A 115343-nucleotide genomic window follows, 5' to 3' on the forward strand; every position below is an offset into this window, starting at 1 on the left:
AGATAGCGCAAGTGCAAATTACAACTTTTTCACTGTTCGCCTGAAATTTGCACAAAAGCGCCGTTTTAACCCTTTTTAATGCGTCCTGGCAGCTCTGCAAGGCTATTAATTACCCAATCTGCTGCGGCTTCACCTTCAGCGGTAATCGGTTTGCCACTGCGCACCAGCACTTTGGTGCCGACACCGGCAGCCTGCCCGGCCAGCATATCCTCCAGCTTGTCACCCACCATATAAGAAGCAGCCATATCAATGTGCAGCTCTTCCTGTGCCGTCAGCAGCATGCCTGGCTGCGGCTTACGGCAGTCACATTCCTGACGAAACGCTTCAACTGTTGCTTCAGGATGGTGAGGACAGAAATAGATGCCATCAAGATCAACGTCGCGATCGGCCAGCGACCAGTCCATCCATTCAGTCAGCCGCATAAAGGTATCTTCGGTAAACATACCGCGCGCGATACCAGACTGATTGGTCACAACCACCAGCGCATATCCCATTGCCTTCAGTTGTTGCAGCGCTTCAATGGTGCCGTCAATAAACTGGAAGTCATCAATCTCATGGACATAGCCATTATCGACATTAAGGGTGCCATCACGATCAAGAAAAATAGCGGGGACTTTATTCGCCACGTAGAAACTCCTGCTGTAAAAATTGCCGATCAGTATCGCATGATTGCTATAAAAGGGAGAATGTCAGATTGAATCACTTTCATTGATTTAGACGTCTGGATGCCTTAACATCCATCCAGCTTTTATAATGAACAAAAGCGACGAGGTTTCCCACACCACGGACAACGCAATACGATAATTAATAACATAATGATTAAACTTGAAAATATCACCAAAGTGTTTCAGCAAGGCTCGCGGACTATTCCGGCATTAACGGATGTGAGCCTGCATGTGCCTGCCGGACAGATTTATGGCGTTATCGGCGCTTCCGGTGCCGGTAAAAGTACACTGATTCGTTGCGTTAACCTGCTGGAGCGCCCAACCTCGGGCCGCGTACTGGTCGATGGGGCGGATTTAACCGCACTCAACGAACGCCAGTTAACCCAGGCGCGCCGCCAGATCGGCATGATCTTCCAGCATTTTAACCTGATGAACTCACGAACGGTTGCGGGCAATGTCTCTCTGCCACTGGAACTGGGTAATCTCTCGCGTGCGCAGATCAACGCTCGCGTCACTGAGTTGCTGGAACTGGTGGGATTATCCGATAAGCATGATGCCTGGCCCGCCAATCTGTCGGGCGGACAGAAGCAGCGCGTCGCGATTGCTCGTGCCCTGGCCAGTAATCCTAAGGTCCTGCTGTGTGATGAAGCGACCAGCGCACTGGATCCCGCGACCACACGTTCAATTCTGGAATTGCTCAAAGACATCAACCGCCGCCTGGGGCTGACGATTCTGCTGATTACCCATGAGATGGATGTGGTGAAACGCATCTGCGATCAGGTTGCGGTCATCAGTCACGGTGAGCTGATTGAGAAAGATAGTGTCAGCGAAGTCTTCTCTCATCCTAAAACGCCACTCGCGCAGCAGTTTATTCAGTCCACGCTGCATCTGGATATCCCGGATGACTATCAGCAGCGTCTTTCTGCCACCGCATCTGAAAATACCGTGCCGCTGCTGCGACTGGAATTCACCGGTAAATCGGTTGATGCGCCGCTGCTTTCCGAAGCGGCCCGCCGTTACAACGTGAATAACAACATTATCAGTGCGCAGATGGATTACGCCGGTGGCGTGAAGTTCGGCATTATGCTGGCAGAAATGCACGGCACAGAGAGCGATACCCGCGAGGCGATTGCCTGGCTGAAGGAGAATCATGTGAAAGTAGAGGTGTTAGGTTATGTCTGAAGCGATGATGTGGTTGCTGGGACGGGGCGTGTGGGAAACGCTGATGATGACCTTCGTCTCAGGTTTTTTCGGTTTTGTGCTGGGCCTGCCGGTCGGCGTTTTACTCTATGTGACCCGTCCAGGACAGATTCTTCAGAATCAGGGTCTTTATCGCGTGCTTTCCGCGCTGGTAAATATCTTCCGCTCGATTCCTTTCATTATCCTGCTGGTCTGGATGATTCCCTTTACCCGCGTGATCGTCGGCACCTCAATCGGACTGCAGGCGGCTATCGTGCCGTTGACCGTCGGTGCTGCGCCGTTTATTGCGCGTATGGTTGAAAACGCCTTACTGGAACTGCCAACCGGCCTGATTGAAGCGTCACGTGCCATGGGTGCCACGCCAATGCAGATCATCCGTAAAGTTCTGCTGCCGGAAGCGATGCCGGGCCTGGTGAACGCGGCGACCATCACGCTGATTACGCTGGTCGGTTACTCCGCCATGGGTGGCGCGGTGGGTGCCGGTGGCCTGGGCCAGATCGGTTATCAGTATGGTTATATCGGATATAACGCCACTGTGATGAATACGGTATTAGTGTTGTTAGTGGTTTTAGTGTATCTCATTCAATTCTGTGGCGACCGCATCGTGCATGCTGTGTCCCATAAGTAAGCAATATCACATTATTAAGAAGGAAAGGATATGTCTTTCAGATTCAAGAAAATTGCCGCTGTGGGTGCACTGATTGGCGCGATTGCGCTGGCAGGTTGCGATCAAAAAGAGAAAGACCCTAACCACATCAAAGTGGGCGTGATTGTCGGTGCTGAGCAGCAGGTTGCTGAAGCCGCGCAGAAAGTGGCTAAAGATAAGTATGGTCTGGACGTTGAGCTGGTCACTTTCAACGATTACGTTCTGCCGAATGAAGCGCTGAGCAAAGGCGATATCGACGTTAACGCCTTCCAGCACAAACCTTACCTTGATCAGCAGATCAAAGATCGTGGCTACAAGCTGGTTTCAGTGGGTAATTCTTTCGTCTACCCAATCGCGGGCTATTCGAAGAAGATCAAATCACTGGATGAGCTGCAGGATGGCGCGCAGGTTGCTATTCCAAACGATCCGACCAACCTGGGCCGTACACTGCTGCTGCTGCAGAAAGTCGGTCTGATCAAACTGAAAGATGGCGTGGGCTTGCTGCCAACCTCACTGGATATCACTGAGAACCCTAAGCATCTGAAAATTGTTGAGCTGGAAGCGCCGCAGCTGCCACGTTCACTGGACGATCAGCAGATTGCTCTGGCGGTGATCAACACCACTTACGCGAGCCAGATTGGCCTGACACCCGCGAAAGATGGCATTTTCGTCGAAGATAAAGATTCACCTTATGTGAACCTGATTGTCGCGCGTGAAGATAATAAAGATGCGGAAAACGTGAAGAAATTCGTTAAGGCTTACCAGTCTGACGAAGTTAACGCAGAAGCTAATAAAGTCTTTAACGGCGGCGCGGTTAAAGGCTGGTAATTCAGTCCGTGATCTCCCTAAGGGCGGCGCTATGCCGCCCTTTCTGCTATTGGGTGCCCTGCCCGACTTGTTATTTATTCTTGTCCTTGTTTCAATAACGCCACTTTTTGAAACCTGAGGATGTTGCCATGCGTTTTTTACCGCTCTGCTTGTTAGCATTGATGCTGACAGGGTGTGTTCATGAGTATCACCCGATAAGCAGCGCACCGTCCCGGCCGCAGCAATCCAGTGAACCGACCCATAAGCCTGTGGCACGACCCGCACCCGTTAAGCTCTATACCGATGCCGCCGATCTGGTCAGTAAGCCGTTCCGCGATCTGGGTGAAGTCTCCGCTGAAGATTGCCAGATGAGCAATCAGAACTCCCCGGCCAATATCGCTACAGCACGGAAACGTCTGCAGATCAAAGCATCACAGATGAAAGCCAATGCAGTGCTGCTGCATCAGTGTGAAATCGTTACCGGCACACCAGGCTGTTATCGCCAGGCGGTGTGTCAGGGTTCAGCGCTGAAAGTCAGCAATCAATGAGTGAATTCGCCTTTGCGCAAATTGGGGTAATTCGTTCGCCGTGGAAGGAGAAGTTTGCCGTACCGCGTCAGCCAGGCCTGGTGCAGGATGGCGGCGGCGAGCTTCATCTGCAGCCACCTTACAATCAGCCGGAAGCGGTACGTGGACTGGAAGCGTTCAGCCATCTCTGGCTGCTGTTTGTTTTCCATCAGACGATGGAAGGTGGCTGGCGTCCCACGGTTCGCCCTCCCCGTCTGGGCGGCAATGCGCGCATGGGTGTTTTCGCGACACGTTCCACGTTCCGTCCCAACCCCATTGGGATGTCGCTGGTTGAACTGAAAGGTGTCAGAATTGAGAAGCAGCAGGTGATTCTGCAGCTTGGCAGTCTGGACCTGGTCGATGGTACTCCGGTAGTGGATATCAAACCTTATCTGCCTTTTGCCGAAGCGCTGCCTCATGCCCAGGCAGGTTTTGCTCAGGCGGCCCCTGCGGCTGATATGCCGGTTCGCTTCTCCGCACTGGCCCAGCAGCAGCTTCAGCAGCAGTCGCGCTACCCCAATCTGGCACGCTTTATCCGTGAAGTGCTGGCACAGGATCCCCGTCCGGCTTATCGTCAGGGCGAAACGCAGGCGCGGGAATATGCGGCCTGGCTGATGGATTTTAATGTCCGCTGGCGCATTGATGATGCCGGTACTGAAGTGATCGCTATCGACCCGCGTTAAAACCCGCTTTTGAGGCGGTGATCTCACTGGTACACTAGCCGCCAGCAAAATTCTGTCTGTGACTTTCCGATCAACTGGAACCGTAATCAATGCGTACTACTCAATATCTGCTCTCTACTCAGAAAGAGACGCCTTCCGACGCTGAAGTGATCAGCCACCAGCTGATGCTGCGCGCCGGTATGATCCGCAAACTGGCTTCTGGCTTGTACACCTGGTTACCGACCGGGGTTCGCGTGCTGAAAAAAGTCGAAAACATCGTGCGTGAAGAGATGAACAACGCGGGCGCTGTTGAGATTTTAATGCCGGTTGTGCAGCCCGCCGACCTGTGGCAGGAGAGCGGTCGCTGGGAGGAGTATGGCCCGGAACTGTTACGTATTGCCGATCGCCACGAGCGTCCGTTCGTGCTGGGTCCGACGCATGAAGAGGTGGTCACTGACCTGATCCGCAACGAACTGAGCTCTTATAAGCAGTTGCCGCTCAACCTGTATCAGATTCAGACCAAATTCCGTGATGAAGTGCGTCCACGTTTTGGCGTGATGCGTTCACGTGAGTTCATCATGAAAGATGCTTACTCGTTCCATACGTCGCAGGCGTCGCTGCAGGAAACCTATGACGCGATGTACCGCGCCTATAGTCAGATCTTCAGCCGTATGGGACTGGATTTCCGTGCTGTGCAGGCCGATACCGGCTCTATCGGCGGCAGCGCATCACATGAGTTCCAGGTGCTGGCGCAGAGCGGTGAAGATGATGTGATTTTCTCTACCGATTCTGATTACGCCGCTAACATTGAGCTGGCCGAAGCCGTCGCACCGGCCGGTGAACGTGCCGCACCATCTCAGGAGATGCACCTGGTCGAAACACCAGACGCAAAAACCATCGCGGAGCTGGTTGAGCAATTCAATGTACCTGTCGAAAAGACAGTGAAAACGCTGATTGTTAAAGGTGCAGAAGAGAGCGGTCACGCGCTGGTTGCCCTGCTGGTTCGCGGCGATCATCAGCTGAATGAGATCAAAGCAGAGAAATCTGCCATCGTTGCATCGCCGCTGGTGTTCGCGACGGAAGAAGAGATTCGCGCCGCAGTGGGTGCGGGTCCGGGTTCAATCGGGCCTGTGGGTCTGCAGATGCCGATCATTGCTGACCGTACCGTGGCGAAGATGAGCGATTTCAGCGCCGGTGCCAACGTCGATGGTAAACACTACTTCGGCATTAACTGGGAGCGCGATCTGCCGCTGGCCAGCGTTGCGGATATCCGTAATGTGGTCGAAGGCGATTTAAGCCCGGATGGCAAAGGCACGCTGCAGATTAAACGTGGTATTGAAGTCGGTCACATCTTCCAGCTCGGTACTAAGTATTCTGACGCGCTGAAAGCTTCCGTTCAGGGTGAAGATGGCCGTAATCAGGTGATGAGCATGGGCTGCTACGGCATCGGCATCACTCGCGTGGTGGCGGCAGCCATTGAGCAAAACCATGACGATCGTGGCATCATCTGGCCAGCCGCACTGGCACCGTTCGAGGTGGCGATTCTGCCGATGAATATGCAGAAATCGTTCCGTGTTAAAGAGCTGGCAGAAGAGTTATATGCCACGCTGCGTGCCAAAGGCGTTGAAGTTATCCTGGATGACCGCAAAGAGCGTCCGGGCGTGATGTTTGCCGATATGGAACTGATCGGGGTACCACACACCATCGTCATCGGCGATCGCAATCTCGACAACCAGGAGATTGAATACAAATCACGTCGTGCCGGTGAGAAGCAGATGATTAAGCAGGATGAAATTGTTGAGTTCCTGCTGAAAGCACTGAACAAGTAAATTGTGAAGGAAAGGTCAGATAACTTGCTTGTGTGGCCTCTAACAGCTTAAGAGTTTGCCCGGTTGCTGTAATTCCGTATCTGCTCAGGAAACAGGGTCAGATCGGAAAGACGCAAAAGCCGCCATCCATGGCATGCTCGGCCCGCGCGATTACGCACCTCATCCATGAGGTGCGCCCTGACCGGGCCAACGCATGGCGTTGTTCAAAAACGCTCCCGGCGTTTTTGTCCATGGCGCGGGACGCTTTCCTCTTCTGACCCTGTTCCCTTCGCCATGCGCTTATTCGTTGCTGCCAGAGTCACGCTGAGCTGCCTGATCAGTACTCAAACGCCCCGCCTGCGGGGCGTTTTTTATTGCACCTTGCCGCGCATCGATTTCGTCGAACTGCGACGGGCTTTTCCTTCCAGACGACGCTCTTTCGAGGCGCGGGTCGGCCGCGTAGCGCGCCGGGCTTTTTCCACGGTACTCAGCTCCTGGATCAGATTGACCAGACGTTGCAGCGCCGCTTCACGATTCATCTCCTGACTGCGATACTCCTGCGCCTTGATCACCACCACGCCATCTCCGGTAATCAAATGATGACTGGCAGTGAGCAGCCGCTCTTTATAAAACGCGGGCAGCGAAGAAGCAGCAATATCAAAGCGCAGATGAATGGCCGTGCTGGCTTTGTTGACATGTTGTCCACCAGCGCCCTGAGCGCGAATAGCCGTCAGCTCGATCTCACTCTCCGGAATCTCAACCGAACGGGATAGCATAATCATCAGCTTGCTCCCCACACCTTAATCACGTTGACCTCCGATAACCTGTTCATCAAATTAACCTTTTGTGCTCTGATTCATTCCGTCCCAGACAGCGGAATCTGTCACTTTAGCAGTGATTCGCGCACTGTTCCTGCTTTACGCAGGCTGATTTCCTCTAAATGGCTATGATATAGTCGCCAGTTAACCAGAGTATCGACGCTCTGCTGAGGGGGGCCATGTGCAAAATTATTGTGAGTTAGTTCGCCGGAAATATGCCGAAATCGGCAGCGGAGACTTAGGTTACATTCCGGATGCGATTGGCTGCGCATTGAAGGCACTTAATGATATTGCCGCAAATACTGAGCTAAACTCTTCTGTCAGGGAACAGGCGGCCTACGCCGCTGCTAACTTATTGGTGAGCGACTATGTTGATAAATGAAGCGTACCAACCTATCAATTGTGATGACTACGATAATCTGGAACTCGCCTGCCAGAACACCTGGATGCTGTCGCTGGAAATGAAAGATGGCGAACAGCTCAAGGCAAAGGCCAAAGAGATTTTTTCACGCAAGAACGTGGAATATCTGGCTATCGATCTTTCCGGTGAACATCGCGAATTACGTCTTGACCATATTGCCAGCTTTACCCATCCCGAACTGGGTACGGTGGTTGTCAGCGCTGAGTAATAGACGCATCACGGGCGGGACCTTCCCGCCCTGTTAACCCTCAGGGCTGCAACGAACTGTAGTACGCCGCCAGATCAGCTATATCACCGTCACTCAATCCCGCTACAAATGCCTTCATCACCTCAGCCTGGCCGCCATTGCGCTCGCCCTTTTTGTAGGCGTGCAAAGCCTGTTCCAGATAAGGTGCGTGCTGCCCGGCCAGATTGGGATAGAGGGGCACAGCCGCTTTACCTGCTGCACCATGGCAGGCCATGCAGCTCCCTGCTTTTTGTGCGCCGCGTTGCGCATCGCCCGCAGCCCACGCCGGTAATACGGCGCCCACTAAAAAGGCGATAAACCATTGCTTCATTATTATTGTTCCCCTGCGCTGCATGCCCTGTCCCAGACTATCTGCCAGCCCTGTTGATCAACAGCCGCGCCAGCGTGAGTGACAAACAGATTCGGAACACAGACCAGCGTCTGGTTATAAAAGATTAACGGCAGCCGTTCTCGCTGCCACGGAGGTATCTGCAACTCCTGCCACAGCTTTTTCATTTCCCTTCCACCCTGACGGCCCACCAGATGAATGTGACCCTGCGCATGAAAGCGTATGCTGACCTCCTCATCCGGCTGAGGATAACGCAACAGGCTCTGCGCCTGGCTGGCGCATAACGTGCCGAGATTCTGCGGTAACACCAGCGGCTGGCAGAGATCGGGCCATGCCAGCTCGGTGTCGCGCAGTGAACTGCGCAACGGCAGCCAGTAGAGCTGCTGACGGTAGCGGCGGAGTTCAGCCTGACCGAATCGCAGCTTCGGCTGTGCATCCTCCCGGCTCGCCATGACTTCATCGCGAATACGTTTCAGCGCTTCACGGGAGGGCATCCTGCCGCCCTGCCCGGCGATCCAGCGGCGCAATAACGCATTAGCACGCAACTCACTCATGACCATCAAGGGCGGAAAGTGCAGGCTGCCATCTGGCTGGATGAGCTCATTGAGTTGTCCGGTGAGCAGTTCATCCAGTAACTGCTCCTGCTCACTGCACAACGCCGCACTTCGGGCTGTCGCCTCGGCAAAATGGGGCCAGCGCTGGTAAAGCGCCGGCAGCAGCCGCTGACGAAGGAAGTTACGGTCGTAGCGAAGATCCTGATTACTTTCATCTTCGATCCACACCAGCTGATGGGTTCTGGCATAGGTTTCAAGCGACTGCCGCGACTGATTCAGCAGTGGACGCAGCAGCTGATGCGAACCCAGCGCACGCGCAGCAGGCATCGCCGCCAGCCCGGCCGGACCGCTGCCGCGCTTCAGCGCCAGCATAAAGGTTTCACACTGATCGTCGAGGTGCTGCGCGGTCAGTAACACTTCACCCGGCAACAATGCCGCACTGAGCGCCTGATAACGGGCGGTGCGGGCGGCGGCTTCAATGCCGTTTTCCCTGCCATCCACGGTAACGTGCAGTACCTCACATGGCAGTTGCCACTGCTCGCATACCGACAGGCAGTGCGCTGCCCAGCAATCGGCATTCGGGCTAAGCCCATGATGAACATGTAACACCCGCAGATGGGATTCGGGATGCTGCTGCTGCCAGCCGCGAAGCTGATGCAGCAGCACGGTTGAATCGAGTCCGCCACTGAAGGCGACCACCAGCGCGGCATCAGGTTGCAACATGGCGTCAAAAGCGGGCAAAGGCATGGCAGAATCCAGAAAGTCGGGCCACTGAATGTCGCCCGCTGAGCGCGCTATTTTACGCCTGATAAAGCTCCAGCGGCAAACCATCCGGATCGGCAAAGAACGTACACTGTTTACCCGTCAGTTCATCCATGCGAATCGGCTCGCAGATTACGCCTTTACTGGCCAGCGTTGCGACAGCGGCGGCCACATCCGGCACGGTAAAGGCCAGATGACGCAGGCCACACGCTTCGGGATGACTGACGCGCGCCGGCGGCTCAGGAAAAGAGAACAGCTCAATAGTGTAGCGATCCTCCAGGGCCAGGTCGCCTTTCCAGGAGTCGCGCGCTTCACGGTAATATTCACCCATGAGACGAAAGCCCAGCACGTCACAATAGAACGCTTTGCTGCGCTGATAGTCGGAAGCGATGATGGCGATGTGGTGAATAGCGGTTAACTGCAACATGTTGAATATCCTGATTCGGGCAGGCTGTCCGCAGACACCCTGCCGCTATTAGTCGTTTAAAGGTTTATGCGGGATCGTTTTTCAGCACGCGGACGCGATACTCGCCCTCTTCCGTCAGACTGGCACCGTGAATATCGGTCTCGAAGCCCGGATAATGCCGGCCGATACTGCACAGCATCAGCAGGAAATCGAGCACGGCACGGCTCTTCTCCGTAATCATCTCTCCTGGCATCACCAGTGGCACGCCTGGTGGATAAGGCAGAATCATGTTGGCCGACACCCGCCCGACCAGTTCGCTGAGATCCACCGTTTCGATGTTGCCCTTCACCTGTTGCTGAAACGCCTGATGCGGCGTCATCTTCATTTCGGGCAGGACATCAAATGCCTGCAGCATCAGTCGCGGCAGGTCATGATGACGGATCAGTTGATGAATCCCCTGCGCCAGCGTCTGAATGCGCATATTGCGATAGAAGTCGGGATCTTCAGCGTAGAGATCCGGCAGCATGTTCTTTACCCGCAGATTGAGATCGTAGGCGCGTTTGAACTCAGTCAGACCGCGCAGCACACTCATCGCTTTGGTTTTGTCGATGCCAATACTGAAAAGGAACAGCAGGTTGTAGGGGCCGGTTTTCTCCACCACGATGCCGCGCTCATCAAGAAACTTCGCCACCAGCGCTGCCGGGATCCCCTCGTCTGCCATCTCTCCCAGCTCGCTCATTCCTGGCGTCAGGATAGTGACTTTGATCGGATCGAGGTACATGTGATCGCGATCGGCCTGCGTAAATCCGTGCCAATCCTCGTCGCCGGGCTGGATCGCCCAGCATTGCGCTTCGTCGACCTGTTCCGGCTGCCAGATATCGAAAAACCAGCTGTCGGACTCTTCACGCAGGCGCTGAATCTCACGACGAAAGTGCAGCGCACGCTCAACCGAGCGATTGATCAGCCGCTTGCCGGGATTACCACGCAGCATTGCAGCAGCAGTTTCAATGGAGGAGACGATGGCGTAATTGGGCGACGTGGTGGTGTGCATCATATAGGCTTCGTTAAACGTCTGTTCGTCGTAGTCGCCTTTAATGTGAATCATGGATGCCTGCGAAAACGCCGCCAGCAGTTTATGGGTCGATTGCGTTTCATACACCACTTTGCCCGGGGTGCGCTCGCCACTCATACCACTTTTCCCGGCATAAATCGGATGGAAATTGGTGTAAGGCACCCAGGCTGAATCGAAGTGAATCGACGGCACATCCAGCGTCTCTTTAATGTACTGGGTGTTATAGAGCAGCCCATCGTAAGTGGAGTTGGTGATTACCGCATGAACCGGCCACGTGGCGCGATCGGTCGTCGCGACTTTCTGCGTAATGCTCTCGCGGGTGAATTCATGCTTTGGAATCCCGCCAAGAATCCCCAGTGCATTGCGGGTCGGCTTCAGCCAGATGGGGATCAGATCGCTCATCATCAGCAGATGCGTCAGTGACTTGTGGCAGTTGCGATCGATCAGTACGGTGCTGCCCGACGGTGCCGCATACATGCCGACAATTTTGTTCGACGTTGAGGTGCCGTTGGTCACCATGTAACTCTGTTCGGCACCAAAAGTGCGTGCGATATACTCTTCCGCTTCAAGATGTGGACCGGTGTGATCCAGCAGCGAACCCAGCTCGGTAACGGAAATTGAGATATCTGACTTCAGGGTATTGGCCCCGAAGAAATCATAAAACAGGCAGCCTACCGGGCTCTTCTGAAACGCGGTACCCGCCATATGGCCCGGCGTGCAGAAGGTGTACTTGCCCTCTTTCACATAGGTGAACAGCGCTTTAGTCAGCGGTGGCGTAATGTGGTCGAGATAGTCATCGGTATACTGCCGGATATGCAATGCAATATCGTCGGCGGCATTCAGCGCATATTCAAAAAAGTGCAGTGGCATGCGCATCTCATTGATGCTGATGTCCATCTGAGAGTGGGTGTTGATAAAGGCATACAGTGGCAGGTATTCGTTGAGCTGATTAATCTCACCGCACAGTTCCGGGCTGTTGTGCGCGTCCCAGTCGAAGATGACGCCGCTGATACGCGGATTGTGTTCGATCAGTTTCAGCAGATCGTCACTGTTTTTTGGGTAAAGCAGCTGGAAGCCTTGCAGATTTAACGCCGCGTCGAGTTCGCGTAACGGTTCATCTTTATAAAACACGCCGTGCGCGCCCATGATCGCCAGAATATTCAATGCCCATCTCCGTGATTGTTGTGCAACCGGACAAGCATAACCGCTAACCCGGGGAAGGTGTAGCAAGGGGACGATCAGATGAGGCTGAAAGGCATCAGGCAGCGTACCGCGTTAAACCCACGGCATAAAAAAAGCGGACCGAAGTCCGCTTCCTGATTGGCTGAGACTGAATCAGGCGTAGCCGTAGCTCATCAGGCGCTGATAACGACGATCCAGCAGCTCTTCAGTGCTTAATCCATCGAGATCGGCCAGGTCAGCCAGCAGCTGCTGCTTCAGTGACTGCGCCATATCAACCGGACGACGATGTGCGCCACCCAGCGGCTCAGGGATCACTGAGTCAATCAGCTTCAGCTCTTTCAGACGGTGAGCGGTAATGCCCATCGCTTCAGCAGCCAGCGGCGCTTTGTCAGCGCTTTTCCACAGAATGGAGGCACAGCCTTCCGGCGAGATCACTGAATAGGTGCTGTACTGAAGCATATTCACTTTATCGCCCACGCCAATCGCCAGCGCACCGCCAGAACCGCCCTCACCGATGACCGTACAGATAACCGGTACTTTCAGGCCAGACATTTCACGCAGGTTGCGGGCGATCGCTTCAGACTGCCCACGCTCTTCCGCGCCCACGCCAGGATACGCACCCGGTGTGTCGATGAAGGTGATGATTGGCATTTTGAAACGCTCAGCCATCTCCATCAGGCGCAGCGCTTTGCGATAGCCTTCCGGTGCTGGCATGCCGAAGTTACGGCGAATCTTCTCTTTGGTTTCACGGCCTTTCTGATGCCCGATGATCATCACCGGACGTCCATCAAGACGCGCAATCCCGCCCACAATCGCTTTGTCATCCGCATAAGCACGGTCGCCCGCAAGCTCATCGAAATCGTCGAAGGCGTTGCGAACATAGTCAAAGGTGTAAGGACGTAACGGATGACGCGCCAGTTGAGCAATCTGCCATGCGCCCAAATCAGCGAAGATTTTACGGGTCAGCTCAACACTTTTCTCACGCAGACGCTGAACTTCTTCATCCAGATTAACGTGTTTATCATCCTGACGACCAATTGAAGTCAGCGAATCGATCTTCGCTTCCAGTTCTGCAATTGGCTGTTCAAAATCCAGGTAATTAAGACTCATAATGTTCCTGTTCTAGTCAAACTCCAGTTCCACCTGCTCCGATCCAATCAACGAGCGCAGATCGTTAAGTAAACGATCGCTGGGCGAAATTCGCCACGCTGCACCAAAGCGCAGCTTCGCTCGCGCGTCGGCTCTCTGATAGTAGAGATTCACCGGAATAGTCCCTGAACGATGAGGTTCCAGGGACTGACGGAGCCGGTTTAATAGCTGGTCATCAATTTGCCTGTCCGTCAGCGAGATAGCAAGTCCGCGCGCGTATTTTTCGCGAGCTTCGTCGATGTCCATGACTTCACGCGCGGTCATTTTAAGCCCGCCACTGAAGTCATCAAAGCTGACCTGTCCGCTGACGATCAGGATTCGGTCTTTCTCCAGCAACTGCTGGTATTTATCTAACGCATCGGTAAATAACATCACCTCAAGACGACCGGAGCGATCGTCCAGAGTACAGATACCAATTCGGTTGCCGCGCTTGGTGACCATTACCCGCGCGGCGATCACCAGACCAGCCGCCACAGTAATTTTACCCCGATCGGTAGGATGCATATCTTTCAGACGCACCCCGCCAACATAACGCTCAATTTCTTTCAGATACTGATTAATCGGGTGGCCGGTAAGATATAGCCCCAGCGTTTCCCGCTCACCATCCAGCTGCACCTGCTCAGGCCACGGCGTGACGCTGGCGTACGATTTCTCAACCTGCTCCGGCTCCTCCGCCAGCACGCCAAACATATCTGCCTGGCCAATCGCCTCCGCTTTCGCGTGTTGATCGGCGGCTTTTAACGCGTCACTGAGTGAACTCATCAGGGCGGCGCGGTGCGGTCCAAGGCGATCGAAAGCCCCGGACATAATCAGTTTTTCCATCACCCGACGGTTGATCTTTTTAGTGTCAGTACGGGCACAGAGATCAAACAGTTCGCGGAAATAGCCACCTTCATTACGGGCGTCGATAATCGCTTCAATCGGGCCTTCACCCACGCCTTTGATCGCGCCGATACCGTAAACGATCTCGCCCGCGTCATTAACATGGAAGGGATAGAGACCCGAGTTAATATCGGGCGGCAGGACTTTCAGCCCCATCCGCCAGCACTCATCAACCAGGCCCACCACTTTCTCGGTGTTATCCATATCGGCGGTCATCACCGCCGCCATGAACTCGGCCGGATAGTGCGCTTTCAGCCACAGGGTCTGATAGGAGACCAGTGCGTAAGCCGCAGAGTGTGACTTGTTAAAGCCATAACCTGCAAATTTTTCTACCAGATCGAAGATCTTCATCGACAGTTCGCCGTCGATGCCCATGCTTTCGGCACCATCGCGGAATATGGAGCGCTGTTTGGCCATCTCCTCGGGTTTCTTTTTACCCATGGCGCGTCGCAGCATATCTGCGCCGCCCAGGGTGTAACCGGAGAGAACCTGGGCGATCTGCATCACCTGTTCCTGATAGAGGATAATGCCGTAAGTCGGTTCCAGCACCGGTTTCAGGCTTTCGTGCTGCCACTGAATGTCGGGATAAGAGATCGCTTCACGGCCATGCTTACGGTCGATAAAGTTATCTACCATGCCGGACTGCAGTGGGCCAGGACGGAACAGCGCCACCAGTGCGATCATATCTTCGAAGCAGTCGGGCTTCAGACGCTTAATCAGATCTTTCATGCCGCGCGATTCAAGCTGGAATACCGCTGTGGTTTCCGAGCGCTGCAGCATATCGAAGCTTTTCTTATCATCCAGCGGGATTGAGGCGATATCGATCGGCTCCAGCCCCTGCTTCTCCCGGCGCGGGTTGATCATCTTCAGCGCCCAGTCGATGATGGTCAGCGTACGCAGACCCAGGAAGTCGAACTTCACCAGGCCGGCATATTCCACATCATTTTTATCGAACTGAGTGACCGGGAACTGCCCGTGTTCATCGCAGTAAAGCGGCGCGAAATCCGTGATTTTCGTTGGCGCAATGACCACGCCACCCGCATGTTTACCGGCGTTTCGCGTGACCCCTTCCAGCTTACGCGCCATATCGATCAGCGCCTTCACCTCTTCATCTGCGTCATACATCGCAGGAAGCTGCGGTTCAGCAATAAAGGCTTTTTCCAGCGTCATGCCGGGATCGGGCGGGATCAGTTTTGAAATGCGATCAACAAAGCCGTAAGGATGACCCAGCACGCGGCCCACATCGCGGATAACCGCTTTCGCCGCCATGGTACCGAAGGTGATAATCTGGGAAACCGCTTCACGTCCGTACATATCAGCGACGTGTTCGATGACCTGATCGCGCTTCTCCATGCAGAAATCGACGTCGAAGTCGGGCATCGAGACGCGTTCCGGGTTCAGGAAACGTTCGAACAGCAGGTCAAATTCCAGCGGATCGATATCGGTGATTTTCAGCGCATAGGCCACCAGCGAACCGGCACCGGAGCCACGGCCTGGGCCCACCGGCACGCCGTTATCCTTGGACCACTGGATGAACTCCATCACGATCAGGAAGTAGCCGGGGAATCCCATCTGGTTAATAACGGTGAGCTCAATCTCCAGACGCTCATCATATTCCGGACGTTTTTCTGCGCGCTCAGCTTCGTCCGGGAACAGGAACGCCAGGCGCTCTTCCAGCCCCTCGCGGGATTTCACCACCAGATAATCTTCGGTAGTCATATCACCGGTCGGGAACTGTGGCAGGAAATATTCGCCCAGTCGCACCGTCACGTTACAACGCTTAGCAATCTCTACGCTGTTCTCCAGCGCTTCCGGGATGTCCGAGAACAGCTCGCACATCTCCTCTTCGCTGCGCATATATTGCTGAGGACTGTAGTTGCGCGGACGCTTGGGATCATCCAGCGTATAGCCGTCATGAATGGCAACGCGAATTTCGTGCGCATCGAAATCTTCTGCATTGATAAAGCAGACTTCATTGGTGGCAACGACCGGTATTCCCTCTGCAATCGCAAGTTCAACGGCTGCATGCAGATAGCTCTCTTCGTCCTGTCGGCCAGTACGGATCAGCTCCAGGTAGTAGCGATCGGGAAAATGTTGCTGGTAAAACGACAGGCACTGCGACACCAGCGCATTGTTACCGCGCAGCAGGCTACGACCTACATCGCCGCGTCGCCCACCCGACAACAGTATTAATCCTTCCTGCAATTCGATCAGCCAGTCGCGATCGATAATGGGTCCGTCCACGCCATAACCGCGCTGATAGGCGCGGGAGATCAGCAGCGTCAGGTTCTGGTATCCGGTATTACTGGACGCCAGCACGGTAAGCTGTGTCAGCTCATCCCCCATCAGCTCACTGGCCACGTTGAAATCGGCACCAATGACCGGCTTTATCCCTGCGCTGTGCGCGCCACCGTAGAATTTCACCAGGCCACAGAGGTTAGTGAAGTCGGTAATCGCTATCGCCGGCATGCCAAGGGCAGCCGCTTGCTTGATTAGCGGCCCGGTTTTTGCCAGGCCATCAACCATCGAATAGTCACTGTGGACACGCAGATGTATAAAACGGGGTTCAGCCATATCAGTTTCCGGTTAAAACAGCGTCAGGCTATTAAAGCGTAAGGGTCTGGCGGGCAGCCAGTACTTCAGCATCGAGCAGCGCATTACGTACGGGCGCAAAACTACGACGATGGTGCGGCGTGACGCCATATTGCGTCAGTTTTTCCATATGCAGCGCCGTCGGGTAACCTTTGTGCTGCGCAAAACCATACTGCGGGAACAGCAGGTCCAGTTCGGCCATCTCACGGTCACGCGAAACTTTGGCGATGATCGATGCTGCACTGATTTCGGCGACCAGGCTATCCCCTTTGACGACGGCCTGTGAAGGCATAGGCAGTGCCGGACAACGATTACCATCTATCAGGACATAGTCGGGCTGAATACTCAAGCCGGCAACAGCGCGCTGCATCGCCAGCATCGTGGCATGCAAAATGTTGAGCTGATCGATCTCTTCCGGTTCTGCGCGTCCCAGACTCCATGCCAGCGCCTTCTCTTTGATTTCGTCGTACAACGCCAGGCGGCGTTTTTCCGACAGTTTCTTCGAGTCCGCCAGGCCGGTAATCGGATTTGCCGGATCGAGGATCACCGCAGCAGTGACCACCGCGCCAACCAGCGGACCGCGCCCCACTTCGTCCACACCGGCAATCAGTCTGGCGACAGGATAGATAAAATCAGGCATTCACCAGCTCCAGTACTGCATCCGCTGCCTGCTCATCGGCGTTCCAGCGGATCTGTTGATGTAATTCATGAAACGTCTGCAGCAGTGTTTCGCGCTCAGGCCCGGCATGCAACAGCGGATCTAACGCTGCAGCCAGGGCGTCGGGCTGACACGCATCCTGCAGTAACTCTTTGACCAGCTCACGCCCTGCCAGCAGGTTTGGCAGCGAGACGTAAGGGGTTTTCACCAGCCGTTTCGCCAGCCAGTAAGTGGCCGGTTTCATGCGATAACCGACGACCATCGGGCATTTTGCCAGCATGCACTCCAGTGCGGCAGTCCCGGATGCCAGAAGTGCGGCATCGCTTGCAATCATCGCCTCACGACCCTGTCCATCCAGCAGATGCATCGGCAGTTCAGGCGCAACGTCAGCTTTAATCTTCTCAAACTGTTCACGGCGACGGGCGTTAACCAGCGGCACCACGATTTCCAGCGCCGGATAGTGACGACGCAATAATTGGGCTGTTTTCAGGAAGTCAGCACTGAGCATTTCCACTTCCGCACCACGACTGCCCGGCAGCAGTGCCAGACAGAGCGCATCGTCCGCAATGCCGAGATGACGGCGCGCAGCCTGCTTATCAGGTTGCAGCGGCATGGCATCCGCCATGGTGTGACCGATAAAGCGGCAGGGAACGTTATAACGATCGTAGAAGGCTTTTTCAAACGGCAGGAAGGCCAGCACCAGATCGGTATTTCGGCCGATCTTAAACACGCGCTTTTGCCGCCATGCCCACACCGAAGGACTGACATAGTGGATCGTACGGATGCCCGTACGTTTGAGATTGCCTTCCAGCGTGATATTAAAATCGGGCGCATCAATACCGACAAAAACGTCGGGTCTGAGCTCGCTAAAACGTCGGGTGAGATCGCGGCGGATTGTCAGCAGGCGTCGCAGGCGACCCAGCACCTCGACAATGCCCATTACCGCTAACTCTTCCATCTCATACCAGGCTTCACACCCTTCAGCCTGCATCAGTGGGCCCGCCACACCGACAAAGCGTGCATCAGGATGGCGCACTTTCAGGGCACGAATCAGACCTGCACCAAGAATATCGCCGGAGGTTTCTCCGGCGACCAGGGCAATCGTTAAAGGACGCGCTGACATGGATTAACGAATTAATCCACGGGTTGAACGGGTAAAGAAGTCGTAGAAAGGCTGCACTTCGCTGTGCTGTTGCGCAATGGCTTCGATCTCCGGCTTCACTTCTTCCAGCGTTCTGCCACTGCGATAGAGCAGCTTGTAAGCGTTGCGAATCGCATGCAACGACTCTTTGCTGAAGCCACGACGCTTAAGACCCTCAATATTGATACCGAACGGCGTCGCATGGTTACCCTGCGCAATAACGTAAGGCGGAACATCCTGCGCCACGCCGGAACAGCCACCAACCATCACGTGCGCACCGATGATGCACCACTGATGTACCGCTGTCATGCCGCCAATAATGGCGAAATCATCGACCGTCACGTGACCACCCAGGGTGGCATTGTTCGCGAAGATACAGCGGTTACCAATCACGCAGTCATGCGCAATGTGGACATTGACCATCAGCAGATTATCGCTGCCCACTGTGGTGACATGGCCACCCTGCGTGGTGCCGCGATGAATCGTCACGCTTTCACGAATACGGTTGCGATCACCGATCTCAACCCGTGTTGGCTCACCGGCATATTTCAGATCCTGATTCACTTCGCCAATTGAGGCAAACTGGTAGATCTGATTATCTTTACCGATACGCGTGTGGCCATTCACCACAACGTGTGACTTCAGTACTGTTCCTTCACCAATCTCAACATTCGCGCCGATAAAGCAAAACGGGCCAATGTGAACACGGGCGCCAATGATAGCGCCCTCTTCGATGACAGAACTGGGATGGATAGTGGCGGTTGGATCAATCACGAATTATGCCTCCCGGCTGCGGGCACACATCATGGTCGCTTCACAAACGATTTTACCGTCAACAGTCGCCACGCCTTTAAAGCGGGTCAGACCACGGCGGGTTTTCTCGAAAGTGACTTCCATGATCATTTGGTCACCTGGTACCACAGGACGCTTAAAGCGGGCACTGTCGATACCGGCAAAGTAATAGAGTTCGCCTGGCTCCAGTTTACCTACGCTTTTAAACGCCAGAATACCGGTGGCCTGCGCCATCGCTTCCAGGATCAGAACGCCAGGAAAAATCGGTTTACCAGGGAAGTGCCCCTGGAAAAACGGTTCATTAACAGAAACGTTCTTCACTGCACGCAGGTATTTATGCTCTTCAAATTCCAGCACACGGTCTACCAGCAGAAACGGATAGCGATGCGGCAGCAGCTCTAAAATCTCTTCAATTTTCAGAGTATGAGTTTCAGTAGTCAAAATACTCTTCCTGTCCTAAAAATCTGATGACATCAATAACACGGCCTGCACAGATCAAAATGATCTTCCGCAGGCCGCAAATAGGTACTGTGGCGCCGGGCTTCCCTGCTTAACATTTTTATTATGAAAGCCGGTCAGTTTTGGGATGGCGGTTAGTCGTCTTTGCCGACCTTGCGCTCGATGGCTTTTAAGCGTTTGCTCATATCATCGATGTTCATCACCAGCGCTGCAGTTTTACGCCAGGTTTTGTTGGGTTGCAGCGGAATGCCTGACGAATAAACGCCTGGCTCTGTGATAGGACGCATGACCATACCCATACCGGTCACCGTTACTTTGTCACAGATTTCCATATGGCCGTTAATGACGCTGGCACCGCCAATCATACAGTAACGTCCAATCTTCAGACTACCCGCCATGATCACACCGCCTGCAACCGCAGTATTGTCGCCAATAACTACGTTGTGAGCGATCTGGCACTGGTTGTCTATGATAACACCATTGCCGATCAGAGTGTTATCAAGCGCACCGCGATCGATGGTGGTGCAGGCCCCTATTTCGACGCGATCGCCGATAATTACCGCGCCTAACTGCGGGATTTTCACCCAGTTACCGCGATCGTTGGCATAGCCGAAACCATCAGAACCGATGACGGTACCTGACTGAATCAGACAATCCTGGCCAATTTCGATCTCGTGATAAATAGAGACGTTGGCCCAGAGACGGGTGCCGCTGCCAATACGGGTTTTTTTGCCAACAAAACATCCCGCACCAATAACTACATTGTCACCCAGCTCAACATCCGCTTCGATCACTGCATTGGCGCCAATGGCGACATTGTTGCCGAGTCGGGCTGAGGGGTCAATTACCGCGCTGGGGGCGATATTTTGCGCCGGCTGTGGCGTGGTATCGAGTATTTGTGCCATACGCGCATAAGTCAGGTAGGGATTTTTCACTACCAGCGCTGCGGTATTACACCACTCCAGATCCGCTTCCGTCAGCACCACGGCTGAGGCCTTAATCAGGGCGAGTTGCTCGCGGTAACGGCTGTTTGCAAGAAAAGTGATTTGGCCAGTTGTGGCGGATTGCATAGAAGCAATGCCGGAGATGACGATATCGCCATCTCCGTGCAATTCTGCATCCAACTGCTGGGCTAAATCAGCCAGTCGAATAGATGACATGAATTATTTAACCTGTTTCAGCACGTCAGCTGTGATGTCTTTTGCGTTTGATGCATAAGCCACCGCGTTGGCGTCGATCACGACGTCGTAACCATCGCTGTCAGCGACTTTCTTAACGGCATCCTGAATACGGCTCAGCAGCTTGTTACGCTCTTCCATCTGACGACGACGGTTATCCTGCTCAAAAGCCTGTGCTTTTGAAGAGAACGCTTCACGCTGAGACATGACATCTTTTTCCATGCGGCTGCGTTCGCTTGCCTTCATGGTAGAACCGTCACGCTGCAGACGCTGCATTTTAGTTTGCAGATCGCGCTCCTGGCTCTGCAACTCAGTTGCACGGCCTTTGAACTCGTTTTCCAGCTGTTTAGCAACAGTCGCACGTTGCGGTAACTGTTGGAAAATGCTGGACACGTTTACCACTGCAATTTTGTCAGCAGCCTGAACACCAGCGGAAACCGCTAAAGCAAGACCCAGACCTGCGGCACACAACAACTTTTTCACTATAAACTCCTTACCATCAACGTTTGTGTCAGCGACACAGTGTTTGCGCCGGAACAGCAACAGGTGCTGCCCGGCAGCAATACTTCAGCTATGCATCCTTGCTCAGAACATTACCAGGTTTTACCAATGTTAAACTGGAACTGCTCTGACTTGTCTCCATCGACTTTCTTGAACGGCTGGGCGTAAGAGAACACCAGCGGGCCAAGCGGTGACATCCACTGCAACGCAACACCGCTTGATACACGAATGTTGTTTGGATCGCTGTAGTCAGGAATGCCTGCCGCACGCGTTTCCGCTGTATTTTCCCAATGGGTATCCCACGCGGTACCGGCATCGACGAACACCGAGGTACGCACCGAGTTAGCATACTTCTCGCTCAGGAACGGCGTTGGCGTGATCAGCTCAAGGCTGGCGATCGCCATGGCGTTACCGCCCACCGCATCGTCAGACTTACAAACGCCATTTGGATCGGCAATTCGGCAGTTCGACGAGTTGTTATTAAAGTAGGCTGCTTTCGGTCCAATGGTGTTGGACTGGAAGCCGCGAACCGTGCTTGAACCACCGGCATAGAAGTTCTCGTAGAACGGCATCTCTTTGCCGCCGAGTCCATCGCCATAGCCGATACGACCACGTCCCAACAGCACCCAGGTACGATCCTGGTTAATCGGCACATACTGCTGACTATCCAGCGTGGCCTTATAGAAGCTGTTATCTGAACCAGGAATCGTCACTTTACCATTCAGGTTAGTGCGGTTACCGGATGTCGGGAAGAATCCGCGGTCCAGGGTGTTGTAAGTCCAGCCGTAGTTAAAGGTGAAGTCATCTGCTGAGAATTCGCCTTTGTCATTAAGCTGCTGCGGCTTACCAACCGAGTCAAGGTAACGCCACATCGCAACCTGCGGCTGCATGTTTGACAGGTCATTGTGGACATAGCCCAGACCGACACGCAGGGTGTTGTTTTCGTTAACCGGGAAGCCAAGTGTGCCATCCAGACCATAACTCTTGTTGGTATAGTCAGAAAGGTCAGCATTGTCTGCTTTGAAGTCGTTGTAGAACAGACGACCACCCAGACTCACACCGTCAACGGTGAAGTAAGGGTCAGTAAGCGAGAATTCAGCATAGGTCTGGTAATCGTTTTTGGTCCCGCTGATGCCCACGGTATTACCGGTGCCCAGCCAGTTATCCTGCGTTACGCCAACCTGGAAACTCACACCACTTTCAGTGCCGTAACCGACGCCGAAGTTGAAAGTACCGGTGTTACGCTCTTTAACTTTGTAGACCACGTCAACCTGGTCAGGCGAGCCTGGTACACGCTGGGTATCCACATCCACGGTTTCAAAGTAACCGGTGCGGTTCAGACGCTCTTTACCCTGTTCAACCAGATCGCTGCCCAGCCATGCGCCTTCCATCTGACGCATTTCGCGACGTAACACCGAGTCTTTTGACGTGTCATTACCTTCGAAACGAACATTACGCACGTAGTAACGGTTACCCGCATCCACGTTGATGTGCAGTTTCACGGTTTTGTCGGCGTCGTTGATTTCTGGCTGTGTGACTACACGCGGATAGGCATAGCCGTAGCGGCCCAGCAGTTTCTTGATGTCATCTTCCATTTTCGTGACTTTGGCGCCGTTATAGAGCTCGCCTGCCGGAATTTTGGTCAGATGTTCAATTTCTGCGGAGTGGCCCGCCATGCTGCCATTGACGATTACGCCAGCAATTTTGTACTGGTCACCCTCGGTGATGTTCACCGTGATGTAGATGCCTTTTTTATCTGGCGTCAGGCTGACCTGCGTCGAATCGATATTGAAGCGTGCATAGCCGCGATCCAGATAGAAGCTGCGCAGAGTCTCAAGGTCACCTGCCAGTTTCTGCTTCTGGTATTTACGATCGCCGACCACGTTCCACCACGGCACTTCATCACGCAGCTGGAAACGGGAGATCAGTTCATCAGAGCTAAAGGCTTTATTACCGACGATGTTGATCTGCTGAATTTTGGCAGAGACACCTTCGGTAAAGACCAGCTTCAGATCGACACGGTTACGCGGCAGGGGTGTCACCACCGCTTTCACGTTGGCAGTATATTTACCGACGCTGTAGTAGAAATCCTCAAGGCCTTTCTCAATAGAAGAGATAGTGGTGCGGTCCAGCGCTTCGCCGACACGCACACCTGAGGCTTCCAGATTTTGTTTGAGCTGATCCTCTTTCACCGCTTTGTTACCGGTGAAGGTAATGCTGGCAATGGTAGGACGTTCTTTGACCTGGACAATCAGCGTTGTACCGTCTCGCAGGACCTGAACATCCTCAAAGTTGCCAGTAGCGAACAGCGAGCGAATGGTATTTCTGACATCATCGTCATTCACCGTATCGCCAACCCGTACTGGCATGCTCAGCAGAGCCGCGCCGACGGCGACTCGCTGCAGCCCTTCGAAATGAATATCCTTCACCACGAAATCGTCTGCACCGTAAACGGTGGCGCTGCTAAACAGCAGCGACGCTATGAGCAACTTTTTCATCGCCATCGTTGTTATGCGTTTTCCTAACACATCCCTCGAATGTTCGCGTTCCAGCGGTTACAAACGTGAGAAATCATTGAAAAGTGCAAGCCCCATTAACAGCACCAGTAAAATCGAACCGATGCGATAACTAAAGTCCTGAACTCGCTCGGACACCGGTCCACCTTTGATCTTTTCGATCGCAAGGAAGAGCAAGTGCCCACCATCTAAAACCGGCAAAGGGAACAGGTTGATGATGCCCAGGTTGACGCTAATCAACGCCAGGAACATCAGGTAGTAAATCAACCCGTACTCAGCTGACAATCCTGCACCCTGCGCAATCGAAATTGGCCCGCTCAGGTTGTTCAGCTTCACATCACCGGTTATTAACTTGCCCAGCATGGAAACAGTGAGCTTCATCAATTGCCAGGTTTTTACACTGGCCTCACCGATTGCCGCAAATGCGCCATACTGCCTTACCGTCTTGTACTCTTCTGGCAGCGGGACGATACGCGGAATCACTCCCGCAAAGCCCGCCTTACTGCCATTTTTCGCTTCTGGCGTCATCGTCAGCGCAATTGATTCACCGCCGCGATCCACTTCAAGCGCCATGCTTTTACCGGGATTATCCCGGACCTGCGTGACAAAAGTCTGCCACTGCGATAATGGCTGACCATCGACTTTAACGATCCTGTCGCCTGCTTGCAAACCGGCTTCACTCGCTGGCGAGTTCGCCTGCACTTCTGCCAGTGTGGTCTCAATTTGCGGACCGCGTGGCTGAATCCCTAAAGCAACGACCGGATCCTGCTTATCAGGCTCAAACTGCCAGTTACGCAAATCCAGCTGCTTCTGCTGGGTTGTATCTTCGCCAAATCGGGCCACGGTTAACGTGGTGCTGCTATCGCCGATTTTACCCACCAGCGCCATACGCACAGCATCCCAGTCAGGCGTTTCGATACCGTCAACAGCCTTAAGTTCCATGCCGGGCGTAATTTGCGCTTCTGCAGCGACCGAACCGTTTAAAATTTCACCGATTACCGGGCGTACACCTGGTACGCCGTGAATAAACACAACCCAGTAGGCAAAGATGGCAAAGATAAAGTTAGCGACAGGCCCTGCCGCAATAATGGAGGCGCGTTGCCAGACGGCTTTGTTATTAAAAGCCTGATGACGCAACTCGGCGGGCACGCTTTCGACGCGTTCGTCGAGCATTTTAACGTAGCCGCCGAGCGGGATCAGCGCGATGACAAATTCGGTGCCGTGGCGGTCACGGCGCTGCCAGAGCGCCTTACCAAATCCAATGGAAAAGCGCTCAACTTTGACACCACAGCGACGAGCGACCCAGAAGTGGCCAAACTCATGCACGGTAATCAACACGCCCAGCGCAACGATAAAGGCGAAGAAACTCCAGATTATGCTCAACATCTTTGCCTGTCCTTAAAGGGTGCGGAACACCAGCAGCAATAAACAGGCAAACACCGGCACCGCCGCAGTCAGACTATCAATACGATCAAGCATGCCGCCATGACCGGGAATCAGATTACCACTGTCTTTAATGCCCGCTTCACGTTTAAACATACTCTCGGTGAGGTCACCCAGAACAGAGGCCAGCGTCGCGATAACCGCGCAAATCACCAGCGTACCGGTGGAGACCGTCAGCGGCGCCAGCGTGGCAAACAGCAGCGCAATCAGCGCCGATGAAACCAGACCGCCCAGGAAGCCTTCCCAGGTTTTGCCTGGTGAGACTTTCGGCGCCAGCTTGTGCTTGCCGAACATCTTGCCAAACATATAAGCACCGGAATCCGCTCCCCACACCAGCAGCAGCACAAACAGCAGCCACCAGGCTCCGGCGAAGTGGTCGGTTTCATAGTGATACTGGCGCAGCGCCACCATGCCCCAGAAAAAGGGCACGAGCGTTAATACGCCAAACAGTAAGCGAAGTGGACGCGAATGACGCCAGAAAGCCGCGGAAGCGGGATAGGTAAGCACCAGCAGCAGTGCCGCGACCCACCACACCAGCGACGCCCAAAGCGATGTCGCAATCTGTGGCAGATGCACCGTGTGTTGATAAGGTGGCAGCGTAAACTGCATCAGCGCCAGCAACAGACCACAAAGTACAGCCAGCCAGACACGCTGTTGCCGTGATGCCATGCCTGCAAACTGACCCCATTCCCAGGCTGCCAGCATGCAGATAACAATCGTTGTCAGGGCGAAGCCAACAGGCGGTAACCAGAATAGTGCAGCTATTACCAGCGGAATTAATATCAACGCGGTAATAAGACGAGACTTCAGCAAAGGTTACCCCCAGATTGCTCAGGCGCCGCCTGGTGCAGCGCCGCCAAAACGACGCTCCCGCAGAGAGAATGCATTCAGTGCACCTTCAAAAACGTGTTCATCGAAATCCGGCCAGAGCACATCGGTAAAATAGAATTCAGCATAGGCAATCTGCCACAGCAGGAAGTTGCTAATCCGATGCTCTCCCCCGGTCCTTATCACTAAATCCACTGGCGCCAGCTCCTGCATGCAGAGCTGCGACGTCAGGCTCTCTTCGGTAATCTGGTCAGGTCGCAGTAATCCTTCCTGAACCTGTTCAGCCAGTTTTTTCACGCCTTCGATAATATCCCAACGGCCGCCATAGTTGGCAGCAATGTTGAGCGTCAGACGGGTATTATTTGCAGTCAGGGTCTCAGAACGACGAATACGTTCCTGAATGCGGGGGCTGAAACGGCTGGTATCGCCAATGACACGTAAGCGAACGTTGTGTTTATGCAGGCTCTTTACTTCACTGTCGAGTGCCCAGACAAACAGTTCCATTAACGCGGTGACTTCCTGCGCAGGACGGCTCCAGTTTTCACTACTGAAGGCATAAAGCGTCAGGGCTTCAAGATTGTTATTGACCGCAAAGCTGACGGCACGACGCACCGATTTAACACCGGCTTTGTGGCCTGAAATACGCAATTTTCCCTGATTTTTGGCCCAGCGACCATTGCCATCCATGATGATAGCGACGTGGCGCGGACCGTTTCCCTGCTGGTCATCAGTGTTGTTGTGATTGTTAGACGACATAACGCTTAACCAATTCCTTTCATCAGAAATGCTGTGTTTTCTGAATACATTGCGCCCGATTCAAATCCCGACACACGCTTAGTGCCGGGCCACACCGAATTCGGTGACAGACCGTGAAACGCGAGCCAGCGACTATACCATTTTCACCTGAAGCGAACAAATGGCCTCATAACGATCGGTTTCACGACGTGAAGCGCGGCAACATTTCTGTTGCCAGCGCGCGCGCAGTGCGATCGATGTCAAGGACAGCGTCCACCGAATCCGGCTCCGGACACACTTGTGCCGCCATCACTGCGCTATTAAGCGCGGCAATGTCGGTGAAGCGGATCTGGTGATTCAGGAAAGCCGCGACGGCAACCTCATTGGCAGCATTTAGCGTGGTGGTCGCCGCCTGCCCTGCCTCACAGGCATCAATGGCCAGTTTCAGACAGGGATAGCGACTAAAGTCAGGTTCTGCAAAAGAGAGCGCCGACATGCGGGTAAAATCCAGCGGCGTCACACCTGCATTGATGCGCGATGGCCAGGCCATGCTGTGGGCAATAGGCGTACGCATATCGGGAGAACCTAACTGAGCCAGCACGCTGCCATCGCAGTATCGCACCATGGAGTGAATCACCGACTGTGGGTGAAGTATCACTTCCATCTGCGCTGCGCTGGCATTAAACAACCAACGGGCTTCAATGTACTCAAGACCTTTATTCATCATGGTGGCCGAATCAACAGAGATTTTTCTCCCCATCGACCAGTTCGGATGTGCACAGGCCTGATCCGGCGACATGGCGCTAAGATCAGCTAAATCTGTGTCACGAAAAGGACCACCCGATCCCGTAAGGATAATCGACTCAATGCCATTATCCCGCAGGTCAGCGTAACCTAACTGATGCTGGATGGTAGCCGGTAAACTCTGAAAAATGGCGTTATGCTCACTGTCGACTGGTAGTAACTGCGCGTTATGATGACGCACCGCCTCCATAAACAAACGGCCGCAGGTGACAAGCGATTCTTTGTTGGCCAGCAGCACCGTTTTTCCGGCGCGAATGGCTGCCAGCGTCGGCAGCAAACCGGATGCGCCGACAATTGCCGCCATCACCTGATCCACGTCATCCAGCGCAGCCAGCTCACAGGCTGCCTGAACGCCGGAGAGCACTTCAGTATCGATCCTGATTGCTCTCAGTCGCTCACGCAGCGCAGCGGCGGATGCCTCATCTGCCATGCAGGCGTAGCGCGGCGTAAAAGCCGCACACTGTTCGGCCATCAGCGCCACATTGTGGCCAGCGACCAGCGCAGTAATCTGATAAAGCGCCGGGTTGGCGCGAACCACTGCCAGCGTACTGGTGCCGATCGAGCCGGTGGATCCCAGCAGAGTTAATCGCTTCATGAGGCTATCCGTGTGAAGTCAGCGTGCCCTCAGGCACAATGTAAAACGCCGCCAGATGTCGCATTCATACGAATACCTCTCTGTACGGCGTTTTGTCCGGCAGTGATGGGATTAGAAATCCATCAGCTCCGACTCTTTTTCAGACAGTGCGGCATCAACTTTCTTGATGTACGCATCGGTCATTTTTTGCACTTCATCCTGCGCACGACGTTCGTCGTCTTCGCTGATCTCTTTATCTTTCAGCAACGCTTTGATTTTATCGTTGGCATCGCGACGGACGTTACGTACCGACACACGGCCCTGCTCGGCTTCGCCGCGCACGATTTTAATCAGATCTTTACGACGCTCTTCTGTCAGGGCAGGCAGCGGAACACGGATGTCGGTACCGGCTGAACTAGGGTTCAGACCGAGATCAGACTTCATGATCGCTTTTTCGACTGCCGGACTCAGTGAACGGTCAAACACGTTGATTTTCAGCGTGCGTGAATCTTCCACAGTGACAGAAGCCAGCTGACGCAGTGGCGTCGGCGTGCCGTAATATTCGACGACGATGCCGTCAAGCAGCGAAGGTGAAGCACGACCGGTGCGCACTTTGCTGATGGTAGTTTTGAATGCTTCAACGCATTTTTCCATGCGCGTGTCAGCATCTTTTTTGATGTCGTTAATCACGTTGAAACCCTTGGATTCGGTTTGACCTGGCCAGTTCCGGCATAACCGGAAGCGGGATCGATAATCATCGATAATCCTGACTGGTGCGCGATGCATTCTCATCGCGCTGACAGAATATACCTTATTTTATCTCGCCTCGGGTATTAATGCGTAATCAGAGTCCCTTCTTTTTCACCCATCACTACACGACGCAGTGCGCCAGGTTTATTCATGTTGAAAACACGGATAGGCAATTTGTGGTCACGCGCCAGGGTAAAGGCCGCCAGATCCATCACTTTCAGCTCTTTATCCAGTACTTCAGCATAGCTCAGTTGCTCATAAAGCGTTGCGTCCGGGCTTTTCACCGGGTCGGCAGAGTAGACGCCGTCAACTTTGGTCGCTTTCAGCACCACGTCCGCTTCAATCTCAATGCCGCGCAAACACGCCGCAGAGTCGGTGGTAAAGAACGGGTTACCGGTACCGGCGGAGAAAATCACCACGCGGTTGTTACGCAGCAGGCTGATCGCTTCTGCCCAGCTGTAGTTGTCGCAGACGCCATTCAGTGGAATCGCTGACATCAGGCGTGCGTTCACATAGGCGCGGTGCAGTGCATCACGCATCGCCAGGCCGTTCATCACGGTTGCCAGCATACCCATGTGGTCACCCACGACGCGGTTCATCCCTGCCTGCTGCAGGCTTGCGCCACGGAACAGGTTCCCTCCGCCAATCACTACGCCAACCTGGATGCCCAGTTCAACCAGCTCTTTTACCTCTTGTGCCATGCGGTCAAGCACACTCGCGTCGATACCAAAACCTTCAGCGCCTTGCAGAGCTTCGCCGCTGAGTTTAAGCAGGATACGTTGATAAACAGGTTTTGCGTTGGTCGCCATGGTCAGTTCTTCCTGGAAGATTGGGTGTAAAGGAGAAGTAAATTCTGATCGATCATCCGCTTACCGCAAAGAAAATGCTATTGGGATGAAACTGAAAACGTGTCTGTTGCGATTCACAGACAAAAAAGAACCGCCGGATGGCGGTTCTTTCAAAGCATTAAGACTGTTTGGACATTGCTGCAACTTCTGCAGCGAAGTCAGACTCAACTTTCTCGATGCCTTCACCCACTTCGAAGCGGATGAAGTTAATCACGTCAGCGCCCTGCTCTTTCAGAGCCTGGCCAACGGTTTTGCTTGGGTCGATAACGAAAGCCTGACCTGTCAGAGAGACTTCGCCGGTGAATTTCTTCATACGGCCTTCAACCATCTTCTCTGCGATCTCTTTTGGCTTGCCAGACTGCATCGCGATGTCCAGCTGAACCTGGTACTCTTTATCAACCACGTCAGCAGAAACGTCTTCTGGCTTAACGAATTCAGGTTTGCTTGCTGCAACGTGCATTGCGATCTGTTTGATCAGATCTTCGTTAGCGCCTTTCGCTGAAACCAGAACGCCGATACGTGCGCCGTGCAGGTAGCTGCCCAGCTCTGCGCCTTCCAGGATTGCAACGCGACGGATGTTGATGTTCTCACCGATTTTAGCAACCAGTGCAACGCGCTCTTCTTCGAACTGCGCTTTCAGAACTTCAACGTCGGTAACGCGATTAGCGGCAGCCGCTTCCAGAACTTTGTCTGCGAACGCCTGGAAACCGCCATCTTTTGCAACGAAGTCAGTCTGGCAGTTCACTTCCAGAATCACGCCGTAGTCGCCAACGATCTTGGTTTTGATTACGCCATCAGCAGCAACGTTGCCTGCTTTTTTCGCTGCTTTGATTGCGCCAGACTTACGCATGTTCTCAATCGCCAGCTCAATGTCGCCGTTCGCTTCAGTCAGCGCTTTTTTGCAATCCATCATGCCAGCGCCAGTACGCTCGCGCAGTTCTTTTACCAATGCAGCGGTAATGTCAGCCATTCCAGAATCCTCGGTTCGTGCCTGAGTACGTTTGCACCAGCAGACACTTATTTGCGGAAAATTTACTCTGTCCCGCCGTCCGGTTGGGGGCGTGACAGACTTAGATAAAATAAAGGGGCCAGTATAGGCCCCTTACAGATCACATCTGAATGCTAAGGGCTCTTATGCAGAGCAAACCTTAATTAAGCGTTTTCTAAAGACGCTTCTTCAGCTTGCTCAGCCAGGTCCTGAGAGCGGCCTTCGCGAACGGTAGTCGCAACGGCAGTCAGGTACAGGTTTACAGCACGGATCGCATCGTCGTTACCTGGGATAACGAAATCAACGCCATCTGGATCTGAGTTGGTATCAACGATAGCAAATACCGGGATACCCAGGTTGTTTGCTTCTTTGATTGCGATGTGTTCGTGATCAGCATCAACAACAAACAGTGCGTCTGGCAGACCGCCCATGTCTTTGATACCGCCCAGGCTGTTTTCCAGCTTGGCCAGCTCACGCGCACGCATCAGCGCTTCTTTTTTGGTCAGTTTGTCGAAAGTGCCATCCTGAGACTGAATCTCCAGATCTTTCAGACGCTTGATTGACTGACGCACGGTTTTCCAGTTGGTCAGCATGCCACCCAACCAGCGGTGGTTTACGAAGAACTGGTCGCAGCTCAGTGCAGACTCTTTTACTGCCTGGGCAGCAGCGCGCTTAGTACCTACGATCAGGATCTTACCTTTACGGGAAGAGATCTTGTTCAGTTCAGCCAGAGCTTCGTTGAACATAGGTACAGTTTTTTCCAGGTTGATGATGTGAACCTTGTTACGTGCACCAAAGATGAATGGCTTCATTTTTGGGTTCCAGTAACGGGTCTGGTGACCGAAGTGAACACCAGCCTGGAGCATGTCGCGCATGGAAACAGTTGCCATGATAAAACCTCTAAAGTTTGATTGGGGTTGGGCCTCCATGTATCCCATACGACCGACCTCTTTCAAGGCACCCCGGCGTATGTGTCGATACATGTGTGTTTTATTACACATAATGAGAGTTATGCGTTTCCTGCTGACCGAAACAGCCATACAGAGAATCGTCGGCGCGCTTTATACCACAAACCACCATGGGACGCCAATAAATGATCACTGATGAGCGCCAGCGCGTTCTCTATTTGGCAGCCCATTTGCTGGCTGCTAACATGACAGCACAGACCTTATTATTGTCGAAAATTTCGACAACTGCGGATTAATTTAATGGCAATTTCAATCAAAACCCCTGAAGAAATCGAAAAAATGCGCGTCGCGGGCCGACTGGCCGCCGAAGTGCTGGAGATGATCGAGCCTCATGTTCAACCGGGTGTCACCACCGGCGAGCTGGACCGTATCTGCCACGAACACATCACGCAGAAGCAGCAGGCCGTCTCTGCCTGCCTTGGCTATCACGGTTTTCCGAAATCAGTCTGCATCTCGGTGAATGAAGTGGTTTGTCACGGGATTCCCAGTGACGATCGCCCTCTGAAAGATGGCGATATCGTCAATATCGATGTCACCGTCATTAAAGATGAGTACCACGGTGATACCTCAAAGATGTTTATTGTTGGTAAACCCACTATTCAGGGTGAGCGCCTGTGCCGCGTCACGCAGGAGAGCCTCTATCTTTCCCTGCGTCTGATTAAGCCCGGCATCCGCCTGCGCGTGTTGGGTCGTGCCATTCAGAAGTATGTTGAAGCAAACGACTTCTCTGTCGTACGCGAATATTGCGGTCACGGCATCGGCAAGGGGTTCCACGAAGAGCCTCAGGTATTGCATTACGATGCCGATGATAGCGGCGTCGTGTTACAGGCGGGTATGACCTTTACAGTAGAACCGATGGTCAATGCCGGGGATTACCGCATCCGCACCATGAAAGATGGCTGGACGGTAAAAACCAAAGATCGCAGCTTGTCCGCGCAGTATGAGCATACTATTGTGGTGACGGAAAACGGCTGTGAGATTTTAACCCTGCGCAAAGACGACGCGCTGCCCGCTGTGCTCGTCGCCGAAGGGTAATTCCCCCAAAACAGATCAAGCCGGCGCTGAGCCGGCTTTTTTTTGGCTAAAAAAGAGAAGAGCTGCATGAGCGTGAGTCTGTCGGAAGATGTGAAAAACGGTCTGGTTGATTCGCCAGCCGAATGGGGTGACGACCAGCTGACCCGCGACATTCTGAAGCCGAGGCTGGAGCTGTTTCAGCAACATCTGGCTGCCGCGTTTGATGCCGGTGAACCCGTTGAGCCGCTGATCGATGCCCGCACGCTGTTTATTGATCGGCTGCTGCGTCGCCTGTGGCGCTTCTTTGGCTTTGATGAAATGCCGTCTACCGCGCTGGTCGCCGTTGGCGGCTATGGCCGTGCCGAACTGCATCCGCTCTCTGATATCGATGTTCTGATCCTCAGCCGCCAGCCGCTGGATGAACAGGCTGCGCAACGCACCAGCGATCTCTTAACGCTGATGTGGGATCTTAAACTGGAAGTGGGCCACAGCGTCCGCACGCTGGAAGAGTGTCTGCTGGAGGGATTGTCTGATCTGACCGTCGCCACCAACCTGATCGAATCACGGATGCTGACTGGCGATGTGGCGCTGTTTCTGGAACTGCAGAAAAATATCTTCAGCGACGGTTTCTGGCCCTCATCCCGCTTTTTCGCCGCCAAAATTGATGAGCAGCAGGAGCGCCACAAGCGTTATCACGGCACCAGTTATAACCTCGAGCCGGATATCAAAAGCAGTCCCGGTGGCCTGCGAGACATCCATACGCTGCAGTGGGTTGCCCGACGCCATTTTGGTGCCACTACCCTGGATGAGATGGTCGGCTTTGGTTTCCTCACTGACGCTGAGCGCAGCGAACTCAACGAATGTCAGGAGTTTCTCTGGCGCATCCGCTTTGCCCTGCATCTTTCCCTCCCCCGCTACGATAACCGCCTGCTATTCGATCGCCAGCTCAGTGTGGCGCAGCGCCTGAATTACCAGGGCGAAGGCAATGAGCCGGTCGAACGCATGATGAAGGATTTCTATCGGGTCACACGGCGTATCGGTGAACTGAACCAGATGCTGCTGCAGCTGTTTGATGAGGCGATTCTGGCGCTCTCCACCAGTGAAAAACCCAGGCCTATCGACGACGATTTCCAGCTGCGGGGTGATTTGATCGACCTGCGCGACGAAACGCTGTTCACCCGCGAGCCGCAGGCGATTCTGCGTATGTTCTACGTGATGGTACGTAACGACAGTATCAAAGGGATCTACTCCACCACCCTGCGTCACCTGCGCCATGCACGTCGACATCTTAAACAGCCGCTGTGTCAGATTCCGGAAGCGCGACGCACGTTTATGTCAATTCTGCGCCATCCCGGCGCGGTGAGCCGGGCGCTGGTGCCGATGCATCGTCATAGCGTGCTGTGGGCCTATACACCGTTGTGGGGTCATATCGTCGGACAGATGCAGTTTGATCTGTTCCATGCCTACACCGTGGATGAGCATACTATTCGTGTCCTGCAGAAGCTGGAAAGCTTCGCCAATGAAGCCACCCGTCCTCAGCATCCACTGTGTGTCGAGTTATGGCCACGCCTGCCGCAGCAGGAGCTGTTACTGATGGCTGCGCTGCTGCATGACATTGCCAAAGGGCGCGGCGGCGATCACTCTATTCTTGGCGCGCAGGATGCGCTTGAGTTCGCTGAAATGCATGGCCTTAACTCGCGTGAAACTCAACTGGTGGCCTGGCTGGTTCGTCATCACCTGCTGATGTCTGTCACGGCGCAGCGTCGCGATATTCAGGATCCGACGGTGATCCAGCAGTTTGCTGAGGTGATGCAGAATGAGAACCGGCTGCGCTATCTGGTTTGTCTGACCGTGGCCGATATCTGCGCCACCAATGAAAGTCTGTGGAACAGCTGGAAGCAGAGCCTGTTACGCGAGCTGTTTTTCGCCACCGAGAAGCAGTTACGACGCGGTATGGAAAACAGTCCGGATTTGCGGGAGCGGGTGCGTCATCATCGCCTGCAGGCACTGGCACTGCTGCGGATGGATAATATTGATGAAGAGCGTCTGCACCAGATCTGGAATCGTTGCCGCGCGGACTACTTCCTGCGCCATACGCCGAATCAGATTGCGTGGCATGCCCGCCACCTGCTGGTTCACGATCTGAAAAAACCGCTGGTGCTGGTCAGCCCGCAGGCCACCCGTGGCGGGACCGAAATTTTTATCTGGAGTCCCGATCGGCCTCATCTGTTTGCTGCCGTGGCCGGTGAACTCGACCGTCGTAACCTCAGCGTTCACGACGCGCAAATCTTCACCAGCCGGGACGGCATGGCAATGGATACCTTTATTGTGCTGGAACCGGATGGCAGCCCGCTCTCCCCCGATCGCCATCCGATGATCATTCAGGCGCTGGAACAGGCAATCACTCAGTCAGATTGGGTGCCGCCGCGTACCCGTCGTCCGTCGGCCAAACTGCGGCATTTCAGCGTGGATACCGAAGTGAACTTTCTGCCAACGCACACTGACCGTCGCAGCTACCTGGAACTGGTGGCGCTGGATCAGCCAGGCCTGCTGGCGCGGGTCGGCGAAGTCTTTGCCGATCTGGGTGTCTCACTGCACGGTGCACGCATCAGCACCATCGGCGAGCGGGTCGAAGATTTATTTATTCTGGCCAACAGCGAACGTCAGGCACTGGATGAAGAAATGCGCAAAGCGTTGCAACAACGGTTGACAGAGGCCCTTAATCCAAACGATAAAGTGTGACCAGATTCAATTTGTAGACATTACTCTATTTACTTGTGTCGGGCTGTTGTCCGGCACCGCACATGACAGATCAGGAAAAAAATATGCAACAGTTACAGAGCGTTATTGAATCCGCCTTCGAACGTCGCGCTGACATTACCCCTGCCAGCGTCGACAGCGAAACCCGCGATGCCATCAACCAGGTTATCTCCCTGCTGGACAGCGGTGAGCTGCGCGTTGCTGAGAAGATCGACGGCGAGTGGGTAACGCATCAGTGGCTGAAGAAAGCAGTGCTGCTCTCTTTCCGCATTAATGACAATCAGGTAATGGAAGGTTCAGAAACCCGCTTCTACGACAAAGTCCCGATGAAATTTGCTGGCTGGGATGAAGCGCGTTTCAAAGAAGCGGGTTTCCGCGTCGTGCCGCCTGCAGCTGTTCGTCAGGGTGCTTATATCGCCCGCAACACGGTCCTGATGCCTTCTTACGTCAACATCGGCGCCTTCGTGGATGAAGGCACTATGGTGGACACCTGGGCGACTGTCGGCTCCTGTGCGCAGATTGGTAAAAACGTTCACCTTTCTGGCGGCGTGGGTATCGGTGGTGTGCTGGAACCGTTGCAGGCAAACCCGACCATTATCGAAGACAACTGCTTCATCGGTGCACGCTCTGAAATCGTTGAAGGCGTGATTGTTGAAGCAGGCTCAGTGATCTCAATGGGCGTTTACATCGGTCAGAGCACCAAAATCTATGACCGCGAAACCGGTGAAGTCCACTACGGCCGTGTTCCTGCCGGTTCCGTCGTGGTCTCAGGTAACCTGCCGTCTAAAGATGGCAGCTACAGCCTCTACTGTGCCGTGATCGTGAAGAAAGTGGATGCGAAGACGCTGGGTAAAACCGGCATTAACGAACTGCTGCGCACCATCGACTGAGTAAAATGACGGGCTGGAAAGCAGCCCGTCATTTTTTCTTTACAGCTATTCCTGAACAACATGCTTCGCGTCGCGAATTAACTGGTGCGTTTAGTTTTCATCCAGGTCATAATCCGCGCCAGTTAAATCCTGTCGCGCAATGTTCATCCCGCTTATTTATGTCTACAGTTGACGGACGTCATGAACAAGTCTGCGCGCTTCTCACTTTTGATGGAAACAACGCTATGTATGACAATCTGAAAAGCTTAGGTATCAGTAACCCGGACGACATTGACCGCTACAGCCTGCGTCAGGAAGCCAACAACGACATTCTGAAGATTTACTTCCGCAAAGATAAAGGCGAGTTTTTCGCAAAGAGCGTCAAATTCAAATATCCGCGTCAGCGCAAAACTGTTGTTGCCGATCACGCAACCCAGGGCTACAAAGAAGTTCAGGAAATCAGCCCGAATCTGCGTTATGTCATCGATGAACTGGACCAGATTTGCCAGCGTGACCAGGTTGAAGTGGATCTGAAACGCAAAATTCTGGATGACCTGCGTCACCTGGAAAGCGTGGTTTCCCACAAGATCACTGAAATTGAATCGGATCTGGAAAAATTAACCCGTAACAGCCGTTAATTTTTTGTCCGACGAGAGAGGCCAGCTTTGCTGGCCTTTTTTATGCCCTGAATTCGGCTCCTATCCCTGCTCATCCAGCTGTAAAGCCACATAGAGCAACAGCCTGTCATCGAAATGGCCAAGATTCAGTCCGGTGAGTTCAGAAATCCGGTTTAGCCGATATTCCAGCGTATTGCGATGAATGAACAGCGCACGCGCGGTGGCGCTTGGCTGGACATTATGGGTGAACCACGCGATTAACGTGCGTCGCAGCAAGCCGTTGTTATCCATGCTCTTAAGCTTCGCCAGTGGCCGGGCCAGTTCGTTGGCCTGCCAGCCGCCACGCAGGCTGTCGAGCAGCACCGGCAACACCAGATCCTGATAAAAATAGCTGCGTAACTCGGGCATACGTTGCTTGCCCACCATCATTGTGGTGCGTGCGGTCCGGTAAGAGCGTGCAATGCTGCCAGGCCCGGTAAAGAAGTTGCCCAGTGCGATACGCATCCGTAAATGTCCGCTCTCTTTCATCCGCTGCAGTAACTGTTCCACGCGGCGGCGATGATCCTCCTGGTCGTAGCGTCCATGTCCATTCAGTGCGGGCTTCAGCACCACCATTTCGGTCAGCGACACAATAGCGATAAGATTATCGCGCTCCGGCGTGGTCAGCAGCGTTTGCAGCTGCTGTAATTCTGACATCGCGCTGTCGACGCCGAGCTGACCGCTGTCCACTTCCAGCACGGCGACCACACGCGGCTGATTGAGATCGATGCCCAACCGCTGTGCCCATTCAGTCAGTTGTGGCGACAGGGTATCGCTGCGGATCAGGTTCAGCACCAGCTCTTCACGCAGACGGCTGTCCTGCGCCAGCATATGCAGCAATCGCGCCTGTTCCAGCATCATCTCTGCGGTCATGCAGACCAGTTCGCCATAATGTCGCAGCTCCAGTGGCTCGCCCGTCAGCCCAATGACCCCGACAATGTCACCGTCGATGCGCAGCGGCAGATTAATGCCGGGCCGCACACCATGAAGATGTTTAGCCACCGCCTCATCAATATCGACAACACGCCCCTGAGAGAGCACCAGCAACGCACCTTCGTGCAACTCCCCAATACGCTCCCGGTCACCGCTGCCGATGATCCGGCCCCGCGCATCCATCACGTTGACATTACTGTCAATAATTTTCATGGTGCGTGCCACGATATCCTGCGCCAGCCGGGCATCAAGGTGATAGGTAGCCATCCATTACTCCTGGAAAAGAGGGTGAGAAACAGAATACGCATGGGTTGCGCACAGAGCATTGTGCAACTGCACAGAGCCGGGCAATCATTTACCGAATTTGCGGAGAGCATCACACTCTGGCGGCGCGGAAGGCGGGCATAAAAAAGGCGGACCGCAGTCCGCCTCATGAACAGTTGTTATACCGTTACTGCATCAGCAGATAGATGCTGCTGTCACCACGTTTCACATTCAGCGCCAGAACGGCTGGTTTGGTGTCGAGGACTTTTCGCAGCTCACCGAGGTTGGTTACCGGCTGCTGGTTAACTCCCTGGATCACGTCACCCTTTTTCAGGCCGATACGCGCTGCGGCGCTGCCGGGTTTCACATTATCCACGCGAACACCTTTATCACCGGTTTCAACATTGCTGAGGTCAGCCCCTTCAATGCCGTTGTAAATGGTGGCGGACTGCACTTTCGCCTGGCTGCTCTGCTGCAAGGTAACCGAGACATCAACGGGTTTGCCGTCGCGCAGCAGGCCCAGTTTCAGTGTGGTGCCAACCGGCAGCGAACCCACTTCCGCACGCAGAGAAGCAAAGCTGCTCAGCGGTTTGCCATTCATTGAAACAATCACGTCACCCGCTTTAATACCCGCTTTAGCCGCCGCAGAGTCTGGCAGCACCTGGCTGACAAAGGCACCACGCTGTGCATCAACCTTCATCGCTTTTGCCAGCTCGGAGTTCAGTTCAGTCCCCTGCACGCCCAGCTCGCCACGTTTCACCTGACCAAACTCAACCATCTGAGCCGTCAGGTTTTTAACCATGTTGCTTGGGATAGCAAAGCCGATACCGATGTTGCCGCCATCCGGCGCCAGAATAGCGGTGTTAATCCCTATCAGTTCACCATTAAGGTTAACCAGCGCACCACCGGAGTTACCCCGGTTAATTGCCGCATCCGTCTGGATAAAGTTTTCGTAGTTTTCCACGTTCAGGCCGCTGCGTCCCAGCGCCGAGACGATCCCGGAGGTGACGGTCTCACCCAGACCATACGGGTTGCCGATCGCCACGGTGTAGTCACCGACGCGCAGGCTGTCGGAGTCAGCGATTTTCACAGCAGTCAGATTTTTAGCGTCCTTCAGCTGAATCAGTGCAATGTCAGAGCTGGGATCTTTACCAATGACTTTGGCGTCATAATGACGACCATCGCTGAGCTGCACCTGAATTTTAGTGGCGTTGTTCACCACGTGGTTGTTCGTCACCACATAGCCTTTTTCAGCGTTGATGATGACGCCCGACCCGAGAGCCCGGAATTTTTCCTGCTGGGTATCAGGGCCTGGCGCGCCACCGTTACCGCCCGCGCCGTCACCGCTCTGACACATGGGTGATCCCTGGAACGGAGAACCGTCCTGGCAGAAGGGCGAGTTGTCGCCAAAGAATTGCTGAAACTGCTGCGGCATGCGCGGGGTTTTCACGGTGGTGGTACCCTCAACGCTGATACTGACCACAGACGGCATTACCTTTTCCAGCATAGGCGCCAGGCTAGGGAGTTGCTGGCTATCGGAAGAGGCCGTTTGCGCAGCAAAAACAGTAACTGGGGCGAGCGCCATGCTCAGGCTCAACGCCAGCGCACTTAACACTAAAGTCTTTTTTTTCATTTTCATTTCTCGATAAGATTACTGTTCAGACCATTGCTGTGGTCGAAAGGTGAGATAAATGTTTTAGCGCGAAATTCCTTTAAAAGTTTAAGTCAAAGGTAAAAATTTATTCGCGGCCTTTACAAACGCCGGCTTATTCTACAGCCATCAGTCGGCGATACTCATCCCAGGCATAGAGATCGGTCATTCCACTGATATAATCCTGAATAAGCCGGAAGCGATAATAACGTTCCCACAGCAGCCGCTGATATTTATGCTCTACCACAAGGGTACGCATCTTTTGCAAATAGGCTTTACGGTGTTTACCAGAAAGCTTATGAAAAAGCCGGGTTTCAATCGGATGCTGACGCAGGAAGTCTTCATTTATCAGCGTGGTGAAAGCCTCATAGTTCAGGCGCATCAGCGGCTGATAGATCTCCAGCAGCCCTTTGATTACGCGGTATCCCTGCAACTCCAGCTGCTCGACTTCAGAGTGATTAAAGACCTGCTGGCGCGCAACAGTTTTAAACAGTTGCAGTAACCGGCCCTCTTCACCCTCATCTTCCAGCAGCGCGTGATTGAAACTGCCATCGAATATAGCAGGCAGATTATCAACGAAACGTTTCACGGCATAACTTACCAGCACGCTCTGAACATTTACGCGTAATGACATAAAAAATTGATCGCTGCGGCTTCGCCGTTTTTTACTGCAGGCTTCGCGCCAGGCTTCACCAATAGTCCGGCTGAAGGCGTCATTATTTTTAACCGGCCCCCAGGCTTTATTGAGAAACTCAAACAAACTCTCAACATTAAAGATATCTTTTTCTACAGCGTCGTCCAAATCGGCAATACAATAGGAGATATCATCCGCCGCTTCCATTATATAGGTAAGCGGAAAGCGATGGTGTTCTTCCATATTGGTGGCAGCACGTAAATCCGCAATATACTCCTGCTCAGAGAGATAAAAGCCGGGTTTCTTCATTAAGACGCTAAATTCGGCAGGTTTTTCACCCTGCCACCAGGCGGGTGCGGTATATTTCAGGATGCAGGCGACCTGAGAATAACTGAGATTGAGTTGCAGCAGCGTATGCACCATACGAATGGCCTGCGCATTGCCCTCAAAATGGCAGAGGTCCTGGCGGATCATGGCATTCAGCTGATCAAAAGCCTTCCGCTGTTCTTCTCCTTCAACGCCCGCTACCAGCGGATCCACCAGTTCGGCAGAGAGGTTCTCTTCAAACCAGTCGTTAATGGCGGCCTCGCCAAAATGGCCAAACGGCGGATTACCGACGTCATGCAGCAGACACGCCATCTCGATCAGACTTTCAAACGCGCCTTCCATCTCATCCAGTCCATACTGCGCCAGCCCGCCCTGCATCTTCAGGGTTTGCAGAATCTCTTTGGTGATGTAGCGCCCGGTTTGCTGCACCTCCAGCGAGTGCGTCAGGCGGGAGCGAACGGCGGCGTTGCGCTCCAGTGGAAAGACCTGCGTTTTCTGCTGCAGACGCCGGATAGCGGCCGAGTTGATAATTCGTCCACGGTCGCTCTCAAAATGGCGGGTAATGTAATATTCACCTTCCGGATCTTTTCGGCTGTTATAAGGGCGTGAGAAGCTGATCTTCTTCCTGAAATTGATCGCCGACATGAATTACCCCTGACTTTTTCGTGAATTAATCCCCTGAATGCCATGGTAGACTATGCCCTAAATTTTGATTCTTTACATTAGCGGAACTCACTATGAAAGCAGGCATTATTGGCGCGATGGAGCAGGAAGTCACACTGCTGCGTGACAAAATTGAAAACCGTCAAACGCTGACACTGGCGGGTTGTGAAATCTATACCGGCACCCTGCAGGGCGTTGAAGTGGCACTGCTGAAATCGGGCATTGGTAAAACCTCTGCCGCGCTGGGTACCACGCTGCTGCTGCAGCTCTGCAAGCCGGATGTGGTGATCAACACCGGGTCGGCAGGCGGTTTAGCACCGTCACTGAGCGTCGGCGATATCGTGGTATCAGATGAAGTGCGTTATCACGATGCTGACGTCACCGCTTTTGGTTATGAGCCAGGCCAGATGGCGGGTTGCCCTGCTGCGTTTGTGGCAGACAGCAAGCTTATCGCGGCTGCCGAAGCCTGCATTAAGCAGCTGGACCTGAATGCTGTACGCGGTCTGGTGGTAAGCGGTGATGCCTTTATCAATGGCGCTGAGCCGCTGGCGCGCATTCGTAGTCTGTTCCCGCAGGCGATTGCGGTTGAGATGGAAGCGACCGCTATCGGTCACGTCTGTCATCAGTTCCAGGTGTCGTTTGTGGTGGTCCGCGCGATTTCAGACGTGGCCGATAAAGAATCGCACCTTAGCTTTGATGAATTCCTGAGCGTTGCAGCGACGCAATCGTCGCTGATGGTGGAGAACCTGCTGGCGCATCTGGCGCGTGGCTAAAACGCTGCTGTTCTGCTGGCTGCTGCTATTAAGCGGCAGCCTGCTCGCTTCCCCACCGCGTGTTATCACCCTCGCTCCACACCTTACCGAACTCGCCTTTGCTGCCGGGATTACGCCGATCGCAGTCAGCGCCTGGTCCGACTATCCGCCGCAGGCGAAACAGATTGAACAGGTCGCCAACTGGCAGGGCATCAAAGCCGAACGTATTCTGCAGCTCAAGCCGGATCTGGTCTTAGCCTGGCGCGGCGGTAATCCGCAGCGGCAGATTGAGCAGTTGCAGCAGCTCGGCGTACCCATTAAATGGATTGATCCACTGACACTGGATGAGATGTTCACGGCACTGGCCGATCTGGGCCGCTGGAGTCCCAGGCCAGAGCAGGCCGCCAGCGCGGCCAGAGCGCTACGACAGCAGGCAGCGGCGCTGCGACAGCGCTATACTCATCTGACTGCGGTTCCGCTTTTTTTGCAGTTTGGTCAGCAGCCGCTTTTTACCGCCGCCAGAGCCACGCTGCAAAATGAAGTTATTACGTTATGTGGTGGCAGGAATATTTTTGCTGACAGCCGCGTCAGTTGGCCGCAGGTCAGCCGTGAGCAGGTGCTGATGCGCCATCCTCAGGCCGTGGTTATAGCCGGAGGTGCACAGCAGGCGGAGAACATTCGTGCTTTCTGGCGTCCACAGCTCACGGTGCCGGTGATCGCCATTAACGAGGACTGGTTAAGCCGGCCGGGTCCGCGGCTGCTGCTGGCGGCGCAGCAACTCTGTTCCGCGTTGCATCCCGCACAATAAGTCCACGCATCGATTAAAGAAACAGCCTTTTTTGCCGTTAATCAATACCAGAGACGAGCGGGCCACGTATGCTCACCGTCCTTTTAGCGCCGCGGCGCTTTTTAAAACACCAGGAACCTTATATGACCAGAGCACTGCTGCTGGCCATAGGGCTTTTGATCACCGGATCTGCTTTTGCGGGATCGATAAATGGCTCTATAGGCGCCAGGCTTGTCATCTATTCACGCTGTGAAATCAACACGGCTAACGGTCCGCTTTTGCCGCAAATCAACTGTGGCAGACAGGCAAGCGCGCAGCCACGCGTAACCCAAAGTCAGATTCAATCGCAGGGAAGCCTGAAGCAGAGTAACCGGCTGGTCACAATAGAGTGGTAAATGAGGCCGTCGGAGTGACGGCCTGCGCGATCAGATACTGAAGGATGAGCCACAGCCACAGGTGGTTTTGGCATTCGGGTTGGTCACGATAAAGCGCGATCCTTCCAGGCCTTCCGTATAATCAACCGAACCGCCCACCAGATATTGCAGGCTCATTGGATCAACGACCAGTGAGACGCCCTGCTTTTCAATTGTCATATCGCCATCGTTCAGCTGGTCGTCAAACGTAAAGCCATACTGGAAACCACTGCAACCGCCACCGGTGATATAGACGCGAAGTTTCAGCGCCGGGTTCTCTTCATCGGCAATCAGGTTTTTCACCTTGGTGGCTGCGGCGTCGGTAAACTGCAACGGCAGTGCTACTACTTCATCACTCATGTTTTACTCCGGTAAACGCCCAGGTCAGAAAACGACCTTAATAACGCTATTATCAGTCAGCACCTCAGCGCAATCAAGCTCTGCCCTTCGCACTCTGTGCCGCTTTCCCCTCCGTTCAGGTCGCTGTGGGTGAATCCACCTTTCGTCTGCTGCTGCTCTTCCGTAGAATGGCGCCATATTTTTCTGAAACGCTGGAGCCGAAAATGAGTAAGTCCGAACAACTGTTTGCCGAGGCACAACGCCTGATTCCGGGTGGGGTAAACTCGCCAGTACGCGCATTTACCGGTGTGGGCGGCGTTCCACTGTTTATTGAACATGCTGATGGTGCGTATCTGTATGACGCTGATGGCAAAGCCTATATCGACTATGTCGGCTCATGGGGACCGATGGTGCTGGGCCATAACAACGCGGCGATCCGTAATGCGGTGATCGAAGCAGCCCAGCGCGGCCTGAGCTTTGGCGCACCGACCGAAATGGAAGTGACCATGGCGCAGCTGGTGTGTGAGCTGGTGCCGAGCATGGAGATGGTGCGGATGGTTAACTCCGGTACCGAAGCGACCATGAGCGCAATCCGTCTGGCTCGAGGCTTTACCGGCCGCGATAAAATTATTAAGTTTGAAGGCTGCTATCACGGCCATGCCGATCATTTGCTGGTGAAAGCCGGTTCCGGTGCCCTGACGCTGGGTCAGCCAAACTCGCCGGGCGTACCAGCAGATTTCGCTAAACATACCCTGACCTGCACTTTCAACGATCTCGACTCCGTGCGCAGCGCCTTCGAGCAATATCCTGATGCCATCGCTGCCATCATCGTTGAGCCGGTTGCCGGTAATATGAACTGCATCCCGCCGCAGCCAGAATTCCTGCCGGGCCTGCGCGCGCTCTGCGATGAGTTCGGCGCACTGCTGATTATCGATGAAGTGATGACCGGCTTCCGTGTGGCGCTGGGTGGCGCGCAGGCTCACTACAATGTACGTCCTGACCTGACCTGCCTCGGAAAAATTATCGGTGGCGGGATGCCAGTCGGTGCATTCGGTGGCCGTCGCGACGTGATGGCTGCACTGGCGCCGACCGGCCCGGTTTATCAGGCAGGAACGCTCTCCGGTAACCCGATCGCGATGGCTGCCGGTTTTGCCTGCCTGACGCAGATCGCGCAGCCGGGCACGCACGAGAAGCTCGATACCCTGACCCGCAAGCTGGCAGAGGGTCTGCGCGAAGCCGCACAACAGCAAAATATTCCGCTGGTGATTAACCATGTTGGCGGGATGTTTGGCCTGTTCTTCACCGATGCTGACAGCGTGACCTGTTACGCCGATGTGACCCGCTGCGATGTGGAACGCTTTAAAACCTTCTTCCATCTGATGCTGGAGGAAGGCGTTTACTTTGCGCCATCAGCTTATGAAGCGGGCTTCATGTCACTGGCGCACAGCGAAGAGGATATTCAGCGCACGGTTGATGCCGCGCGTCGTTGTTTCGCGAAGCTGTAATGTCGGTAACGTTAAAGATGAAGACCGGCTTGCGCTGGTCTTTTTTTTAACCTGCACGACGCAGCAGCCAGATAAAGTAAGGTGCACCTAAAAACGTCGCCATCAGCCCGGCAGGAATTTGATCCGGGAATGCCAGCATTCGCCCGCACCAGTCAGCCAGCACCATCAGTCCCGCCCCCAGTAATCCCGACAGCAGCAGTTGCGGCAAGGCACGCCGGAACCCCAGCATGCGCGCCATGTGCGGCGCCATTAATCCAACAAAACTCAGCGGACCAATAGTCAGCGTTGCGCTGGCGGTCAGCGCGGCTGCCAGCAGCAGCAGACTCAGCCGCGCGGGCGTTAATGCCATGCCGGCCGAGCGTGCGGTAGCACTTCCCAGCGGCAGCAGCGTCAGCCAGCGGCTCGCCAGTGGTGCCAGCGAGACCAGCAGCAGCGCACAGAGTGCGCTCTGGATCGCCTGACTGCCGCTGATGTTATAGGTCGAGCCAGAAATCCAGCTCAGCAGCCCGCCCATGCGGGGATCGCCACTCGCCAGCAGCAGCATCAGCAGGGTGACAAAGGCGCTGTTAAGCGCCATACCCGCCAGCAGCATTCTCTCAGGTGAGAAGCCGCCACGACTGGCTACCGCCATGATCACCAGCAGCGTCAGCGCGGCCCCCATCGCACCGGCGGGCAGCAGCCATGCCATCGCATCGCCCGGCACAAAGAACATCATGACGACGACGCCACAGGCGGCACCTGAACTGATGCCCAGCACTTCCGGGCTGGCCATAGGATTACCGGTCAGCCGCTGGATCAGGCTCCCCGCCACGCCCAGCATCAGGCCGGTCACCAGCGCAGCCAGCACGCGCGGTGCACGCCACGGAAGCAAAGAGTGCAGCATCTCGCCCGATGACCCGACCCAGCCCAGCGCATCACGCCCAAACGCCAGCGCACCCCACACCAGCAGGGCAAGCACCGCGAGACCCGTCAGCGTCCAGCGCAACAGGTTTTGTCGCTCGGCGGGTACGTTGTCGCCCTGATTCAGGGCGGGCGGCACTGAACCCGTACGCAGTCGCGGCAGCAGCCACAACAAAATGGGTACACCGAGCAGTGCCGTGGCCGTTCCGGTCGGGATATCGCGCCAGTGTGCGCTAAGCCATAACACGCAACTGTCGGCCAGCCACAGCAGCAGCGCGCCGGTAAGCGGTGCCAGCAGCATCCGGCTGAGGAGCCGTCGACCACCCAGCAGCTTCGCCAGCAGCGGCGCAAACAGTCCGATAAAACCGATGATACCGGCGACATTCACCAGCTGTGCACTAAGCAGGATTGCCAGCCCGAGGCCACCGATACGCGCCACCGAGAGCGCCAGCCCCAGATTTTTTGCTACACCATCATCCAGCCCCATCAGTGTCAGCGGACGCAGCAGCGCCAGCGCCAGCAGAAACGCCAGCAGCAGGCGCGGCCAGAGCTGCTGCACATTTTCCCAGCTCATCTGATTCAGCGCGCCGGTGCTCCACAGAAACATGTTCTGCAGCTGATCGTGATTGAAGATAGCGAAGATTTGATTTACCGCACCGCTGTAGAAGCTCAGCACCAGCCCGGCCAGAATCAGCGTCACCGGCGACAGACGTTTGCCCCAGGCCACACCAAACACCAGCGCGGCCACCAGCAACGCTCCGCCAAGCGCGGCAAACTGCTGTGTCAGCGCGCCGCCCGGCAGATGCCACAGCGTCGCCACGGTAATGCCCAGCTGTGCGCCGGAAGAGACACCCAGCGTGGTGGGTTCGGCCAGCGGGTTCCGCAATATCTGCTGAAACAGCAGACCGGCAAGCCCCAGCCCGGCGCCCACCAGCAGCGCCAGCGCCGTGCGCGGCAGCAGGCTGTAGTGAAACACCATCTGCGGCAGGCTATCGACCGTCGGTGACCAGAATGCCTGCCACCACTCATGCTGCGGCAGCGCATGGTGCAGATTAACCAGCGTCAGGCTGAGTGAGAGCAGAAACAGCAGGCTGAGGAGACCTGCGGGAAACAGAGCATGGCGCATCAGTGCGTCTCCAGCGCGCGTTCCAGCACGCGAACAAAGTGCAGCGCTGAAAGCGTAGCACCGTAATACCAGACTGCAGGGACGCGCTGAAAGCGTCCGGTGCGAACAAACGGCATGGCCTGCCACAGCGGGCTGCGCATCAACTGCTGCATCTCTGCGTCATTGTCATGATCAAAACAGATGACATCCACATTTCCAGCCTGCGCCAGCTGCTCGATGCCGATTACCGCGCTACCCCAGAAATTTGTTTCGCCCTGCCAGCCATTTTTCAGGCCCAGCAGCGTCATTACTTCCAGGAACAGACTGTTTTTACCAAAGGTGATGGCGTGACGGCTGTCGAGCAGCGACATCAGCAGAATCGTGCGTCCGGCATAGGGCGCCAGCCGCTGACGCGCCTGTGCCAGTTGCGCATCGACCTCGCGCAGATGTTGCTCAGCGCGATCGCGTAATCCAAGTCTCGCCGCCAGCTTACGCAGCGATGCCCGCGCGGCGGTGAAGGGTTTCCCGTCGCCGCTGTGAAGGTCAAAGCCCATGATCGGTGCGATGCGTGTAAGTTTCTCTTCAGGCGGGCCATAGCCATTTGAACAGAGGATCAGCGACGGCTGCATTTGTGCCATCAGCTCAAGATTAGGTTCGGTGCGCAGACCCACATCGATCACGTCCGCAGGCAGCGGCGGCTCCCCGACCCAGATGTTGTAGTTGTGCAGATCAGCCACGCCCCAGGGCGTAACGCCCAGAGCGATCAACAGTTCGGTGGGAAGCCACTCCAGTGCAATAATCCGGCCCGGATTGGGCGTGGCAGCACGCAGGGGAAGTGCACAAAACAGTGGCGAGGCCGCGAGTGCCAGCAACAGTCGGCGGCGATAAAGATCGGGCATCATCCTTTCCTTAACAAACAAAACTGACCGGCGCGCCGCCCTGCGGATGCGGTAAAATGCCCATCGGGATGCCATAAATCGCGCCGAGCACCTCAGGCTGCATAATCGCCTGCGCGTTACCTTCGGCAATCATCGCGCCCTGACGCAGCGCCACCAGATGATCGCAGTAGCGGGCTGCCATATTGATATCGTGCAACACCGCAATTACGGTTAAGCCGCGCTGCTGGCTCAGATCTTTTATCAGCGCCAGCACCTCAACCTGATGAGCGATATCCAGCGCCGACGTCGGTTCATCCAGCAGCAGACAGCGACTGTTCTGCGCCACCATCATCGCCAGCCAGGCGCGCTGACGCTCACCGCCCGACAGACTGTCCACCAGTCGCCCGGCAAAGGGCTTTAGCCCGACCTGGGCAATCGCATCTTCTACCCTGTCCCGATCGTCCTGCCCGAAACGGCCCAGCGCGCCGTGCCAGGGATAGCGACCAATCGCCACCAGTTCACGCACCGTCATCCCTTCGGCTGCCGGTAACTGCTGCGGCAGATAGGCCACCTCGCGGGCAAACGCTTTGCTGTTCCAGCGCCCGACCGGCTGCTGATTCAGCAGCACCTCTCCGCCGCTGGCCACGTGATGACGGCCCAGCATTTTCAACAGCGTCGACTTACCGGAACCGTTATGACCAATCAGCGCGGTCATTTTGCCAGGTGGAAAGGTCAGCGAGAGGGGCTGAAGGAGAGTTCGGCCGGGCACTTCAAAACTGGCGTTTGCCAGCGTAAAAGTCGCCTCTTCTGCGTGCGGATGCGGCATGGTTATCCCTGTGAACGAACGGGCGCCGAAGCGCCCGGTTAAATCAGAATCTGAAGGTCGCGGTGCCGACAATCTTACGCTCCGCGCCCCAGTAGCAGGCGTATTCCCGGTAGCAGCTGGCGACATACTCGCGGTTGAACAGATTGTTGACGTTAACGCCCACCGTTGAGCCCGGCAGACCGAAACGACCGAGGTCATATTTAAGCGCCGCATCTACCGTGGTGTAACCGGCAACCTTAAAGTTCTGGTTCTGCTCGGTGCCGGTGCTGTAGAGACCCTGGCTCTCGCCGACATAACGCACACCCGCGCCCACTGTCACACCCGACAGGGCTGTCTCGTGGAAGGTGTAGTCACTCCAGAGTGAGGCCATATTTTTAGGGACGCTCACCGGCGTTCGGCCTTTCAGCTGCGTATCTTCGGTATATTCCGCATCGGTATAGGTGTAGGACGCCGTCAGGTTAACGTTGGCATTCAGCGCCGCTTTCGCTTCCAGCTCTACGCCGCGCGACCGGATTTCACCGCTCTGCACGCTGGCAAACGGATGATTGAACGTATCAGGATCGGCCGTCAGGTTTTTGGTTTTGGTCAGTTGAAAAACGGCTGCGGTGAGCACAACCGGACGATCTTTAGGTACGTACTTCACGCCCGCTTCATACTGTTTAGCGCGCGACGGATCGAATGCCTGGCCATCAAAGGTCGATCCGGCATTTGGAATAAAGGCTTCGCTGTAGCTGAAATAAGGCGCGATGCCGTTATCAAACACGTAGTTCAGACCACCACGCCAGGTAAAGGCCTGATCGTTCTGGCGATCAACGGTGTCCGTCACCCGATCGTAAACCGAAGTCATGGCATAGTCGTAGCGGCCGCCCAGTGTCAGCACCCAGCGGTTCCATTCCATCTGATCCTGTGCATAGAGGCCGGTTTGACGCTGCTTGTTGAGGTGCTGATAGGGATTGGCAAATGGCGTGACGCTATTATCGCCATATTGCGGATTTACCGCATTCAGGTTCGATGCCGAGCCAAACTGTGCGTCGATATCATTGCGGGTCCGCTGGAAGTCCACGCCCAGCAACAGCGTATGATCAACCTGACCCGTGGCAAACTTCGCCTGCGCCTGGTTATCCACCGCAAACTGATTGAGCTTCTCTTCTGAAACGGCCGAACCTCGCGTGATCTGCTGAGTCTCCGGCAGGAAACCGTTACCATAAATACTGCGGTAATCGGTGCGCAGGTCGGCGTAACGCAGGTTCTGGCGCAGCGTCCAGGTATCATTGAAGCTATGCTCGGCGTTATAGCCGATCATTTTGGTGGTGCGTGAAATCTTGTTGCTCTGCTCGCCTTCATCGAAGTTGGTCGGCAGTTTATACTGGCTGCCATCGGCACGCGTGATGGGGACGACCGTGCCCTGACGCGGTAGCCAGCCGTAATAGCCGGTTTCGGGTTCGTTCTGGAAATAGGTCAGCAGGTCAACGCGGGTGCGATCGTCGGGACGCCAGCTGAAAGCCGGCGCAATGGTGTAGCGCTTCTCTTTGTTCATCGCCTGCTGCGCATCCTGACTGCGCGCCTGACCGGTCAGACGATAGCTGTAGACACCGTCATCATCCAGCGCGCCGCCAAAGTCAAAGCCAGTCGAGAAGAGGTTATCGTTGCCCATCTGGAACTGCACTTCGCGCAGGGTTTCCTGGGTCGGACGCTTGCTCACCAGCGAGACCACACCGCCAGGATTGCTTTTGCCGTAGAGTACCGATACCGGACCGCGCAGCAGTTCGGCGCGCTCCAGGAAATAAGGATCGATAGCAAACTCAGAGTAGTTATCACCCTGCAGTTTCAGGCCATCCATATACTGATTAGTATTAGTTTCGCTGAAGCCGCGAATCGACAACGCATCAATCACATCTGAGCTGCCACGGTTACCGGTCAGCACGCCAGGCGTGTAGTTAAACGCTCCTTTCACGCTGGTCACGTTGCGCATTTCCATCTCTTCGCGGGTGACCACGGAGACAGACTGCGGATTTTTTTCAATCGGCGTATCGGTTTTGGTGCCGGTGGCGCTGCGTTTCGCTGCCACGGTCGGTGCCGGGCCCCAGGCGCTTTCCGCTTCGACACCGCTGCCGCCATCCGCTGAAACCACCATCGTCTCCGCCTGTGCGGCGTAAAGCGAGGTGCTCAGGCTTAGTGAGATCATGACGCCCAGAAGCGGTCGGGAAAATGTTTTTTTGGTGTTGTCTGCAAAAGTCGTTCGCGCATTCATAAAAAGGTGTCTCTTAAAAAGGCTCAGGAGAGCGAATCGAAACGATAATGATTATTATAACGGATTAGATAATATGCGAACTTCAGCGGGCACTGCAAGAAGAAATCCCAGTAGTGACGCCGTTTGCAGGGCGATTAACGCGTATTGATCAGCAACAAAAAAAGGGCGCCGAAGCGCCCTTTTAGCCTGTCTGACTGATCTATTTGCCAAACATATCTTTAATCCAGCCTGCTACGCCGTCGCTGTCTTTCTGCTCCTGCGGTTGCTGGGCCGGTTGCTGGGCCGGTTGTTGTTGCGGCTGCTGCTGCTGCTGTTGATCAAACAGCTGTTGCTGCTGCTGAACCTGCTGCTGCTGTTGCTGACACAGCGCATTCGGATCCAGCGCCCACACCGGCAGAGAACGCCAGGTGCTGCTGCCCGTGCCACAGACAAAGTTACCGGCTGAATCGACATTCATCATCGACACATCCTCCGGTGGCGTCAGCTGCAACGGCATCGGTGCCTGAATGTCGAGGTAACGACGATAAAGCTGCATCGCGCCACTGGCACCATAGAGTTTGGTCGGCTGGTTGTTATCGCGCCCCACCCAGGTGATCGCGACTTCTTTGCCATCAATACCGGCAAACCAGCTGTCGACCAGGTCGTTGGTGGTACCGGTTTTACCGGCCAGATGCGCATTCGGGAAGCGCGCACCCAGTGCACGGGCGGTACCGTGGTCAGCAACCTGCTGCATGGTGTAGAGCGTCAGATAGGCCGCCTGCGCGGGTTCAACCCGTTCCGCCTGCGGATAGCTCTGATAGAGCACGCTACCATCTTCCGCAATCACCGAACGTACTGCAGAGAGCGATGCGCGGTTACCGCCGCTGGCGATTGACTGGAACGCCTGCGCCACTTCAACCGGCGTCAGGTTCATGGCACCCAGCAGCATCGCCGGAACCGGATGCAGCTGCTCTTTCGGCACACCCAGCTTGCTCCAGGTATCCACCACCGCATCCAGCCCCAGCGTCATACCGAGGTTAACCGTCGGCACGTTCATGGAGTTGGTCAGCGCATCCACCAGCATCACTTTTCCGCTGAAGCGACGATCGTCGTTCATCGGTTTCCAGACGCTGCCGTTTGGCTGCTTCAGCGCAATCGGCTCATCGGCGATCCAGCTGTTCAGCCGGTAGCTGTTTGGCTGGCTCAGCGCGGTGAGGTAGGTGGCGGGTTTCGCCAGTGAACCAATAGAGCGGCGCGCCTGTAACGCACGGTTGTAACCGGCGTACTGCGGATCGGCACCGCCGACCATGGCGCGGACTTCACCGCTAAAGCGGTCAACCACCACCATCGCGGTTTCCAGATCTTTCAGGCCACGCTGTTTTTTCAGCGTCGGAATACCATCAATAACGGCTTTTTCGGCTGCATCCTGTGACACCGGATCCAGCGTAGTGAAGATTTTCACGCCGGAGAGATCTTTAATCTTATCGCCCAGTTTCGCCTGAAGCTCGTTACGCACCATCTGCATAAAGGCAGGCTGCGGCGTGATCACGCCCCCTTTCGGCTGCACGCCCAGCGGACGCGCCGACAGCATGTCATACAGCTCCTGGTCGATCACTTTCTGCTGCTGCAACAGGCGCAGCACCAGGTTGCGTCGTTCCAGCGCCAGTTTCGGGTTACGCCACGGGTTATAGAGCGACGCACCTTTCACCATGCCAACCAGCATCGCCTGCTGATCCAGACTGAGCTCATCCACCGGGCGGCCAAAGTAGTAAAGGCTCGCCAGCGGGAAGCCGCGGATCTGATCACTCCCTGCCTGACCGAGATAGACCTCGTTCAGATAGAGTTCCAGAATGCGATCTTTGCTGTAGCGCGCATCCATGATCACCGCCATATAGGCTTCACGCGCTTTACGCCACAGTGAACGCTCGTTGGTGAGGAACAGGTTCTTCACCAGCTGCTGGGTCAGCGTACTGCCGCCCTGCACCGCTTTCCCGGCCGTGATGTTCGCCAGGAAGGCGCGGCCAATGGAGTACGGGCTGATGCCATCGTGCTCATAGAAATGGCGATCTTCGGTAGCGATCAGCGTATCGACCAGCAGATCCGGGAAACCGGCGCGTGGCACAAAGAGACGCTGTTCACCATTCGGCGACTGCAGCATGGTGATCAGGCGTGGATCGAGGCGGAAAAAGCCAAAATCACGGCCGGTTTCGAGGTTTTTAATCTCGCTCAGCTCATCTTTCGTGAAGCTCATGCGCGCGTGGATCTGTCCCTCTTTACTGTCGGGGAAATCAAACGGGCGACGCAGCAGATCGATGGTGTTGCCCTTCACCGAAAACTCGCCAGGGCGGGTAATTCGGGAGACTTCGCGATACTGGGTTCCTTCCAGCAGCGCCACCATTTCACTTTTGTTGTAGGCCATACCCGGTTCCAGGCTGACCATGCGACCATAGACGGTCGCGGGCAGTTGCCACACTTTACCGTCAATACGGCTGCGAATTTCTGAGTCGAGGTAGATGCCCCATGCGACCATGACCACCACAAACACCAGGAACAGTTTAATTAACCATCCCAGCCAACGGCGTTTGCCGCGCGGCGGTTTTCCACCTTTACCTTTACGTGGCACCGGCGCTTCCTCCTCGTCATCATTAAAATCGTCCTGATCGATATCCTGTTCGATATCCCTGCGTCGTCCCCGGCCCGCACTGCTGCGCGGCGGCAACGGTTTACCTTTGCGCCCTATTGGTTCGCGATCGTTCCCAGACATGACTTTTTTTCTCCAGGCAGTGCTTACGGCAGCGCCGCTACTCTAACTGCTTTCTCGCGTGCCGCATGGCAGAACCCTCTGAATTCGATCCAGCGGACTCAACCCTGCGGGGACATTTTTTTGGTTCGCCTTGTTGGCAAGGCATTGGCCGGATCCTCTGGCCAGGGATGTTTAGGATAACGCCCCTTCATCTCTTTCCTGACTTCAGGCCAGGCACCGCGCCAGAACGCCGCCAAATCGCGGGTGATCTGCAATGGGCGCTGGGCGGGCGATAACAGCTCCAGCACCAGCGGAATACGTCCTTCCGCCACGGCAGGATTCGTCGCCTCACCAAACATCTCCTGAATCCTGACCGCCAGCGCGGGCGGCTTGTCCGCATCATAGCGGATCGGCAGCCGGCTTCCGGTCGGCACAGTGTAATGAGTTGGCAGCACAGTATCCAGCCGCTGACGTTGCGACCATGTGAGTAAATGTAAGAGTGCCGTCGTCAGGTTCACCGCCTGCAGGCTGCGGAGATCGCGCACTGCTGACATCTGCGGCAATAGCCACTGTGGCAGGCTCTTAAGCAGGCTCTCATCGTCTGTGGCGGGCCAGCTCTCTTCCGGCAACCACTGCGCCGCACACTGGATGCGCAGGCGCAGCTGTTCGGCATCCGGCGTCCAGCCCATCACCGACAGACCTTTTTCGGCAATCCAGCGCAACATGGCTGCGTGCAGCACCGCCGGTTCCGGGCGCGCCATCGGCTGGGTCTTCAGTATCAGCGCGCCAATCTGCTCGCGTCTGAACGCGCGCAGTGTGCCTTTCTCTTCGTCCCACTCCACTTCAGTACGGCGCTCAATCAATGCGGGCTGCTGCTGGCACAACGTCTCAATGTCGACCGGTAGCGCCAGCAACATCCGGGCATCCGGCGTGGTACTGCCCTGTAACAGAGCAGGCGCAATCAGCCATTCATTGCGTGTCAGGCCATCCTGCTCATCCAGTCTGGCACCCAGGCCGTTGGCCAGTTGATAACGGCCACTCTGGTCACGTCGCCGCGCCAGCCGATCGCCAAAGCCCACCGCCAGCAAGTAGGCGAAACGATCTTCATCGACCCGTCCGCCACGAATTTTGAGTCGTTGCTGCCACTGCTGCGCGCGTCGCTGCCATGGAGACTGTGGCCGATGCAGGGCATCCCGCAGATCGGCACTGCCGCTACGCGGAGGATCTTCCAGAATCGCCACCAGCAGCGCGGCGCTGGCAACCGCATCCGGTTCATCGCCTGCGGCACAGAGCATAGCAGCCAGTCGGGGATCGCAGCCCAGCTGCGCCATGCGCCGTCCCAGCGTGTTGAGCAGGCCGTTGCTGTCCAGCGCACCCAGGCGAGTCAGCTGCTGTTTTGCGGCATCCAGATTTCTGGCGGGCGGCTGATCCAGCCACTGTAACTGGTGCGGCTCGGTACAGCCCCACTGCAGCAGATCCAGCCACAGCGACGAGAGATCGCTGTTCACAATTTCCGGTTCGCTCTGCGCCGCCGCACGGGATGCCTGCTCCTGCGGTAACAGATGCAGACAGAGTCCCGGCATCAGTCGCCCGGCGCGACCTGCACGCTGGATCATGGATGCCTGGCTGATTCGCTGGGTCTGCAGCCGCGTCACGCCGCTGCGGGCGTCAAACAGAGCGCTGCGCTCAAGCGCGCTGTCGACCACCAGCCGGATCCCCTCAATGGTCAGGCTGGTCTCAGCGATATTGGTGGCAAGCACCACTTTGCGGCGTCCGGCAGCAGCGGGAAGTATCGCCCGGAGCTGCGCCGCCAGCGGCAGTGCCCCATAGAGCGGTGTCAGGTCCACGTCGTCGCTGATGCGTGATTCCAGTTCGCGTTTCACCCGTTCAATTTCCGCCACGCCCGGCAGAAACAGCAGAAGTGATCCGGCTTCATCGCGCAGCAGCTGGGCGACTTCACGCGCGACCGCCTCTTCAAAACGCACGTTCTGATTCAGCGACGCATAACGACGCTCAACCGGATAGCTGCGCCCTTCTGAGACAATCAATGGCGCATCCGGCAGCAGCGCCGCCAGTCGGGCATTATCCAGCGTGGCGGACATCAGCATGATTTTAAGGTCGTCGCGCAGCCCCTGCTGCACATCGAGCAGCAGCGCCAGCGCCAGATCGGCCTGCAGGCTGCGCTCGTGAAACTCATCAAGGATCACCAGCGACACGCCCTCCAGCATCGGATCGTGCTGAAGCATGCGCGTGAGCATGCCTTCGGTCACCACTTCAAGCCGGGTCTGTGGCCCGACGCAGCTTTCGCCACGCATCCTGAACCCCACCGTGGCTCCCGGCTGCTCACCGAGCTGCTCCGCCAGCCGCTGCGCGACATTACGCGCCGCCAGCCGGCGTGGCTCCAGCATAATGATTCGTCCCGGCAAGGCTGCATGCTGTAGTAACTGCAAGGGCAGCCAGGTCGATTTTCCCGCGCCGGTGGGCGCGGCCAGCAGGATTTGAGAGGCGTCACGCAGCGCCGCCAGGATGTCAGGCAGCACCACGCTGACCGGTAAATCGCTCACAGCAAACTCCGCTTCTGCCTGTGCTAAGATGGCGCGCATTGTAGCACGTGATATTTGCCGGAGAGCGCCATGGCGACACAACGCTTATTTTTTGCCATCAGCCTGCCTGACGAGATGCAGCAGCAGCTGGTGCACTGGCGGGCAGACAACTTTCCTGCCGAGGCGGGCCAGCCAGTGGTCGCAGCGAATCTGCATCTGACGCTGGCATTTCTGGGTGAGGTCGCGCCGCAAACCTCACAGCAACTGCAAACGCTGGCTTCCCGCATTATCCAGCCCGGTTTTGATCTCGACCTGGATGATGCCGGACACTGGCCACGTCCGGGCGTGGTCTGGCTGGGTTGCCAGCGCGCACCACGGGGTCTGCTGCAGCTCGCCAGCCTGCTCCGTGCGCAGGCCGCCCGACATGGCTGTTACCAGAGTCCGCAGCCGTTTCATCCACATATCACGCTGTTACGCCATGCCACTCAGCCGGTTGCGTTACCGCCACGCGGCTTTCACTGGCGTTTTCACGTCTCCACGTTTTCCCTGTTTGCCTCTGAATATTCCCGGGGCCGCACCCGCTATCGCGCTCTGGCCAGCTGGCCATTAACGTCTCAGGATCCGCATGCACTTCTCTCCTCCTCTTAAACCCGCCCGCCTGATTGCCCGTTACAAACGTTTCCTTGCCGATGTTATGACGCCGGACGGTGAGGTTCTGACGATCCACTGTGCCAACACCGGCGCCATGACGGGCTGTGCTACGCCGGGCGATCGGGTCTGGTATTCAACGTCCGACAGCCTGACCCGCAAATACCCTCACAGCTGGGAGCTGACCGAAACGCAGCAGGGCCACTGGATTTGTGTCAATACTCTGCGCGCTAACCAGCTGGTGGCTGAAGCGCTGGATCAAAACAGGCTGCCCGCGCTGGCGGGGTATTCCCAGCGTCAGGCGGAAGTAAAATATGGCAGTGAAAAAAGCAGAATTGATTTCCTGCTCAAGGCAGATGCCCGGCGCAACTGCTATATTGAGGTGAAATCCGTAACCCTTCTCCATGAAGGAAAAGGTTATTTTCCGGATGCGGTGACGATTCGAGGACAGAAGCACCTGCGTGAACTGGCGACAGTTGCAGCAGAGGGTCATCGGGCCGTTTTGTTGTTTGCCGTTTTGCACTCGGGGATTGAGGACGTTTCCCCGGCACGCCACATTGATGCGGTGTATGCAGAACAACTGGCTCAGGCGCAACAGGAAGGCGTAGAGATTTTAGCGTATCAGGCAGACTTATCGGCGGAGGGAATGTTTCTTAAATCGCCGATCAACGTAACCTTGTAATATCTTTTGCAATTTTATGTGTTAAGAATGTTCTGAGCTAAGGGCTGAATACGCTGTTCCTCACAGGCTTGTCAAGGTGTGTTCATGAAGAATTGCCAACCCTGACTGCTTCTGTTATTTATAGCGGCCTGTTTTTTTCCCCAATGGGGGATCGATGTACCCCGCAGACGTTAAATGCAGGCTGGCAGCAACGCCACTGCGAGACGGAAGTCAGAGGGTATAGTGCGTGTTATCCAGGAGAAGCAACATGCAAGAAGGTCAAAACCGTAAAACATCGTCCCTGAGTATTCTCGCTATCGCTGGTGTTGAACCTTATCAGGTGAAGCCAGGCGAAGAGTATATGAACGACGCGCAGCTGACCCATTTTCGCAAGATTCTGGAAGCCTGGCGTAATCAATTGCGGGACGAAGTCGATCGTACTGTATCGCATATGCAGGATGAAGCCGCTAACTTCCCGGACCCGGTTGACCGTGCCGCGCAGGAAGAGGAATTCAGTCTGGAGCTGCGTAACCGCGATCGCGAACGTAAACTGATCAAAAAGATCGAGAAGACGCTGAAGAAAGTCGAAGATGACGACTTCGGTTATTGCGATTCCTGTGGCGTTGAGATTGGTATTCGCCGTCTCGAAGCGCGTCCTACTGCCGATCTCTGCATCGACTGTAAGACGTTAGCAGAAATTCGTGAGAAACAAATGGCCGGCTAATGCCGCGTCCAGCCTGTTACCACGCAGCGGAACAAATGTTTGTTTGTCCGCTGCGTGGTCACTTCTGAATCCTATGCCATCCTCCTGTATCGGTCGCTTCGCCCCTTCTCCCTCTGGTGAACTCCATTTTGGCTCGCTTATTGCTGCCCTGGGCAGTTACCTGAGCGCACGCGCGCAAAACGGCATCTGGCGGGTAAGAATTGAAGATATCGATCCGCCACGGGAAGTATCCGGTGCCGCCAGCCGTATCCTGCATCAGCTGGAACACTACGGCTTAACCTGGGATGGCGATGTGTTGTGGCAGTCACAGCGTCATGAAGCCTACCGGGAGGCGCTGGCCTGGCTGCAGCAGCATCGCCAGAGCTATTTCTGCACCTGCCCGAGGCGTCGCATCCAGGAGATTGGCGGTTTCTATGATGGTTACTGCCGGGAACGACAACGCGGACCCGCAAACGCCGCGCTACGTTTGCGACAGCATGCGCCGGTCTTTGCGTTTGAGGATCGACTGCGCGGCCATGTGGAGGCGGACCGACGCCTGGCACAGGAAGACTTTATCATTCACCGTCGTGATGGCCTGTTTGCCTATAACCTGGCGGTGGTTGTCGATGATCATTTTCAGGGTATTACCGAAGTGGTTCGCGGCGCAGATCTTATTGAGCCGACGGTACGACAGATTGCGCTCTATCAGCAATTTGGCTGGCCGGAGCCTGCCTGGTTACATCTGCCGCTGGCGCTTAACCATGATGGCAATAAGTTATCAAAGCAGAATCATGCACCTTCGCTGCCGGATGGCGATGCCAGACCGCTGCTGGTGGCAGCATTGCGTTTCCTTGGACAGCCTGTTTCAGACGGCTGGCAGGACTTAACGCAGGACAAACTGCTGTCTGATGCGGTGTCGCAGTGGAATATCGCTTTGATGCCGCAACAGAACGCCCTGAAACCGGATGCATAGACAACAGCATTCTCAAACGGTTCTCAACAGGCTATGATTAGCCGCTGATTTTACCTACACCCTAATTGCCACTGTCGAGGTGTCCCATTTTTACCCGAGTAGCTAATTTTTGCCGGAAAGTCCTGAAGCGTGATGAAGAGGAAGCCCCAGCAGAGGTTGAACCAGAGCGTCTGATGACCATCATCCCTCGTGAAAGCCATACCATCTCACGTAAAGACATCAGCGAAAATGCCCTCAAAGTGCTCTATCGCCTGAACAAAGCCGGTTATGAAGCCTATCTGGTAGGCGGTGGCGTGCGCGATTTGCTACTGGGGCAAAAACCCAAAGATTTCGACGTGACCACCAACGCCACGCCAGAGCAAATGCGTAAGCTGTTCCGCAACTGTCGCCTGGTCGGTCGTCGTTTCCGTCTGGCACACGTCATGTTTGGCCCGGAAGTGATCGAAGTCGCAACGTTCCGTGGCCATCATCAGGTGGAAGAGATTGCAGAAGATCGTAACAGTTCGCAGCGCGCCCAGAGTGGCATGCTGCTGCGCGATAATATCTTTGGTTCTATCGAAGATGATGCCCAGCGTCGCGATCTCACCATCAACAGCCTCTACTACAGCGTGGCTGATTTCAGCGTGCGCGACTATGTCGGCGGCATCAGCGATCTCGAACAGGGCATTATCCGCCTGATTGGCGATCCGGAAACCCGCTACCGTGAAGATCCGGTGCGGATGCTGCGCGTTGCGCGTTTTGCCGCCAAGCTCAATATGCGTATTGCGCCGGAGACCGCCGAGCCGATTCCGCGTCTCGCCTCACTGCTACGTGATATCCCGCCTGCACGCCTGTTTGAAGAGTCACTGAAACTGCTACAGGCCGGATACGGTTACAGCACCTATCTTAAACTGTGTGAATATCAGCTGTTCCAGCCGCTGTTCCCGACGCTGGCACGCAACTTCACGGAAAACAGCGACAGTCACATGGAGCGGATGCTGGCTCAGGTGCTGAAAAATACCGATAACCGCATTCACAACGATATGCGCGTTAATCCGGCATTTCTGTTTGCCGCGATGTTCTGGTATCCGCAGCTTGAAGCGGCCGAACGCATCGCGCAGGAAAGTGGCCTGACCTACTTCGAAGCTTTTGCGATGGCGATGAACGATACGCTGGATGAAGCCTGCCGTGCGCTGGCGATTCCGAAGCGTATTACTTCGCTTATCCGCGATATCTGGCTGTTGCAGTTACGCATGTCACGCCGTCACGGTAAACGTGCCTGGAAACTGATGGAGCATCCGAAATTCCGCGCCGCTTACGATCTGCTGGCGCTGCGGGCAGAAGTGGAAAATAACCCTGAACTGCTGCGCCTGAGCCAGTGGTGGGGTGAATTCCAGGTGGCTGCGCCGCCGCATCAGAAAAACATGCTGAATAACCTGGGTGATGATCCGGTGCCACGCAATAAATCGCGTCGTCCGCGCCGCCGTCCTTCCGCGCCGCGTCGTGACAATCAAAACGCCTCATGACACGGGTTTATCTCGCGTTAGGCAGTAACCTGGCCGATCCGCTGCATCAGGTTGATGCAGCGCTGACCGCACTGGATGCGTTGCCGCAGACGCAACGCATCGCCACCTCTCCGTTCTACCGCACGCCGCCCTATGGCCCACCCGATCAGCCTGATTTTCTCAATGCCGCAGTGGCACTTGAAACCGATCTCAGCGCAGACGCGCTGCTTGACCATACCCAGCAGATTGAGCTGGAGCATGGCCGGGTGCGCAAGGCAGAACGCTGGGGCCCCCGCACGCTCGACATCGATCTGATGCTGTTTGGCGAAGCGGTGATCAATACGGAGCGGTTAATTGTGCCGCATTATGATCTGCAGAACCGCGCATTTATGCTGGTGCCGCTGCTGGCGATTGCCCCGGATGCCCACCTGCCCGACGGCCGCGCACTCAGCACTCTTCTTGCCGCCCTCGACAGCAGCAGCATCGCGCTGTGGCACGGCTGATCAGACAAACGCAACTCTCTGATTCCGCTCTTTCACGCTATCCAGTAAACTGCGCCCATCAGAATTCCTGAGTTGAGAGCGCCATGAAACCCACCACGATTTCACATCTGCGTCAGGCGAAAGCCAGCGGTAAAAAGTTCGCGACGCTGACCGCCTACGATTTCAGTTTTGCCCGTCTGTTTGCCGATGAAGGTATTCAGGTGTTGCTTGTTGGTGATTCACTGGGAATGACGGTGCAGGGGCACGACTCCACGCTGCCGGTCACGGTCAGCGATATCGCTTATCACACCACCGCCGTACGCCGGGGTGCGCCGCAGGCACTGCTGCTCGCCGATCTGCCATTTATGAGTTATGCCACGCCACAGCAGACCTTTGAGAGTGCCGCACAGCTGATGCGTGCCGGCGCCAATATGGTGAAACTGGAAGGCGGCAGCTGGCTGGCTGAGACCGTGCAGATGCTGACCGAACGGGCCGTGCCGGTGTGTGGTCATCTTGGCCTGACGCCACAGTCGGTGAATATCTTTGGCGGCTATAAAGTACAGGGGCGTGATGAAGCAGGCGCAGAGCAGCTGCTGGCCGATGCGCTGGCACTGGAAGCCGCTGGCGCGCAGTTGATGGTACTGGAGTGCGTGCCGGTGTCGGTGGCGCAGCAGATTACCGACGCACTCACGATACCGGTGATTGGCATCGGTGCCGGTAACGTCACCGATGGTCAGATTCTGGTCATGCATGACGCGCTGGGCGTGACTGGCGGTCACATTCCCAAATTTGCTAAAAATTTCCTGGCGGAGACCGGCGATGTTCGCGCGGCGATTCGCCACTATATCGCCGAAGTCGAGGCCGGTACCTACCCGGCGGCAGAGCACAGTTTCCAGTAATCCAGGAGAGTCACCGTGTTGATCATTGAAACGCTGTTGATGCTGCGCCAGGAAGTCCGTCGCTGGCGTCAGCAGGGTAAACGCATTGCGCTGGTGCCGACCATGGGCAACCTGCATGAAGGCCATCTGACACTGGTGGATGAAGCGCGCGCCCGCGGCGACATCGTCATTGTCTCGATCTTTGTCAATCCCATGCAGTTCGATCGCGAAGATGACCTCGCGCGCTATCCGCGCACGCTGCAGGAAGATTGTGAAAAGCTGAACCGTCACCAGGTGGATGTGGTTTTTGCGCCTTCACCGGTTGAAGTCTATCCGCAGGGTACCCAGAATCAGACCTTTGTTGAGGTGCCGGTGCTCTCTTCCCTGCTGGAAGGCGCGATGCGACCAGGCCATTTTCGCGGCGTGGCGACCATCGTCAGCAAACTGTTTAATCTGGTGCAGCCCGATATTGCCTGTTTCGGTGAAAAGGATTTTCAGCAACTGGCTATCATTCGTAAGATGGTGGCCGATATGGGCTTTGACATTGAGATTGTGGGTGTGCCCACCGTGCGGGCTAAAGATGGCCTGGCGCTGAGTTCACGCAACGGCTACCTGACAGCCGATGAGCGTAAGCTGGCACCGTTGCTGAGCCAGGTAATGCGTCAGATGGCGACACGGCTGGAGAATGGCGAGCGTCAGATTGACGAGATCATCGAGGCCGCCAGCGAGGCACTGCTGGCGCAGGGATTGCGTCCTGATGGCCTGGCGATTTGTGATGCGGACACACTGCAGCCGCTGACGGTGGACAGTCAGCGCGCGGTGGTACTGATGGCCGCCTGGCTGGGTAAAGCCCGCCTGATTGATAATCAAACTGTTGACCTGACGCTGTAACTCTTTCTGCGGCAGGTTGTTTTATTTCTCTGACAAGGTTTCTGGCTATGATTCGCACTGTTCTGCAAGGCAAATTGCACCGCGTCAAGGTGACGCAGGCGGACCTCAACTATGAAGGTTCCTGCGCTATCGATCAGGATTTCCTGGATGCTTCCGGCATTCTGCAATATGAAGCGATTGATATTTATAACGTAACCAATGGCCAGCGCTTTTCCACCTACGCTATCGCGGCTGAGCGCGGATCGAAAATCATTTCAGTCAACGGTGCAGCAGCCCGCTGCGCCTGCGAGGGCGATATATTAATTATCTGCTCCTATGTGCAGGTTGAGGATGCCGAAGCGCGTCAGTGGCTGCCTAAAGTCGCCTATTTTGAAGGTGACAACCAGATGAAACGTCTGGCGAAAGCACTGCCAGTACAGATCGCCTGATTAATCGTTTATCTAAAAAAAGGGCCGCCGATAAAACGGTGGCCCTTTTCAATTCTGCTCCAGCAATTAAACCGGTTTGGTTGTCATCGGCTTTGATGACTTTTTCATCGTAAAGAGGAAATTAAACCAGCCGTGTTTTCTCATCAGACATAATGTCCACGGCAATGCCAGCGCCACCAGAAACGCTGAAATAAACTTCAGGTCATTTACCCAGGCTGACGGGCTTTCAAACTTCACAATCTTACTGAAGAACTGAATCGCCAGATAATGCGACAGGTAGAAGACAATAGAGTTGACGCCAATGTAGTAAACCAGGTCAGATTTCAGCTTAAGCGCAATCCAGACAAAAAACGGAACCGACAATAGTGCCAGCGGTGATAATAACGCCTGGGAATGACGTTCCAGTATAAAGATATTCAGGCAGGAAAGAAGTACAAAACTCACTACTGAAATCAGCAGCGTCGGACCATGCTGCACTTTCTCTGCAATATCCACCTGCTTTCTCACTACGTAATCGCCGAGATAGAAGAAGACAAACAGATAAAGCGATTTGTTGATGTGCGTATTGTCGAAGCTGGCAAACACGCCATCCGCCTCAATCGCCGGCAGCGCCCAGCTCAGCGTCATACAGACGGCAAACACCAGCAGGAATGGCAGGTGACGCGCAAAGATAATCACAATAAAGAAAATAAACAGTGAATGCAGGAACCAGGTCATATCACCGCCACCGGTCAGGTGGGAGAGAATAATATTCATCGGTGATTGCGGCGTATTAGCCATTGAGCTGAACAGGATTTTTAATCCGCCGTAGACGGCTACCCAGACCACAAAAGGATAGAGAATACTGCGTACTTTGTTATTAAAAAAAGGCCCCAGGCCTTTTCTCAACCCTGCATCGACAAATAAACCCGAAACAAAGAACATCAGCCCCAGTCTTACCGGTGCCAGCATCTCGTTCAACAGGCTGCTAAAGGCGGTAAAATGTCCGGCGTTATTATGTACGGCGATAGTGCTGTGCAAAAAAATGATTGCGAGAATACTTAATCCCCGCAGATTATCGATCCACGTTATACGATTCATCTTTTCCTGCCTTTTATTAAAAACTGGCCCTGAATTCGATGCCATTTTTCTTATTGAGAACATCCCAAGCCCACCCTTTCATCCCTGAGCAGAGGAATAACCTTATTCCGGCGGTATTTTGATAATTCGTAATAAAATAAACAACAGTCAGAACTTAAGGCTATTCTTAAAAAAAATTTAACAGTTAAGAATCATTAAGATAGAGAAAGGTGTCAGATTATTATCAGATAATACTTAGGGTTATTTTTTGTGAGAAAGGATGTAAGCGAGGCGCCAGGCGGCTTCAGTGGCATAACAGAAACGTCAGGGTGGGTTTCAGGGGGAATTTTAAGGCCAGCCAGAACCGCAGGTATGGATGTTTTTTACTCAGCAAAAAAAAGCCACGCCCTTATCGAAGCGTGGCCCTTATGATTCAGGTTAACGTCAGGTGCGTAATCCGCGCCCGCGCTGTATCAGCGCATAGACCAGCCAGTAGAACACCAGAATAAAGGCCACCAGTACCGTGAGCGTAAACACCAGCGGCACATCGTTAATGCCCAGGAAGCCATAACGGAATCCGCTAATCATATAAACGATTGGATTCAGTTTAGAGACCGCCTGCCAGATTGGCGGGAGCAGACTCAGTGAATAGAATACGCCGCCCAGATAAGTCAGTGGCGTCAGCACAAAGGTCGGGATCAGGCTGATATCGTCAAAGGTGCGGGCAAACACGGCGTTCAGCAGGCCGGCCAGTGAAAACAGAATGGCGGTCAGCAGCAGCGTGATCGCGACCATCGACCAGGAGTGCACCTGAAACGGCACAAAGAACAGCGAGATCGCCGTCACCAGAATGCCCACGCAGACACCACGCGCTACGCCACCGCCAACATAACCGGCAATAATAATGTGGGTCGGCACCGGTGCAACCAACAGCTCTTCAATGTTGCGCTGGAACTTGGCGCTGAAGAACGACGACGCCACGTTGGCATAGGCGTTGGTGATCACCGCCATCATGATTAATCCCGGCACGATGAACTGCATATAGCTGAAGCCATGCATCTCACCGATACGCGAACCAATCAGGTTGCCGAAGATGATGAAATAGAGCGTCATGGTGATGACCGGCGGCACCAGCGTCTGGATCCAGATGCGGGCGAAACGGTTAACCTCTTTGGCCCAGATACTTTTCAGCGCCACCCAGTACAAATGTGTCATGCTTTTGCTCCTGTTTTTCCCTGCGTTGTCAGGCCAACGAACAGCTCTTCCAGACGGTTGGCTTTATTACGCATACTCAGCACATGCACTCCCTGCGCGCTCAGCTGGCTAAAGACGCTGTTGAGGCCCTGCTCACGCAGCACTTCCACTTCAAGCGTTGAGGTGTCAGTCAGCCGGTACTGAAACCCTTCCAGCGAGGGCAGCGGACTGCGCGGTGCCAGATCCAGGATAAAGGTTTCTGATTTGAGCTTGGACAGCAGCCCTTTCATCGAGGTGTTCTCCACCAGCTCACCGCTCTGGATAATGCCGATGTTGCGACACAGCATCTCCGCTTCTTCCAGATAATGGGTGGTGAGAATGATGGTGGTGCCTTTGGCATTAAGATCTTTCAGGAACACCCACATGGAGCGGCGCAGTTCGATATCCACGCCAGCGGTCGGCTCATCCAGAATCAGCAGTTTAGGCTCATGCATCAGCGCGCGGGCGATCATCAGACGACGTTTCATGCCGCCGGAGAGCATGCGCGCACGTTCGGTGCGTTTGCCCCACAGATCAAGCTGCTTCAGATACTTCTCCGCACGCTCATTGGCTTCACGACGCTCAACGCCGTAGTAGCCCGCCTGACTCACGACAATCTGCATCACCGTCTCAAACGGGTTGAAGTTAAACTCCTGCGGCACCAGGCCGAGCTGGCGTTTGGCATTCACCACATCTTTTTCCAGATCGTAGCCAAACACCCGCACGCTGCCTTCGGATTTATTAACCAGCGAGCTGATAATGCCGATGGTGGTGGATTTGCCGGCACCGTTTGGCCCCAGCAGTGCATAAAAGTCACCCGCTTCAACGTTAAGATCGATGCCCTTCAGCGCCTGCACGCCGCCGGGATAGGTCTTGGTCAGCCGGGAAAGTTCCAGTGCATAAGTCATTCTGCATCCATACCCTGTTTTGGTGGCATTGCAATGCCGTTTAAATTTATCAGACCCTGGCATATAGTACGCGCGCGCACTTTGCGCAGTAACCGGTCGCTCAACGCCATGACAGACATTAATACCCTGATCAGAAACAACCGCGAATGGTCAAAATTACTGGTTGAAGAAGATCCCAGCTTTTTTGAGCGTCTCGCCCAGGCACAAAAACCGCGCTTTCTGTGGATTGGCTGCTCTGATAGCCGTGTCCCTGCCGAACGCCTGACCGGACTGGAACCTGGCGAACTTTTTGTTCACCGCAACGTTGCCAATCTGGTGATCCACACTGACCTGAACTGTCTGTCCGTGGTGCAGTACGCTATTGAAGTGCTGGAAGTGGAACACGTTATCGTGTGCGGCCACTACGGCTGCGGCGGTGTGCAGGCGGCAATGGATAACCCGGAGCTGGGATTAATCGACAACTGGCTGCTGCACATCCGCGACCTCTGGTACAAGCATAGCGTGTTGCTGGGGGAACTCCCGCCGGATAAGCGCCTGGACAAACTGTGCGAAATCAACGTTATTGAACAAGTCTATAACCTGGGTCACTCGACCGTGCTGCAATCTGCCTGGAAACGCGGCAAAGATGTCTCCCTGCACGGCTGGGTCTATGGCATTCAGGACGGCTGCCTGCGTAACCTTAATGTCACGGCAAACAGCCGGGAGATCCTCGAACAGCGCTACCGTAATGGCATTGCTAATCTGCGGATGAACGGCGAATCCTGAGCCGATCGCGGCGTAAAGCGCGACATAGCCTACACCAGCTAACCGGTGCAGGCCTTGGAAGAATGTGCGGTCAGAGCGGGATCAGGATTCCAGCGGCACCACTTTGCCGATATAAGGCAGATGGCGATAGTGCTGAGCATAGTCGATACCAAAGCCCACCACGAACTCGTCCGGAATCGCAAAGCCGACATACTCAACGTTTACATCGACTTCACGGCGCTCTGGCTTATCCAGCAGGGTACAGATCGCCAGTGATTTTGGCTGACGCAGCTGCAGAATCTCACGTACTTTGCTCAGGGTGTTACCCGAGTCGATGATATCTTCGACGATCAGCACATCCTTGCCACGAATGTCTTCATCCAGATCTTTCAGGATTTTCACATCACGTGTGCTGGACATGCCGCTGCCGTAACTGGAAGCCGTCATAAAGTCGACTTCATGCGGCACATCAATGGCGCGGCAGAGATCAGCCATGAACATGAATGAGCCGCGCAGCAGCCCTACCAGCACCATATCGCTGCCGCTGTCGCGGTAGTGCTCGTTAATCTCTTTGCCCAGTTCAGCGATGCGCGTGGCGATTGCCTGTTCAGGGATCATCACTTCAACAGTGTGTTTCATTGCGTTCAGCCCGGTTACGTCAGAAAGCCCCGAAGTCTATCACAGACGCAGCCGCGACGGCTGTGCGGCACCCGAAGCAAACGATTACGTCGCGAAATTTATCATACAGGGTCTGCAGCTCACAGAAATGCGCATTACCTTAGAACATTCTGGCATTTACCAGCATGATTCGCTGCATGGTAGCCTTTATCCAACAGATCGTTACTCTACTCGCGCCGCTGGCCGGAGATCACAATGACTTCATATTCAGGCAAAAAAACGCATATTGGCGACAGGCCACTTCACCCTGAAACTCAGATGCTGAACTATGGCTATGATCCCCGCCTCTCTGAAGGTGCGGTGAAGCCGCCCGTGTTTCTGACGTCGACATTTGTCTTTGACAGCGCTGAAGAGGGGCGGGACTTCTTTGACTACGTTTCTGGCCGACGTGAGCCACCGGAAGGCAAATCTGGTTGTCTGGTCTATTCCCGCTTTAATCACCCTAACAGCGAAATTGTTGAAGATCGGCTGGCGGTTTATGAGCAGGCAGAAAGCTGTTCGCTTTTCTCTTCCGGCATGGCCGCCATCTCCACTGCCCTGCTGGCGTTTGCCCGTCCAGGCGAGGTGATCCTGCACTCCCAGCCGCTCTATGGCGGCACCGAAACGCTGCTCAGCAAAACGCTTCACAATCTGGATATTCAGGCCGTGGGTTTCAGCGACGGTAATGATGAAGTCAAAGTGCGGGATGCTGCTCAGCAGGCGATGGTGCAGGGCCGGGTGGCGGTGATCCTGATTGAAACGCCGGCGAATCCCACCAACAGCCTGGTCAATATCCGCCTGATGGCGCGTATTGCCGATGAGATTGACCAGCAGCAGGGTTCACGACCCATTATCGCCTGTGACAACACCCTGCTCGGCCCGCTGTTCCAGCAGCCGCTGACGCTGGGCGCTGACCTGTCGCTTTATTCGTTAACCAAATATGTAGGCGGTCACTCTGACCTTATTGCGGGTGCCGCAATGGGCAGTAAGGCGCTGATGGCGAAAGTGCGCGCCCTGCGCAGCGCCATCGGCACGCAGCTGGATCCGCACTCAAGCTGGATGCTTAGCCGCTCGCTGGAAACCCTGTCGCTGCGGATGGAGAAAGCTTTTCAAAATGCGGAAGCGGTCGCGGCGTTTCTGCGCGATCACCCGAAAGTGGCGAAGCTGCACTGGCTACCTTATCTGGATGCGGAGAGCGCCGAAGGGAAGACTTATCGTGAACAGTGCAGCGGCGCGGGTTCAACCTTCTCATTTGATATCACCGGCGGCCAGGCTGCGGCGTTCCGTTTTCTCAATGCGCTGTCACTGTTTAAGCAGGCGGTGAGCCTGGGCGGTACCGAGTCGCTGGCCAGCCATCCTGGCAGTACCACCCACTCCGGCGTGCCGCAGGCGGTGCGTCAGCGTATTGGTATCACTGACGCCACGGTGCGGCTGTCGATTGGCATCGAGAACGCCGGCGACCTGATTGAAGACATCAAACTGGCGCTCGATCAGGTGTAATCAGCTCACGGTAAAGCCCAGCATCATGCCGGTATCTTCATGCTCCAGCAGATGGCAATGGGCCATGTAAGCGTGTTCGGCGGCGGCGACATAATTGAAGCGTACCAGCACTTCACTGCGCCAGCCGTCGACATTCACCATATCTTTCCAGCCCTGCCGATGCGGAGCGGGCGGTTTGCCATTTTCAGAGAGAATACGGAACTGAGTGCCATGAATGTGGAACGGATGCAGCATGGCATCGCCCTCCCCTGAAATCGTCCATTTTTCATAATCACCCAGTTTCACCGCAAACGACGGTTTTTTCATGTCAAAGGCCTGGCCGTTGATCTTGTTGCCGTTGTGGAAATCGTAACCGGCGGGCGGCGCATTGCCGTGCATGCTGTGATCCATACCTCCCATGTTTTCCATACCTTCCATACCGTCCATCGGCTCTGCCGCCTTTTTCTTCGGCGTCTGCGGCATCGAATGATGACCGCCCTTGCCCATCGCTTTCTCGCCGTAGCGCTGCATCAATGCCTGCATGCCCTGCTGGTCCAGTTGCGGATCCATCATCAGTTGCAGCCAGCGTGTCGTCAGTCCGTCGGTGGCCGGCAGCGCGGGCAGCGTCGCCAGCCGATCCGGCAGCGTGGCGCTGGCCATCACCCGCAGCGGCAGGATCTGCACCAGTGGCAACGGCTGGTCAAACGGCGGTAGCGTCATGCCCATCTGCTCTGTCGGCAGCGTGACCAGATCAAAGGCCTTGCCATCAGAGGTATCAATCATCACCTCAAAACGTTCGCCCGGCAGGAGCGGTAACGCGTCGAGCTTTACGGGCTCAGCCAGCAGACCGCCATCGCTGGCGATGATATAAAGAGGACGTTTATCACTGGCGGCAATGTTCAGCGAACGGGCGTTACAGCCGTTGAGTAGCCTCAGACGCATCCAGCCCCGCGGTACTGCATGCTGCGGATACTGCACGCCGTTGGTCAGCATCATGTCGCCAAACCAGCCCACCGCGGCGCGCATCACGTCGAGCTGATAATCAATATGGCTGCCATCTTTGGTCAGCTGCTTATCCTGGAAAATCAGCGGCACATCATCCACGCCCCACTGCGAAGGCAAGCGCAGCGTTCCGCTCTCTTTGTCTTCCAGCAGGATCAGGCCCGCCAGCCCCTGTGCCACCTGATGCCCGGTCTTACCGTGCAAATGCGGGTGATACCAGCAGGTGGCGGCGGGTTGATCGGGCGTAAAAGAGACCTGACGCGAACCACCAGGCGCAATCACCGCTTGCGGGCCGCCATCGACGGCGCCGGGGATTTCCAGACCGTGCCAGTGCAGGGTGGTCGCCTCATTGAGGCGGTTATAGATGTTGACCGTAACCGGTTTACCACTCTGCATCTTCAGCACCGGTCCCAGCAGGCTGCCGTTATAGCCCCAGGTCGGCACCGCTTTGCCGTTCCACTGGGTGGTGCCCTGCATCGCGGTGAGGCTGTAGCTTCCCCTGGCATCAGGTTCCAGCAGCGACGGGATCGGCAACAGTGGACGGGTGGCCGCCATCAGCGAACGGCTCCAGAGCGGCAAAGCTCCGGCTGCACTCAGTGTGGCGGTGAGTTTCAGGAAATGGCGACGTTGCATGGTGATCATCCTTGTGGCATCAGTGCAGACAGCCTAAACCCTGACCTTATGGGAAGGTCAAGTCTTACCCGTGAGAATCTGACGAAAAAAGGCGGTACAGCGCCCTGCAGCGTCAAATTAATCGAAAATCTGAGAATAACTGTGCTAACGTCATGAGCAATATCCATTGAAGAGAAAGACTATGAAGCAAAGTATCAGGATCCTGCTGTTGACGGGACTCCTTGGCTTCTCCTCCACCAGTTTTGCCCTGAGTGAATCCGAAGCGGAAGATCTGGCTGATCTCACGGCGGTTTTCGTCTATCTGAAAAATGATTGTGGCTATCAGGATTTACCGGACGCGCAGATTCGCAAAGCGCTGGTCTTTTTTGCTCAGCAGAACCGCTGGGATTTAAGTAATTACAGCAACTACAACATGAAGGCGCTGGGCGAAGATAGCTATCGCGATCTCAGCGGCATCGCCATCACCAACGATAAAAAATGTAAGTCACTGGCCCGCGATTCCCTGAGCCTGCTGGCCTACGTCAGGTAACAGCTCTGCCCTCTGCAGCCGGACATTGACCGTGCAACGGCGGTCAGTGTTAGCTATCATGTGCCGCCCATCTTCATGGCGATGTCATCAGAGGAGAGCACCATGGCCCAAAATGAAACGTGGTATGAAACCCTTCATGCTGGTTTTGGCCAGTATTTCACGGTAGACAAAGAGCTTTACCGTGAAAAGACTGCGCATCAGGATTTAATCATTTTCGAAAATGCCGCAATGGGCCGTGTTATGGCGCTGGACGGCGTTGTTCAGACCACCGAACGCGACGAATTTATCTATCATGAAATGATGACTCACGTTCCACTGCTGGCGCATGGCGCGGCGAAGAGCGTCCTGATTATCGGCGGCGGCGATGGCGCAATGCTGCGTGAAGTATCACGTCATCCTGAAGTCGAAAAGATTACTATGGTGGAGATCGATGCGGGCGTCGTAACCTTCTGTCGCCAGTATCTGCCAAACCACAATGCAGGCGCCTATGACGACCCACGCTTTACGCTGGTGATTGATGACGGCGTTAATTTCGTCAATCAGACCCAGGAAAAATTCGATGTCATCATCTCTGACTGTACGGATCCAATTGGTCCGGGCGAGAGTCTGTTTACCTCCGAATTTTATGCGGGTTGCAAAGCGTCCCTTAATGAAAATGGCATCTTCGTGGCGCAGAATGGCGTCTGCTTCCTTCAGCAGGATGAAGCCGTCAACAGCCATCGCAAGCTGAGCCACTATTTTGGCGATGTCAGTTTCTATCAGGCGGCGATTCCGACCTACTACGGCGGTATTATGACCTTTGCCTGGGCGAGTGATAATCCGGCGCTGCGCCAGCTTGATACCGCCACTCTGCAGACACGTTTCAAGGCTGCTGGCCTGACCTGCCGTTATTACACACCAGCGATTCATACCGGCAGCTTTGCTCTGCCTCAATATCTGTTAAATGCTTTATCTGCCGCGTGCTGATCGGGCATTTTTAAGGGGTTAACAAAATTGCAAAAGCTAAAACTACATGGCTTCAATAACCTGACGAAAAGCCTGAGTTTTTGTATTTACGATATCTGTTACGCGAATACTGAAGCTGAACGCGATGGTTACATCGCCTACATTGATGAACAATATAACGCTAACCGGTTGACGGAAATCCTGACGGAGACCTGCTCAATTATCGGGGCTAACGTGCTCAACATTGCACGCCAGGATTATGAACCGCAGGGAGCCAGCGTCACGATTCTGGTCAGTGAAGAGCCGATCGATCCCAAAGATATCGATAACTCCGAGCATCCAGGCCCGCTGCCAAACTCGGTAGTGGCGCATCTCGATAAAAGCCATATCTGCGTGCATACCTATCCGGAGAGCCACCCGGAAGGCGGACTTTGCACTTTCCGCGCCGATATCGAAGTCTCAACCTGTGGCGTGATTTCACCGCTTAAGGCGCTGAACTATCTGATCCACCAGCTGGAGTCAGATATTGTCACCGTCGATTACCGGGTGCGCGGTTTTACCCGTGACGTGAAGGGCATGAAGCACTTTATCGATCATGAGATCAATTCGATCCAGAACTTCATGTCAGAAGATATGAAAGCGATGTACGACATGGTGGATGTGAATGTCTATCAGGAGAACATCTTCCACACCAAGATGTTGCTGAAAGAGTTCGACCTGAAACACTACCTGTTTAACACCCGCCCGGAAGATCTCAGCCCGCAGGAGCATAAGCGTATTACTGACCTGCTGTGGAAAGAGATGCGTGAGATCTACTACGGCAGAAATATCCCCTCAGTGGGCCTGAAAACCCTCTGATGATCCGGCGCGCAGCGTGACACCCCATAACCTGCGCGTCTCTTCCCACTTATCCCTCCGACTTTTCATCACGGCAACCGCCGTAATTCCCTGATCGCCAGCAATAATTTGCCTGCCAGAGCGTGCTACTTTCAGCGCTGAACGCTCATTTCTCAACCACTACAGGCAAAAAAAATGGCAAGAATTAACATTATTGATTTCGCTGCCGTCCCGGACGCCACCTCACTTTCCACTCAGGCGATACAGCGCGCGATTGATAGCGCATCAGCAGGCGACACGGTGCTGATCCCGGCTGGCCGCTTTCTGACCGGTGCGCTGTTTCTGAAAAGTGAGATGACGCTGGAGCTGGCGAAAGATGCCATGCTGCTCGGCAGCCAGCGGCTGGAGGACTACCCGGACATCCCTACGCGCGTGGCGGGAATTGATATGGTCTGGCCCGCGGCGATGCTTAACATTAATCACTGCCGCAACGTCACCGTCTGCGGCAGCGGCACGTTCGACGGACAGGGTGCCGTCTGGTGGCATAAATTCTGGGGCGACGACGAGAACAGCGGGATGCTGGCGGACTATACCCGTCGCGGCCTGCGCTGGGTGGTGGATTACGACTGCAGGCGTCCACGTAACGTAGTGGTTTACGAGAGCGAATGCGTGACGCTGGAGGACTTCACCTCACAGGATTCCGGCTTCTGGAACCTGCACGTCTGCTATTCGAAACAGGTGAATCTGCAGAGGCTACGTGTCATGAACGCCACCGGCCCCAGCACCGACGGCATTGATATTGATTCCAGCCAGTTAGTGCGTGTGGAGAGCTGTACGGTCTCCTGCAATGACGACAATATCTGCGTGAAATCGGGTCGCGGCGCGGAAGCACAGCAGCTCGGCAGAACCGCACGCGATATCATTATTCGCGACTGCACTCTGCTGAAAGGTTCGGGCATTACCCTGGGCAGCGAAACCTCTGGCGGTATCGAAAATGTCATCATCGAACACAACCGTTTTTCCGGCACTGGCGTCGGCTTTCGCATCAAGTCCGCCCGAAATCGCGGCGGCTGGATCAAAAACATCGTGGTTCGCCATCTGAAGATGGAGGATGTCTGTTATCCGTTTATGCTGCAGCTGAACTGGTTCCCGCAGTACAGCTACAGCGAACAGCCCGCCGACACCAAACAGCCGCCACACTGGCGTAAGCTGGCATCAGGCGTCACGGGTGATGCTGGCCTGACGCGGGTTGAGAATATCAGTATCAGTCATATCAGCAGCAGCCTGACTCAGCCAGCGGCGTTTTCCCGCGCCTTTTTTGTTGAAGGCACGCCGGAAAACCCAATCGAACAGCTGAGTTTCAGCGATATTACGCTGCAGGCGCAGGAGTTTGGCAAAATAGCGGGCGTAACGAATCTGAGGTTTGAGCGGGTTACGGTAGACGCGCCGGCAATGACGCGCGAAGAGCATGACGCCTACGCGCGTTAACGGCGACTGCAGAAGATAAACGCGCAGTGCTGCTCTCACCCTGCTTTACGATGAGGTCAGAGAAGCACGGCGCGTTCAGTTCAGGCAGAGGTCAGCGCCAGCGTAATACCGCGCTCGCGCAGCGTGCGGCAGACATCCTCGTCTAACCGGCTGTCGGTCACTACATCGGTCAGATCATCCACCGGTGACGCGCAGAACAGCGACCAGGAGCCATATTTACTGCTGTCCGCCAGCAGAACCCGACGCGCCGCATTGGCCAGCAGGTCATGTTTCAGCCCCGCTTTCTCTTCAGTCGGCGTGGTAATACCGCGCTCAAGGCTCCAGGAGTTACAGCTGACAAACGCAATATCGGGATTGATGCTGCGCAGCAACCGCCGTCCATGTTCACCCACACAGGACTGACTGGAGTCGTCGATCCGGCCGCCAATAATCGTCACTTCGATCTGCTTAAACTCAGACAGAAACAGTGCAATGTGCAGGTCGGCCGTAATGACCCGCAGCGGCAGATGGGTGAGCTGTCGCGCCAGCTCCAGCATGGTGGTTCCTGCATCCAGCACCACCGCATCGCCCGCCCGGACAAAACTGGCGGCGCATGCGGCGATCGCCTGCTTCTCGGCCAGGTTCCGCTGCATTTTCTCCAGCGTAGTCGGCTGGGCAGGAATAAAACGATTCAGGGTGACGCCGCCATGACTGCGGCTGATCACGCCCTCTTTATCCAGCTTAATTAAATCACGTCGAATCGTGGCGGGTGAGGCGGAAATCGCACTGACCAGTTGCTCAACAGTCACCAGATTATGGCTTTTCAGGTAATCCATAATCTGGTCAAGACGGCTCTGTCCCTTCATATTTCCCTATGCGAGCTGCATCGCGAGTTTAATCGAGATCGCCATGCTGTCAGACTTCGCTTTACCTGTCCAGGCGATATCAAATGCCGTGCCGTGGTCAGCAGAGGTGCGGATAAACGGCAGGCCTGCGGTAATGTTCACGCCATCATAGAAGCCCAGCAGTTTAAGCGGGATGTGCCCCTGATCATGGTACATCGCCACCACCATGTCATAGCGTCCATCCTGGCACTGCAGAAACACCGTGTCCGGCGGGCAAGGCCCGGAGACATCAATCCCCTGCGCTTTCATCGCCTCAATCGCGGGGGCAACGGTGGTGATCTCCTCATCGCCAAACAGCCCGTTCTCGCCAGCGTGCGGATTAACACCTGCCACGGCGATACGCGGGGCGCTGTAGCCGACACGACGCAGGAAGGTGTCCGCCATACCAATTACCGTTTTGATGCGCGTCTGATTGAGCGTGTCGAGGAACTTACGCAGTGCAATGTGGGTTGTGACATGAATGACTTTCAGCTTATCGGTGTAGAGCACCATGGCGTAATCTTTGGTGTCAGTCAGGTGCGCCAGCAGTTCGGTATGACCCGGATAGAGATGGCCCGCCGCATGCATCGCCTCTTTGTTCAGCGGCGCGGTGGCTATGGCATGCACCTCACCGGCCAATGCCAGTTCGGTGGCACGCTTTACGCAGCGCCATGCCAGATCCCCCGCCTCTTTCTGCACCACGCCAGGTTTCAGCGCGTCGGGATCGGCCAGCGGCTCATCGATCACATTGATAATGCCGGGCGCAAACCGTGCATCCTGTACCCGATCCAGCACCCGCAGCTCGGCCTGTGGCGTGATGTTCATCGCCATAATGCGGCGCAGCGTACTGGCACAGCCAATCACCACGGCAGGAATGCCATTCAGCTCACCTTCAGAGAGCGCTTTAATGATGATTTCCGGGCTGATGCCCGCCGGATCGCCCATGGTGATCGCAATAATTTTACTCACTCGACTTCTCCTCAATAAAACCAATGGCTGCTACCAGGGTATTTTCATCACCAAAGCCACCCGCTTTGGTCATCACCGGCAGAGTAAATTCACTGTTAAGCAGAACCCCGTGCGGCACACAGCCCGTCACCAGACCCTGAATTTTAAAGCCGCTGGCCCCCAGCCCCTGAGCAACGGCTATCGCCACGTCGCCGCCCGACAGATAGAGCGCATGCGGCAGCTGTGCCCGGCACAGACTCAGGGTCATTTCGCCCAGCAGCTGACAGATCGCCTCACCCAGCTGCTGGCGCGTCACGCTGTGCTGCTGGCAGAGATCCTCGATCGCGTGTCGCTGGGATTCATGCTGGCAGGTACGGATCACCGTGTGGCGACCGGCACGCAGTGCGGCAGCCGCCTGTTCAATCCAGCTATCCCGGCCACACCAGGCGGGCTGCTGAAACAGCTGACGAATATCAACATCCACGATTTCCACTGCCTGCTGGTTAAGCAGCGTGGCGATCTGCTGCTCTGCCTGACGACTCATCGATCCCACCACCGCCAGCACAGGCCGCGAAGGACAAGAAGGACGAACTGAGAGCGCAGCACCCAGCGCATCGCTTAATCCGGCGGCCCCGACCAGCAGAGGCTTCTCTGCCAGCCGCGCCGCAGCGGTAATGAGTCGCGCCAGGTCGGCCTCCGTTTCGGCATCTACCACCACCACGCCCTGCGCAGCTGCCAGCACGGCATCCAGCCGATCGCTGCGCAGCGTGGCGAGATCGATCTCCATACCGTCGATCTGCATCTGATCGAGAATCCGGGCGCTGAGGATCGGGGTTTTGGGATCGCTGGCAAATTCGGTATCCGTCAGTAACCGCTGATTCACCCACACGCTGCCCTCACGTGTGGTGCGGCCCAGGCGCGGCACGGCCGGTGCCACCAGCGCCAGCCTTTTGCCGCTGGCGCGCAGTGCCGCCACCGTTTCAGCACCGACGTTGCCACGCAGCGTGGAGTCGATCTTTTTGAACAGCCAGCCCTGCTGAAACTGTGCCGCGTAATGCTGTACCACCTGCGTGACGTGCTCTGCCGCCTGACTGATGCTGACCGCCCGGCTGTCAGTACTGATTACCAGCACATCCGCCGCCTCGTCGGGCTGCGGCGCGGCGGTGCCGAACAGCACATGTACACGGGCACCGGCCTGTGCCAGTCCACTACCTGCATCGTTAGCACCGGTAAAGTCATCGGCGATGACCAGCACCGGGGTTTTCCATATTGATGAGCCCATCCTCACTCCTGTCAGGCTATTGCCGCTGTATTTGATTATATTCAATCATGATTGATTATATGTGAGCAAGTTCAAATTAATCGAAATCGATATGCCTTATAAAATTAGCCACAGAGAGTGACTGACTTCGCATTGCGCTGAGCAAAATTAATCATCTGCTCAGTCATGACAGAAAAAAGGGTATGAAATGAATATTAACAGCACGGTGATTAGCGGTTATCAGGCGTTAAACGACATGCGCTATCTGCTGAATGGCGTAACGACAGCGATAGTAGTGACAGACCGGAACATTGAAGCGATTCCGGCGGTTCAGGCGCTGATGGGGCAACTCCGGGATCAGATTCCGCGTATCAGCGTGGTCAACAGCGTGCCGCCCGAGCCGAGCCAGCATGATGTGGCCGCGATTATAGAAACGCTCGCGCAGCGCCAGGCCGACATGGTGATTGGCATCGGCGGTGGCAGCGTGCTGGATGTGGCGAAGCTGCTCTCGGTGCTGTGCATCGACGGAGCACCGTCGCTGGACGCTCTGCTGGCAGGCGAAAAACCGCAGCGCCGCACCCGTTCAATGCTCATCCCGACCACTGGCGGCACCGGTTCTGAAGCGACGCCGAATGCGATTCTGGCGATCCCGGAGAAAGAGACCAAAGTCGGCATTATTTCACCAGTGATGCTGCCCGATGTGGTGGCGCTGGTGCCGGAACTCACCACCAGCATGCCACCGCACATCGCCTCGTCTACCGGCATTGATGCCCTGTGTCACCTGATCGAGTGCTTCACCGCCAACGTGGCCAATCCGGTCAGCGACAACTATGCGCTGATTGGGATGAAGAAGCTGTTCGCGAATCTCGAAACCACGCTGCGCGAGCCGGAGAATCTGCAGGCACGGCTGGAGATGCTCTGGGCCTCTTATTATGGCGGCGCATCGATTGCCCATGCCGGGACGCATCTGGTGCATGCGATGTCCTATCCGCTTGGCGGCAAATATCACCTGCCTCACGGCGTTGCCAACGCCATTCTGCTGGCCCCCTGCATGCGCTTTGTCCGTCCGGCCGCGGTGAGCAAATTCGCTCAGGCCTATGACCTGCTGCCCGACGCCGACGTCCGTTTAAGCGATGAAGAGAAATCACACGCGCTGGTCGACTACTTCACCGCGCTGGTTGCACGGCTGCAGTTGCCTGCCAGCCTGGAAGCACTGGGCATCGGCCCGAATCACCTGCCTTATTTAGTGGAAGCGGCGCTCGACGTGCAGCGCCTGATGAAAAACGTGCCGATGGCGGTCACCGCCGACGATGTGCGCGCCGTCTACCTGACGCTGTTCCCTTCCTGCCAGGCGTAATGAGGATTGTCATGAATAAGAAAATCAACGGCGTACTGACCGCCATCGTCACCACCTTTGACCGTGAAGGTGCCTTTGATCCGATGAAACAGCGTGAACAGGTCAGACGCCAGATCAACGCCGGAAACGGCATCTTCTGTGGCGGCACCAATGGCGAGTTCTTTGTGCTGAACGAGCAGGAGAAGATCGCCGTCACCACCACCTGCGTCGATGAGATCAACGGCCGCGCGCCTGTCGTGGCGCACATCGGCGAAATTTCGACCCGCGAAACGATCCGGCTCGGCAAACAGATTGCACGCCTGGGCGTGGATGCCGTCTCGGCGATCACCCCATGGTTTGTGCCGCTGAAACAGCAGGAGCTGATCGACCACTATCAGCGCGTAGCGGACGCGCTGACGGTGCCGCTGTTCCTCTACAACATCCCGGCGCGAACCGGCAATACCCTGCAGCCAGAGACCGTTCGCACGCTGGCCGTGCACCCGAACATCATCGGTATTAAAGACTCCGCAGGCAGCTATGAAAGTCTGAGCGGATTTCTGCAGGCCACCGCCGACTGTGAGGGCTTTGATGTGCTGAACGGCCCTGACTCGCTGATTCATCAGGGATTCGTTGATGGCTGCTCCGCCTCCATTTCCGGACTGGCAAACGTGGCACCGGAGGCGATTAACGCCATCTGGGCGCGCTTCCGTGCCGGCGATATTGCCGGTTCGCATCAGGCACAGGAGAACGTCACCGGCCTGCGCACCGCGCTGTACAGCATCGGTTTCTCACCGGCCGCCGTGAAAAAAGCGGTCAGCCTGCAGGGCTTTGAGGTGGGTGAAAGCCGCTATGCGGTGCAGTTCAGCGCCGACGAGCAGCAGCAGATCCGTCAAATCGTGAACCACTACCTGCAATAACGTCCATCGCCTTTGTACCCTATCGGTCAGATGAGAACGAACCTGATGGTCGCCATCTGCCAGAACAATCGAGGTCATGATGAAAGCATTTTCAACTGAGAGCACCTTACTGATCGTCGGCATGGTGGTCGCCTATATCCTGTTCACCACCTGGCTGACCTGGCGGCTGCGCAGTAAAACCAGCGGCGACTTTATGGAAGGCTCCCGCGCCATGCCCGCCTTTATCGTTGGCATTATGCTGATGTCAGAGTATATCGGGGCAAAATCGACCATTGGCACGGCGCAGGCAGCCTTTGAGGATGGCTTCGCCGCCTCCTGGTCGGTGATTGGCGCGGCGATTGGGTTCCCGCTGTTTGGCCTGATTCTGGTCAAACGCATCTACAACACCGGAAAAATCACGATCTCCGGTGCCATCGCCGAGAAATATGGCAGCTCAACCAAGAACATTATCTCGCTGATTATGATCTATGCGCTGCTGCTGGTGAACGTCGGGAACTACATCAGCGGTGCGGCGGCGATCTCCACCGTGCTGAAGATCGACCTGACGCAGGCGGCCTTTATCACCGCGGTGGTCAGTACCTTCTACTTTGCGTTTGGCGGCATGAAAGGCGTCGCCTGGGTTACGCTGCTGCACAGCGCCATCAAGTACATCGGGATTCTGATTATTCTCTATGTGGCGCTGAAAATGACCGGCGGCGTGGCCCCGATGATCGAGAAAATGCCGGCGTTCTACTGGACGTGGGATGGTCACGTCGGTGCCAGTACCATTGTGGCCTGGCTGATCGGGACCGTGGGTTCGATCTTCTGTACGCAGTTTGTGATCCAGGCGATCTCCTCCACCAAAGATGTGAAGTCCGCGAAGCGCGCTACCTGGGTCGCCTTCATCTTCTGCCTGCCGATCGGTCTGGCGATGGCGCTGATTGGCGTGGCGGCGAAGTTTGCGCATCCCGATATCAAGAGCCTCTATGCGCTGCCAGTGTTTCTGCAGGATATGTCACCGTGGCTGGCGGGTATCGTCACCACCTCGCTGGTGGCCTCGATTTTCGTCAGCGTCGGCACCGTTGCGCTGGCCATCGCCTCGCTGGTGGTGAAAGATTTTTACGTGCCTTATCGTAATCCGACGCCGGAGCGCGAATTTAAAGTGACGCGCTGGATCTCGATTGGCATCGGCTTCTTCCCGCTGCTGTTTGTCCTGTTCTTCCCGGAAGTGCTGAAGCTCTCGTTCTTTACCCGCGCGATTCGCCTGTCGATCACCGTGGTGGCGATCATGGCGTTCTATCTGCCGTGGTTTAAGAGCACGCGCGGTGCCAACGCCGGTCTGATTGGTGCCTGCGTGGTCACGTCCGTCTGGTTCCTGATGGGTAATCCGTTCGGTATCGACAATATGTATTTGGCGCTGATTACGCCGGCCATCATTATGGTGATTGACCGCTGTATCCCGTCACGCCAGTCTCAGCCTCAACCGCAACACAATGCACAAAATAGTGGAGCCTAATATGACTCAGGAAACCGTCACCGCAGAACGCACCGGCCTGGTTGCGCCGCACCCGCAGGATAGCGCCCAGCAGATTGCGATGCTGCCCTCCTCCTGCCCGCAAAACCATGCGGCTAACCTGCTGCCGCTGCCCGATGGCGATCTGCTTTGCGTCTGGTTTGGTGGCACGCAGGAAGGGATTGCCGATATCTCAGTCTGGTGTTCCCGGCTGACAAAAGGCAGCGATCGCTGGAGTGACGCGCAGAAGCTTTCTGACGATCCGGGTCGCTCAGAACAGAATCCGGTGCTGTTTCTCGATCCCGACCAGATACTGTGGCTGCTGTGGACGGCGCAGAAATCAGGTAATCAGGACACCGCGATCGTGCGCTATCGCCAGTCTCACGATATGGGCAAAAGCTGGGGCGAGATCAAAACCCTGCTGGATAAGCCCGGCACCTTTATTCGTCAGCCGATTGTCGTGCTGCCCAACGGCAACTGGCTGCTGCCGGTGTTTTACTGCCTGACGCAGCCCGGCGAAAAGTGGGTCGGCAGCTATGACGTCAGCGCGGTAAAAATCTCAGAAGATAAAGGCCAGAGCTGGCGCGACGTCAGCGTGCCTGACAGCACCGGCTGCGTTCATATGAACGTGACCCTGCTGGATGATGGCTCGCTGCTGGCACTCTACCGCAGTCGCTGGGCCGACCATATCTACCAGAGCCGCTCGTTTGATCAGGGTGAAAGCTGGAGTGCGCCCGAGCCGCTGTCGCTGCCCAACAATAACTCCTCCATTCAGGTCACGACGCTGCGCAACGGTCATCTGGCGCTGGTGTTCAATGCGATGAGCGCCGAAGGGGCCAGCGAGCGCCGGTTGTCGCTGTATGACGAAATTGAAGATGATGAAGAAGACGGTGACGTTGCGGTTGCCGCCGAGCCGGTGGTGCACAGCGGGCGCACCGCCTTCTGGGGCGCGCCACGAGCGCCAATGACGCTGGCGATCTCAACAGATGGCGGCAAAAGCTGGCCGCTGCAGCGCAATCTAGACGAGGGCGACGGCTACTGCATGACCAATAACTCTCAGCAGAAGTTAAACCGTGAGTTCTCTTACCCCAGCATCAAGCAGGGTGTGAACGGCGAACTCCATATCGCCTACACCTGGTATCGCCAGGCGATTAAGTATGTGCGGGTTGATGAGTCCTGGGTGCAGGGAGGTGACGCGTGATTGAAAAGATGGCGCTGGTGACCGGAGCCAGTTCCGGCATCGGCCAGGCGATTGTGGATCGCCTGCTGGATGAGGGCTGGCAGGTGATTGGCCTGAGCCGATCGGCGATAAACCGGTCAGACGCGGGCTGGCAGAGCCATCAGATCGATATCAGCGACAGTGCGGCATTGCAGGCTTTACTGGACAAACTGCCGGTGCCGCAGGCGGTGATCCATGCAGCGGGAATGATGCAGGCCGCGCCGCTCGGGGAGCTGGATCTGAACGCCAGCACACGCCTGTGGCAACTGCATGTTGCCGCCGCAGAACAGCTGGCCAACCATTTTGCGCCCCGGATGAACGCGGGCGGCAGAATCGTGTTGCTGGGTAGTCGCACGTCAGGCGGTGCGGCGTGCCGTAGTCAGTATGTGGCCACTAAATCGGCGATGATCGGCATGGTGCGCAGCTGGGCGGCAGAGCTGGCACCGCGCGGCATTACAGCCAATATCGTGGCGCCAGGTGCCACCGAAACGCCGATGCTACAACAGCCGGGCCGGGCCAGTTCCCCGCCGCGCTTGCCACCGATAGGCCGCTATATTCAGCCGCAGGAAGTCGCCGGACTGGTCGGGTTCCTGCTTTCGCCTGCGGCCGCGACAATCACCGGTCAGCAGCTGGTGATGTGCGGCGGTGCGTCGCTGAGTTGATGAACAGGCCGGGCGACTCGGGTAGCCCGGCCTGTATCAGCGTAAAAATTACCGTACGGGTTTACCGTACTGATTAACAAACTGGCGGTAGGCGGCGATCACCAGCAGAAAATCTTCAATGCCACAGAATGAGAGGCTCTCTTCGTCGTAGTAGTTCATCCCCTCTTCCATGCCGTCATCCTCCAGAGCCAGCAGGTTGGCGCGAATCATTACCTCTTCCTCATCCAGCAGGATGGTGTACTCGCTACCGACGCGCTGCCACTGACGCACGCTGCCTTTGACGTCTTCGATTGCGGCTTCGACTTCATCCAGCAATCCTGGATCGTTTTTCACCTCTTCGTTGAACCAGTGGCCGACCGCTTCATGATCCATCGACATACGAACTTTAATCTGTCCGGTCACATCGCGTAAAAATTCATATTCCATCGCCCGTTCCTCTTAACGTCATCGCGTCACTAAATGAGTGTCAGCGCTGCCTGCGCGGCAAAGTGTGACACGTCGCGCATTATTACAGGCTGTCTGGCGAAATCCAGCTTTTGATCGTCTCTCTGGCCAATGCCGGGACGAAAAAAAGGGGCGAATCATCGCCCCTTTCTGTTACTGCCAGGTGAAGAATCAGACCGCAGTCTGGAAAATCACGCCGTCAGCTTTGTCAGTGTACTGCGCCAGCTGGTCAAAGTTGAGATAGCGATAAGTGTCGCTGGCTGTTTTATCAACCTGCTCCATGAATTGCTGATACTCATCCGGCGTTGGCAGTTTGCCAAGCAGAGACGCGACCGCAGCCAGCTCCGCAGATGCCAGGTAGACGTTAGCGCCATTACCCAGACGGTTCGGGAAGTTACGGGTCGAGGTGGAAACCACCGTCGCACCGTCTGCAACACGTGCCTGGTTACCCATGCAGAGTGAACAGCCTGGGATCTCGATACGCGCACCGCTTTTGCCGAATACGCTGTAGTAGCCCTCTTCGGTTAGCTGTGCTGCATCCATCTTGGTTGGCGGTGCCACCCACAGACGCGTTGGCAGCTGACCTTTGTGGCTATCCAGCAGTTTACCGGCGGCACGGAAGTGACCAATGTTAGTCATGCATGAGCCGATGAACACTTCGTCGATCTTCTCGCCCTGAACGTCAGAGAGCAGACGTGCATCGTCCGGATCGTTTGGTGCGCAGAGGATCGGCTCTTTGATGTCAGCCAGATCGATTTCGATCACCGCAGCATATTCAGCATCGGCGTCTGCTTCCAGCAACTGAGGATCGGCCAGCCATTTCTGCATGCTTTCAACACGACGCTCCAGTGTACGACGATCGCCGTAGCCTTCTGCGATCATCCACTTCAGCAGTACAATGTTGGAGTTCAGGTATTCAATAATCGGTGCTTTATCCAGCTTGATGGTACAGCCCGCAGCGGAACGCTCTGCTGACGCATCAGACAGCTCAAACGCCTGCTCGACCTTCAGATCCGGCAGACCTTCAATCTCCAGGATACGGCCAGAGAAGATGTTTTTCTTACCTTTCTTCTCAACGGTCAGCAGACCCTGTTTGATCGCATACAGCGGGATGGCGTGAACCAGATCGCGCAGCGTAATGCCTGGCTCCATTTTACCTTTGAAGCGCACCAGCACCGATTCCGGCATGTCGAGCGGCATAACGCCGGTCGCGGCGGCAAACGCCACCAGGCCTGAACCCGCCGGGAAAGAGATGCCGATAGGGAAACGGGTATGGGAGTCACCACCGGTGCCCACGGTATCCGGCAGCAGCATACGGTTCAGCCAGCTGTGGATAATGCCGTCACCCGGACGCAGTGATACACCACCACGGTTCATGATGAAGTCTGGCAGCGTGTGGTGCGTACTCACGTCCACTGGCTTAGGATACGCGGCAGTGTGACAGAAGGACTGCATCACCAGATCGGTCGAGAAGCCCAGACAAGCCAGATCTTTCAGCTCATCACGGGTCATCGGGCCGGTGGTATCCTGCGAGCCAACCGAGGTCATCTTCGGTTCGCAATAGGCGCCTGGACGAACACCGGCTACGCCACAGGCGCGGCCCACCATTTTCTGCGCCAGTGAGAAGCCACGGGTGCTCTCCGCAACATCTTTCGCCTGACGGAATACGGTGCTGTGCGGCAGACCCAGTGACTCACGCGCTTTGGTGGTCAGTCCACGACCGATGATCAGCGGAATACGGCCACCGGCACGCACTTCGTCAATCACCACTTCGGTTTTGAGTTCGAAGCTGGCCAGCAGTTCGTTGGTTTCGTGATTGCGGACTTCACCTTTAAACGGATAGATGTCGATGACATCACCCATGTTCAGGTTGTTGACGTCTACTTCAATCGGCAGTGCGCCTGCATCTTCCATGGTGTTGAAGAAGATTGGCGCAATTTTACTGCCCAGCACCACGCCGCCGCCTTTTTTATTTGGCACGTTCGGGATGTCGTCGCCCATAAACCACAGCACCGAGTTGGTGGCAGATTTACGCGAGGAACCGGTTCCGACCACATCGCCGACATAGGCCAGCGGGAAGCCTTTGGTCTTAAGCGCTTCGATCTGTTTGATCGGACCGATGTTGCCTGCCTCATCCGGCTCAATGCCTTCACGGGCATTTTTCAGCATCGCCAGGGCGTGCAGTGGAATGTCCGGACGTGACCAGGCATCCTGGGCTGGAGAGAGATCGTCGGTGTTGGTTTCGCCAGTGACTTTGAACACCGTAACTGTGATTTTCTCAGCCAGTTCAGGACGTGACAGATACCATTCCGCATCGGCCCACGATTGCATCACCTGCTTCGCGTATTCATTACCCGCTTTCGCTTTCTCTTCGACATCATAGAAGTTGTCGAACATCAGCAGGGTGTGTGAAAGGGCTTTCGCCGCAATTGGGGCAAGCTTGCTATCGTCCAGCGCTTCAATCAGCGGGTGAATATTGTAACCACCCTGCATGGTGCCGAGCAGTTCAACCGCTTTTTCAGGAGATATCAGAGGAGAGGTTGCTTCGCCTTTGGCGACAGCCGCCAGGAAACCGGCTTTGACATACGCCGCTTCATCGACGCCAGGTGGGACTCGGTTGACCAATAAATCGGTCAAAAATTCTTCTTCACCCGCAGGTGGATTTTTCAGCAGTTCAACCAGCGCGGCCATCTGGGAAGCCTCTAAAGGCTTAGGTACAATTCCCTGGGCAGCACGCTCGGCAACGTGCTTACGGTATTCTTCTAGCACGACGTTATCCTCGCTCTCATTATGTAGGGCTTTCCGACCACCTTGCTCACTTATGGAGAACACACTTCCCTTTCTCGTCCAGGTTGAGGTGCCCGGTTTCGCGGAGGGCAGAATAGCAGGATTCCGTCTGTTTGTTAATCTGTTTACAAAAATACAACATAATCCACTACGCCCATTCTGCCCGCTTATCTCCCCGCATCAGGCTCCTGAGTGAGCCGATTTGGTCTCACAGCAGCTTACCGTATTCCAGTGAAATGGCGACACGATAAGGTCAGCTTTGCAGCGGTTTAACCGAAATGATTCAGTGAAATAGATAACCGACAGGAATAGAACGCGGTGTGAATCGGGTGTAAAACAGCGGTGAGTTTGACAAAATCTCAACACCAGAGCGAAGTGTGAGGTTCTTTTGGCGTCAGAGGATTACAGCGTAGTTTTCATTTCCTGCAGTGATAGTGGCTGGTCCCGCCGCCAGAACGCGCCCTCTTCCCTTTCCGTCATGGCAAGAGGGCTCAATTCTCTTTTAATACCTGCACTGCCTGCCTGGGCAATCCATTTTTAACAAATGGACGCCATGACCGTTTTTGTTTTGCGTTAATTTTGCAGGTTAGCTGGCCAATAGGCAGGCAGCTGGTCAGGCGGACAATCAATCACGCTTTCATTATTTTCGCCCACTTCGCGGATAACGGTCAGCGTCGCGAATTCATCGATAATCTCAGTTGGATAAGCCGGACCCGTTTCGCGGAATTTTGCCATCTCTTCCAGATGATCGTTCTGGAAGCAGACGGTTTTTTCCGGGTTGTTCATTACCCAGCGAGGGAAGAAGATGGTGCCATGGAAGATTTTATCGGCCAGATTAACGGCCAGGCTGACATCGGTGCCGGTAGGTTCGGTCCAGGAGACTTTATAGACATCCTGCGCCAGACGAACGACATAGACATGCTGATTTTTAACCCAGCGATTTCCCACCATGCCGCTGTGAATACGGTAGTCGATGGTGCTGGCATTTTTGATGTAGAGCTCGTAGTTCCAGCCATTGTCATAGGTATAAACCAGATGTTTACCGACGATGCCAGACAGGTCATGTTTATCAAAAGTACTCATGATTAACTCCTCATTTGTTTCCGTTGAGAGGATTATTGCGCGTTACAAAAGCGATGAATAACGCTATTTTTAGCGCTAAATAATTCATTTTTTAGATGAGTCAACATGTACAGGACAACGCTGGAACAGTGGTATCTGCTCGATGCAGTAGTCAATGAAGGGAGTTTTGCGCTGGCAGCAGAGAAGAACCATCGCAGCCAGTCTTCATTGAGCTACCAGCTGGGCCTGCTTCAGCAGCGGCTGGGGCTGACGCTGTTACAGCAGGAGGGCCGCCGTGCGATGCTGAGTGCAGAGGGACATCAGTTGCTCGCGCAGGTGCGTCCTTTGCTGGCGGGATTCAGTGCGCTTGAGGCGCAGGCTAATGCACTACAACGCGGCGAGCGGTCACGCATCGATCTGATGGTCGATGCGACGCTGCCCAAACCTTTGCTGTTTGATGTGCTCCAGACCTTTCAGCAGCGCTATCCCCATGTGCGTATCTGGTTCAGCGAAATCGTCCGAAGTGAAACGCCTGACAGACTGGCGGAAAATCAGGCCGATCTCTGGCTGGTGGCGCAGCAGGGCGATACGCAGTTTGCAGGCGAAAGCCTGATGAGTGTCGATTTCGTCGCCGTTGCCCATCGCGACCACCCATTACACCGCGAACCCGCCCCGCTTAATGCGGCCACGCTGGCTCGCTGGCCCTGCATTACCATACTGGATCGTCAGCAACAGCAGCAGTCAGAGGTGAATGGCGAACAAGCGGAAAACTGGTCATTTACAACACTGTCGGCCGCGATTGAGGCGGTCCAGCACCAGTTAGGTTATGGCTGGCTGCCGGAACAGAATATCGCCGCGCTTTTAGAGAGCGGTGAGCTTCGTCCCCTGCCGCTACTGCAGGGCCGCCGACGCAGCAGTTCACTGGTGATGCATATAAACGAAGAGAGACTGCCGGCCAATAGCGCCATTGCGGCACTGGCGCAGATGTTTATTGAACGGGTGGCGCAGGAGAAGCGCATAGCTGAGCGCTAAAGAGGCTGAGATTGTTTCCGTTGACGCGGGGAACACGCAAAAAACACGCATTCCAAAGATTAAGCTGCGGTTTATCCCCCTCAAGCGTGGAACACCAGATTGGCGATCATTGGCAGGCCCCTGATTGTGGTTATATAAGGCTGTGGTGAAGGCCGGAACGCTGCTCAAGTAATCGCAATCATTATGTATAGATTATAGTAATCTATATCTTAATATACCAAACGTTCTCATACGATCAGATTGCTGGCCCAAAGCGGTAATCTTTGGTCTATCCGGCACTAAAGCTATCTACACAGTCAATCACCGTCGATACAAAGCGCCTAAAGAACGAGAGCCGATCCCCTTTAACGAAAACCAAATTACTGATGCTGAGATAGCTAATCGAGGTATGACATTCACCTATGAGCTTTTCAACATCTATCACATGATAGAATCAGGGGTTATCAGCAAAGAGGCTGCTCGTGAAGCCTTCAAGCAAGAATGCCTCATGGACTTCAGACACAGCCTTCACCGGCTCGACTTCAATCACTGCTATGATCGAGCGGTGGTTTACTCCCTTATAATCCCTGCCGACAGCAACTTTACTGTCTCAAGGTTTGATAAAATCGCAATACAGCACAGTGAGAATCATTGGCACTTACTCAATATTGAAAGCATTGAGATAGACCGTGTTCCTTACGATGAGGTAAGCAATGGCACAGTCGGCATCAAGGTTGATAGGATAGTGCCGGAAGCAAGGGACTACTATGTAGTCAAAGTAAGCGAGGATAAGGACCTTCAGGATGCGTAGCTACAGTGAGATCGCAAAGCGTATAGCCAAAATCATTATATCGCCTGAGTCAGCGATAGGATTAATGCATGGAGTCCTGTCTGTGCCTACAGACATTGGCTATCTTGCCTATGGATTTCTTGATACAGACAGCCGCTATCAACGTGAAACAGAGAAAATAAGGATGGTTAGTGCCATCAGGCATGGCATTCTTGAAAATCACAACTTCATGAAGACAATCGAGACTGTGCTCAATATCTTCAACAAGAATGTGCCTGAATTCAAGCAGAACGCTATCTATAGCAAAACGATGGCTTCAGTTGCTGGCCGGACGCTTACGAACTCACTAATAGCCGGAAGATTAGCAACTACCATTGCGCAGCGTAGCTCCTTCCTTGTTGCGGTCAGAGGTGGCCTGATTGGTAATGCTTTACTGATCGGTGGCATGACAGAGAGATGTGTCTACACCTCTGAAAAGCTTCAAAAGAACAACCCAGAAGTCTACAACGCGCTACGCGTGCGGAACTATGATTTACTTTACTTCTTAGTTGAGCCAGCTCTGAACCCCTTCTTAGAAGCTCTGAATGTAAAGCAAACTCAGGGACAACCGGCTTTTGAGAAGATCATTGAGATGGTAGACCAGGAGGTAAACGCTAATGCGAGATAATGGGCCGGCTAAGTTGAGCTTAGGTAAACGCATCATGTATAGCCTTATAGAGGCGTCAGGTGCGATCATAGGCGGGTTCTTGCTCTTACTATGCTGCTACTGGTTCTTTCACTATGAAACGTGGCATGAGAGGCTTATAGCGATTGGCTTATCTATAGGGGTTGTCTATCTGATAGGTAAGGTCTTACCTGAACGGCCAAATCAGTAAGCCCCTCATGGGGCTATACTAAGTTTTATCAGCTCAGGCCTCATCTGAAAGTTACCCGTTATTTATACAGGTATCTATCAGAGTATATTTGGATTGAATTCTTCTCAGCCCAGAGGCGTTTTCCATCAAGTAATATTTCCATAAGCGTCCGGCCAGGGCACATTTTCCCCTGATGAGTTCGCTAATTATTAAGTGAGCCAGCCAGTCATTAAGATCAGATTTTAATGTGTCGGGTTCACCATACAGCTTTTTGTGGAACGTCACCTGATATAATTCCTGCAATATCGTGATGTGGAACCGCATCGCAGTTGCCGTTCGTCTATGGTGACATCGCTTTGGTCTTCGTATGGTCTATATCATTTATTGCCAGACAAAGTTGATAATCATGCTGCTCCACTTTGCCACAGTACTCTATGCCTCCTTCGGTCAGTATTCTTAGAATTGGCAGGCCCTGAGACGCATAAATTGACAGTACACGTTCATTCAGCAGATCTGCCGCTGCAATAAAACGTGTCACGTGGGATAACCATGATTTACAGGCGGTTTATCCCCTGCTAACGCGTGGAGCACTCTAAATTTATTTGCCTGATTACTAAATACTTATTCGCACTCAAAAATTCCACCAAATTTAACGCTCTGATTTTACCCAACATCACACCTAATCCCACCACCAGAATCCAGGCCAAAAAAAAGCCCCCATTACGGGAGCTTTCTCAATAGCTGCGGCAGAAACTTATTTCTTCTTCGCTTTCGCGTTAGGCAGATCGGTGATGCTACCTTCGAAGATCTCTGCAGCCAGACCCACTGACTCATGCAGGGTCGGGTGAGCATGGATGGTCAGCGCGATATCTTCCGCATCACAACCCATCTCAATCGCCAGACCGATTTCGCCTAACAGCTCACCGCCGTTAGTGCCGACAATCGCGCCACCAATAATACGGTGCGTCTCTTTGTCGAAAATCAGTTTGGTCATACCGTCTGCACAATCAGAAGCGATAGCACGGCCAGAGGCAGCCCACGGGAAAGTGGAGGTCTCGTAGCTGATGCCTTTCTCTTTCGCTTCTTTCTCGGTCAGACCGACCCAGGCAACTTCTGGCTCAGTATAGGCAATTGAAGGGATCACTTTCGGATCGAAGTAGTGCTTCAGACCGGAGATCACTTCGGCGGCAACGTGGCCTTCATGCACACCTTTATGCGCCAGCATTGGCTGACCGACGATGTCGCCGATAGCATAGATGTGTGGCACGTTGGTACGCATCTGCTTGTCGACGCGGATGAAACCGCGATCGTCCACTTCCACGCCCGCTTTACCAGCATCCAGACCTTTACCGTTCGGCACACGACCGATAGCTACCAGCACCGCGTCATAACGCTGCGCTTCACCTGGTGCTTTTTTGCCTTCCATTGAAACGTAAATGCCATCGTCTTTCGCTTCAACGGCGGTCACTTTGGTTTCCAGCATCAGGTTAAATTTCTTGCTGATTTTCCTGGTAAAGACTTTCACCACGTCTTTATCCGCAGCCGGGATAACCTGGTCGAACATCTCAACCACATCGATCTCTGAACCCAGCGCATGATAAACCGTCGCCATTTCCAGACCGATGATGCCGCCGCCCATAACCAGCAGACGCTTCGGCACTTCTTTCAGTTCCAGCGCATCGGTAGAGTCCCAGACGCGTGGATCGTCATGTGGAATGAATGGCAGTTCGATTGGGCGTGAACCCGCAGCGATGATGGCATTATCGAAGTTGATGGTGGTCGCGCCGCCTTCTCCTTCAACCACCAGGGTGTTAGCACCGGTGAATTTGCCCAGACCATTAACCACGGTGACTTTACGACCTTTTGCCATACCTGACAGGCCGCCAGTCAACTGGTTGATAACCTTCTCTTTCCAGCTGCGAATCTTGTTGATATCAGTAGATGGCTGGCCAAACACAATGCCATGCTCTTCAAGGGCTTTCGCCTCTTCAATCACTTTAGCAACGTGCAGCAGCGCTTTAGATGGGATACAACCGACGTTCAGACAAACACCACCGAGGGTGCTATAACGCTCTACCAGTACGGTTTCCAGACCTAAATCCGCACAACGGAAGGCTGCAGAGTAACCTGCAGGACCTGCCCCAAGTACCACGACCTGGGTTTTCATCTCTGTACTCATCATGACCTCTTAATTGATATCCGGCGGGTCAGACGTTCTTATAATGCCCTTGTTCCACCGGGACTTTCACCGCAAGAGTTTACAGAATTGTTAACAAACTGCCAACAGCGGCGCGACGAATCGTTAAAGGAAGGCCGGCATTCGCCGGCCTTCTTAACATTTACATAACTAAACGACGAATATCAGACAGCATATTGCCGATAATGGTGATGAATCGCGCACCATCAGCACCATCGATCACGCGGTGGTCGAAGGAGAGAGAAATCGGCATCATCAGACGCGGAGTAAACTCTTTACCGTTCCACACCGGTTCCATCGCCGATTTAGAGACACCCAGGATAGCCACTTCCGGCGCGTTAACGATCGGCGCGAAGTGGGTAGTGCCCAGGCCGCCCAGGCTGGAGATGGTAAAGCATCCGCCCTGCATGTCGCCCGCTGTCAGCTTACCGTCACGCGCTTTCTTCGAAATCGCCATCAGTTCACGGGACAGCTCGGTGATGCCTTTCTTATTCACGTCTTTAAAGACCGGAACAACCAGGCCATTTGGCGTATCAACCGCCACACCGATATTGATATATTTCTTCAGCGTCAGTTTCTGCGCATCTTCAGACAGCGAACTGTTGAAGCGTGGCATCTGCTCAAGCGCCGCAGCGACCGCTTTCATGATGAACACCACTGGGGTGTATTTCACATCCAGCTTACGCTTCTCTGCTTCAGCATTCTGCTGCTTACGGAAAGCTTCCAGGTCGGTGATATCAGTTTTGTCGAAATGCGTAACGTGCGGGATCATCACCCAGTTACGGCTCAGGTTCGCGCCAGAAATTTTCTGGATACGGCCCAGTTCGACTTCTTCGATTTCGCCAAACTTACTGAAATCAACTTTCGGCCATGGCAGCATGCCAGGCAGACCGCCGCCGCTGGCCGCAGCAGGTGCTGCTTCAGCGCGTTTCACGGCCTCTTTCACGTAAGTCTGCACGTCTTCTTTCAGAATGCGACCTTTACGGCCGGTGCCTTTGACTTTCGCCAGGTTAACACCGAACTCGCGCGCCAGGCGACGAATCACCGGGGTAGCGTGAACGTAAGCGTCGTTCTCTGCGAACTCACCTTTGCTTTCTGCTTTAGCGGCGGCAGGTGCTGCTGCGGCTTTCGCTTCAGATTTGGCAGCAGGCGCCGGTGCGGCTTCCTGTTTCGCAGCCGCAGGGGCAGCCGGAGCAGCACCTTCGACTTCGAACACCATGATCAGTGAGCCGGTGCTGACTTTATCGCCCGTCGCGACTTTCAGCTCTTTGACGATACCCGCAAACGGTGCCGGCACTTCCATAGAGGCTTTGTCGCCTTCAACCACGATCAGTGACTGCTCAGCTTCCACCTTGTCGCCAACCTTAACGAGGATCTCGGTGACTTCAACTTCGTCTCCCCCGATATCCGGAACGTTAACGTCTTTTGCGCCCGCAGCCGCGGCAGGTGCCGATGCCGCTTCTTCTTTAACTTCTGGCTTCGCATCAGAGGCCGGTGCTGCACCTTCTGCTTCAAAGACCATGATGGCTGAACCGGTGCTGACTTTGTCGCCGGTCGCAATGGTGATCTTTTTGACCACACCCGCGAACGGAGCCGGGACTTCCATTGACGCTTTGTCACCTTCGACAACAATCAGTGACTGCTCGGCTTCGACTTTGTCGCCAACCTTAACCAGAATCTCAGTGACTTCGACTTCGTCACCGCCGATATCCGGCACAGCCACTTCTTTGCTGGCAGTGGCCGCAGCAGCGGCTGGCGCAGGCGCCGCATCCGCTTTCTTCTCTTCGGCTGCGGCAGGGGCTGCTTCCGCAGCGCCTTCAGCATCAAACACCATAATCAGCGAACCGGTCTCAACTTTGTCACCGGTAGAGATTTTAATCTCTTTGACTACGCCAGCCTGTGGCGACGGCACTTCCATTGAGGCTTTGTCGCCTTCCACGGTGATCAGCGACTGCTCGGCTTCCACCTTGTCGCCAACTTTCACCAGAATCTCGGTGACTTCAACTTCGTCAGACCCGATATCCGGTACCTTAATTTCGATAGCCATTACTCTATTACCTCTTAAGCCAGACGCGGGTTAACTTTATCGGCATCGATATTGAATTTGGTGATAGCGTCAGCCACCACTTTCTTCTCGATCTCGCCGCGTTTAGCCAGCTCACCCAGCGCGGCAACCACCACATAAGATGCATCAACTTCAAAGTGATGACGCAGATTCTCACGGCTGTCAGAGCGACCAAAGCCATCGGTACCCAGTACGCGATAATCGCTGGCTGGGACATAGCTACGAACCTGCTCAGCGAACAGTTTCATGTAGTCGGTTGAAGCAACAGCAGGTGCGTCATTCATCACCTGAGCGATGTAAGGTACGCGCGCTTCTTCAGTCGGATGCAGCATGTTCCAGCGCTCACAATCCTGGCCGTCACGTGCCAGTTCGGTGAACGAGGTGACGCTATAGACATCAGAGCCGATACCGTAATCTTTCGCCAGAATCTGGGCGGCTTCACGAACGTGACGCAGGATAGAACCTGAGCCCAGCAGCTGTACTTTACCTTTGCTGCCCTCTACCGTTTCCAGCTTGTAGATACCCTTACGGATACCCTCTTCCGCGCCCTTCGGCATGGCTGGCATATGGTAGTTTTCGTTCAGCGTGGTGATGTAGTAGTACACGTTCTCCTGCGCTTCGCCATACATACGCACCAGACCGTCATGCATGATGACAGCCACTTCATAAGCGTATGAAGGATCGTAAGAGATACAGTTCGGGATAGTCAGAGACTGAATGTGGCTGTGACCATCTTCATGCTGCAGACCTTCGCCGTTCAGGGTAGTACGACCCGAGGTGCCGCCGACCAGGAAGCCGCGCGCCTGTTGGTCGCCCGCCAGCCACATCAGATCGCCGATACGCTGGAAGCCGAACATCGAGTAATAGATGTAGAACGGGATCATCGGCAGGTTGTTGGTGCTGTAAGAGGTCGCCGCAGCCAGCCAGGAAGAACCTGCGCCCAGCTCGTTGATCCCTTCCTGCAGAATCTGGCCTTTCTCGTCTTCTTTATAGTATGCAACCTGCTCGCGGTCCTGCGGGGTGTACTGCTGACCGTTCGGGCTGTAGATACCGATCTGACGGAACAGACCTTCCATACCAAAGGTACGCGCTTCATCGGCGAGGATTGGAACCAGACGATCTTTGATCGACTTGTTCTTCAGCATCACATTCAGGGCACGCACAAAGGCGATGGTGGTCGAGATCTCTTTGTTCTGCTCTTCCAGCAGCGCACTGAACTCTTCGAGTGCTGGCATTTCCAGCTTTTCAGTGAACTTCGGCTGACGCGTTGGCAGGTAGCCGCCTAACTTCTCGCGCTGACCATGCAGATAAGCATGCTCTTCTGAGCCTTTTTCGAAGGTCACGTACGGCAGTGATTCGATTTTGTCATCAGCAACCGGCACGTTGAAGCGATCACGGATATAGCGCACGCCATCCATGTTCATCTTCTTCACCTGGTGAGCAATGTTTTTGCCTTCCGCGGTGTCGCCCATACCATAACCTTTGATGGTATGCGCCAGGATCAATACTGGCTTGCCTTTGGTGTCCTGCGCTTTTTTCAGCGCCGCGTAGATTTTCTTCGGATCGTGGCCGCCACGGTTCAATGCCCAGATTTCATCATCGGACATATCTTTAACCAGCGCGGCGGTTTCCGGATATTTGCCAAAGAAGTGCTCACGCACATAGGCACCATCGCGGGATTTAAAGGTCTGGTAGTCACCGTCGACCGTTTCGTTCATCAGCTGAATCAGCTTGCCGCTGGTATCTTTGCGCAGCAGCTCATCCCAGCGACCGCCCCAGATGACCTTGATCACTTCCCAGCCAGCACCGGCAAAGATGCCTTCCAGCTCGTTGATGATTTTGCCATTACCGGTTACCGGGCCATCCAGACGCTGCAGGTTGCAGTTGATGATGAAGACCAGGTTATCCAGTTTTTCACGGGTGGCGATGGTGATCGCACCTTTAGATTCTGGTTCATCCATCTCGCCGTCACCCAGGAAGGCGTAGACGGTCTGCGCAGAGGTATCTTTCAGGCCACGGTGTTCCAGATATTTCAGGAACTTCGCCTGATAGATCGCTGACAATGGACCCAGGCCCATTGATACGGTCGGGAACTGCCAGAATTCCGGCATCAATTTCGGATGCGGATAAGAAGAGAGGCCTTTACCGTCAACTTCCTGACGGAAGTTGTTCATCTGCTCTTCGGTCAGGCGGCCTTCAAGGAACGCACGCGCATAGATACCCGGAGAGATGTGGCCCTGGAAATAGACCAGATCGCCGCCATCCTTCTCACTGCGCGCGCGGAAGAAGTGGTTAAAGCACACTTCATAAATCGTCGCAGAAGACTGGAAGGAGGACATGTGGCCACCCAGTTCCAGATCTTTCTTCGATGCGCGCAGCACCGACATGATGGCGTTCCAGCGGATTGCGGAACGGATACGACGTTCAAGAGAGGTGTTGCCCGGATAATCGGGTTCATCTTCAACGGCAATAGAGTTGATGTAGTTGCTGATTGCAGAAGATCCTGCAGCCACGTTTACGCCGCCTTTGCGGGCTGCACCCAGTACCTGATCAATCAGATACTGTGCACGTTCAACACCTTCTTCACGGATGACCGATTCGATCGCCTGTAGCCAGTCACGAGTTTCAATCGGATCCACGTCATTGTGTAAACGTTCTGACATGGGTGTGTTCCTTATCTGTGTCTAATACGTTGAATAATCGGGAGCCTGTTAAAGCAGATGCAGGCAGGCTCGTCTGATATCAGTACGATCTTTGTCGCACGTCATTCCTTACGTTGCTGTAAACGACGCAGGGAGCGTTCTCGACGGCTCTGCTCCCGACTTCTGTCCAGCAAGATTTCCTCTATGAACGCCAGGTGACGGTGTGAAGCCTCGCGCGCTTTTTCTGGCTCACGGGCCACAATCGCCTCAAAGATTCTGGCGCGGTGACCGCTCACTTTTGCCAGCATTTCCCGGCGCGAGTAGAGCAATTCGAAATTCTGACGAACGTTTTGTTCCAGCATAGGGCCCATTGAGCGTAGCAAATGTAAAAGCACGACATTATGGGCTGCTTCTGTGACAGCGATCTGATACTGCATCACTGCGTCCGCTTCGGCGTCTAAATCGCCGCTGTCCTGCGCCTGCTGGATATTCAGATGGCAGTCGCGAATGCGCCGCAGGTCTTCCTCTGTGCCGCGCAGTGCCGCGTAATAGGCGGCAATGCCCTCTAAGGCATGGCGCGTTTCCAGCAGATCAAACTGGGATTCCGGATGGCCGGCGAGCAGCTCAACGAGTGGATCGCTTAAGCTTTGCCAGAGATTCTCCTGCACGAACGTTCCGCCACCCTGTCGGCGCAGCAATAATCCTTTCGCTTCTAAGCGCTGGATCGCTTCGCGGAGAGACGGACGTGAGACATCGAATTGTTTGGCGAGTTCGCGCTCAGGCAACAGCTTCTCTCCCGGACGCAACGTGCCTTCCATAATCAGGGATTCGAGCTGTTGCTCGATAGCATCGGAGAGCTTAGGTTGGCGAATCTTACTGTAAGCCATCATCCCTTCTTATTAAGCCAGGCGTCCGGAGTAAATTGGTAATACCAATTGCAATGAGGTGCCGGTAAAGTAACAAAGTATTCACCTTGTGTCTATATGGTGTCTGCGACATTCACCTCGCCTTAAAGCCTGTCCTGGCGCTAACTCGCGGTTAAAAAAATGAAAAAATCCGCTACGGCAAATGTTAAATAATTGCACTTTTACCAAACCTTACACCTGCTTAGCGCCTGATGAGTGCGGCAGCCATAAGTGAAAGCTATTCGTCATTACCCGAATTTCATGGCAGAAGTTTCGACAGGCAGACGTGACCAGGACGGCGTTTTTTCAGTCAAGTCTCAGCACGAAAGGCGAAAGCAGGTGCAAAGCGAATCGCTTATCACTATTCTTGTCGCCAGGGTAGCAAATGGCCGCATTCAGCACGCCAGATACCGTAAAATAATCAATACGTTATTGTAACTACTTCATTACAGCGGATTGCGCTGCGAACGAAGAATAAAAACATCACGAGGTTTGTATGGAACAGCAGCAAGGCGAAGCGCTGAAACGTGGTCTTAAGAACCGCCATATTCAGCTCATCGCGCTGGGTGGTGCAGTGGGAACCGGCCTGTTTCTGGGCAGTGCATCGGTCATTGAATCCGCCGGACCGGCCGTTATTCTGGGCTATGCGATTGCCGGGTTTATTGCCTTTTTAATCATGCGCCAGTTAGGTGAGATGGTCGTGGAAGAGCCGGTTGCCGGCAGCTTCAGCCACTTTGCCTATAAATACTGGGGCAACTTTGCGGGTTTTGCTTCGGGCTGGAACTACTGGGTGCTCTATGTGCTGGTTGCCATGGCAGAACTCACTGCCGTCGGCAAATATGTCCAGTTCTGGTGGCCTGACTTTCCGACCTGGGCGTCGGCTGCCCTCTTCTTCGTGATGATCAATGCTATCAACCTGACCAACGTGAAAGTGTTTGGTGAGATGGAGTTCTGGTTCGCCATCATTAAAGTGGTTGCGGTCATTGGCATGATCCTGTTCGGCGGCTGGCTGCTGTTCAGTGGTCATGCCGGTCCGCAGGCGACAGTACGCAACCTGTGGGAACAGGGCGGCTTCTTCCCGCATGGCATTGGCGGCCTGGTCACCGTCATGGCGATTATCATGTTCTCATTCGGGGGTCTGGAGCTGGTGGGTATCACCGCAGCTGAAGCGGATAACCCGGAAGTGAGCATTCCAAAAGCGACCAACCAGGTGCTGTGGCGTATCCTGATTTTCTACATTGGTTCGCTGGCGGTCCTGCTGTCACTGATGCCGTGGACCCGCGTCACCTCAGAAGTCAGCCCGTTCGTCTTTATCTTCCACGAACTGGGCGATGCCATGGTGGCGAATGCGCTTAACGTGGTGATCCTGACGGCTGCCCTGTCGGTCTATAACAGCTGCGTTTACTGTAACAGCCGCATGCTGTTTGGTCTGGCACAGCAGGGCAATGCGCCGAAAGCACTGCTGAAAGTCGATCGTCGCGGTGTACCGGTGTTAACGATTCTGGTCTCTGCTGTGGCTACTGCGCTGTGTGTGCTGATCAACTACCTGATGCCGGGCGAAGCGTTTGGCCTGCTGATGTCGCTGGTGGTCTCTGCACTGGTCATCAACTGGGCGATGATCAGCCTGGCGCACCTCAAGTTCCGTCGTAAGAAAGATCAGCAGGGCGTCACAACCCGCTTTAAAGCGCTGCTCTATCCGGCAGGTAACTGGATTTGCCTGATCTTCCTGGCAGGGATTCTGGTACTGATGGCGACCACGCCGGGCATGGCGATCTCCGTCTGGCTGATCCCGGTCTGGCTGGTCATTCTGGGTATTGGTTACTTTATTAAAAACCAGACGCAGAAAGCCTGATGCTCTACTACGTGCTGCAACCTCTCAGGGAGGTTGCAGCACGTACCTCTGATGCCCGATCCAGCTCACACTTCTCTTCCCGCACCTGTTTTGTCCATCTTCATGACGAATTTCTCCCGTTCATCTCACTGATTTCCTGACAATACTTCCTGTTCACACTGGATGCGCAGGAATAAACCATGAAAGGTACAGCTCTCCCGTTTCGGGAAAAACTGGGATATGGCATGGGTGATGCCGGATGCAACATGATTGGCGGTGCCATCATGCTGTTCCTGAACTACTTCTATACCGATGTTTTCGGCCTTGCTCCGGCGCTGGTGGGAACCCTGCTGCTTTCGGTCAGGGTGCTGGATGCGGTTACCGATCCGATTATGGGCGCCATCGCCGATCGCACCCAGAGTCGCTGGGGCCGTTTTCGTCCCTGGCTGCTGTGGGTTTCCGTTCCCTATGTGGTCTTCAGCGTTCTGATGTTCACCACACCAGACTGGACCTATCACAACAAGGTCATCTGGGCGTTCGTCACCTACTTCCTGATGTCACTGACGTATACCGCGATTAATATTCCTTATTGCTCTCTGGGTGGCGTGATTACCAACGACCCTGGTGAACGCGTCTCCTGCCAGTCCTACCGTTTTGTCATGGTCGGTATCGCCACGCTGATACTTTCTCTGTCGCTGCTGCCGATGGCGGAGTGGTTTGGTGGGGAAGATAAAGCGCGCGGCTACCAGATGGCGATGGCGGTGCTGGCCACGATTGGTCTGGCGATGTTTCTGTTCTGCTTTGCCACAGTTCGTGAACGTATCCGCCCTGCTGTACCGAGCAATGATGACCTGAAAAAAGATCTGCGTGACGTCTGGAAGAATGACCAGTGGGTGCGCATTCTGCTGCTGACCTTCTGTAACGTCTGTCCTGGCTTCATCCGCATGGCAGCCACCATGTATTACGTCACCTGGGTCATGGGTCAGTCCACGCACTTCGCCACGCTGTTTATCAGCCTGGGCGTGATTGGCATGATGTTCGGCAGCACGCTGGCGAAACTGCTCACCGATCGCTGGTGCAAACTCAAAGTCTTCTTCTGGACTAATATCGCATTGGCGCTCTTCTCCTGCGGCTTTTACTGGATCGATCCTCACGCCACGGTGATGGTCGTAGTGGCTTACTTTGTGCTGAATATCCTGCATCAGATCCCTTCTCCGCTGCACTGGTCGCTGATGGCGGATGTGGATGACTACGGCGAGTGGAAAACCGGCAAGCGCATCACCGGCATCAGCTTCTCCGGCAACCTGTTCTTCCTCAAGGTGGGACTGGCAGTGGCCGGTGCAATGGTCGGCTTTCTGCTGTCGATCTATGGCTACAATGCGGGTGCTAAACAGCAGTCCCCTGAAGCGATTAACGGCATCATGCTGCTCTTCACCATCATTCCAGGCGTCGGCTATCTGATTACCGCCGGCGTGGTGCGGCTGATGAAGGTCGACCGCAAAATGATGATTACCATCCAGCAGGATCTCGCGCTGCGCCGCGAAAACTTCCACGAGTTACACGCTGTTCGCCTGCGCGACGGTGCTGCTACGCCAACCGGAGATGTTAAATGACTGCAATCCTGCCGAATCCTTTTATTGAGCAGCGCGCCGACCCCTTTATCCTTCGCCATGAACAGCACTACTACTTTGTGGCATCAGTACCGGAGTATGACCGGCTGGAGATCCGACGCGCCACAACGCTGGCTGGCCTGCGCAGCGCCGAGCCGGTCGTGGTCTGGCGCAAGCCTGATAGCGGCCCCTGTAGCGAGTTAATCTGGGCACCCGAATTGCACTACATTGACGGCCAGTGGGTTATCTATTTCGCAGCAGCGCCGACGCGGGAGATCAAAGAGGGACTGTTTCAGCACCGGATGTATGCGCTGGTGTGTGAGGCGGCAGATCCATTGCAGGGCGAATGGCAGCCCTGCCGCCGGGTTTTCAGCCAGCTCGACAGCTTCTCTCTGGATGCCACGCACTTCGTACATCAGGGCAAAAACTGGTATCTCTGGGCGCAAAAAGATCCCGTGATTCCCGGCAACTCTAATCTCTACCTGGCTGAGCTGCTGAATCCCTGGACGCTGAAAGGTACACCGGTGATGCTGAGTCGGCCAGAATATGAGTGGGAGTGCGCAGGGTTTAGCGTGAACGAAGGTCCGGCGGTGATTCGTCACAGCGATCGGCTGTTCGTGACCTACTCCGCCAGCGCTACCGATGAAAATTACTGTCTGGGGATACTGTCGATTGCCGCTGATGCCGATCCGCTTGATGTCACCGCCTGGCAAAAATCGGCACGCCCGGTCTTTGTATCCAGCTGGGACAACCATCAGTATGGGCCAGGCCACAACAGTTTTACCCAGGATGAGGCGGGACGCGACGTGCTGGTTTATCACGCGCGTAACTACACTGAAATTGAGGGCGATCCGTTGTGGGATCCGAACCGCCACACCCGACTGAAATATTTCAGCTGGCGGGAAGATGGCACGCCCGATTTTGGCGTGCCACCTGCCGATTACACCAGCGTGCCGTAAATCGTCAGCAACGCAACGGCAACCACCAGCACCAGTGAAGTGCGTTTCGCTAACGCCACGGCAACCCGTGGCGTTTCTACTTTATCGGTGTGCGGATCGCGTGACAGGGAGAACTGCGCCAGCGTCGTCAGCACCTGATACTGAGAACGGTGACGATCAGTCAGCGAAGCAAACCACGCAGGCAGCGCTTTTTCGCCGTGGCCCAGCAGCGCGTAAGCCACCCCCGCCAGCCGCACCGGGATCCAGTCGAGAAGATGCAGTATCGCATCCACGCCAGACTGCGAACGCGCCATCGGTGTACCATGTTTTGCCAGCCAGCCTTGCCAGGCTCGCAGAAACGCATAACCCACCAGCAGCACCGGACCCCACGGCCCTCCCACCACCAGCCAGAACATCGGCGCAAGGTAGAAGCGGAAGTTTATCCAGATCAGTGCATTCTGCAGTTCACGCAGGAACTCGCGTTCGCTGCATTCTACCGGCACGCCATGAATCAGCGTCAACTCAGCCGCCATCGCCTGATGCGCCGCGTCGTCGTCATGACTGGCTGCTTTCAGATAGCTATGGTAGTGCTGACGCACCGAACCGGCACCGATGCAGAGCAAGCCGGCGACGATCCAGAACAGTAATTGCAGTATACCAAACAGCAGCCCTTTCAGCGCCCAGATGACCAGCGCAGTCAGCGCCATCGCCAGCACAGTCATTAGCAGAGTACGCATCATGGAGAAATGTCGGCGATGCCGAAAAATCGGCTCCAGCCGGTGTTCGAGCTGCCAGTGCTCGCCCAGTTTAAACAGGCGCTCCCAGCCTAAAACCAACAACAAGGTAAACAACGTCATACTGACTCCGCAAAAATCAGGATTTTTGCTGCGTTAACAGCTGTTTGTAGTAGTCCCAGTCAAAAGCAGGTCCGGGATCGGTCTTTCGTACCGGCGCGATGTCACTGTGCCCCGTAATACGTGAAGGCGTTAACGGGTAATGCTGCAGCAGCAACAGGGTTACCTGCTGCAGGGCCCGATATTGCGCTTCGCTATAGGGCTCACTGTCTGTTCCTTCCAGCTCAATCCCTATAGAGAAGTCGTTGCAGTTTTCACGTCCTTCAAACTGCGAAATGCCTGCATGCCAGGCACGTTTATGAAAAGGGACATACTGCACGATCTCCCCGTCACGACGAATCAGGCAGTGTGCCGCGACTTTCAGCGCGGCGATATCCGCAAAATAGGGATGAGCATCCGGCGGAAGTGTGCCGGTGAACAGCTTGTCGATCCACGGCCCGCCAAATTCACCGGGTGGCAGGCTGATATTGTGAATCACCAGCAGTGAAGGCGCTTCATTGTCTGGCCGTTCATTGCAATGCGTTGACGGCACGTGACGCGCTCCGGTCAGCCAGCCCTGTTCGATTTTCATACCCATTTTCCTTGTTTCAGCTGGCTGAGAATAGCATGAATAATAAAGGATTCTTGCCTCTTAGTGTGCCGGTTGGGTCACATGACAACGCTGCGTGTTAAGGATACTAAACAAAATACGATTCGTTGCTGGAACCTGATGGCGGTTCAGGCTATTGTGTCACCCTCTGTCATTTCTCGTTCTGGAGTAAAACACCTATGTCATCTCGTGGTTATGATCCTGACAGCCGCCGTCAGGCACTCATCAAACGCATTGAAAGTGACATCCCGGATGCGGTTGCACTGGCGTTAAAAGAGGATCTTGGTGGAGAGATCGACGCTGACCGGGATATTACTGCCCAGTTGTTACCTGCCGATATCCAGGCTCATGCGCAGGTCATTATCCGTGAAGCGGGTGTTTTCTGTGGTAAACGCTGGGTGGAAGAAGTCTTCATTCAACTCGGCTCGCACGCGACACTGAGCTGGCATGTCGAAGATGGTGATCAGATCGAGGCAGACCAGCTGCTGTTTGAAATCGAGGGTCCTGCCCGACTGCTGCTGACTGCGGAGCGTACCGCGCTTAATTTTGTGCAAACACTCTCGGGCGTTGCCACCGAAGTCAGCCGCTATGTCGCACTGCTGGCGGGAAGCCAGACACAGCTGCTGGACACGCGTAAAACCCTGCCCGGATTGCGGACCGCGCTTAAATATGCCGTGCTCTGTGGCGGTGGCAGCAATCATCGCCTGGGCCTCTCAGATGCCTACCTGATTAAAGAGAACCATATTATTGCCAGCGGCTCAATTGCGCAGGCAGTGGAAAGAGCGCAATGGCTGCAACCCGATGTGCCGGTTGAAGTTGAAGTGGAATCACTGGAAGAGTTGCGTCAGGCGCTGGAAGCCGAAGCCGATATTGTGATGCTGGATAACTTCAGCCTGGAAGAAATGCGTACCGCCGTCGACATCAACCAGGGTCGGACGCTGCTGGAAGTCTCCGGTAACGTTACCGAAACAACCCTGCCGCAGATCGCTCTGACCGGCGTGGACTATGTCTCTGTTGGCGCACTGACCAAGCATGTGCGGGCGCTGGATCTCTCTATGCGTTTCAAACAAAAGTAGACTGCGCCACCGTAACCCGACCCGACGATTTTGCGACCCCGCTTCCGGCGCAGTTTCGACTGCGCTGCAATCCTGAAATCTGTTCACACCACACTTTCCAGTTTTCCCCTCTCTGACTGTCTTTTACTGCTACTGATTTTTAACCTGTCGCCTTCTTAAACAGGAGACGATGTGATGAATCATCAACGTGGATTTACGCTGGTTGAATTGATGATTGTGGTCGGTATTGTGGCGATCTTAAGTGCCATCGGCTTGCCCGCTTATCAAAATTATCTGCAGCGCGCTGCCCTCACCGACATGTTGCAAACAATGGTGCCGTTTAAAACTGCGGTAGAGCTCTGCGCCATGGAGCGTGGTGGCCCAACCCAGTGTCATGCAGGAGAAGCGGGCATTCCGGCAGCCAGAGGATCGCGCTATGTCTCGGCACTGAGCGTGACCAACGGTGTGATTGCATTGACTGGCCAGGAAAGTCTCAATGGCCTGAGCGTTGAAATGCTGCCGGTCTGGGACAGCACGGATGGCGGCATCAGATGGCAACGCAGTTGCACCAGTAGCAACAATAGCCTGCGCGACAATTGTCAGGATCAGTTCCGCTTTGCAGATAAAGGGGCCAGCGATGAACAAGCCTGATGAAGCGATCGCGGCTTTATGTCAGCGCTATCGCGCCCTGGTGTTACACCATGATGCCAGTCAGCTGCGTGTGGCCGTCGCAGAAAGCGTGCCGCCCGGACTGGCTGAAGCGCTTCATTTTGCCAGCCAGTGTAAGATTGAGATCGAATGCTGGCCGCAGGCCCGGCTCGACCAGCTTCGGCATGCCGACACACCGCTGGTGGCGCGTGAAGAGGCGCCTGCAGAGTCAGCGATTGAGGCAACACAGCTGATCCTGCGTCAGGCGCTCGAACGCCGCGCCTCCGATGTGCATATCGAACCCTGCCGCGAGGGTTTACGCGTGCGACTGCGCATTGATGGCGTACTGCATCCGCTCTCTTCATTACCTGCCACTCAACCTGCGGCGCTGCTGGCACGACTGAAGATTCTCGGCGGGCTGGATATCGCCGAACGACGGTTACCACAGGATGGTCAGTTCAGCATGGAGATCGCCGGTAAACCCGCCTCGTTTCGTCTGGCCACGTTGCCCATCTACGGCGGGGAGAAAGCCGTAGTCAGGCTATTGCAGAGTGAAAGCGCGGCGCTGTCACTGGATAAGCTCGGTTTACCCACTGCGCAGCTACGTCTGTTCTGCGCTGCGCTGGCCCAGCCGCAGGGATTGATTCTGGTGACGGGCCCCACCGGCAGCGGCAAGACATTCACGCTCTACAGCGGGCTTAGTGCGCTGAATAAGCCTGAAAAAAATCTCTGCAGCGTTGAGGATCCGATTGAGATCCCACTGCCGGGCATCAATCAGACGCAGATCCATGCTAAAAACGGGCTCGATTTTAACCGCGTGCTGCGGGCGCTGCTGAGACAGGATCCCGACGTCATCATGGTGGGCGAAATTCGCGATGCCGAAACGGCAGAGATTGCGGTTAAAGCAGCACAAACCGGACATCTGGTCCTTTCCACGCTGCACACTAACTCCACCGCCGAGACGCTGACCCGGCTTCGACAGATGGGAATTCCCGGTTATCTGCTTGGGTCAGCACTGAAATTGATCGTTGCTCAGCGTCTGGTCAGACGCCTCTGCCCTCACTGCCGTCAGCCTGCTCAGGCAGTGGCACACTATCCTCCGGAACTCTGGCCTGGCACCCTGCAAACCTGGCGTGCCCCAGGCTGCGACCACTGCTTTTCCGGCTATTTTGGCCGGCTGGCGCTGTTTGAACTACTGCCCATTAATGCCAGACTGCAAAATGCGATCGCCGCCGAGATGCCGCTGGAGAATCTGCTGAATCTGGCGAAACAGCAGGGATTGCGCACCCTGCTGGTTTCCGGTTTAGAGGCGGTAAGTCGGGGCGATACCTCCCTGGAGGAGATGCAACGGGTGATTGGGCTGGACGATGGCTAATGCCTCTTTATTCAGCTGGCAGGCGGTCGACAGTCAGGGTCAGTTACTCAGCGGTCAGCTACTGGCTATCGACAGTGACAATCTGCTGCTGATGCTGGCGCAGCGTGATCTTTTGCCGGTGAGCTGGAAGCGTGAAAAAGTCTGGCGTCCGAGGGACTGGAAGTGGCAGCACAAAACCGATCTCATTCGCCAGCTGGCCACCTTGCTCAAAGCGGGCCTGCCGCTGGCAGAGAGTCTGGTTTTGCTGGCGGAGGGGCAGCCGCATGCTGGCTGGCGGGCCCTGATGCTAGCTCTGCATCATCGGGTACTCAGCGGTGCGCCTTTTTCACAGGCTTTGCGTGAATGGCCGCAGATCTTTCCGGCACTCTATCCGTCCCTGATGGAGGTAGGTGAGCTCACCGGTCAGCTGGATGTCTGTTGCAGCGAACTGGCTCAGCAGCAGATCCGCCAGCAGCAGTTATGGCATCAGGTGGGTAAAGCGCTGCGCTATCCTCTTTTTATTCTGCTGGTGGCGATGGCTGTCACCTGCGGCATGCTGCTGTTCGTGCTGCCGGAGTTCGTTACGGTTTATGACGCCTTTGATGCGCCCCTGCCCGCCTTTACCGCAGCGGTAATGCAGTTATCTGCCGCGCTTCAGGAATGGGGAGGCGTGCTGGCCCTGGGTATTTCGCTGATGCTGACTGGATGGCATCAGCTGCGACGACGCTCTGAGGGCTGGCAACGCCGTGAGCAGGCATTTTTCCTGCGCATCCCGCTGCTTTCCGGATTGTGGCGCGGCACACAACTGACGCAGATCTATACCATTCTGCATCTCACACAGAGCGCCGGGTTAACGCTGTTACAGGGGCTATCCGCCGTTAAGGTAACATTCTCCTCATTGCTCTGGCGGGACGCGATAGCCGGACTGCAGCAACATATTGCTGAGGGAAGTCCTCTGCATCAGGCGCTGATGCAGCATCCGTTGTTCACGCCATTATGTGGTCAGCTGATTCGCGTCGGTGAGGAGGCGGGCGCCCTGGATTTGATGCTGGCACGTCTGGCTGAATGGCATGAGGCCGAAACGCGAGAGCGCGCTGACACACTGGCGGCTTCGCTGGAACCGATGATGATGATGGTGATTGGCGGCATTGTTGGCACACTGGTGATTGCCATGTATCTGCCGGTCTTCGGGCTGGGTGATGCGATGCATTAGGGGCGCACGCTGCGCCCCGGATGGCTATCGGTTAAATACCCGGTTCTCCTGCTCGTTAACCCGAATAAAGGTCGTGCGTTTGGTCAGCTCTTTCAGGCGCTCGGCCCCTACGTAAGTGCAGGCGGAACGCAGCCCACCCAGGATATCGCGTGCTGTCTCCGCCACCGGACCTCTTAAGGGCAGCTTGACCGTTTTGCCTTCTGCCGCACGGTACTGCGCAACACCACCAACGTGACGCTTCATCGCCGATTCGGAACTCATGCCATAAAAGAGCATGGATTTTTCGCCATTCTCTTCAACAACCTGCCCTTCGCACTCATCATGTGCCGCCAGCATGCCACCCAGCATCACGAAGTCAGCACCGCCGCCAAAGGCTTTGGCGATATCCCCCGGCACTGAACAACCGCCATCACTGACAATCTGTCCGCTTAAACCATGCGCCGCATCAGCACACTCGATAACGGCAGAAAGCTGCGGATAACCTACACCGGTTTTTACCCGGGTTGTGCAGACCGAACCCGGGCCAATGCCCACTTTGACAATATCCGCGCCGGAAAGAATCAACTCTTCCACCATTTCGCCCGTGACGACATTACCGGCACAGATTGTTTTAGAGGGGAAAGTTTCACGCGCGCGTTGCAGAAAATCGACAAAATGTTGTGAGTAACCGTTGGCCACGTCGATGCAGATAAACTGCAGATCGTCTGACAGCGCCATAATGGCGACCAGTTTACTGAGATCGGACTCTGAAGTGCCGGTGGAGACCATAACATGTTTAAGGCATGTCGCAGGCACGCGCTGAATGAACGCGCGCCAGTCATCAACGCTGTAATGTTTGTGGACTGCAGTAAGGATATTGAAGCTGGCGAGCGCCTCGGCCATCGAAAATGTGCCGACGGTATCCATATTGGCGGCGATGATGGGTACGCCGCTCCAGCTCAGGCCCGAATGTCTGAAGGTAAAGCTGCGTTCCAGCTCAACCTGTGAGCGACTTTGCAGCGTGGAGCGTTTGGGACGGATTAAGACATCTTTAAAGCCCAGTTTCAGATCTTCTTCAATACGCATAAATAGTGTCCTGGTAAGTGGCAACGAATCGTCGTTCGCGAAGTAAGCACAGCTCCAGTGGCGTTATGATACGCGCCTCTCGCTGTGCGACAAGACTGCGAATTTCACTTTATTTACGCTACAATCCGTTAAATTTAGTTGTGATTTATCGGTGTGATCTGACACCCATTTTTGCCTTTTTTAGTCAGATCATTACCCTGAACCCATGTCGTAAAAGAAGTCAGGTGAGAAACATGCCCTATATCGTCGCGCTTACAGGGGGGATCGGCAGTGGAAAGAGTACGATTGCCCAGGCATTCGCCGCGTCTGACGTGGACATTATTGATGCTGACCTGATTGCCCGTGAAGTTGTTGAACCCGGCACGCCCGCTTTGCAGGCTATAAAGGGGCGCTATGGCGCGTCGATAGTGACGGAGCAGGGCATGCTTGATCGTAAACAGCTTCGCGACATTATTTTCCAGAAGCCGGAAGAGAAAAGCTGGTTAAACGCACTGCTTCATCCGCTGATAAACGCCCGGACGCGACAGCTGATCGCCCAGGCCACCTCACCTTATGTGCTCTGGGTAGTGCCATTACTGGTGGAAAATCAATTACAGCACCAGGCTGATCGGGTACTGGTGGTGGATGTTGATGAGGCAACGCAGTTAGCGCGGACTCAGCAGCGTGACCATCTTTCCGTCGAACAGGCGAAACGTATTCTTGCCGCACAGGCCACGCGCCAGCAACGCCTCGCCTGTGCCGATGACATTATTGATAACAGCGGCGAGCCCGACGACGCCCTGCCACAGGTTGCCGAACTCCATCAGCGCTATCTCAGGCTGGCGGCAACGAAACAGGATTAATACCATGAGTACACCCGTTCTGTTTGAACACCCACTGAATGAAAAAATGCGAACCTGGTTGCGGGTTGAATTTTTGATTAATCAGTTAGATGAAACCACGCCACTGGATAAAACCGTTAATGCGCTGACCTTTTTTCGCCTGATTGGCGAGTTGCTCGACATTTTCGAGCGCGGCGATATGCGGACTGAACTGTTGAAAGAGCTGGAGCGTCAGCAGCAAAAATTACGTGCCTGGGCTGATGTGCCGGGTGTCGACATGACGCTGGTGGATGCTCTGCACGATAAACTAAAAATTCAGTCAACGCAGTTGATGAATGCCCCGCGTATGGGGCAACAGCTCCGTGAAGATCGTCTGATTGCCCTGGTGCGCCAGCGACTCAGCATTCCCGGCGGATGCTGCAGCTTTGATTTGCCAGGCCTGCACATCTGGCTCCATCTGCCGCAGGAAACACGCGATGCGCAGGTCGAAGCCTGGATGCAGACGCTCGCGCCCCTGCATCATGCGCTGGCGATGATACTGGATCTGATCCGCCAGTCCGGCGCATTCCATATGCAGACCAGTCTGAACGGTTTTTATCAGGATAATGCCGAGGGTGCCGATCTGCTGCGATTGCAGTTATCGCTGGACGATGCCCTCTATCCACAGGTGTCCGGACATAAAAGCCGCTACGCCATCCGTTTTATGCCATTTGATAGTGAGCGCGGTGAAGTTCCGGCCCGCCTTAACTTCCAGTTGGCCTGTTGTTAGAGGTAAACATGCAGCAAGAAGTCATGACCGTTTCCTGTCCGCAGTGCGGCAAAGATGTCATCTGGGATGAGCTCAGCCCGTGGCGCCCTTTTTGCAGTAAGCGCTGTCAGCTTATTGATTTAGGCGAGTGGGCCGCAGAAGAGAAACGCATTCCCAGCAGCGACGATATGAACGACAGTGACAACTGGAGTGAAGAAGAGCGCTGATAACAGGATGGGGCGCGCTGCCCCATCCACTCAGAGTTCGCCGGCGACCAGACGCGCAATCAGCTGATGATTCGCTGGCGGAAACTCCTCCGCGACCAGCGCATGCTGATCAACCCAGCGCTGCGGTTGCCCCTCTTTGCCCCACGGCTCCCCTTTCCACCCTTCAACCAGAAAGAAGTGCAGCGTTACGCGCAGATCGTCATAGCTGTGATCTGCATGACCAATCGGGCGAGCCTCGGTGACATCGATCCCGGTTTCTTCCTGGAGCTCCCTTATGAGTCCCTGTTCGGCGCTTTCGCCCGCTTCAATCTTACCGCCAGGAAACTCCCACTTATTTGCCATATAAGAGGTCGATGCGCGCTGGGCAAGGAAAATCTGTTTATTGGCATTGCGAATGATGCCAACTGCAACCTGCAGGTGCTTCATGAAGACTATCCGGTAGTAATGGTGAATGAAGGCTAATTTTAGAGCATGCCGTAACGGAAGTTAACCGCTTTAGCTCAGCATGGGCATAGTCATCGTAGTGGCAAAGGCCATAAAAAAAGGAGCCAGCGGCTCCTTTTTTATCAGCATTTAGCCTCAGGCGATACGGCCATGACACTGCTTATACTTTTTACCGGAACCACATGGGCAGGGATCGTTGCGGCCCACTTTGCGTTCTCCACTTTGCTCAGCCACAGGCTCAGCTGCCAGCAGATCTTCTTCCACATGGCTCAGCTGCTGTTGCTGTGCCAGACGTTCAGCTTCTTCGCGACGCTGTTGCTCCATCGCTTCAACTTCTTCTGGCATGCGCACCTGAACTTTGCTCAGCGTACTGATCACTTCATACTTCAGTGATTCAAGCATTGCGGCGAACATGGCAAAGGATTCACGCTTGTACTCCTGCTTTGGATCTTTCTGCGCATAGCCGCGCAGATGGATACCCTGGCGCAGATAGTCCATCGCTGCCAGATGCTCTTTCCACAGAGAGTCCAGCGTCTGCAGCATCACGCCTTTTTCGAAGTTGCGCATCATTTCCGCGCCCACGATCTCTTCTTTCTCTGCGTAGCTTTCCATGGCATGGGTCATGATGCGTTCACGCAGCACTTCTTCATGCAGATCGGGCTCTTTGTCCAGCCACTCTGCAATCGGCAGGTTAAGATCGAAGTCAGTGCGCAGACGCTCTTCCAGGCCAGGCACGTCCCACATTTCTTCCAGCGACTGTGGCGGAATGTAGGTATCGATAGTGGCTTTGTAGACATCGTGGCGAATACTGTTGATGGTTTCGCTCACATCAGACACATCCAGCAGCTCATTACGCTGACTGTAGATCGCACGACGCTGGTCGTTAGCCACATCATCATATTCCAGCAGCTGCTTACGGATATCGAAGTTACGGCTTTCGACTTTACGCTGCGCGTTGGCAATCGCTTTAGTCACCCACGGGTGCTCAATCGCTTCGCCTGGCTTCATGCCCAGTTTACGCATCATATTTGACACGCGGTCTGAGGCGAAAATACGCATCAGCGCATCTTCCATCGACAGGTAGAAACGAGAAGAACCGGCGTCACCCTGACGACCTGCACGACCACGCAGCTGGTTATCGATACGACGGGATTCGTGACGCTCGGTACCCACGATGTGCAAACCACCTGACGCCAGCACCGCGTCATGACGAATCTGCCAGGCCGCTTTAATCTCTTCGATTTGCGCTTCGGTTGGCTCTTCCAGTTCGGCCACTTCAGCGTGCCAGCTACCGCCCAGCATAATGTCCGTACCACGTCCGGCCATGTTGGTCGCGATAGTGACCGCGCCCGGTTGACCAGCCTGCGCCACGATGTCCGCTTCGCGGGCGTGGAATTTGGCGTTCAGGACGTTATGTTTGATACCGGCGCGGGTCAGTTCATTAGAGACCACTTCTGATTTTTCAATCGAGATGGTGCCCACCAGTACCGGCTGTCCATTGGCTGTACGCTCACGGATATCTTCGATAATCGCATCGATCTTCTCTTTCTCTGTCATGTAGACCAGGTCAGCCAGATCTTTACGCACCATCGGACGGTTAGTCGGCACGACAATGGTGTCGAGCTTGTAAATAGAGCTGAATTCGAACGCTTCGGTATCAGCAGTACCGGTCATACCGGCCAGCTTTTCGTAAATACGGAAGTAGTTCTGGAAGGTAATAGAGGCCAGCGTCTGGTTCTCGTTCTGGATCTCTACGCCTTCTTTCGCTTCAATCGCCTGATGCAGACCATCTGACCAGCGACGACCCTGCATGGTACGGCCGGTGTGTTCATCAACGATTACCACTTCGCCATCTTTCACGATGTAATCAACATCGCGGGTAAAGAGTGCATGCGCGCGCAGTGCCGCAGTGACATGGTGCATCAGCATGATGTTGGTCGGCGAGTAGAGTGACTCGCCCGCTTCCATAATGCCCTGGCTGACCAGCAGCTCTTCCACTTTCACCAGACCGCGTTCAGACATATGAGCCTGACGCGCTTTCTCATCGACCCAGAAGTCGCCTTCACCCTGATGGGTTTCGGTATCTTCTTTATCCTGGCGAACCAGGTGAGGGATGATCTTGTTCACTTTGGTGTAGAGATCAGAACTGTCTTCTGCCGGACCGGAGATGATCAGCGGTGTACGCGCTTCATCGATCAGGATGGAGTCGACCTCATCCACCAGCGCATAGTGCAGTTTACGCTGTACGCGCTCTTCCGGGCTGAACGCCATGTTGTCACGCAGGTAGTCGAAGCCATACTCGTTGTTGGTGCCGTAGGTAATGTCTGCTGCATATGCTTCACGCTTCGCCACAGCCGGCAGGCCCGACATGTTGATACCAATCGTCAGACCCAGGAACTCAAACAGTGGTCGGTTGTTTTCCGCATCACGCTGTGCCAGATAGTCGTTGACGGTCACCACGTGAACACCTTTACCAGACAGCGCATTCAGGTAGGCTGGCAGCGTTGCGGTCAGGGTTTTACCTTCACCGGTACGCATCTCAGCGATGCAGCGGTCGTTCAGCACCATGCCGCCGATCAGCTGCACATCAAAGTGACGCATACCGAACACACGTTTACTCGCTTCACGTACGGTCGCGAACGCTTCCGGGATCAGACTTTCCAGCGATTCGCCTTTTTTCAGACGCTCGCGGAACAGGTCGGTTTTAGCTTTCAGTTCATCGTCAGAGAGCTTCTCAAAATCAGGCTCCATCTTATTGATGACATCTACCACCTTGCGCATACGACGCAGCGTACGATCGTTACTGCTACCAAAAACCTTGGTTAATATTTTGCTAAACATAATAAATATATTCTCAATTCAGCCGGAATATTCCGGACTGCGAAATCTAAACAGAGTGAGTAAAACCAATACTATTAGCAGAACAATCGGGCGGGTCCGGCGCGGATGCCATGCACACTGGCATGCCATTCTACCCATGAACGGGTAACGGCCATGAAGAGAGGCGGTGTTGCCATCTGCTGCGGTGCGGTATGCAGCGCAGAATGCGATGTCAGTAAATTATGCAGTGAGTCAATAAGCGCCAGC

The 115343-nt window shown here is 55.0% G+C and carries 103 protein-coding genes and 1 pseudogene (1 of these 104 running past the window's edge); 49 read left to right on the plus strand and 55 right to left on the minus strand.

Going from position 1 to position 115343, the window contains the following annotated elements:
- Positions 1–65 precede the first annotated feature (65 nt).
- Positions 66–626, minus strand: coding sequence for a D-glycero-beta-D-manno-heptose 1,7-bisphosphate 7-phosphatase (gmhB, locus tag NP77_RS01050; protein WP_003852609.1), 561 nt, complete (start codon positions 624–626; stop codon positions 66–68).
- 189 nt (positions 627–815) lie between these two features.
- Here gmhB and metN point away from each other — a divergent pair, with 189 nt between their 5' ends.
- The 6 genes from metN (at position 816) to proS (ending at position 6375) form a co-directional block, all read left to right on the plus strand.
- Positions 816–1847, plus strand: a complete 1032-nt coding sequence (gene metN / locus NP77_RS01055) for a methionine ABC transporter ATP-binding protein MetN (protein ID WP_003852611.1) — start codon at positions 816–818, stop codon at positions 1845–1847.
- Positions 1840–2493 carry a methionine ABC transporter permease MetI gene (locus NP77_RS01060; RefSeq protein ID WP_003852613.1) on the plus strand — a complete coding sequence of 218 codons (654 nt, stop codon included), beginning with the start codon at positions 1840–1842 and terminating at the stop codon, positions 2491–2493. Before metN ends, NP77_RS01060 begins: the two co-directional genes overlap by 8 nt.
- A gap of 30 nt (positions 2494–2523) precedes the next feature.
- Entirely contained in the window at positions 2524–3339 is an 816-nt protein-coding gene (locus tag NP77_RS01065; RefSeq protein ID WP_003852616.1) for a MetQ/NlpA family lipoprotein, read from the plus strand.
- A gap of 128 nt (positions 3340–3467) precedes the next feature.
- A complete protein-coding gene (rcsF, locus tag NP77_RS01070) occupies positions 3468–3866 on the plus strand; it encodes an Rcs stress response system protein RcsF (RefSeq protein WP_003852619.1) in 399 nt (132 codons plus the stop codon).
- On the plus strand, positions 3863–4567 hold the full coding sequence (tsaA, locus tag NP77_RS01075; RefSeq protein ID WP_003852620.1) for a tRNA (N6-threonylcarbamoyladenosine(37)-N6)-methyltransferase TrmO: 705 nt from the start codon (positions 3863–3865) through the stop codon (positions 4565–4567). The genes rcsF and tsaA overlap by 4 nt, the downstream gene beginning before the upstream one ends.
- A gap of 89 nt (positions 4568–4656) precedes the next feature.
- Positions 4657–6375: a proline--tRNA ligase gene (gene proS, locus NP77_RS01080; protein ID WP_039658702.1), complete on the plus strand. Its 1719-nt coding sequence runs from the start codon at positions 4657–4659 to the stop codon at positions 6373–6375.
- Between the two features lie 350 nt (positions 6376–6725).
- Here proS and arfB read toward each other — a convergent pair whose 3' ends face one another.
- Positions 6726–7136 carry an alternative ribosome rescue aminoacyl-tRNA hydrolase ArfB gene (gene arfB, locus NP77_RS01085; RefSeq protein WP_003852622.1) on the minus strand — a complete coding sequence of 137 codons (411 nt, stop codon included), beginning with the start codon at positions 7134–7136 and terminating at the stop codon, positions 6726–6728.
- 217 nt (positions 7137–7353) lie between these two features.
- Here arfB and NP77_RS01090 point away from each other — a divergent pair, with 217 nt between their 5' ends.
- Both NP77_RS01090 and rof read left to right on the plus strand, forming a co-directional pair.
- Positions 7354–7554, plus strand: a complete 201-nt coding sequence (locus tag NP77_RS01090; RefSeq protein ID WP_003852623.1) for a YaeP family protein — start codon at positions 7354–7356, stop codon at positions 7552–7554.
- Complete coding sequence (gene rof, locus NP77_RS01095; protein WP_008925644.1) at positions 7541–7801, plus strand: Rho-binding antiterminator; 261 nt, start codon at positions 7541–7543, stop codon at positions 7799–7801. The genes NP77_RS01090 and rof overlap by 14 nt, the downstream gene beginning before the upstream one ends.
- Positions 7802–7841: 40 nt before the next feature.
- Here rof and NP77_RS01100 read toward each other — a convergent pair whose 3' ends face one another.
- The 21 genes from NP77_RS01100 to rpsB all read right to left on the minus strand — a co-directional run bounded on the left by NP77_RS01100 (position 7842) and on the right by rpsB (position 31872).
- A complete protein-coding gene (locus tag NP77_RS01100) occupies positions 7842–8150 on the minus strand; it encodes a cytochrome c (protein ID WP_039658703.1) in 309 nt (102 codons plus the stop codon).
- A 2-nt stretch (positions 8151–8152) separates the two neighbouring features.
- The gene (gene tilS / locus NP77_RS01105) at positions 8153–9469 is read right to left on the minus strand and encodes a tRNA lysidine(34) synthetase TilS (protein ID WP_039658704.1); all 1317 of its coding nucleotides are present in this window, start codon (positions 9467–9469) and stop codon (positions 8153–8155) included.
- Positions 9470–9521: 52 nt separating this feature from the next.
- Positions 9522–9911, minus strand: coding sequence for a VOC family protein (locus NP77_RS01110; RefSeq protein WP_039658707.1), 390 nt, complete (start codon positions 9909–9911; stop codon positions 9522–9524).
- Between the two features lie 64 nt (positions 9912–9975).
- Positions 9976–12126, minus strand: coding sequence for a lysine decarboxylase LdcC (locus NP77_RS01115; RefSeq protein ID WP_003852629.1), 2151 nt, complete (start codon positions 12124–12126; stop codon positions 9976–9978).
- A 171-nt stretch (positions 12127–12297) separates the two neighbouring features.
- Positions 12298–13254, minus strand: a complete 957-nt coding sequence (gene accA / locus NP77_RS01120) for an acetyl-CoA carboxylase carboxyl transferase subunit alpha (RefSeq protein WP_003852630.1) — start codon at positions 13252–13254, stop codon at positions 12298–12300.
- Positions 13255–13266: 12 nt separating this feature from the next.
- Positions 13267–16749, minus strand: coding sequence for a DNA polymerase III subunit alpha (gene dnaE / locus NP77_RS01125; protein WP_039658709.1), 3483 nt, complete (start codon positions 16747–16749; stop codon positions 13267–13269).
- A gap of 31 nt (positions 16750–16780) precedes the next feature.
- The gene (rnhB, locus tag NP77_RS01130; protein WP_039658710.1) at positions 16781–17407 is read right to left on the minus strand and encodes a ribonuclease HII; all 627 of its coding nucleotides are present in this window, start codon (positions 17405–17407) and stop codon (positions 16781–16783) included.
- Positions 17400–18548, minus strand: a complete 1149-nt coding sequence (gene lpxB / locus NP77_RS01135) for a lipid-A-disaccharide synthase (protein ID WP_003852634.1) — start codon at positions 18546–18548, stop codon at positions 17400–17402. Before lpxB ends, rnhB begins: the two co-directional genes overlap by 8 nt.
- 3 nt (positions 18549–18551) lie before the next feature.
- Entirely contained in the window at positions 18552–19340 is a 789-nt protein-coding gene (gene lpxA, locus NP77_RS01140) for an acyl-ACP--UDP-N-acetylglucosamine O-acyltransferase (RefSeq protein ID WP_003852636.1), read from the minus strand.
- A gap of 3 nt (positions 19341–19343) precedes the next feature.
- Positions 19344–19799: a 3-hydroxyacyl-ACP dehydratase FabZ gene (gene fabZ / locus NP77_RS01145; RefSeq protein ID WP_003852639.1), complete on the minus strand. Its 456-nt coding sequence runs from the start codon at positions 19797–19799 to the stop codon at positions 19344–19346.
- Positions 19800–19951: 152 nt separating this feature from the next.
- Complete coding sequence (lpxD, locus tag NP77_RS01150; RefSeq protein ID WP_003852641.1) at positions 19952–20977, minus strand: UDP-3-O-(3-hydroxymyristoyl)glucosamine N-acyltransferase; 1026 nt, start codon at positions 20975–20977, stop codon at positions 19952–19954.
- A gap of 3 nt (positions 20978–20980) precedes the next feature.
- Positions 20981–21478, minus strand: a complete 498-nt coding sequence (gene skp, locus NP77_RS01155; protein WP_003852644.1) for a molecular chaperone Skp — start codon at positions 21476–21478, stop codon at positions 20981–20983.
- A 110-nt stretch (positions 21479–21588) separates the two neighbouring features.
- Positions 21589–24000 carry an outer membrane protein assembly factor BamA gene (gene bamA / locus NP77_RS01160; protein WP_003852645.1) on the minus strand — a complete coding sequence of 804 codons (2412 nt, stop codon included), beginning with the start codon at positions 23998–24000 and terminating at the stop codon, positions 21589–21591.
- Positions 24001–24051: 51 nt separating this feature from the next.
- Positions 24052–25398, minus strand: coding sequence for a sigma E protease regulator RseP (gene rseP, locus NP77_RS01165; RefSeq protein ID WP_039658714.1), 1347 nt, complete (start codon positions 25396–25398; stop codon positions 24052–24054).
- A gap of 12 nt (positions 25399–25410) precedes the next feature.
- On the minus strand, positions 25411–26268 hold the full coding sequence (cdsA, locus tag NP77_RS01170; protein ID WP_033743116.1) for a phosphatidate cytidylyltransferase: 858 nt from the start codon (positions 26266–26268) through the stop codon (positions 25411–25413).
- Between the two features lie 18 nt (positions 26269–26286).
- Positions 26287–27039: a (2E,6E)-farnesyl-diphosphate-specific ditrans,polycis-undecaprenyl-diphosphate synthase gene (gene ispU / locus NP77_RS01175; protein WP_003852651.1), complete on the minus strand. Its 753-nt coding sequence runs from the start codon at positions 27037–27039 to the stop codon at positions 26287–26289.
- A gap of 181 nt (positions 27040–27220) precedes the next feature.
- Positions 27221–28417, minus strand: a complete 1197-nt coding sequence (ispC, locus tag NP77_RS01180) for a 1-deoxy-D-xylulose-5-phosphate reductoisomerase (RefSeq protein WP_008925638.1) — start codon at positions 28415–28417, stop codon at positions 27221–27223.
- Between the two features lie 111 nt (positions 28418–28528).
- Positions 28529–29086: a ribosome recycling factor gene (gene frr / locus NP77_RS01185; RefSeq protein WP_003852653.1), complete on the minus strand. Its 558-nt coding sequence runs from the start codon at positions 29084–29086 to the stop codon at positions 28529–28531.
- 143 nt (positions 29087–29229) lie between these two features.
- Entirely contained in the window at positions 29230–29955 is a 726-nt protein-coding gene (gene pyrH / locus NP77_RS01190; protein WP_003852654.1) for a UMP kinase, read from the minus strand.
- A gap of 157 nt (positions 29956–30112) precedes the next feature.
- The gene (tsf, locus tag NP77_RS01195) at positions 30113–30964 is read right to left on the minus strand and encodes a translation elongation factor Ts (protein ID WP_008925637.1); all 852 of its coding nucleotides are present in this window, start codon (positions 30962–30964) and stop codon (positions 30113–30115) included.
- Between the two features lie 182 nt (positions 30965–31146).
- The gene (gene rpsB / locus NP77_RS01200; protein ID WP_008925636.1) at positions 31147–31872 is read right to left on the minus strand and encodes a 30S ribosomal protein S2; all 726 of its coding nucleotides are present in this window, start codon (positions 31870–31872) and stop codon (positions 31147–31149) included.
- Between the two features lie 318 nt (positions 31873–32190).
- On the opposite strand from rpsB, the gene map reads away from it, so the two are divergent.
- The 4 genes from map to NP77_RS01220 all read left to right on the plus strand — a co-directional run bounded on the left by map (position 32191) and on the right by NP77_RS01220 (position 37231).
- Positions 32191–32985: a type I methionyl aminopeptidase gene (gene map / locus NP77_RS01205; protein ID WP_039658718.1), complete on the plus strand. Its 795-nt coding sequence runs from the start codon at positions 32191–32193 to the stop codon at positions 32983–32985.
- Between the two features lie 66 nt (positions 32986–33051).
- On the plus strand, positions 33052–35706 hold the full coding sequence (gene glnD / locus NP77_RS01210) for a bifunctional uridylyltransferase/uridylyl-removing protein GlnD (RefSeq protein WP_039658720.1): 2655 nt from the start codon (positions 33052–33054) through the stop codon (positions 35704–35706).
- An 83-nt stretch (positions 35707–35789) separates the two neighbouring features.
- Complete coding sequence (gene dapD / locus NP77_RS01215; protein WP_008925633.1) at positions 35790–36614, plus strand: 2,3,4,5-tetrahydropyridine-2,6-dicarboxylate N-succinyltransferase; 825 nt, start codon at positions 35790–35792, stop codon at positions 36612–36614.
- A gap of 224 nt (positions 36615–36838) precedes the next feature.
- On the plus strand, positions 36839–37231 hold the full coding sequence (locus NP77_RS01220; protein WP_008925632.1) for a DUF3461 family protein: 393 nt from the start codon (positions 36839–36841) through the stop codon (positions 37229–37231).
- Between the two features lie 60 nt (positions 37232–37291).
- On the opposite strand, the gene NP77_RS01225 is transcribed toward NP77_RS01220, so the two are convergent.
- The 3 genes from NP77_RS01225 to dgt all read right to left on the minus strand — a co-directional run bounded on the left by NP77_RS01225 (position 37292) and on the right by dgt (position 41703).
- Positions 37292–38449 carry a CdaR family transcriptional regulator gene (locus NP77_RS01225; protein WP_039658721.1) on the minus strand — a complete coding sequence of 386 codons (1158 nt, stop codon included), beginning with the start codon at positions 38447–38449 and terminating at the stop codon, positions 37292–37294.
- Between the two features lie 184 nt (positions 38450–38633).
- The gene (gene degP, locus NP77_RS01230) at positions 38634–40079 is read right to left on the minus strand and encodes a serine endoprotease DegP (RefSeq protein WP_008925630.1); all 1446 of its coding nucleotides are present in this window, start codon (positions 40077–40079) and stop codon (positions 38634–38636) included.
- A 133-nt stretch (positions 40080–40212) separates the two neighbouring features.
- A complete protein-coding gene (dgt, locus tag NP77_RS01235; protein ID WP_008925629.1) occupies positions 40213–41703 on the minus strand; it encodes a dGTPase in 1491 nt (496 codons plus the stop codon).
- Positions 41704–41795: 92 nt separating this feature from the next.
- Here dgt and mtnN point away from each other — a divergent pair, with 92 nt between their 5' ends.
- The 3 genes from mtnN (at position 41796) to NP77_RS01250 (ending at position 43655) form a co-directional block, all read left to right on the plus strand.
- A complete protein-coding gene (mtnN, locus tag NP77_RS01240) occupies positions 41796–42494 on the plus strand; it encodes a 5'-methylthioadenosine/S-adenosylhomocysteine nucleosidase (RefSeq protein WP_039658723.1) in 699 nt (232 codons plus the stop codon).
- Positions 42487–43281, plus strand: a complete 795-nt coding sequence (gene btuF, locus NP77_RS01245) for a vitamin B12 ABC transporter substrate-binding protein BtuF (protein ID WP_008925627.1) — start codon at positions 42487–42489, stop codon at positions 43279–43281. Before mtnN ends, btuF begins: the two co-directional genes overlap by 8 nt.
- A 122-nt stretch (positions 43282–43403) precedes the next feature.
- Positions 43404–43655 carry a hypothetical protein gene (locus tag NP77_RS01250; protein WP_008925626.1) on the plus strand — a complete coding sequence of 84 codons (252 nt, stop codon included), beginning with the start codon at positions 43404–43406 and terminating at the stop codon, positions 43653–43655.
- A gap of 30 nt (positions 43656–43685) precedes the next feature.
- On the opposite strand, the gene erpA is transcribed toward NP77_RS01250, so the two are convergent.
- Positions 43686–44033: an iron-sulfur cluster insertion protein ErpA gene (gene erpA / locus NP77_RS01255; RefSeq protein ID WP_008925625.1), complete on the minus strand. Its 348-nt coding sequence runs from the start codon at positions 44031–44033 to the stop codon at positions 43686–43688.
- A gap of 203 nt (positions 44034–44236) precedes the next feature.
- Here erpA and hemL point away from each other — a divergent pair, with 203 nt between their 5' ends.
- Entirely contained in the window at positions 44237–45517 is a 1281-nt protein-coding gene (hemL, locus tag NP77_RS01260) for a glutamate-1-semialdehyde 2,1-aminomutase (RefSeq protein WP_008925624.1), read from the plus strand.
- A 46-nt stretch (positions 45518–45563) separates the two neighbouring features.
- On the opposite strand, the gene fhuB is transcribed toward hemL, so the two are convergent.
- The 6 genes from fhuB to hrpB all read right to left on the minus strand — a co-directional run bounded on the left by fhuB (position 45564) and on the right by hrpB (position 56802).
- On the minus strand, positions 45564–47543 hold the full coding sequence (gene fhuB / locus NP77_RS01265; RefSeq protein WP_039658724.1) for a Fe(3+)-hydroxamate ABC transporter permease FhuB: 1980 nt from the start codon (positions 47541–47543) through the stop codon (positions 45564–45566).
- On the minus strand, positions 47543–48421 hold the full coding sequence (gene fhuD, locus NP77_RS01270; protein ID WP_008925622.1) for a Fe(3+)-hydroxamate ABC transporter substrate-binding protein FhuD: 879 nt from the start codon (positions 48419–48421) through the stop codon (positions 47543–47545). Before fhuD ends, fhuB begins: the two co-directional genes overlap by 1 nt.
- Before the next feature lie 10 nt (positions 48422–48431).
- Positions 48432–49226 (minus strand): Fe3+-hydroxamate ABC transporter ATP-binding protein FhuC, encoded by a 795-nt coding sequence (fhuC, locus tag NP77_RS01275; RefSeq protein ID WP_039658726.1) that lies wholly within the window; start codon positions 49224–49226, stop codon positions 48432–48434.
- Between the two features lie 43 nt (positions 49227–49269).
- Positions 49270–51477 carry a ferrichrome porin FhuA gene (gene fhuA, locus NP77_RS01280; RefSeq protein ID WP_039658728.1) on the minus strand — a complete coding sequence of 736 codons (2208 nt, stop codon included), beginning with the start codon at positions 51475–51477 and terminating at the stop codon, positions 49270–49272.
- Positions 51478–51676: 199 nt separating this feature from the next.
- Positions 51677–54220: a bifunctional glycosyl transferase/transpeptidase gene (mrcB, locus tag NP77_RS01285; protein ID WP_039658730.1), complete on the minus strand. Its 2544-nt coding sequence runs from the start codon at positions 54218–54220 to the stop codon at positions 51677–51679.
- A 98-nt stretch (positions 54221–54318) separates the two neighbouring features.
- Positions 54319–56802, minus strand: a complete 2484-nt coding sequence (gene hrpB / locus NP77_RS01290; RefSeq protein WP_039658732.1) for an ATP-dependent helicase HrpB — start codon at positions 56800–56802, stop codon at positions 54319–54321.
- Between the two features lie 30 nt (positions 56803–56832).
- On the opposite strand from hrpB, the gene thpR reads away from it, so the two are divergent.
- The 9 genes from thpR to panD all read left to right on the plus strand — a co-directional run bounded on the left by thpR (position 56833) and on the right by panD (position 63890).
- Entirely contained in the window at positions 56833–57390 is a 558-nt protein-coding gene (gene thpR / locus NP77_RS01295) for an RNA 2',3'-cyclic phosphodiesterase (RefSeq protein ID WP_039658734.1), read from the plus strand.
- Entirely contained in the window at positions 57368–58072 is a 705-nt protein-coding gene (gene sfsA / locus NP77_RS01300; RefSeq protein ID WP_008925616.1) for a DNA/RNA nuclease SfsA, read from the plus strand. Before thpR ends, sfsA begins: the two co-directional genes overlap by 23 nt.
- A gap of 247 nt (positions 58073–58319) precedes the next feature.
- Positions 58320–58775, plus strand: a complete 456-nt coding sequence (gene dksA / locus NP77_RS01305; protein ID WP_008925615.1) for an RNA polymerase-binding protein DksA — start codon at positions 58320–58322, stop codon at positions 58773–58775.
- A gap of 73 nt (positions 58776–58848) precedes the next feature.
- Positions 58849–59727 (plus strand): tRNA glutamyl-Q(34) synthetase GluQRS, encoded by an 879-nt coding sequence (gene gluQRS, locus NP77_RS01310; protein WP_008925614.1) that lies wholly within the window; start codon positions 58849–58851, stop codon positions 59725–59727.
- Positions 59728–59813: 86 nt separating this feature from the next.
- Positions 59814–61232 (plus strand): polynucleotide adenylyltransferase PcnB, encoded by a 1419-nt coding sequence (gene pcnB, locus NP77_RS01315; protein WP_219848844.1) that lies wholly within the window; start codon positions 59814–59816, stop codon positions 61230–61232.
- Entirely contained in the window at positions 61229–61714 is a 486-nt protein-coding gene (gene folK, locus NP77_RS01320; protein WP_039658741.1) for a 2-amino-4-hydroxy-6-hydroxymethyldihydropteridine diphosphokinase, read from the plus strand. The genes pcnB and folK overlap by 4 nt, the downstream gene beginning before the upstream one ends.
- A gap of 83 nt (positions 61715–61797) precedes the next feature.
- Positions 61798–62592, plus strand: a complete 795-nt coding sequence (gene panB, locus NP77_RS01325) for a 3-methyl-2-oxobutanoate hydroxymethyltransferase (RefSeq protein WP_008925611.1) — start codon at positions 61798–61800, stop codon at positions 62590–62592.
- Between the two features lie 15 nt (positions 62593–62607).
- Positions 62608–63462, plus strand: coding sequence for a pantoate--beta-alanine ligase (gene panC / locus NP77_RS01330; RefSeq protein WP_008925610.1), 855 nt, complete (start codon positions 62608–62610; stop codon positions 63460–63462).
- A gap of 47 nt (positions 63463–63509) precedes the next feature.
- Positions 63510–63890, plus strand: coding sequence for an aspartate 1-decarboxylase (gene panD, locus NP77_RS01335; protein WP_008925609.1), 381 nt, complete (start codon positions 63510–63512; stop codon positions 63888–63890).
- Between the two features lie 66 nt (positions 63891–63956).
- Here panD and NP77_RS01340 read toward each other — a convergent pair whose 3' ends face one another.
- The 3 genes from NP77_RS01340 to NP77_RS01350 form a co-directional block, all read right to left on the minus strand.
- Positions 63957–64970 (minus strand): acyltransferase family protein, encoded by a 1014-nt coding sequence (locus NP77_RS01340; RefSeq protein ID WP_039658743.1) that lies wholly within the window; start codon positions 64968–64970, stop codon positions 63957–63959.
- Between the two features lie 423 nt (positions 64971–65393).
- Complete coding sequence (locus NP77_RS01345) at positions 65394–66164, minus strand: ABC transporter permease (protein ID WP_003854661.1); 771 nt, start codon at positions 66162–66164, stop codon at positions 65394–65396.
- Positions 66161–67090 (minus strand): ABC transporter ATP-binding protein, encoded by a 930-nt coding sequence (locus NP77_RS01350; protein ID WP_003854662.1) that lies wholly within the window; start codon positions 67088–67090, stop codon positions 66161–66163. The genes NP77_RS01345 and NP77_RS01350 overlap by 4 nt, the downstream gene beginning before the upstream one ends.
- A gap of 108 nt (positions 67091–67198) precedes the next feature.
- On the opposite strand from NP77_RS01350, the gene can reads away from it, so the two are divergent.
- Positions 67199–67855, plus strand: coding sequence for a carbonate dehydratase (can, locus tag NP77_RS01355; RefSeq protein ID WP_003854664.1), 657 nt, complete (start codon positions 67199–67201; stop codon positions 67853–67855).
- Between the two features lie 81 nt (positions 67856–67936).
- Here can and hpt read toward each other — a convergent pair whose 3' ends face one another.
- Positions 67937–68473, minus strand: coding sequence for a hypoxanthine phosphoribosyltransferase (hpt, locus tag NP77_RS01360; RefSeq protein WP_008925605.1), 537 nt, complete (start codon positions 68471–68473; stop codon positions 67937–67939).
- 234 nt (positions 68474–68707) lie between these two features.
- On the opposite strand from hpt, the gene NP77_RS01370 reads away from it, so the two are divergent.
- Entirely contained in the window at positions 68708–69991 is a 1284-nt protein-coding gene (locus NP77_RS01370; RefSeq protein WP_039658749.1) for a cystathionine gamma-synthase family protein, read from the plus strand.
- On the opposite strand, the gene cueO is transcribed toward NP77_RS01370, so the two are convergent.
- Positions 69992–71605 carry a multicopper oxidase CueO gene (cueO, locus tag NP77_RS01375; protein WP_039658751.1) on the minus strand — a complete coding sequence of 538 codons (1614 nt, stop codon included), beginning with the start codon at positions 71603–71605 and terminating at the stop codon, positions 69992–69994.
- Positions 71606–71786: 181 nt separating this feature from the next.
- Here cueO and NP77_RS01380 point away from each other — a divergent pair, with 181 nt between their 5' ends.
- The 4 genes from NP77_RS01380 (at position 71787) to NP77_RS01395 (ending at position 75404) form a co-directional block, all read left to right on the plus strand.
- Positions 71787–72134, plus strand: coding sequence for a YacC family pilotin-like protein (locus NP77_RS01380; RefSeq protein WP_003854673.1), 348 nt, complete (start codon positions 71787–71789; stop codon positions 72132–72134).
- A gap of 102 nt (positions 72135–72236) precedes the next feature.
- Positions 72237–73100: a polyamine aminopropyltransferase gene (gene speE / locus NP77_RS01385; RefSeq protein WP_039658753.1), complete on the plus strand. Its 864-nt coding sequence runs from the start codon at positions 72237–72239 to the stop codon at positions 73098–73100.
- Positions 73101–73127: 27 nt separating this feature from the next.
- Positions 73128–73937: an adenosylmethionine decarboxylase gene (gene speD / locus NP77_RS01390; protein ID WP_039658754.1), complete on the plus strand. Its 810-nt coding sequence runs from the start codon at positions 73128–73130 to the stop codon at positions 73935–73937.
- Positions 73938–74111: 174 nt separating this feature from the next.
- Positions 74112–75404, plus strand: a complete 1293-nt coding sequence (locus NP77_RS01395) for a glycoside hydrolase family 28 protein (protein ID WP_008925602.1) — start codon at positions 74112–74114, stop codon at positions 75402–75404.
- An 80-nt stretch (positions 75405–75484) separates the two neighbouring features.
- Here NP77_RS01395 and NP77_RS01400 read toward each other — a convergent pair whose 3' ends face one another.
- The 3 genes from NP77_RS01400 to NP77_RS01410 are packed head-to-tail and all read right to left on the minus strand — an operon-like array spanning position 75485 to position 78497.
- Positions 75485–76249 (minus strand): DeoR/GlpR family DNA-binding transcription regulator, encoded by a 765-nt coding sequence (locus NP77_RS01400; RefSeq protein ID WP_003854682.1) that lies wholly within the window; start codon positions 76247–76249, stop codon positions 75485–75487.
- 6 nt (positions 76250–76255) lie between these two features.
- Positions 76256–77236 carry a D-threonate 4-phosphate dehydrogenase gene (locus NP77_RS01405; protein WP_003854687.1) on the minus strand — a complete coding sequence of 327 codons (981 nt, stop codon included), beginning with the start codon at positions 77234–77236 and terminating at the stop codon, positions 76256–76258.
- Positions 77229–78497 (minus strand): four-carbon acid sugar kinase family protein, encoded by a 1269-nt coding sequence (locus tag NP77_RS01410; RefSeq protein WP_039658756.1) that lies wholly within the window; start codon positions 78495–78497, stop codon positions 77229–77231. Before NP77_RS01410 ends, NP77_RS01405 begins: the two co-directional genes overlap by 8 nt.
- Positions 78498–78684: 187 nt before the next feature.
- Here NP77_RS01410 and NP77_RS01415 point away from each other — a divergent pair, with 187 nt between their 5' ends.
- The 5 genes from NP77_RS01415 to NP77_RS01435 all read left to right on the plus strand — a co-directional run bounded on the left by NP77_RS01415 (position 78685) and on the right by NP77_RS01435 (position 84102).
- Positions 78685–79833 (plus strand): iron-containing alcohol dehydrogenase, encoded by a 1149-nt coding sequence (locus NP77_RS01415; protein WP_039658758.1) that lies wholly within the window; start codon positions 78685–78687, stop codon positions 79831–79833.
- 11 nt (positions 79834–79844) lie between these two features.
- Positions 79845–80729, plus strand: coding sequence for a dihydrodipicolinate synthase family protein (locus NP77_RS01420; RefSeq protein ID WP_003854693.1), 885 nt, complete (start codon positions 79845–79847; stop codon positions 80727–80729).
- Between the two features lie 79 nt (positions 80730–80808).
- Positions 80809–82224 carry a sodium:solute symporter family protein gene (locus NP77_RS01425; RefSeq protein WP_003854696.1) on the plus strand — a complete coding sequence of 472 codons (1416 nt, stop codon included), beginning with the start codon at positions 80809–80811 and terminating at the stop codon, positions 82222–82224.
- Position 82225: 1 nt separating this feature from the next.
- A complete protein-coding gene (locus NP77_RS01430) occupies positions 82226–83422 on the plus strand; it encodes an exo-alpha-sialidase (protein WP_039658760.1) in 1197 nt (398 codons plus the stop codon).
- Positions 83423–83430: 8 nt separating this feature from the next.
- Positions 83431–84102, plus strand: a complete 672-nt coding sequence (locus tag NP77_RS01435; RefSeq protein ID WP_179291181.1) for an SDR family NAD(P)-dependent oxidoreductase — start codon at positions 83431–83433, stop codon at positions 84100–84102.
- Between the two features lie 48 nt (positions 84103–84150).
- Here the strand turns inward: NP77_RS01435 and yacL are convergent, their stop codons facing one another.
- From yacL to NP77_RS01450, 3 genes are all read right to left on the minus strand, one after another.
- Positions 84151–84528 carry a protein YacL gene (gene yacL, locus NP77_RS01440; protein ID WP_039658763.1) on the minus strand — a complete coding sequence of 126 codons (378 nt, stop codon included), beginning with the start codon at positions 84526–84528 and terminating at the stop codon, positions 84151–84153.
- Between the two features lie 189 nt (positions 84529–84717).
- Positions 84718–87315 (minus strand): bifunctional aconitate hydratase 2/2-methylisocitrate dehydratase, encoded by a 2598-nt coding sequence (acnB, locus tag NP77_RS01445; RefSeq protein WP_008925596.1) that lies wholly within the window; start codon positions 87313–87315, stop codon positions 84718–84720.
- 591 nt (positions 87316–87906) lie between these two features.
- Positions 87907–88416 (minus strand): phenolic acid decarboxylase, encoded by a 510-nt coding sequence (locus NP77_RS01450; RefSeq protein ID WP_039658766.1) that lies wholly within the window; start codon positions 88414–88416, stop codon positions 87907–87909.
- A 105-nt stretch (positions 88417–88521) separates the two neighbouring features.
- Here NP77_RS01450 and NP77_RS01455 point away from each other — a divergent pair, with 105 nt between their 5' ends.
- The 3 genes from NP77_RS01455 (at position 88522) to NP77_RS01465 (ending at position 90863) form a co-directional block, all read left to right on the plus strand.
- Positions 88522–89427, plus strand: a complete 906-nt coding sequence (locus tag NP77_RS01455; RefSeq protein ID WP_003854707.1) for a LysR family transcriptional regulator — start codon at positions 88522–88524, stop codon at positions 89425–89427.
- A gap of 388 nt (positions 89428–89815) precedes the next feature.
- Positions 89816–90217: a hypothetical protein gene (locus tag NP77_RS01460; protein ID WP_008925594.1), complete on the plus strand. Its 402-nt coding sequence runs from the start codon at positions 89816–89818 to the stop codon at positions 90215–90217.
- Positions 90210–90863 carry a hypothetical protein gene (locus NP77_RS01465; RefSeq protein WP_039658768.1) on the plus strand — a complete coding sequence of 218 codons (654 nt, stop codon included), beginning with the start codon at positions 90210–90212 and terminating at the stop codon, positions 90861–90863. Before NP77_RS01460 ends, NP77_RS01465 begins: the two co-directional genes overlap by 8 nt.
- A 266-nt stretch (positions 90864–91129) precedes the next feature.
- Here the strand turns inward: NP77_RS01465 and NP77_RS23250 are convergent.
- The 5 genes and pseudogenes from NP77_RS23250 to pdhR all read right to left on the minus strand — a co-directional run.
- A pseudogene (locus NP77_RS23250) lies at positions 91130–91576 on the minus strand (IS481 family transposase); the annotation flags it as partial.
- Positions 91577–91804: 228 nt separating this feature from the next.
- Positions 91805–93229: a dihydrolipoyl dehydrogenase gene (gene lpdA, locus NP77_RS01480; RefSeq protein WP_039658770.1), complete on the minus strand. Its 1425-nt coding sequence runs from the start codon at positions 93227–93229 to the stop codon at positions 91805–91807.
- A 160-nt stretch (positions 93230–93389) separates the two neighbouring features.
- Entirely contained in the window at positions 93390–95294 is a 1905-nt protein-coding gene (gene aceF / locus NP77_RS01485) for a pyruvate dehydrogenase complex dihydrolipoyllysine-residue acetyltransferase (protein WP_039658772.1), read from the minus strand.
- A gap of 14 nt (positions 95295–95308) precedes the next feature.
- Complete coding sequence (gene aceE, locus NP77_RS01490; protein WP_003854711.1) at positions 95309–97975, minus strand: pyruvate dehydrogenase (acetyl-transferring), homodimeric type; 2667 nt, start codon at positions 97973–97975, stop codon at positions 95309–95311.
- A 101-nt stretch (positions 97976–98076) separates the two neighbouring features.
- Entirely contained in the window at positions 98077–98841 is a 765-nt protein-coding gene (pdhR, locus tag NP77_RS01495; RefSeq protein WP_008925589.1) for a pyruvate dehydrogenase complex transcriptional repressor PdhR, read from the minus strand.
- Between the two features lie 514 nt (positions 98842–99355).
- Between pdhR and aroP the strand changes: the two genes are divergently transcribed.
- From aroP to NP77_RS01510, 3 genes are all read left to right on the plus strand, one after another.
- The gene (gene aroP, locus NP77_RS01500; RefSeq protein ID WP_003854713.1) at positions 99356–100711 is read left to right on the plus strand and encodes an aromatic amino acid transporter AroP; all 1356 of its coding nucleotides are present in this window, start codon (positions 99356–99358) and stop codon (positions 100709–100711) included.
- 179 nt (positions 100712–100890) lie between these two features.
- Positions 100891–102303, plus strand: coding sequence for a glycoside-pentoside-hexuronide (GPH):cation symporter (locus tag NP77_RS01505; protein ID WP_003854714.1), 1413 nt, complete (start codon positions 100891–100893; stop codon positions 102301–102303).
- Positions 102300–103259: a family 43 glycosylhydrolase gene (locus NP77_RS01510; RefSeq protein ID WP_003854715.1), complete on the plus strand. Its 960-nt coding sequence runs from the start codon at positions 102300–102302 to the stop codon at positions 103257–103259. Before NP77_RS01505 ends, NP77_RS01510 begins: the two co-directional genes overlap by 4 nt.
- On the opposite strand, the gene ampE is transcribed toward NP77_RS01510, so the two are convergent.
- Both ampE and ampD read right to left on the minus strand, forming a co-directional pair.
- Positions 103241–104095, minus strand: coding sequence for a beta-lactamase regulator AmpE (ampE, locus tag NP77_RS01515; RefSeq protein WP_003854716.1), 855 nt, complete (start codon positions 104093–104095; stop codon positions 103241–103243). The two genes, NP77_RS01510 and ampE, sit on opposite strands and share 19 nt — an antisense overlap.
- A gap of 16 nt (positions 104096–104111) precedes the next feature.
- A complete protein-coding gene (gene ampD / locus NP77_RS01520; protein WP_008925586.1) occupies positions 104112–104663 on the minus strand; it encodes a 1,6-anhydro-N-acetylmuramyl-L-alanine amidase AmpD in 552 nt (183 codons plus the stop codon).
- A 197-nt stretch (positions 104664–104860) separates the two neighbouring features.
- On the opposite strand from ampD, the gene nadC reads away from it, so the two are divergent.
- From nadC to hofC, 4 genes are all read left to right on the plus strand, one after another.
- Complete coding sequence (nadC, locus tag NP77_RS01525) at positions 104861–105757, plus strand: carboxylating nicotinate-nucleotide diphosphorylase (protein ID WP_039658774.1); 897 nt, start codon at positions 104861–104863, stop codon at positions 105755–105757.
- 174 nt (positions 105758–105931) lie between these two features.
- Positions 105932–106387, plus strand: coding sequence for a prepilin peptidase-dependent pilin (gene ppdD / locus NP77_RS01530; RefSeq protein ID WP_003854719.1), 456 nt, complete (start codon positions 105932–105934; stop codon positions 106385–106387).
- Positions 106374–107759: a type II secretion system protein GspE gene (gene gspE / locus NP77_RS01535; RefSeq protein ID WP_039658777.1), complete on the plus strand. Its 1386-nt coding sequence runs from the start codon at positions 106374–106376 to the stop codon at positions 107757–107759. Before ppdD ends, gspE begins: the two co-directional genes overlap by 14 nt.
- On the plus strand, positions 107752–108951 hold the full coding sequence (gene hofC / locus NP77_RS01540; RefSeq protein ID WP_039658778.1) for a protein transport protein HofC: 1200 nt from the start codon (positions 107752–107754) through the stop codon (positions 108949–108951). Before gspE ends, hofC begins: the two co-directional genes overlap by 8 nt.
- A gap of 24 nt (positions 108952–108975) precedes the next feature.
- Here hofC and NP77_RS01545 read toward each other — a convergent pair whose 3' ends face one another.
- Positions 108976–110016 carry a GMP reductase gene (locus tag NP77_RS01545; protein ID WP_008925582.1) on the minus strand — a complete coding sequence of 347 codons (1041 nt, stop codon included), beginning with the start codon at positions 110014–110016 and terminating at the stop codon, positions 108976–108978.
- Between the two features lie 233 nt (positions 110017–110249).
- Here NP77_RS01545 and coaE point away from each other — a divergent pair, with 233 nt between their 5' ends.
- The 3 genes from coaE to yacG are packed head-to-tail and all read left to right on the plus strand — an operon-like array spanning position 110250 to position 111812.
- Positions 110250–110858, plus strand: coding sequence for a dephospho-CoA kinase (gene coaE / locus NP77_RS01550; RefSeq protein WP_008925581.1), 609 nt, complete (start codon positions 110250–110252; stop codon positions 110856–110858).
- Positions 110859–110862: 4 nt separating this feature from the next.
- A complete protein-coding gene (gene zapD, locus NP77_RS01555) occupies positions 110863–111606 on the plus strand; it encodes a cell division protein ZapD (RefSeq protein WP_003854726.1) in 744 nt (247 codons plus the stop codon).
- An 8-nt stretch (positions 111607–111614) separates the two neighbouring features.
- A complete protein-coding gene (yacG, locus tag NP77_RS01560; protein ID WP_003854728.1) occupies positions 111615–111812 on the plus strand; it encodes a DNA gyrase inhibitor YacG in 198 nt (65 codons plus the stop codon).
- Between the two features lie 30 nt (positions 111813–111842).
- On the opposite strand, the gene mutT is transcribed toward yacG, so the two are convergent.
- From mutT to secM, 3 genes are all read right to left on the minus strand, one after another.
- Entirely contained in the window at positions 111843–112238 is a 396-nt protein-coding gene (gene mutT, locus NP77_RS01565; protein ID WP_003854730.1) for an 8-oxo-dGTP diphosphatase MutT, read from the minus strand.
- A gap of 153 nt (positions 112239–112391) precedes the next feature.
- The gene (gene secA / locus NP77_RS01570; RefSeq protein WP_003854731.1) at positions 112392–115097 is read right to left on the minus strand and encodes a preprotein translocase subunit SecA; all 2706 of its coding nucleotides are present in this window, start codon (positions 115095–115097) and stop codon (positions 112392–112394) included.
- A gap of 74 nt (positions 115098–115171) precedes the next feature.
- On the minus strand, positions 115172–115343 hold the 3' portion of the coding sequence (gene secM, locus NP77_RS01575) for a secA translation cis-regulator SecM (RefSeq protein ID WP_003854732.1). The gene runs 335 nt beyond the window's last position; the window shows 172 of its 507 coding nt (coding positions 336–507); its start codon lies off the right edge, out of view; the stop codon is at positions 115172–115174.

The sequence above is a fragment of the Pantoea sp. MBLJ3 genome, assembly GCF_000816655.1.
GTDB classification, from domain to species: Bacteria; Pseudomonadota; Gammaproteobacteria; order Enterobacterales; family Enterobacteriaceae; genus Pantoea; species Pantoea eucalypti.

Excerpts from the sequence above, each read along its gene's own strand:
- metN (WP_003852611.1), top strand. The coding sequence starts at position 816 with ATGATTAAACTTGAAAATATCACCAAAGTGTTTCAGCAAGGCTCGCGG.
- NP77_RS01060 (WP_003852613.1), top strand. The coding sequence starts at position 1,840 with ATGTCTGAAGCGATGATGTGGTTGCTGGGACGGGGCGTGTGGGAAACG.
- NP77_RS01065 (WP_003852616.1), top strand. The coding sequence starts at position 2,524 with ATGTCTTTCAGATTCAAGAAAATTGCCGCTGTGGGTGCACTGATTGGC.
- rcsF (WP_003852619.1), top strand. The coding sequence starts at position 3,468 with ATGCGTTTTTTACCGCTCTGCTTGTTAGCATTGATGCTGACAGGGTGT.
- tsaA (WP_003852620.1), top strand. The coding sequence starts at position 3,863 with ATGAGTGAATTCGCCTTTGCGCAAATTGGGGTAATTCGTTCGCCGTGG.
- proS (WP_039658702.1), top strand. The coding sequence starts at position 4,657 with ATGCGTACTACTCAATATCTGCTCTCTACTCAGAAAGAGACGCCTTCC.
- arfB (WP_003852622.1), bottom strand. The coding sequence starts at position 7,136 with ATGATTATGCTATCCCGTTCGGTTGAGATTCCGGAGAGTGAGATCGAG.
- rof (WP_008925644.1), top strand. The coding sequence starts at position 7,541 with ATGTTGATAAATGAAGCGTACCAACCTATCAATTGTGATGACTACGAT.
- NP77_RS01100 (WP_039658703.1), bottom strand. The coding sequence starts at position 8,150 with ATGAAGCAATGGTTTATCGCCTTTTTAGTGGGCGCCGTATTACCGGCG.
- tilS (WP_039658704.1), bottom strand. The coding sequence starts at position 9,469 with ATGCCTTTGCCCGCTTTTGACGCCATGTTGCAACCTGATGCCGCGCTG.
- NP77_RS01110 (WP_039658707.1), bottom strand. The coding sequence starts at position 9,911 with ATGTTGCAGTTAACCGCTATTCACCACATCGCCATCATCGCTTCCGAC.
- accA (WP_003852630.1), bottom strand. The coding sequence starts at position 13,254 with ATGAGTCTTAATTACCTGGATTTTGAACAGCCAATTGCAGAACTGGAA.
- dnaE (WP_039658709.1), bottom strand. The coding sequence starts at position 16,749 with ATGGCTGAACCCCGTTTTATACATCTGCGTGTCCACAGTGACTATTCG.
- rnhB (WP_039658710.1), bottom strand. The coding sequence starts at position 17,407 with ATGCCTGATTTTATCTATCCTGTCGCCAGACTGATTGCCGGTGTGGAC.
- lpxB (WP_003852634.1), bottom strand. The coding sequence starts at position 18,548 with ATGTCAGCGCGTCCTTTAACGATTGCCCTGGTCGCCGGAGAAACCTCC.
- lpxD (WP_003852641.1), bottom strand. The coding sequence starts at position 20,977 with ATGTCATCTATTCGACTGGCTGATTTAGCCCAGCAGTTGGATGCAGAA.
- bamA (WP_003852645.1), bottom strand. The coding sequence starts at position 24,000 with ATGGCGATGAAAAAGTTGCTCATAGCGTCGCTGCTGTTTAGCAGCGCC.
- rseP (WP_039658714.1), bottom strand. The coding sequence starts at position 25,398 with ATGTTGAGCATAATCTGGAGTTTCTTCGCCTTTATCGTTGCGCTGGGC.
- ispU (WP_003852651.1), bottom strand. The coding sequence starts at position 27,039 with ATGTCGTCTAACAATCACAACAACACTGATGACCAGCAGGGAAACGGT.
- ispC (WP_008925638.1), bottom strand. The coding sequence starts at position 28,417 with ATGAAGCGATTAACTCTGCTGGGATCCACCGGCTCGATCGGCACCAGT.
- pyrH (WP_003852654.1), bottom strand. The coding sequence starts at position 29,955 with ATGGCGACCAACGCAAAACCTGTTTATCAACGTATCCTGCTTAAACTC.
- tsf (WP_008925637.1), bottom strand. The coding sequence starts at position 30,964 with ATGGCTGACATTACCGCTGCATTGGTAAAAGAACTGCGCGAGCGTACT.
- rpsB (WP_008925636.1), bottom strand. The coding sequence starts at position 31,872 with ATGGCAACTGTTTCCATGCGCGACATGCTCCAGGCTGGTGTTCACTTC.
- map (WP_039658718.1), top strand. The coding sequence starts at position 32,191 with ATGGCAATTTCAATCAAAACCCCTGAAGAAATCGAAAAAATGCGCGTC.
- glnD (WP_039658720.1), top strand. The coding sequence starts at position 33,052 with ATGAGCGTGAGTCTGTCGGAAGATGTGAAAAACGGTCTGGTTGATTCG.
- dapD (WP_008925633.1), top strand. The coding sequence starts at position 35,790 with ATGCAACAGTTACAGAGCGTTATTGAATCCGCCTTCGAACGTCGCGCT.
- NP77_RS01220 (WP_008925632.1), top strand. The coding sequence starts at position 36,839 with ATGTATGACAATCTGAAAAGCTTAGGTATCAGTAACCCGGACGACATT.
- NP77_RS01225 (WP_039658721.1), bottom strand. The coding sequence starts at position 38,449 with ATGGCTACCTATCACCTTGATGCCCGGCTGGCGCAGGATATCGTGGCA.
- degP (WP_008925630.1), bottom strand. The coding sequence starts at position 40,079 with ATGAAAAAAAAGACTTTAGTGTTAAGTGCGCTGGCGTTGAGCCTGAGC.
- dgt (WP_008925629.1), bottom strand. The coding sequence starts at position 41,703 with ATGTCGGCGATCAATTTCAGGAAGAAGATCAGCTTCTCACGCCCTTAT.
- mtnN (WP_039658723.1), top strand. The coding sequence starts at position 41,796 with ATGAAAGCAGGCATTATTGGCGCGATGGAGCAGGAAGTCACACTGCTG.
- NP77_RS01250 (WP_008925626.1), top strand. The coding sequence starts at position 43,404 with ATGACCAGAGCACTGCTGCTGGCCATAGGGCTTTTGATCACCGGATCT.
- erpA (WP_008925625.1), bottom strand. The coding sequence starts at position 44,033 with ATGAGTGATGAAGTAGTAGCACTGCCGTTGCAGTTTACCGACGCCGCA.
- hemL (WP_008925624.1), top strand. The coding sequence starts at position 44,237 with ATGAGTAAGTCCGAACAACTGTTTGCCGAGGCACAACGCCTGATTCCG.
- fhuB (WP_039658724.1), bottom strand. The coding sequence starts at position 47,543 with ATGCGCCATGCTCTGTTTCCCGCAGGTCTCCTCAGCCTGCTGTTTCTG.
- fhuD (WP_008925622.1), bottom strand. The coding sequence starts at position 48,421 with ATGCCCGATCTTTATCGCCGCCGACTGTTGCTGGCACTCGCGGCCTCG.
- fhuC (WP_039658726.1), bottom strand. The coding sequence starts at position 49,226 with ATGCCGCATCCGCACGCAGAAGAGGCGACTTTTACGCTGGCAAACGCC.
- fhuA (WP_039658728.1), bottom strand. The coding sequence starts at position 51,477 with ATGAATGCGCGAACGACTTTTGCAGACAACACCAAAAAAACATTTTCC.
- mrcB (WP_039658730.1), bottom strand. The coding sequence starts at position 54,220 with ATGTCTGGGAACGATCGCGAACCAATAGGGCGCAAAGGTAAACCGTTG.
- hrpB (WP_039658732.1), bottom strand. The coding sequence starts at position 56,802 with ATGCGCGCCATCTTAGCACAGGCAGAAGCGGAGTTTGCTGTGAGCGAT.
- thpR (WP_039658734.1), top strand. The coding sequence starts at position 56,833 with ATGGCGACACAACGCTTATTTTTTGCCATCAGCCTGCCTGACGAGATG.
- sfsA (WP_008925616.1), top strand. The coding sequence starts at position 57,368 with ATGCACTTCTCTCCTCCTCTTAAACCCGCCCGCCTGATTGCCCGTTAC.
- dksA (WP_008925615.1), top strand. The coding sequence starts at position 58,320 with ATGCAAGAAGGTCAAAACCGTAAAACATCGTCCCTGAGTATTCTCGCT.
- gluQRS (WP_008925614.1), top strand. The coding sequence starts at position 58,849 with ATGCCATCCTCCTGTATCGGTCGCTTCGCCCCTTCTCCCTCTGGTGAA.
- folK (WP_039658741.1), top strand. The coding sequence starts at position 61,229 with ATGACACGGGTTTATCTCGCGTTAGGCAGTAACCTGGCCGATCCGCTG.
- panB (WP_008925611.1), top strand. The coding sequence starts at position 61,798 with ATGAAACCCACCACGATTTCACATCTGCGTCAGGCGAAAGCCAGCGGT.
- panD (WP_008925609.1), top strand. The coding sequence starts at position 63,510 with ATGATTCGCACTGTTCTGCAAGGCAAATTGCACCGCGTCAAGGTGACG.
- NP77_RS01340 (WP_039658743.1), bottom strand. The coding sequence starts at position 64,970 with ATGAATCGTATAACGTGGATCGATAATCTGCGGGGATTAAGTATTCTC.
- NP77_RS01345 (WP_003854661.1), bottom strand. The coding sequence starts at position 66,164 with ATGACACATTTGTACTGGGTGGCGCTGAAAAGTATCTGGGCCAAAGAG.
- NP77_RS01350 (WP_003854662.1), bottom strand. The coding sequence starts at position 67,090 with ATGACTTATGCACTGGAACTTTCCCGGCTGACCAAGACCTATCCCGGC.
- can (WP_003854664.1), top strand. The coding sequence starts at position 67,199 with ATGACAGACATTAATACCCTGATCAGAAACAACCGCGAATGGTCAAAA.
- hpt (WP_008925605.1), bottom strand. The coding sequence starts at position 68,473 with ATGAAACACACTGTTGAAGTGATGATCCCTGAACAGGCAATCGCCACG.
- NP77_RS01370 (WP_039658749.1), top strand. The coding sequence starts at position 68,708 with ATGACTTCATATTCAGGCAAAAAAACGCATATTGGCGACAGGCCACTT.
- cueO (WP_039658751.1), bottom strand. The coding sequence starts at position 71,605 with ATGCAACGTCGCCATTTCCTGAAACTCACCGCCACACTGAGTGCAGCC.
- NP77_RS01380 (WP_003854673.1), top strand. The coding sequence starts at position 71,787 with ATGAAGCAAAGTATCAGGATCCTGCTGTTGACGGGACTCCTTGGCTTC.
- speE (WP_039658753.1), top strand. The coding sequence starts at position 72,237 with ATGGCCCAAAATGAAACGTGGTATGAAACCCTTCATGCTGGTTTTGGC.
- NP77_RS01395 (WP_008925602.1), top strand. The coding sequence starts at position 74,112 with ATGGCAAGAATTAACATTATTGATTTCGCTGCCGTCCCGGACGCCACC.
- NP77_RS01400 (WP_003854682.1), bottom strand. The coding sequence starts at position 76,249 with ATGAAGGGACAGAGCCGTCTTGACCAGATTATGGATTACCTGAAAAGC.
- NP77_RS01410 (WP_039658756.1), bottom strand. The coding sequence starts at position 78,497 with ATGGGCTCATCAATATGGAAAACCCCGGTGCTGGTCATCGCCGATGAC.
- NP77_RS01415 (WP_039658758.1), top strand. The coding sequence starts at position 78,685 with ATGAATATTAACAGCACGGTGATTAGCGGTTATCAGGCGTTAAACGAC.
- NP77_RS01420 (WP_003854693.1), top strand. The coding sequence starts at position 79,845 with ATGAATAAGAAAATCAACGGCGTACTGACCGCCATCGTCACCACCTTT.
- NP77_RS01425 (WP_003854696.1), top strand. The coding sequence starts at position 80,809 with ATGAAAGCATTTTCAACTGAGAGCACCTTACTGATCGTCGGCATGGTG.
- NP77_RS01430 (WP_039658760.1), top strand. The coding sequence starts at position 82,226 with ATGACTCAGGAAACCGTCACCGCAGAACGCACCGGCCTGGTTGCGCCG.
- NP77_RS01435 (WP_179291181.1), top strand. The coding sequence starts at position 83,431 with ATGGCGCTGGTGACCGGAGCCAGTTCCGGCATCGGCCAGGCGATTGTG.
- yacL (WP_039658763.1), bottom strand. The coding sequence starts at position 84,528 with ATGGAATATGAATTTTTACGCGATGTGACCGGACAGATTAAAGTTCGT.
- NP77_RS01450 (WP_039658766.1), bottom strand. The coding sequence starts at position 88,416 with ATGAGTACTTTTGATAAACATGACCTGTCTGGCATCGTCGGTAAACAT.
- NP77_RS01455 (WP_003854707.1), top strand. The coding sequence starts at position 88,522 with ATGTACAGGACAACGCTGGAACAGTGGTATCTGCTCGATGCAGTAGTC.
- NP77_RS01460 (WP_008925594.1), top strand. The coding sequence starts at position 89,816 with ATGACATTCACCTATGAGCTTTTCAACATCTATCACATGATAGAATCA.
- NP77_RS01465 (WP_039658768.1), top strand. The coding sequence starts at position 90,210 with ATGCGTAGCTACAGTGAGATCGCAAAGCGTATAGCCAAAATCATTATA.
- lpdA (WP_039658770.1), bottom strand. The coding sequence starts at position 93,229 with ATGAGTACAGAGATGAAAACCCAGGTCGTGGTACTTGGGGCAGGTCCT.
- aceF (WP_039658772.1), bottom strand. The coding sequence starts at position 95,294 with ATGGCTATCGAAATTAAGGTACCGGATATCGGGTCTGACGAAGTTGAA.
- aceE (WP_003854711.1), bottom strand. The coding sequence starts at position 97,975 with ATGTCAGAACGTTTACACAATGACGTGGATCCGATTGAAACTCGTGAC.
- pdhR (WP_008925589.1), bottom strand. The coding sequence starts at position 98,841 with ATGGCTTACAGTAAGATTCGCCAACCTAAGCTCTCCGATGCTATCGAG.
- aroP (WP_003854713.1), top strand. The coding sequence starts at position 99,356 with ATGGAACAGCAGCAAGGCGAAGCGCTGAAACGTGGTCTTAAGAACCGC.
- NP77_RS01505 (WP_003854714.1), top strand. The coding sequence starts at position 100,891 with ATGAAAGGTACAGCTCTCCCGTTTCGGGAAAAACTGGGATATGGCATG.
- NP77_RS01510 (WP_003854715.1), top strand. The coding sequence starts at position 102,300 with ATGACTGCAATCCTGCCGAATCCTTTTATTGAGCAGCGCGCCGACCCC.
- ampE (WP_003854716.1), bottom strand. The coding sequence starts at position 104,095 with ATGACGTTGTTTACCTTGTTGTTGGTTTTAGGCTGGGAGCGCCTGTTT.
- ampD (WP_008925586.1), bottom strand. The coding sequence starts at position 104,663 with ATGAAAATCGAACAGGGCTGGCTGACCGGAGCGCGTCACGTGCCGTCA.
- nadC (WP_039658774.1), top strand. The coding sequence starts at position 104,861 with ATGTCATCTCGTGGTTATGATCCTGACAGCCGCCGTCAGGCACTCATC.
- ppdD (WP_003854719.1), top strand. The coding sequence starts at position 105,932 with ATGAATCATCAACGTGGATTTACGCTGGTTGAATTGATGATTGTGGTC.
- gspE (WP_039658777.1), top strand. The coding sequence starts at position 106,374 with ATGAACAAGCCTGATGAAGCGATCGCGGCTTTATGTCAGCGCTATCGC.
- hofC (WP_039658778.1), top strand. The coding sequence starts at position 107,752 with ATGGCTAATGCCTCTTTATTCAGCTGGCAGGCGGTCGACAGTCAGGGT.
- NP77_RS01545 (WP_008925582.1), bottom strand. The coding sequence starts at position 110,016 with ATGCGTATTGAAGAAGATCTGAAACTGGGCTTTAAAGATGTCTTAATC.
- coaE (WP_008925581.1), top strand. The coding sequence starts at position 110,250 with ATGCCCTATATCGTCGCGCTTACAGGGGGGATCGGCAGTGGAAAGAGT.
- zapD (WP_003854726.1), top strand. The coding sequence starts at position 110,863 with ATGAGTACACCCGTTCTGTTTGAACACCCACTGAATGAAAAAATGCGA.
- yacG (WP_003854728.1), top strand. The coding sequence starts at position 111,615 with ATGCAGCAAGAAGTCATGACCGTTTCCTGTCCGCAGTGCGGCAAAGAT.
- mutT (WP_003854730.1), bottom strand. The coding sequence starts at position 112,238 with ATGAAGCACCTGCAGGTTGCAGTTGGCATCATTCGCAATGCCAATAAA.
- secA (WP_003854731.1), bottom strand. The coding sequence starts at position 115,097 with ATGTTTAGCAAAATATTAACCAAGGTTTTTGGTAGCAGTAACGATCGT.